At 51.5% G+C, this 114,515-nt stretch carries 107 protein-coding genes, 5 tRNA genes, 1 riboswitch and 1 other annotated feature; of the genes, 18 read left to right on the forward strand and 94 right to left on the reverse strand.

What is annotated here, in order from left to right; genetic code table 11:
- Window positions 1-37 precede the first annotated feature (37 nt).
- Both EV294_RS09620 and EV294_RS09625 read right to left on the reverse strand, forming a co-directional pair.
- Window positions 38-1,540 carry a response regulator gene (locus EV294_RS09620; RefSeq protein ID WP_165930631.1) on the reverse strand — a complete coding sequence of 501 codons (1,503 nt, stop codon included), beginning with the start codon at window positions 1,538-1,540 and terminating at the stop codon, window positions 38-40.
- 16 nt (window positions 1,541-1,556) lie between these two features.
- Window positions 1,557-3,185, reverse strand: a complete 1,629-nt coding sequence (locus EV294_RS09625) for a sensor histidine kinase (RefSeq protein ID WP_347813053.1) — start codon at window positions 3,183-3,185, stop codon at window positions 1,557-1,559.
- A gap of 292 nt (window positions 3,186-3,477) precedes the next feature.
- Between EV294_RS09625 and EV294_RS09630 the strand changes: the two genes are divergently transcribed.
- From EV294_RS09630 to EV294_RS09655, 6 genes are all read left to right on the forward strand, one after another.
- Window positions 3,478-4,800, forward strand: coding sequence for an ABC transporter substrate-binding protein (locus EV294_RS09630; protein WP_132306203.1), 1,323 nt, complete (start codon window positions 3,478-3,480; stop codon window positions 4,798-4,800).
- A 121-nt stretch (window positions 4,801-4,921) separates the two neighbouring features.
- A complete protein-coding gene (locus EV294_RS09635; protein ID WP_481856059.1) occupies window positions 4,922-5,797 on the forward strand; it encodes a carbohydrate ABC transporter permease in 876 nt (291 codons plus the stop codon).
- Window positions 5,797-6,627 carry a carbohydrate ABC transporter permease gene (locus EV294_RS09640; RefSeq protein WP_132306207.1) on the forward strand — a complete coding sequence of 277 codons (831 nt, stop codon included), beginning with the start codon at window positions 5,797-5,799 and terminating at the stop codon, window positions 6,625-6,627. Before EV294_RS09635 ends, EV294_RS09640 begins: the two co-directional genes overlap by 1 nt.
- Window positions 6,628-6,782: 155 nt before the next feature.
- Window positions 6,783-6,944 carry a hypothetical protein gene (locus EV294_RS09645; protein WP_015845409.1) on the forward strand — a complete coding sequence of 54 codons (162 nt, stop codon included), beginning with the start codon at window positions 6,783-6,785 and terminating at the stop codon, window positions 6,942-6,944.
- 181 nt (window positions 6,945-7,125) lie between these two features.
- Entirely contained in the window at window positions 7,126-8,043 is a 918-nt protein-coding gene (locus EV294_RS09650) for a cation diffusion facilitator family transporter (protein ID WP_132306209.1), read from the forward strand.
- Between the two features lie 254 nt (window positions 8,044-8,297).
- A complete protein-coding gene (locus EV294_RS09655) occupies window positions 8,298-9,254 on the forward strand; it encodes an S-layer homology domain-containing protein (protein WP_132306211.1) in 957 nt (318 codons plus the stop codon).
- A gap of 63 nt (window positions 9,255-9,317) precedes the next feature.
- Here EV294_RS09655 and EV294_RS09660 read toward each other — a convergent pair whose 3' ends face one another.
- The 6 genes from EV294_RS09660 to EV294_RS30270 all read right to left on the reverse strand — a co-directional run bounded on the left by EV294_RS09660 (window position 9,318) and on the right by EV294_RS30270 (window position 11,475).
- Entirely contained in the window at window positions 9,318-10,007 is a 690-nt protein-coding gene (locus tag EV294_RS09660; protein WP_132306213.1) for a uracil-DNA glycosylase, read from the reverse strand.
- A 16-nt stretch (window positions 10,008-10,023) separates the two neighbouring features.
- Window positions 10,024-10,698 (reverse strand): ribonuclease H, encoded by a 675-nt coding sequence (gene rnhA, locus EV294_RS09665; RefSeq protein ID WP_132306215.1) that lies wholly within the window; start codon window positions 10,696-10,698, stop codon window positions 10,024-10,026.
- 161 nt (window positions 10,699-10,859) lie between these two features.
- Window positions 10,860-10,948: transfer RNA gene (locus tag EV294_RS09670), tRNA-Leu, on the reverse strand.
- A gap of 20 nt (window positions 10,949-10,968) precedes the next feature.
- A tRNA-Ile gene (locus EV294_RS09675) sits at window positions 10,969-11,045 on the reverse strand.
- Between the two features lie 36 nt (window positions 11,046-11,081).
- A tRNA-Met gene (locus tag EV294_RS09680) sits at window positions 11,082-11,158 on the reverse strand.
- Window positions 11,159-11,310: 152 nt separating this feature from the next.
- Entirely contained in the window at window positions 11,311-11,475 is a 165-nt protein-coding gene (locus EV294_RS30270) for a hypothetical protein (protein WP_015845421.1), read from the reverse strand.
- 183 nt (window positions 11,476-11,658) lie between these two features.
- On the opposite strand from EV294_RS30270, the gene EV294_RS09685 reads away from it, so the two are divergent.
- Window positions 11,659-12,171, forward strand: a complete 513-nt coding sequence (locus EV294_RS09685; RefSeq protein WP_132306217.1) for a 2'-5' RNA ligase family protein — start codon at window positions 11,659-11,661, stop codon at window positions 12,169-12,171.
- A gap of 114 nt (window positions 12,172-12,285) precedes the next feature.
- On the opposite strand, the gene EV294_RS09690 is transcribed toward EV294_RS09685, so the two are convergent.
- From EV294_RS09690 to pyrR, 13 genes are all read right to left on the reverse strand, one after another.
- On the reverse strand, window positions 12,286-13,830 hold the full coding sequence (locus EV294_RS09690; protein ID WP_132306219.1) for an ABC transporter substrate-binding protein: 1,545 nt from the start codon (window positions 13,828-13,830) through the stop codon (window positions 12,286-12,288).
- A gap of 7 nt (window positions 13,831-13,837) precedes the next feature.
- Window positions 13,838-14,722 (reverse strand): ABC transporter ATP-binding protein, encoded by an 885-nt coding sequence (locus EV294_RS09695; RefSeq protein ID WP_132306221.1) that lies wholly within the window; start codon window positions 14,720-14,722, stop codon window positions 13,838-13,840.
- A gap of 5 nt (window positions 14,723-14,727) precedes the next feature.
- A complete protein-coding gene (locus EV294_RS09700; protein WP_132306223.1) occupies window positions 14,728-17,625 on the reverse strand; it encodes an ABC transporter permease in 2,898 nt (965 codons plus the stop codon).
- A gap of 1 nt (window position 17,626) precedes the next feature.
- Window positions 17,627-18,703, reverse strand: a complete 1,077-nt coding sequence (locus EV294_RS09705; RefSeq protein WP_132306225.1) for an efflux RND transporter periplasmic adaptor subunit — start codon at window positions 18,701-18,703, stop codon at window positions 17,627-17,629.
- Entirely contained in the window at window positions 18,669-19,400 is a 732-nt protein-coding gene (locus EV294_RS09710; RefSeq protein ID WP_132306227.1) for an ABC transporter ATP-binding protein, read from the reverse strand. The genes EV294_RS09705 and EV294_RS09710 overlap by 35 nt, the downstream gene beginning before the upstream one ends.
- A 185-nt stretch (window positions 19,401-19,585) precedes the next feature.
- Window positions 19,586-21,313, reverse strand: coding sequence for a methyl-accepting chemotaxis protein (locus tag EV294_RS09715; RefSeq protein ID WP_132306228.1), 1,728 nt, complete (start codon window positions 21,311-21,313; stop codon window positions 19,586-19,588).
- Window positions 21,314-21,497: 184 nt separating this feature from the next.
- Window positions 21,498-22,145 carry an orotate phosphoribosyltransferase gene (pyrE, locus tag EV294_RS09720; RefSeq protein ID WP_132306230.1) on the reverse strand — a complete coding sequence of 216 codons (648 nt, stop codon included), beginning with the start codon at window positions 22,143-22,145 and terminating at the stop codon, window positions 21,498-21,500.
- A 3-nt stretch (window positions 22,146-22,148) separates the two neighbouring features.
- Window positions 22,149-22,874, reverse strand: coding sequence for an orotidine-5'-phosphate decarboxylase (gene pyrF, locus EV294_RS09725; RefSeq protein WP_132306232.1), 726 nt, complete (start codon window positions 22,872-22,874; stop codon window positions 22,149-22,151).
- 130 nt (window positions 22,875-23,004) lie between these two features.
- A complete protein-coding gene (carB, locus tag EV294_RS09730; protein WP_132306234.1) occupies window positions 23,005-26,223 on the reverse strand; it encodes a carbamoyl-phosphate synthase large subunit in 3,219 nt (1,072 codons plus the stop codon).
- Entirely contained in the window at window positions 26,210-27,355 is a 1,146-nt protein-coding gene (locus EV294_RS09735) for a carbamoyl phosphate synthase small subunit (protein WP_132306236.1), read from the reverse strand. The genes carB and EV294_RS09735 overlap by 14 nt, the downstream gene beginning before the upstream one ends.
- A gap of 35 nt (window positions 27,356-27,390) precedes the next feature.
- The gene (locus EV294_RS09740) at window positions 27,391-28,683 is read right to left on the reverse strand and encodes a dihydroorotase (RefSeq protein WP_132306238.1); all 1,293 of its coding nucleotides are present in this window, start codon (window positions 28,681-28,683) and stop codon (window positions 27,391-27,393) included.
- A gap of 31 nt (window positions 28,684-28,714) precedes the next feature.
- Complete coding sequence (locus EV294_RS09745; RefSeq protein WP_132306240.1) at window positions 28,715-29,620, reverse strand: aspartate carbamoyltransferase catalytic subunit; 906 nt, start codon at window positions 29,618-29,620, stop codon at window positions 28,715-28,717.
- A complete protein-coding gene (pyrR, locus tag EV294_RS09750; protein ID WP_208403247.1) occupies window positions 29,617-30,165 on the reverse strand; it encodes a bifunctional pyr operon transcriptional regulator/uracil phosphoribosyltransferase PyrR in 549 nt (182 codons plus the stop codon). Before pyrR ends, EV294_RS09745 begins: the two co-directional genes overlap by 4 nt.
- Before the next feature lie 502 nt (window positions 30,166-30,667).
- Here pyrR and EV294_RS09755 point away from each other — a divergent pair.
- Window positions 30,668-31,822 carry an aminotransferase A gene (locus tag EV294_RS09755; protein ID WP_132306244.1) on the forward strand — a complete coding sequence of 385 codons (1,155 nt, stop codon included), beginning with the start codon at window positions 30,668-30,670 and terminating at the stop codon, window positions 31,820-31,822.
- A 52-nt stretch (window positions 31,823-31,874) separates the two neighbouring features.
- On the opposite strand, the gene EV294_RS09760 is transcribed toward EV294_RS09755, so the two are convergent.
- The 4 genes from EV294_RS09760 to lspA all read right to left on the reverse strand — a co-directional run bounded on the left by EV294_RS09760 (window position 31,875) and on the right by lspA (window position 35,481).
- The gene (locus tag EV294_RS09760; RefSeq protein WP_132306246.1) at window positions 31,875-32,993 is read right to left on the reverse strand and encodes an N-acetyldiaminopimelate deacetylase; all 1,119 of its coding nucleotides are present in this window, start codon (window positions 32,991-32,993) and stop codon (window positions 31,875-31,877) included.
- Window positions 32,994-33,099: 106 nt separating this feature from the next.
- Window positions 33,100-33,810 carry a 2,3,4,5-tetrahydropyridine-2,6-dicarboxylate N-acetyltransferase gene (dapD, locus tag EV294_RS09765; RefSeq protein WP_207918122.1) on the reverse strand — a complete coding sequence of 237 codons (711 nt, stop codon included), beginning with the start codon at window positions 33,808-33,810 and terminating at the stop codon, window positions 33,100-33,102.
- A gap of 221 nt (window positions 33,811-34,031) precedes the next feature.
- Window positions 34,032-34,979 carry an RluA family pseudouridine synthase gene (locus EV294_RS09770; protein ID WP_132306248.1) on the reverse strand — a complete coding sequence of 316 codons (948 nt, stop codon included), beginning with the start codon at window positions 34,977-34,979 and terminating at the stop codon, window positions 34,032-34,034.
- Window positions 34,960-35,481, reverse strand: coding sequence for a signal peptidase II (gene lspA, locus EV294_RS09775; RefSeq protein ID WP_132306250.1), 522 nt, complete (start codon window positions 35,479-35,481; stop codon window positions 34,960-34,962). Before lspA ends, EV294_RS09770 begins: the two co-directional genes overlap by 20 nt.
- A 170-nt stretch (window positions 35,482-35,651) precedes the next feature.
- Between lspA and EV294_RS09780 the strand changes: the two genes are divergently transcribed.
- The gene (locus tag EV294_RS09780; protein WP_132306252.1) at window positions 35,652-36,356 is read left to right on the forward strand and encodes a TraR/DksA C4-type zinc finger protein; all 705 of its coding nucleotides are present in this window, start codon (window positions 35,652-35,654) and stop codon (window positions 36,354-36,356) included.
- A 48-nt stretch (window positions 36,357-36,404) separates the two neighbouring features.
- Here the strand turns inward: EV294_RS09780 and EV294_RS09785 are convergent, their stop codons facing one another.
- The 35 genes from EV294_RS09785 to EV294_RS09955 form a co-directional block, all read right to left on the reverse strand.
- Entirely contained in the window at window positions 36,405-36,773 is a 369-nt protein-coding gene (locus EV294_RS09785; RefSeq protein WP_132306254.1) for a DUF5665 domain-containing protein, read from the reverse strand.
- Window positions 36,774-36,902: 129 nt separating this feature from the next.
- Window positions 36,903-39,992 (reverse strand): isoleucine--tRNA ligase, encoded by a 3,090-nt coding sequence (gene ileS / locus EV294_RS09790; RefSeq protein WP_132306256.1) that lies wholly within the window; start codon window positions 39,990-39,992, stop codon window positions 36,903-36,905.
- Window positions 39,993-40,098: 106 nt separating this feature from the next.
- Window positions 40,099-40,376, reverse strand: a binding site (T-box leader).
- A gap of 66 nt (window positions 40,377-40,442) precedes the next feature.
- Window positions 40,443-41,000, reverse strand: coding sequence for a DivIVA domain-containing protein (locus tag EV294_RS09795; RefSeq protein ID WP_132306258.1), 558 nt, complete (start codon window positions 40,998-41,000; stop codon window positions 40,443-40,445).
- A gap of 100 nt (window positions 41,001-41,100) precedes the next feature.
- The gene (locus EV294_RS09800; protein ID WP_132306260.1) at window positions 41,101-41,874 is read right to left on the reverse strand and encodes a YlmH family RNA-binding protein; all 774 of its coding nucleotides are present in this window, start codon (window positions 41,872-41,874) and stop codon (window positions 41,101-41,103) included.
- A 13-nt stretch (window positions 41,875-41,887) separates the two neighbouring features.
- Window positions 41,888-42,139, reverse strand: a complete 252-nt coding sequence (locus EV294_RS09805; RefSeq protein ID WP_132307156.1) for a YggT family protein — start codon at window positions 42,137-42,139, stop codon at window positions 41,888-41,890.
- 28 nt (window positions 42,140-42,167) lie between these two features.
- On the reverse strand, window positions 42,168-42,635 hold the full coding sequence (locus tag EV294_RS09810; RefSeq protein WP_132306262.1) for a cell division protein SepF: 468 nt from the start codon (window positions 42,633-42,635) through the stop codon (window positions 42,168-42,170).
- A gap of 2 nt (window positions 42,636-42,637) precedes the next feature.
- Window positions 42,638-43,366: a YggS family pyridoxal phosphate-dependent enzyme gene (locus tag EV294_RS09815; RefSeq protein WP_132306264.1), complete on the reverse strand. Its 729-nt coding sequence runs from the start codon at window positions 43,364-43,366 to the stop codon at window positions 42,638-42,640.
- A 4-nt stretch (window positions 43,367-43,370) separates the two neighbouring features.
- On the reverse strand, window positions 43,371-44,225 hold the full coding sequence (gene pgeF / locus EV294_RS09820; RefSeq protein WP_132306266.1) for a peptidoglycan editing factor PgeF: 855 nt from the start codon (window positions 44,223-44,225) through the stop codon (window positions 43,371-43,373).
- 33 nt (window positions 44,226-44,258) lie between these two features.
- On the reverse strand, window positions 44,259-44,537 hold the full coding sequence (locus EV294_RS09825; protein WP_132306268.1) for a YlmC/YmxH family sporulation protein: 279 nt from the start codon (window positions 44,535-44,537) through the stop codon (window positions 44,259-44,261).
- Between the two features lie 185 nt (window positions 44,538-44,722).
- Window positions 44,723-45,505 carry an RNA polymerase sporulation sigma factor SigG gene (sigG, locus tag EV294_RS09830; protein WP_015845451.1) on the reverse strand — a complete coding sequence of 261 codons (783 nt, stop codon included), beginning with the start codon at window positions 45,503-45,505 and terminating at the stop codon, window positions 44,723-44,725.
- A 105-nt stretch (window positions 45,506-45,610) separates the two neighbouring features.
- Window positions 45,611-46,333: an RNA polymerase sporulation sigma factor SigE gene (gene sigE / locus EV294_RS09835; protein ID WP_015845452.1), complete on the reverse strand. Its 723-nt coding sequence runs from the start codon at window positions 46,331-46,333 to the stop codon at window positions 45,611-45,613.
- 50 nt (window positions 46,334-46,383) lie between these two features.
- Window positions 46,384-47,307, reverse strand: coding sequence for a sigma-E processing peptidase SpoIIGA (gene spoIIGA, locus EV294_RS09840; protein ID WP_132306270.1), 924 nt, complete (start codon window positions 47,305-47,307; stop codon window positions 46,384-46,386).
- Window positions 47,308-48,022: 715 nt separating this feature from the next.
- Entirely contained in the window at window positions 48,023-49,153 is a 1,131-nt protein-coding gene (ftsZ, locus tag EV294_RS09845; protein ID WP_132306272.1) for a cell division protein FtsZ, read from the reverse strand.
- Window positions 49,154-49,170: 17 nt separating this feature from the next.
- Window positions 49,171-50,418 carry a cell division protein FtsA gene (gene ftsA, locus EV294_RS09850; RefSeq protein WP_132306274.1) on the reverse strand — a complete coding sequence of 416 codons (1,248 nt, stop codon included), beginning with the start codon at window positions 50,416-50,418 and terminating at the stop codon, window positions 49,171-49,173.
- A gap of 227 nt (window positions 50,419-50,645) precedes the next feature.
- Complete coding sequence (locus EV294_RS09855) at window positions 50,646-51,416, reverse strand: cell division protein FtsQ/DivIB (protein ID WP_132306276.1); 771 nt, start codon at window positions 51,414-51,416, stop codon at window positions 50,646-50,648.
- 90 nt (window positions 51,417-51,506) lie between these two features.
- The gene (murA, locus tag EV294_RS09860; RefSeq protein WP_132306278.1) at window positions 51,507-52,775 is read right to left on the reverse strand and encodes a UDP-N-acetylglucosamine 1-carboxyvinyltransferase; all 1,269 of its coding nucleotides are present in this window, start codon (window positions 52,773-52,775) and stop codon (window positions 51,507-51,509) included.
- Window positions 52,776-52,790: 15 nt separating this feature from the next.
- Window positions 52,791-53,696 carry a UDP-N-acetylmuramate dehydrogenase gene (gene murB / locus EV294_RS09865; RefSeq protein ID WP_132306280.1) on the reverse strand — a complete coding sequence of 302 codons (906 nt, stop codon included), beginning with the start codon at window positions 53,694-53,696 and terminating at the stop codon, window positions 52,791-52,793.
- Window positions 53,697-53,957: 261 nt separating this feature from the next.
- On the reverse strand, window positions 53,958-55,055 hold the full coding sequence (gene spoVE / locus EV294_RS09870; protein ID WP_132306282.1) for a stage V sporulation protein E: 1,098 nt from the start codon (window positions 55,053-55,055) through the stop codon (window positions 53,958-53,960).
- A 47-nt stretch (window positions 55,056-55,102) separates the two neighbouring features.
- A complete protein-coding gene (gene murD / locus EV294_RS09875; RefSeq protein ID WP_132306284.1) occupies window positions 55,103-56,524 on the reverse strand; it encodes a UDP-N-acetylmuramoyl-L-alanine--D-glutamate ligase in 1,422 nt (473 codons plus the stop codon).
- A gap of 127 nt (window positions 56,525-56,651) precedes the next feature.
- Complete coding sequence (mraY, locus tag EV294_RS09880) at window positions 56,652-57,608, reverse strand: phospho-N-acetylmuramoyl-pentapeptide-transferase (protein WP_015845462.1); 957 nt, start codon at window positions 57,606-57,608, stop codon at window positions 56,652-56,654.
- An 8-nt stretch (window positions 57,609-57,616) separates the two neighbouring features.
- On the reverse strand, window positions 57,617-59,029 hold the full coding sequence (locus EV294_RS09885; protein ID WP_165930633.1) for a UDP-N-acetylmuramoyl-tripeptide--D-alanyl-D-alanine ligase: 1,413 nt from the start codon (window positions 59,027-59,029) through the stop codon (window positions 57,617-57,619).
- On the reverse strand, window positions 59,026-60,513 hold the full coding sequence (locus tag EV294_RS09890) for a UDP-N-acetylmuramoyl-L-alanyl-D-glutamate--2,6-diaminopimelate ligase (RefSeq protein ID WP_132306286.1): 1,488 nt from the start codon (window positions 60,511-60,513) through the stop codon (window positions 59,026-59,028). The genes EV294_RS09885 and EV294_RS09890 overlap by 4 nt, the downstream gene beginning before the upstream one ends.
- 86 nt (window positions 60,514-60,599) lie before the next feature.
- On the reverse strand, window positions 60,600-62,537 hold the full coding sequence (locus EV294_RS09895) for a stage V sporulation protein D (RefSeq protein ID WP_132306288.1): 1,938 nt from the start codon (window positions 62,535-62,537) through the stop codon (window positions 60,600-60,602).
- A 100-nt stretch (window positions 62,538-62,637) separates the two neighbouring features.
- Window positions 62,638-64,860, reverse strand: a complete 2,223-nt coding sequence (locus tag EV294_RS09900; RefSeq protein ID WP_132306290.1) for a penicillin-binding transpeptidase domain-containing protein — start codon at window positions 64,858-64,860, stop codon at window positions 62,638-62,640.
- A 9-nt stretch (window positions 64,861-64,869) separates the two neighbouring features.
- Window positions 64,870-65,256 (reverse strand): cell division protein FtsL, encoded by a 387-nt coding sequence (gene ftsL, locus EV294_RS09905; protein WP_132306292.1) that lies wholly within the window; start codon window positions 65,254-65,256, stop codon window positions 64,870-64,872.
- Window positions 65,257-65,275: 19 nt separating this feature from the next.
- Entirely contained in the window at window positions 65,276-66,226 is a 951-nt protein-coding gene (gene rsmH / locus EV294_RS09910; RefSeq protein ID WP_132306294.1) for a 16S rRNA (cytosine(1402)-N(4))-methyltransferase RsmH, read from the reverse strand.
- Between the two features lie 30 nt (window positions 66,227-66,256).
- Window positions 66,257-66,694, reverse strand: coding sequence for a division/cell wall cluster transcriptional repressor MraZ (mraZ, locus tag EV294_RS09915; RefSeq protein WP_132306296.1), 438 nt, complete (start codon window positions 66,692-66,694; stop codon window positions 66,257-66,259).
- 129 nt (window positions 66,695-66,823) lie between these two features.
- On the reverse strand, window positions 66,824-67,861 hold the full coding sequence (locus tag EV294_RS09920) for a DUF4349 domain-containing protein (RefSeq protein WP_132306298.1): 1,038 nt from the start codon (window positions 67,859-67,861) through the stop codon (window positions 66,824-66,826).
- Between the two features lie 78 nt (window positions 67,862-67,939).
- Window positions 67,940-68,833 (reverse strand): arginase, encoded by an 894-nt coding sequence (rocF, locus tag EV294_RS09925; protein ID WP_132306300.1) that lies wholly within the window; start codon window positions 68,831-68,833, stop codon window positions 67,940-67,942.
- Complete coding sequence (locus EV294_RS09930) at window positions 68,830-70,023, reverse strand: ornithine--oxo-acid transaminase (protein ID WP_132306302.1); 1,194 nt, start codon at window positions 70,021-70,023, stop codon at window positions 68,830-68,832. The genes rocF and EV294_RS09930 overlap by 4 nt, the downstream gene beginning before the upstream one ends.
- Before the next feature lie 101 nt (window positions 70,024-70,124).
- Complete coding sequence (locus EV294_RS09935; RefSeq protein ID WP_132306304.1) at window positions 70,125-71,387, reverse strand: adenosylhomocysteinase; 1,263 nt, start codon at window positions 71,385-71,387, stop codon at window positions 70,125-70,127.
- A gap of 148 nt (window positions 71,388-71,535) precedes the next feature.
- Window positions 71,536-73,173: a bacillithiol biosynthesis cysteine-adding enzyme BshC gene (bshC, locus tag EV294_RS09940; protein ID WP_132306306.1), complete on the reverse strand. Its 1,638-nt coding sequence runs from the start codon at window positions 73,171-73,173 to the stop codon at window positions 71,536-71,538.
- Window positions 73,174-73,318: 145 nt separating this feature from the next.
- Complete coding sequence (locus tag EV294_RS09945; RefSeq protein ID WP_132306308.1) at window positions 73,319-73,714, reverse strand: DUF3397 domain-containing protein; 396 nt, start codon at window positions 73,712-73,714, stop codon at window positions 73,319-73,321.
- 25 nt (window positions 73,715-73,739) lie between these two features.
- Window positions 73,740-74,678: a ketopantoate reductase family protein gene (locus EV294_RS09950; protein ID WP_165930634.1), complete on the reverse strand. Its 939-nt coding sequence runs from the start codon at window positions 74,676-74,678 to the stop codon at window positions 73,740-73,742.
- Between the two features lie 116 nt (window positions 74,679-74,794).
- Window positions 74,795-75,445 (reverse strand): RsfA family transcriptional regulator, encoded by a 651-nt coding sequence (locus EV294_RS09955; RefSeq protein WP_132306312.1) that lies wholly within the window; start codon window positions 75,443-75,445, stop codon window positions 74,795-74,797.
- A gap of 266 nt (window positions 75,446-75,711) precedes the next feature.
- Between EV294_RS09955 and EV294_RS09960 the strand changes: the two genes are divergently transcribed.
- Complete coding sequence (locus tag EV294_RS09960; protein WP_132306314.1) at window positions 75,712-75,948, forward strand: DUF2626 domain-containing protein; 237 nt, start codon at window positions 75,712-75,714, stop codon at window positions 75,946-75,948.
- Window positions 75,949-76,000: 52 nt separating this feature from the next.
- On the opposite strand, the gene EV294_RS09965 is transcribed toward EV294_RS09960, so the two are convergent.
- Window positions 76,001-77,158 (reverse strand): class I SAM-dependent methyltransferase, encoded by a 1,158-nt coding sequence (locus EV294_RS09965; protein ID WP_132306316.1) that lies wholly within the window; start codon window positions 77,156-77,158, stop codon window positions 76,001-76,003.
- Window positions 77,159-77,251: 93 nt separating this feature from the next.
- Here EV294_RS09965 and EV294_RS09970 point away from each other — a divergent pair, with 93 nt between their 5' ends.
- Entirely contained in the window at window positions 77,252-78,352 is a 1,101-nt protein-coding gene (locus tag EV294_RS09970) for a coiled-coil domain-containing protein (RefSeq protein ID WP_132306318.1), read from the forward strand.
- Here EV294_RS09970 and EV294_RS09975 read toward each other — a convergent pair.
- The gene (locus EV294_RS09975) at window positions 78,324-79,601 is read right to left on the reverse strand and encodes an extracellular solute-binding protein (RefSeq protein ID WP_132306320.1); all 1,278 of its coding nucleotides are present in this window, start codon (window positions 79,599-79,601) and stop codon (window positions 78,324-78,326) included. The two genes, EV294_RS09970 and EV294_RS09975, sit on opposite strands and share 29 nt — an antisense overlap.
- A gap of 339 nt (window positions 79,602-79,940) precedes the next feature.
- Complete coding sequence (locus EV294_RS09980; protein WP_127498531.1) at window positions 79,941-81,272, reverse strand: PhoH family protein; 1,332 nt, start codon at window positions 81,270-81,272, stop codon at window positions 79,941-79,943.
- 115 nt (window positions 81,273-81,387) lie between these two features.
- Between EV294_RS09980 and EV294_RS09985 the strand changes: the two genes are divergently transcribed.
- Window positions 81,388-81,930 (forward strand): YhcN/YlaJ family sporulation lipoprotein, encoded by a 543-nt coding sequence (locus EV294_RS09985; RefSeq protein WP_132306321.1) that lies wholly within the window; start codon window positions 81,388-81,390, stop codon window positions 81,928-81,930.
- A 307-nt stretch (window positions 81,931-82,237) separates the two neighbouring features.
- On the opposite strand, the gene EV294_RS09990 is transcribed toward EV294_RS09985, so the two are convergent.
- The 6 genes from EV294_RS09990 to EV294_RS10015 form a co-directional block, all read right to left on the reverse strand.
- Window positions 82,238-83,284 carry an LCP family protein gene (locus EV294_RS09990; protein ID WP_132306322.1) on the reverse strand — a complete coding sequence of 349 codons (1,047 nt, stop codon included), beginning with the start codon at window positions 83,282-83,284 and terminating at the stop codon, window positions 82,238-82,240.
- Between the two features lie 18 nt (window positions 83,285-83,302).
- On the reverse strand, window positions 83,303-83,575 hold the full coding sequence (locus EV294_RS09995; RefSeq protein WP_132306323.1) for a hypothetical protein: 273 nt from the start codon (window positions 83,573-83,575) through the stop codon (window positions 83,303-83,305).
- A complete protein-coding gene (locus EV294_RS10000) occupies window positions 83,572-83,886 on the reverse strand; it encodes a YlaH-like family protein (protein ID WP_132306324.1) in 315 nt (104 codons plus the stop codon). The genes EV294_RS09995 and EV294_RS10000 overlap by 4 nt, the downstream gene beginning before the upstream one ends.
- A 29-nt stretch (window positions 83,887-83,915) precedes the next feature.
- On the reverse strand, window positions 83,916-85,757 hold the full coding sequence (typA, locus tag EV294_RS10005; protein ID WP_132306325.1) for a translational GTPase TypA: 1,842 nt from the start codon (window positions 85,755-85,757) through the stop codon (window positions 83,916-83,918).
- Window positions 85,758-85,817: 60 nt separating this feature from the next.
- Window positions 85,818-86,303 carry a hypothetical protein gene (locus EV294_RS10010; RefSeq protein ID WP_132306326.1) on the reverse strand — a complete coding sequence of 162 codons (486 nt, stop codon included), beginning with the start codon at window positions 86,301-86,303 and terminating at the stop codon, window positions 85,818-85,820.
- A 157-nt stretch (window positions 86,304-86,460) separates the two neighbouring features.
- Window positions 86,461-87,126, reverse strand: a complete 666-nt coding sequence (locus EV294_RS10015; RefSeq protein ID WP_132306327.1) for a TerC family protein — start codon at window positions 87,124-87,126, stop codon at window positions 86,461-86,463.
- A gap of 158 nt (window positions 87,127-87,284) precedes the next feature.
- Between EV294_RS10015 and EV294_RS10020 the strand changes: the two genes are divergently transcribed.
- Window positions 87,285-87,986, forward strand: coding sequence for a TerC family protein (locus EV294_RS10020; RefSeq protein ID WP_132306328.1), 702 nt, complete (start codon window positions 87,285-87,287; stop codon window positions 87,984-87,986).
- A 30-nt stretch (window positions 87,987-88,016) separates the two neighbouring features.
- Here EV294_RS10020 and thiI read toward each other — a convergent pair whose 3' ends face one another.
- The 11 genes from thiI to EV294_RS10075 form a co-directional block, all read right to left on the reverse strand.
- Window positions 88,017-89,237 carry a tRNA uracil 4-sulfurtransferase ThiI gene (thiI, locus tag EV294_RS10025; RefSeq protein ID WP_132306329.1) on the reverse strand — a complete coding sequence of 407 codons (1,221 nt, stop codon included), beginning with the start codon at window positions 89,235-89,237 and terminating at the stop codon, window positions 88,017-88,019.
- A gap of 1 nt (window position 89,238) precedes the next feature.
- Complete coding sequence (locus tag EV294_RS10030) at window positions 89,239-90,396, reverse strand: cysteine desulfurase family protein (protein WP_132306331.1); 1,158 nt, start codon at window positions 90,394-90,396, stop codon at window positions 89,239-89,241.
- A 114-nt stretch (window positions 90,397-90,510) separates the two neighbouring features.
- Complete coding sequence (locus EV294_RS10035; protein WP_132306333.1) at window positions 90,511-91,197, reverse strand: lytic transglycosylase domain-containing protein; 687 nt, start codon at window positions 91,195-91,197, stop codon at window positions 90,511-90,513.
- Window positions 91,198-91,341: 144 nt separating this feature from the next.
- Complete coding sequence (locus EV294_RS10040; protein WP_132306335.1) at window positions 91,342-91,959, reverse strand: nitroreductase family protein; 618 nt, start codon at window positions 91,957-91,959, stop codon at window positions 91,342-91,344.
- A gap of 195 nt (window positions 91,960-92,154) precedes the next feature.
- The gene (locus EV294_RS10045; RefSeq protein WP_132306337.1) at window positions 92,155-92,883 is read right to left on the reverse strand and encodes a DUF6081 family protein; all 729 of its coding nucleotides are present in this window, start codon (window positions 92,881-92,883) and stop codon (window positions 92,155-92,157) included.
- A 44-nt stretch (window positions 92,884-92,927) separates the two neighbouring features.
- Window positions 92,928-93,836 (reverse strand): prenyltransferase, encoded by a 909-nt coding sequence (locus EV294_RS10050; RefSeq protein WP_132307158.1) that lies wholly within the window; start codon window positions 93,834-93,836, stop codon window positions 92,928-92,930.
- 179 nt (window positions 93,837-94,015) lie between these two features.
- Window positions 94,016-94,774 carry a hypothetical protein gene (locus EV294_RS10055; RefSeq protein WP_132306339.1) on the reverse strand — a complete coding sequence of 253 codons (759 nt, stop codon included), beginning with the start codon at window positions 94,772-94,774 and terminating at the stop codon, window positions 94,016-94,018.
- Window positions 94,771-95,469, reverse strand: a complete 699-nt coding sequence (locus EV294_RS10060) for an ABC transporter ATP-binding protein (protein ID WP_132306341.1) — start codon at window positions 95,467-95,469, stop codon at window positions 94,771-94,773. Before EV294_RS10060 ends, EV294_RS10055 begins: the two co-directional genes overlap by 4 nt.
- Window positions 95,470-95,474: 5 nt before the next feature.
- Window positions 95,475-95,870 carry a GntR family transcriptional regulator gene (locus EV294_RS10065; RefSeq protein WP_132306343.1) on the reverse strand — a complete coding sequence of 132 codons (396 nt, stop codon included), beginning with the start codon at window positions 95,868-95,870 and terminating at the stop codon, window positions 95,475-95,477.
- A gap of 44 nt (window positions 95,871-95,914) precedes the next feature.
- Complete coding sequence (locus EV294_RS10070; protein ID WP_132306345.1) at window positions 95,915-96,673, reverse strand: ABC transporter permease; 759 nt, start codon at window positions 96,671-96,673, stop codon at window positions 95,915-95,917.
- Complete coding sequence (locus tag EV294_RS10075; protein ID WP_132306347.1) at window positions 96,666-97,619, reverse strand: ABC transporter ATP-binding protein; 954 nt, start codon at window positions 97,617-97,619, stop codon at window positions 96,666-96,668. The genes EV294_RS10070 and EV294_RS10075 overlap by 8 nt, the downstream gene beginning before the upstream one ends.
- A gap of 173 nt (window positions 97,620-97,792) precedes the next feature.
- On the opposite strand from EV294_RS10075, the gene EV294_RS10080 reads away from it, so the two are divergent.
- Window positions 97,793-98,317: a DUF6886 family protein gene (locus EV294_RS10080; RefSeq protein ID WP_132306349.1), complete on the forward strand. Its 525-nt coding sequence runs from the start codon at window positions 97,793-97,795 to the stop codon at window positions 98,315-98,317.
- Between the two features lie 65 nt (window positions 98,318-98,382).
- Here EV294_RS10080 and EV294_RS10085 read toward each other — a convergent pair whose 3' ends face one another.
- Window positions 98,383-100,161, reverse strand: a complete 1,779-nt coding sequence (locus EV294_RS10085; RefSeq protein WP_132306351.1) for a methyl-accepting chemotaxis protein — start codon at window positions 100,159-100,161, stop codon at window positions 98,383-98,385.
- A 92-nt stretch (window positions 100,162-100,253) separates the two neighbouring features.
- Window positions 100,254-100,341, reverse strand: a riboswitch (cyclic di-GMP riboswitch).
- Window positions 100,342-100,515: 174 nt separating this feature from the next.
- Between EV294_RS10085 and EV294_RS10090 the strand changes: the two genes are divergently transcribed.
- The 3 genes from EV294_RS10090 to EV294_RS10100 all read left to right on the forward strand — a co-directional run bounded on the left by EV294_RS10090 (window position 100,516) and on the right by EV294_RS10100 (window position 100,967).
- Window positions 100,516-100,728 carry a YrzA family protein gene (locus EV294_RS10090; RefSeq protein WP_132306353.1) on the forward strand — a complete coding sequence of 71 codons (213 nt, stop codon included), beginning with the start codon at window positions 100,516-100,518 and terminating at the stop codon, window positions 100,726-100,728.
- Between the two features lie 78 nt (window positions 100,729-100,806).
- A tRNA-Thr gene (locus tag EV294_RS10095) sits at window positions 100,807-100,882 on the forward strand.
- A gap of 8 nt (window positions 100,883-100,890) precedes the next feature.
- A tRNA-Pro gene (locus EV294_RS10100) sits at window positions 100,891-100,967 on the forward strand.
- A gap of 53 nt (window positions 100,968-101,020) precedes the next feature.
- Here the strand turns inward: EV294_RS10100 and EV294_RS10105 are convergent.
- The 8 genes from EV294_RS10105 to EV294_RS10140 form a co-directional block, all read right to left on the reverse strand.
- Window positions 101,021-102,373, reverse strand: a complete 1,353-nt coding sequence (locus tag EV294_RS10105; protein WP_132306355.1) for an aspartate aminotransferase family protein — start codon at window positions 102,371-102,373, stop codon at window positions 101,021-101,023.
- Window positions 102,374-102,728: 355 nt separating this feature from the next.
- Window positions 102,729-103,211, reverse strand: a complete 483-nt coding sequence (locus EV294_RS10110) for an NUDIX hydrolase (RefSeq protein ID WP_132306357.1) — start codon at window positions 103,209-103,211, stop codon at window positions 102,729-102,731.
- Window positions 103,212-103,225: 14 nt separating this feature from the next.
- The gene (locus EV294_RS10115; protein WP_132306359.1) at window positions 103,226-103,933 is read right to left on the reverse strand and encodes a class I SAM-dependent methyltransferase; all 708 of its coding nucleotides are present in this window, start codon (window positions 103,931-103,933) and stop codon (window positions 103,226-103,228) included.
- A gap of 186 nt (window positions 103,934-104,119) precedes the next feature.
- Window positions 104,120-105,385: an FAD-binding protein gene (locus EV294_RS10120; RefSeq protein WP_132306361.1), complete on the reverse strand. Its 1,266-nt coding sequence runs from the start codon at window positions 105,383-105,385 to the stop codon at window positions 104,120-104,122.
- A gap of 123 nt (window positions 105,386-105,508) precedes the next feature.
- Window positions 105,509-105,874 carry a hypothetical protein gene (locus EV294_RS10125; protein ID WP_132306363.1) on the reverse strand — a complete coding sequence of 122 codons (366 nt, stop codon included), beginning with the start codon at window positions 105,872-105,874 and terminating at the stop codon, window positions 105,509-105,511.
- Window positions 105,875-105,953: 79 nt separating this feature from the next.
- Complete coding sequence (locus EV294_RS10130) at window positions 105,954-106,862, reverse strand: helix-turn-helix domain-containing protein (RefSeq protein WP_132306365.1); 909 nt, start codon at window positions 106,860-106,862, stop codon at window positions 105,954-105,956.
- Window positions 106,863-106,941: 79 nt separating this feature from the next.
- The gene (locus tag EV294_RS10135; protein ID WP_132306367.1) at window positions 106,942-107,787 is read right to left on the reverse strand and encodes an oxidoreductase; all 846 of its coding nucleotides are present in this window, start codon (window positions 107,785-107,787) and stop codon (window positions 106,942-106,944) included.
- Window positions 107,788-108,081: 294 nt separating this feature from the next.
- Window positions 108,082-108,423 (reverse strand): winged helix-turn-helix transcriptional regulator, encoded by a 342-nt coding sequence (locus tag EV294_RS10140; RefSeq protein ID WP_132306369.1) that lies wholly within the window; start codon window positions 108,421-108,423, stop codon window positions 108,082-108,084.
- Between the two features lie 52 nt (window positions 108,424-108,475).
- On the opposite strand from EV294_RS10140, the gene EV294_RS10145 reads away from it, so the two are divergent.
- Window positions 108,476-109,534 carry an LLM class flavin-dependent oxidoreductase gene (locus tag EV294_RS10145; protein WP_132306371.1) on the forward strand — a complete coding sequence of 353 codons (1,059 nt, stop codon included), beginning with the start codon at window positions 108,476-108,478 and terminating at the stop codon, window positions 109,532-109,534.
- A 27-nt stretch (window positions 109,535-109,561) separates the two neighbouring features.
- Here the strand turns inward: EV294_RS10145 and EV294_RS10150 are convergent, their stop codons facing one another.
- The 5 genes from EV294_RS10150 to EV294_RS10170 form a co-directional block, all read right to left on the reverse strand.
- Window positions 109,562-109,765 (reverse strand): hypothetical protein, encoded by a 204-nt coding sequence (locus EV294_RS10150; RefSeq protein ID WP_132306373.1) that lies wholly within the window; start codon window positions 109,763-109,765, stop codon window positions 109,562-109,564.
- Window positions 109,762-110,853, reverse strand: a complete 1,092-nt coding sequence (locus EV294_RS10155; RefSeq protein ID WP_132306375.1) for a GerAB/ArcD/ProY family transporter — start codon at window positions 110,851-110,853, stop codon at window positions 109,762-109,764. Before EV294_RS10155 ends, EV294_RS10150 begins: the two co-directional genes overlap by 4 nt.
- Before the next feature lie 10 nt (window positions 110,854-110,863).
- A complete protein-coding gene (locus EV294_RS10160) occupies window positions 110,864-111,922 on the reverse strand; it encodes a Ger(x)C family spore germination protein (protein WP_165930635.1) in 1,059 nt (352 codons plus the stop codon).
- Window positions 111,923-111,998: 76 nt separating this feature from the next.
- A complete protein-coding gene (locus EV294_RS10165; RefSeq protein WP_132306379.1) occupies window positions 111,999-113,414 on the reverse strand; it encodes a spore germination protein in 1,416 nt (471 codons plus the stop codon).
- Between the two features lie 151 nt (window positions 113,415-113,565).
- The gene (locus EV294_RS10170) at window positions 113,566-114,405 is read right to left on the reverse strand and encodes a DegV family protein (protein ID WP_132306381.1); all 840 of its coding nucleotides are present in this window, start codon (window positions 114,403-114,405) and stop codon (window positions 113,566-113,568) included.
- Window positions 114,406-114,515: the final 110 nt, after the last annotated feature.

Genomic DNA, 114,515 nt, shown 5'->3' on the forward strand with positions numbered 1-114,515 from the left:
TTAAAAAGCGGTGCATGGACTATCCATGCACCGCTTTTTAATGCCCTGAGCCCACGCGCTGCTCCTTATACTCGCTTGGGCTTAATCCCGTATGATCCTTGAACACGCGGGAGAAATAATGCTGGTCACTGAAGGAAAGAGCATCCGCGAGCTCCTTGATTTTCAAATCCGGCTTAGCCCGCAGCTGCTTGCAGGCTTCCTCGATCTTTAATTCCATGTAATATTGGACAAAGGTTGTGTTCGTATAACGCTTTATGATCCGGCTCACGTAAGACGCGCTGACATGGAATTTGGCAGCCAGGTCATTGATGGAAAGCTGCGAAAATTTATGGAGCTTGACGTAGGCATCCATCTGCTCGAACAGCTCTTCCCCGCTTTTCCTGTTGCGCGATTGCAGCAATTCAAAGCTGTGGACACACCAGTCCAAACATTGCTCACAGAAGCCCTGATAGCTGCCTTGCTCCAGCATTTCCTTGACGGCCGCTGCCGCTGCCAGCCTTTCCTCGGGCCCGCTGCTCGGCAGCGCATGAACAAAAGCATCGCCGATCGCGGATACAAGCCTCTCCAGATCGAGATAACGGGCATGCTCTCTATACGAGATTTGCAGAAACTCGCGGAGCTTTATCAGGAATGGCTGCGATTGGCGCTGTTCGATCATATCGGTAAAGCCTCTGATGATGTCTTCCTTCCCCGTTTGCTCGGGAATGCGATAATCCGTATCAAGCAGCACTCTTTTATCCAGCAGCGTTTCCTCATCGAGCAGATCCTTCAGCCTGTCGTATAAAGGCTGCAGCTGGTTGAAATCAACCGGCTGGAAACGGCCCGCCATAGCGATTTCAATACCAACGCTTAGCAGCAGACGTTCAACGGATTCCATCCAAGCGAGAGTTGTGGCGAAACGCTCCTTCATAGCGGGCTGGACAAAAACAAGGAAACGGTCCGAATCCTTAGCAGGAAACACCCAGCAGCTGCACGGCTGGCAAATAGCCTCAAGCATCGTTTGCAGCGTTTCGGTCTTCCACTTGCCCGAATCCGGAGTAAAAGGCTGCTTGCCAATCAGAAACAGCGAAACCGGCTGTTCATGAAATGGCGGTCCAAGACGCAAACCGGATAGAAAGGCAGGCGGCACAATCGCCTTTAGAGGCTCCAGGCTATACTCCAGCTTTTCCGCGAGCGAATCAACGATCCGCTGCATAACCTCGATCAGCTGGCTCCGCTCGACGGGCTTCAGCAAATAATCAAACACCTGCAAATTAATGGCTTTGCGCGTATATTCGAAATCGCTGTAGCTGCTAATGAGCACAACCTTCAGAGACGAATGCAGCTTCTTAGCCTGCTCGATAAGTTCAAGTCCGCCCAGCTTGGGCATTCGGATATCGGTAATCAGGATGTCGACGGGCTGCTTCTTCAAATAATCCAGTGCCTCTTCCCCATTATAGGCCGTAGCGGCGATCCGGATCGGCAGTTCGGATGATTCGAGAAGCGCCTTGATATTACGCAGTATCGGCTTGCTGTCTTCGGCTATCAAGGCGGTAAACATAGGCTTTCTTCTCCTTCTAGTAAAAGTCTTTCGTGAGAGAGGCGATAATTTGCACGGTGGAACCTTTTTCCTCTCCCGCATTATTATACAGATTGAAAAAAAGCCGGTTCTTATACATCAGCTTAAGCCGATTCACCGTATTCACAATCCCCATATTTCCAAAGCTTGATGGCATATGCAGTTCATGCTCCCTCGCTTCGGAGTTCGAAATATTATTCATGATTTCGTTAATCTTGCCGGCTTCAATCCCCTCGCCGTTATCGCTGATTTCGATGGCCCAAATGCCGTTGTACAGCTTCACCAGAATTTTGATGCGCCAAGGCGGATCGGTATTCGTAAACGCATGCTCGATACAGTTTTCGACGAAAGGCTGGATGACCAGCCGTGGAAGCTGTATCAGATTGGCGGCTGCATCCTCGGCGATAATTTCCCATTCAAGATCGTTTTCGTAGTTTTGCTCGACAAGCGACAAATAGTTTCGGATATGCTCCAGTTCTTCCGCCAGCGAGACATGCTGGTAGGGAGACGTCACGATATAACGCAAGGAATCGGACAGATGCTTGCACATATCGGATACCGCTTTGTTCTTGCCCTCTTGGGCGGCAATGCTAATCAAATATAACACATTGTGAATAAAATGCGGCGCGATTTGCGCTTGAAGAGCCGAGTTTCTCGCCTTCACTTCTTCATGCAGCGCCAGCTTTTCGTTTTCGATCGATTGCTGGAGACGGCCTAACAGCTCCTGAAAGGAATCGCTTAAAGCCATCAGCTCGTTGTTATGGGAACGGTTGTCCACTCTGACATCCAGGTTGCTATAGTTGATGCGCGACATTTGACCCCGCAGCTTCCGAATCGGCAGCAGCAGATTCCGGGTGCTGAAATAAATATACACGAATGAAAACAGCATCAGTATGGAAATAAGCGTAATCGATAAATATTGGACGGAATTGACCGGTCCAAGCACGGCCTGCTTCGGCGTAACGACATAGGTTGTCCAATCGGTGCTGGCCGAACGGTTATAGGCGATATAATTGGAATCGCCGTCCACATACATGCCGCTGCTCTCCGGATCAGCCTCCAAAAGCTCCAGCTTGCCCGGCTCCTCGGCATTCCGCGAGCGGGCAATCAGCTGATGCTCCTGGTCCATGATATAGACGTCGCCAACCGCAACATCCTCCGTGGGAAGCTGCAGCTCGGACTGGTCCAGCTGAATGGATAGATAGCCATAAATCTGGCCATTCTGATTGATAATCGCTCTATCAAACGCCGTTATGCCATTCTTTTGCTGGTATAAAATATAGTCGTTATCATCCATTGCCGTTCTTAGCCCGGCTTCCAGCAGCAACGGATTCGACGAATAACCGATGTAGGATGAAAGCGCCCGTCCTTCAAGATCATAGATGATCATATCCCGAATATCCACGCTGGGACCGATTGCCTCGAACATCATTTGTTTCAATATGCGGCTCTGAGTCAGGCCTTCCGCGGAATCCGCCGAATGGTAACCTCCGGATAATGCCGCCGCAACCTGCTGATTAGACAAGACGCGCTGAGACAGCTGATTCTGGTTTTTAATATACTGGTCCAGCTGTCCGCTGATTTTGGCTGCCGTTAGCTGCTTATCGTTCTCATTGTTTTCCTTCAATGGCCTGATGACCTGCCAGTTCACATAGGCCAAAAAACAGCACAGCACAAACAATAGCAAGATTAGAAACATAAGAACTACCTTCGTTTGCAGGCTGGTGTGTCGTGGAGTAAATTTGATTTTCTTGCTGATGCCTTTCAAGAATGATAGCCTCCGATTCGATATGAGTTCAGAATTTTACACAGAAAAGGTAAAGGTCAAACATGTACCTCCAGGTGAAATAAACCTACAATTGGATTGTAAACGGATTCAGTCGAAGATACAACAAAGCGCAACATGAGGGGAGAAAAACATGAAGTACACAGCACGCAAGTTATCGTTAGGCGCGGTAAGCGCTGTACTAGCTTTATCGCTGGCAGCATGCGGAAGCAATGCTGGCTCGAATTCAGAAAGCGGAAGCAAGGGAAACACAGGAGGCGGCAAAAAAGTAACGATTGAGCTTGCTCTATCCAAAAGCTCGCAGGACTCCGCATTCGTACAGCAGGACCTGCTCGACGAATTCGAGAAAGAAACGAATATCAAAGTCAATTTACAGCTGCTTCCTGCAGAGCAAACGTCGACCGTGCTCCAAACCAAGCTAGCCGTAAATGAAACGCCCGACATTCTGCAATACAATCTGGCAAGCGCGACGACCGACCTTAATCTCGAGCGCAACTTTGAAATATTGGATGACCAGCCTTGGGTGAGCCGTCTTCTGAACAAAGACGTTCTGTCCGCGTACGGCCATGTTTACAGCTTCCACGTAAGCCAAGATACGGGCATGCAAGGGGTTGTCTATAACAAAGATATCTTCAAAGAGCTTGGCCTTGAAATTCCGAAAACCTACGACGAATTCCTTGCGGCATGCGAGAAAATAAAAGCAGCCGGCTACACGCCAATCTTTATGCCATTCAAAGACAACTGGGCGGCAAACGTATTGCCGGGCGCAGCGTTTGGCGAATACGCGGCTAAAAACGAGCCTACTCTCTTTGACGACCTGAACGCTAACAAGAAAAAATGGACGGACATCAAAGCGTTCCAAACGATCCTTGACCAGCAATACGATCTGTATAAAAAAGGCTACACCAATACGGACGTGTTGAGCGACAGCTATGATATGGCCGCGGGTAAATTCCTGAACAAGGAAGTAGCGATGATGTTCATGGGCGACTGGCTGATCGAATCCGTTCAGCAACAGGATGCCAACATGAACCTTGGCCTGTTCGCTTACCCTACGGATAACGGCGGCGACGCTTACCTTGGCGCAAGCCCGCTTGGCGGCCAGCTGTTTATTCCGAAAAAAGCGAAGCATATCGAAGAAGCCAAAAAATTCCTAGACTTCATTGCAACAAAAGAGGTAGCGCAAAAAATCGTGAACAACCAAAGCTACGTGTCCAATCTCAATGACGTGACAACGCCTGAGCTTCCTGCTTACAAGCAAGAAATTTTGGACAACTACATTACGCCTAAGAAGGTTGCCATGACGATGGACGCTTTCATGCTCGTTGACCGCAGCGAACTGTACAGAAGCCTTCAAGACCAGTTCACGGGCAGCAAAACGTCCCAGCAAGTGCTTCAAACCTGGAATGACAAGTTTGCCGAGCTGATGAAAGACAAAGGCGAAGCCGGCTTCTAAGCGACAATTATAAACCTGTTAGACGTACCTGCGGCTGCTGTTCCAAACGGCGGCCGCTCCTTCTAAGGAACAATGCAGCAGAACTAGACTATAAAATCAACAATTTTGGTGGGATGAGAAAATGATGACACGCTCAAAAAGTATGTACGGCTATTATCTCGTATGGCCAGCGCTGCTTATCTATACGGTCTTCTTCGTAATGCCGGCCATTATCGGCCTGTATTACTCCTTTACCGACTGGCGTCTGGATCGTATCGGGATCAAATTTATCGGCTTCGATAATTTCAACAAGATCTTCACGGACGATACCTTGACTCTTGCCTTGAAAAACACGTTTATTTTTGCGCTGGCAACTGTTGTCGGAAAAAATGTGATTGGCCTCGTTCTCGCCATCGCTTTAAATATGCGGCTTAAGTCCCGCAATTTCCTTCGGGCCATATTTTACTCTCCTTCTATTTTAAGCGTACTCGTAATCTCGATCGTCTTCACGCCTATCCTTCGCACGGAAGGCATGGTGAACAAGTTTTTCGACGCCATCGGTCTTCACTTCCTGAGCCAGGCTTGGCTGACCAATCCTCAGCTTGTTATTTGGACGGTTGCTCTCGTTGCCATCTGGCAGCAAGCGGGATTTCAGATGGCTATTTACTTGGCCGGCTTGCAATCCATCTCGAAGGAATACTACGAAGCCGCAACGATTGACGGTGCGGGAGCTTGGAGAAGCTTTACGAACATTACCGTTCCGCTTCTGCTGCCGGCCATCAATATCAACCTGATGCTTACGCTGATTGGCGGGTTGAAGGTTTTCTCCGAGGTATTCGTCTTGACAAGCGGCGGTCCGGGCAATTCCTCGCAGGTGGTGGGCACGATTATTCTCCGGGCGTTTGGCGAAGGCAACTGGGGCCTTGGCACGGCGATCAATACGCTTTTGTTCCTCATCGTCAGCCTGATTGCCATTCCGCTGCTCGTCTTCATGCGCCGTAAGGAGGTTACCGAATAATGAATTTCGCTCGAAAAATATCGCTGCGCAACTACCTGGTAGAAATCTTGCTGTTAATCGCTTGCCTAGGCATTATCATTCCGCTTTTGCTTATGATATTCGGTTCGTTTATGACTAGCGCCGAGGTTTCCAAGTTTCAAATCCGTTTTCCGGACAAATGGATGTTCTCTAATTATGTAACCGTATTTAAGGAAGGCGGTCTTGCCCGCGCGTTTCTGAACGGTATCGTCATTACCGGGGTATCCGCCATATTGAATATTATGACGTCTTCCGCAGCCGCCTTTATACTAGCGCGCCGCGACAGCAAGGTCGCTAGCTACCTGTATCTGTTTTTCTTCATGGGACTGATTGCTCCGATGTCCACGATCACAACGATCCGCGTCGTGCAATGGCTGGGCTTCTACGGCAGCATCACGAGCGTCATTCTGATTTACGCGGCTTTAAATACGGCATTCAGCATCTTTTTGTACAGCGGTTTTATCAAATCGGTGCCCAAGGTTCTCGACGAGGTTGCCTTCCTGGAAGGCGCAAGCCTGATGGGCGTGTTCTTCCGAATCATTACGCCGCTTATCGTACCGGTTAACGCAACGGTTGCGATCATGGTATTCATGTCGGTATGGAACGACATCACGATTCCTCTGTATTTCCTTACGGACAGCTCGACATGGACGATGCCGCTTTCCATCTATAACTTCTACGGCAAATACAGCCGTGACTGGAATCTTATTTTCGCCGACCTCGTCATGACGTCGATTCCTGTCCTCCTTCTTTATTTAGCCGGACAAAAATATATCGTCAGCGGTCTTACGGCCGGCGCGGTAAAAGGTTAAGATTGTTCCTACATGAGAAAGCCTTGAGAGATCAAGGCTTTTTTTGTTTCGATCAGATGCCTGGCATTCAGCGGTTAAGGGCGAACTTCATGCATTTTCTTCCTTAAATCGCGCAAACTATACCGTCTTGCAAAACAATCGAAGGAGTGGATATCATGCGTGAGGGTTTGATTCCTGCTGTTCTCGGAACTGTCGTGTCGGCCTCTGGTGCATCCCTGCTAAGAAAAAGCAAGTATAAGCTTGTAGGTACCGGTGTTCTCGGATTTGGCCTGGCCCATATGGTGCTTGGCGCCATTGACCTGATTGAGCATCGTTAGTTTTGCAGGACAAAGCAGGGAGGGAGCCCTTGGCCCCCTCCCTTTCCGCTTACTTTTAACTGCGCCTAAAAATCTTGACCCGTTGCAACACTGTTTCTCTAGACCCACACGACCTTCATCATATATGATAAGGGTCGTTGTTTTTTTCGCGTGGTTAGGAAATTACTGGAGGTTGTAAAGAGTGAGCGATTCAAACGTATCAGGTTCAAAAGTTTCCTCGAATGTCTTTGCCATCTGGATCAGCTTATTCAGCAATCTGATACTGACGGGCATTAAACTCATTGTTGGCCTTATGTTCAAAAGCCAGGTATTAATCGCGGACGGCGTACATAACGCCGGTGACGTCATTGCGTCGATGGCCGCCTTGGGCGCCGCTAAGGTTGCGCAGAAGCCCGCGGACGAGGACCATCCGTACGGTCATGGCAAAAGCGAGCTGATCGGCTCCGCGCTGGTCGCCATTATCATGGTGGTCGCGGCTTTATTTATCGCTTATCATTCCTTTGAGTCCTTCTTCCACCCTGCCGCCGCTGCAAGCATGGTCGCTTTCGTAGCCGCCGTTGTCTCCCTTTTCTGGAAGCTGTGGCTGTACATTTATTGCATTCGAGTCAGCAAGCAGACGAGCAGTAAAAGCCTGGAGGCTACCGCATTCGACCATCTGGCCGACGTTTATGCGTCGCTTGCCGCCGTGATTGGGATCGGCGCGGCTATCATCGGGGAAAGAAATGACATTTCGTTCTTAAGCTACGGCGATGCCGCTGCGGGGATTGTTGTTGCCTATTTCGTATTAAAGCTTGCTTATCATATGGGAAAAGAAGCTGTGGATGTACTCATGGAGAAGACCGTGTCCCCGGAGAAGCTTCAGGATTACGAGCGCCTTGTCTCCTCGATCCCCGAAGTAAAGCGGATTGATAGAATCCGGGCGAGAGAATTTGGGCAATACGTCATGATTGACGTCCGTGTCGGCATTCCCGGAGAGCTTACCATCCAGGAAGGTCATGATGTCTCCCGAAAAATAAAACAAACGATTCTCGACCGTCACAAGGATGTGGAAGAAGTCCTTATCCACCTGAATCCGTGGTATAAGGAAGACTCGGAGTGACCCTCGCTAAAGACCTGCAAGGGTCTTTTTTTTGATTTCAAAAAAATGGAGTTTAGCAATTAATTCAAATGCAAGGATGGGTTCGAGGCTTTCCGGCCCGGACCCTGCCTCGCTGCCATACAACGGCTTCTGACCGGAAGTTCTGCAAAAAAGCAGCAAATATTTGCATGACACTTCTCTTTTTGGTGCAACAATACCAATAGGGAACTCGTTATTATAGATGCTATAGCAAATTCCAAACAAGAGGAGAGTCGATGATGAAATTAAAAGCCGTTCTGTTGCTGGCCATGTCCATGCTGCTTGTATTTACTCTGGGACAAACCGTATTCGCCTTCAGTGATACAAGCAAAGACCCAAATAAATCAAAGATTGAGTCCCTGCAAAAGCAAGGGGTTGTAAAAGGCGAAAAAGGCGATAAATTCAATTCGAGCGGCAAGCTGACCTATGCTTCCGGCATTTCGATGATCGTCAAAGCTTTTGACCTCAATATCGACAACATTCGTTTTATCAAGAAGCCCGAGGTTTCCGATTATTACCCGAATCTGAAGGATGGCTCCTGGTATGCGGATGCGTTTATCATTGCCCAATACAATGGCCTGGAAGTTCCCAAGAACGTAAAAGCCAACGATGAAATGACGCGCGAGCAGTTCGCCCATCATCTCTTCAAGGCGATCACGAAAAAAGGCGACTTCGCTTTTATCGAACTCTACATGACGATTAACGACGAAAAGGATGTTAACAAGGATTATATGAACAGCATCCAAAAGCTGCTCATTTCCAAAATCGCAACGCTGGATAAGAAAAACAATTTCTATCCAAAACAAAAAATTACGCGCGGCGTGGCTGCAGGCTGGTTGTACGACGGCCTCGAATTCGTAAAGAAAACGCCTACCATTCCGGCAGAGCCGGCCCCGCAGCCGATTCAGGATCTTAAGCTGACCGTAACTTCGGTGAACAAAGACATCAACAAAGTAACCGTGTCCGGTCAAGCGCCTCATCCTGGCTATGGCCTGCGCATTACATCGATCTCCTTCGTTGACGGCCAAGCGGTCATAAAGGTTGAGACGGTTCAACCGGATCCAACCAAAATGTACCCGCAAGTGATCACGGAAGTTAGCGCAACCACTTACGTAGACGCGGCCTACAAGCCGGTATTGGCTTCAACGAAGGCTGATACCTCCGTAAGCAGCAGCGTGGCCTCGGCTAGCTAATTCCGACGAAATGAAAAGCCTCCGGGTCCATCTCAATAGATGGCTCTGGAGGCTTTTTTCGTATTAATGATCCTCGGGCTGCTCTGGCAGGCTCCAATCAATCTCCGTATAGCCAAGGCTCCGCAAATGCTCGTTTACTCTAGAGAACGGACGGCTGCCAAAAAAACCTCTGCGCGCCGCCAGCGGGCTTGGATGCGCCGAGGCGATTACAGGATGCTTGCCGGTATCAATAAAGGCGGCTTTATCCTGGGCATGCTTGCCCCATAAAATAAACACAACCGGTTCTTCCCGTTCATTCAGCTTGCGGATAATCCGGTCGGTAAACCGTTCCCAGCCCAGCTTCTGATGCGAATTGGGCTGCCCCTCTTCGACGGTCAGAACCGTGTTAAGAAGCAATACCCCTTGCTTGGCCCACGTCACAAGCGAGCCATGCTGCGGAATCGGACAACCGATATCCTGCTGCAGCTCTTTATAAATATTTCTCAAAGAAGGCGGGATAACGATCCCCTTTTGTACGGAGAAGCTAAGCCCATGCGCCTGCCCCGGTCCATGATAAGGATCCTGTCCGATGATGACAACCTTCGTTTGTTCGTAAGGCGTATACCGCAGCGCGTTCAAAACATGCTCGGCCTTCGGATACACCGTCTTCGTTGCGTAGAGCTCGCCAAGCTGCTCTTCCATCTGCTTGAAGTAAGGCTCGTCCATCTCGCCGCGCAGCAGCTCGGCCCAGTCATTGTTCAGTTGAAAATCCATCTGTCTGTCTTCTCCCTTATTTCCGTCCGAAATCCGCGCGGATTTCTCCCCATTCTTCCGTATTCCACTTCACGACTTTATTGCTGTACGTATTATTGCGCAGCCAGTCCAGCGCCCAATCGGCCAGCTCCCAAATCTGCTTGGTCGAAGCATTTCTTACGAGACTCGAAGCGATCTTCTTGTTCCTGAGCCAGCTTAATGCCGTCCTTGAATCGCTGTAGATCGTTTTGCTGCTTCCCTGCTTCTTGAGATAATCGAGGGCATGAACAACGGCAATAAACTCGCCAAGATTATTGGTGCCGTTCGGAATAGGACCGACGTAGAACAGGATATCGCCCGTTTGCGTATCGACGCCTTTATATTCAACCGGTCCCGGATTGCCCCGCGTGCCAACGTCAACGGAGATGCTGTCATAATCAATCTCCTGCTCCTCAGCCGCTGCAGCCGATTTGGAGGCGTAATAGCCGGGTTTCTTCTTTGCAGGCGAAGCATCAGGCGCTGCCGCTCCTTTTCCCTGCCCCCAATGGTTCTTCCAGCCTTCCTTATACGCTGCTTCCGCTTTATCCTTGGACTCAAAAGATTTGTATTTCGCTTCCGGATATCCGTTCACCTGCGCTTGGCACTCCGGCCAGCTCTTGTACACGCCTGGCTGCTTGCCGACCCAGACGACATAATGCTTGCTTCCCGCCATCCATGAACCACCTTTGCTTTCAACATTGTCTTCCTATTGTAAAGGATTCGAGGACAATCATCCATACTCAAACCAGATTCAAACGCAAGTAAAAACCCCTTTCGTTGACCGTGGCCAACCGAAAGGGGTTTATCTTATAATTCCTATGTAGTTCTGAAAAATGGTGCCGAGGACGGGAATCGAACCCGTACGGTGGTCACCCACCGCAGGATTTTAAGTCCTGTGCGTCTGCCAGTTCCGCCACCCCGGCATTTGTCTTGATGCTTCAAATGGTGGGCCCTGAGGGACTCGAACCCACGACCAATCGGTTATGAGCCGACCGCTCTAACCAACTGAGCTAAGGGCCCTCGATAAACGTCAGAATCACGTTTCGGTCGAGTGGTTGGTTGCGGGGGCAGGATTTGAACCTGCGGCCTTCGGGTTATGAGCCCGACGAGCTACCGAGCTGCTCCACCCCGCGATATCCATTTGTTAAAGTCATCAAATTGAAATGGCGACATGGATTAATATACTATACTCCTATATGCCGAGTCAAGCATTTATTTCTCATCCAGGAAAAAAAATGAACATTTTTTATTTGAACATATCGTTGTGCCCTCCACAACATATGCTTTAAACAAGAAAGCGCACGCCGTAACGACCTTTTCGCGACCGGAAAACCTCGATCTCCTGCGGGCATTCGTAGCCGTATACCCACCAGTCATTTTCCATTCTTCTTACGAGACAGCCGGCCTGAAATTTGGTTTCGTATAGCCGTACCCAATATATCCATTTCATAACGGATCCCTCCTCGCGATATATAATGCCCAAATTCGGTGAAATCAAGCAAATCGGGTATAATCAAAATATCGATCGAAGAGCCGTCTTCAAGAGGTACCGCATACGTTTCGCAAGTGAAAAATATGCAAAGGATAAAGATAGCTTATACTTTCCGATTTTCGAATAAAGGAGCTGATGAGTATGCTTTACGGTATTGCGGTATTCCCTTCAAAAGCTGTACAGGACTTCGCCGACAGCTGGCGTATTCGACATGATCCGCATTATTCGATCATTCCGCCGCATATGACGGTCCGGGACAAGGAAGAGCTCTCCGATGCGCAATTACCGGCTATTACCGAGCATCTGGAAGCCGTCGCTTCGCAAACCAAACCGCTTCAGGTCCGGTTTAACCGCGTCTCTTCCTTTTATCCCGCAAGTCACGTGCTGTATTTGGCGCTGGAAGATCCAACGCCCATGATCCGGCTCCATGAAGCCGTCTGCGCCGGGCCGCTTCAAGTTCCGGCACCGAACTTCGTCTACACCCCGCATGTGACGATCGGGCAAAATATGCCGCCGGATGAGCTCCATGATCTTTACGGCAATCTCCGGATGTCGGCCGTCGATCTGACCTCGTCGATTGATCAGCTTCATCTTCTTCGCAAGACAGCCAGCGGTGTCTGGCATATCGATAAGAGCTTTGGTCTGCTGGGATAGAATTAGGAGCAGGAGCTGAGCACTCGAATGTTCCTCCGCTCTCTATTGCTTATAAGAGCGAAAAAAGCGGCTGTGCCAGATTTAATCTGCACAGCCGCTTCTTTGTTTTACGAATTAGCCTGCCGGTACGGCTTCTACGGCCGTGTCGTCAAGCGGTTTAACGATTGGACCGCCGCCGCCGACGCCCTCACCGGTGCCGCCATTCGGATTCGTCTTTAATTTCTCAAGGACGGCGTTTCCTTTTGTCTCCCATTCCTGGAGCGCTTCCTTCGCCGATATATCCCCTTTAATGACCTTCTGGAACAATTCGTAACCAGGAGACTGCGCTTCCCAGATGCCCGGTTTCTCGCGCTGCAGCTTCTCCGTATCGGTCGATTGCGGAGGAATCGGCTTCAGCGTCGTAAACGCGTTGATGTTGTAGTTCATTCCGTCTTTCGGTTTCAGGAATTCTTTGCGCGCAACCAGCTCATACGAGCTGCGCGATTTCAGCTCTGCCCAATCCTTGCTGTTCGTAAATTGCACGAAGTCCCAAGCATCGTCTGGGTTTTGCGCTTTCGCGTTGATACCCATCAGCTGGCTGAAGTAGATATTGCCCCCGATGCCAGGTTTGGATGTTTGAGTCGGCATCGTCACGACATCCCAGTCGAAAGGCGTGAAGTTCTTAATCTTCGAAGCATTGTTCATCGCGTTGCTGATCTCATTTACGTAGCCGTATTCCGCGATGGTCATCGCGACTTTTCCGTTCAGGAACATATCGCTGCCAAGCGGATTGTAGGCGCCTGGATTATCGGTGGAAATCTTCGTCTGCCAAGCGTTCATATCCTCCTGGCTAGGAGAAATTTTTTGCTTGTAAAGGTTGGCTACCGCAGTCCAAGCGGATTCCCATTGCTCGTTGTTTACAAGCATTTTCTCGCCTTTGTCATCCCACATCTTCAGCTGCAATGGAGCCGCATAGGTCTGAACATCGCTGAAGCCGTCTCCTGCCCAACGGTTAATGGAGAGGCCAAACTTGCGGTCCGCTCCTTCGCCGGTAGCTACGCGCGAAGCCAGGTTGATGACTTCATCCCACGTCATATTGTCCGTTGGAAGATCGATGCCTTGATCAGCGAACAATTTTTTGTTGTAGTAAAGGGCGGAAGAGCTGAAAGTAGGCGTCAAAGCGTAAATATTGCCGCTGTCGTCCGCCGATTTGATGCCGTCGATAACGGTTGGCACATAATCAGTCAGATCGAATTTGCTTTTCTGAATAAGCGGATCCAGCTGCTGAAGCAGATTGTCTTGGATCAAACGGCGAAGCATGCTGTAATCCAGAATAACCACGTCAACCGGATTGTCGCCTGTCAACATTTCTTTCATTTTCGCGAACGGATCCGGCTGTTTTACGACGCCGTTTGGATCCGGTGTATCATATCGTTGATCGTTGTAATCAATCGCGCTTACGATTTCGAAATCGATGTTCTTGTGCATCATTTCATACGTATCGGTATATTGCTGGCGGACGTACGACTCGTTATCCGCTCCTCCGTACAAGACGCCAAGACGAAGCACATGCTTCTCCGCCGTGCTCTCGGAGCCTTTGTTGCAGGCTGCCAGCAGCGATGTCGACATAATTAGTGATAAGGACAAGAAAGTAACTTTAGACGCCCATTTCCTCTTCATTCGGTTCCTAACCCCCCAGTGATTTCGGCGGTGTAATAATAATCCGCTCGCCGTCAAATTCCATCGATGCCTTGTCTTTAATGTTTAGTGCGCTCAAATATTCTTTCGGTACCTGCAGTCGGCCGACACGATCCACGACAACGTAAGCCTCATGAACGGCTTGAAGTCCCTTCTCCTCCTGCTCTTCCTCACCTCCACCGGGAATCATATTCGGATTGCGTTTCAGAAATTCCGTGCTCGTTAATCCGTCGCGGATGGCAACGACACGGTCCACTTTGCCGGCAAGCGTAAGATCGTGGGTAACGATAACGATCGTTACGCCAAGCTCCCTGTTGAGCTTTCGGAATATCCCCATAATGAGATCCGAAGTTGCCGTATCTACGGAACCGGTTGGTTCGTCGGCAAGCAATAGCTTTGGACGGTTGCACAGCGAAATGGCGATAGCCACGCGCTGCTGTTCACCGCCGGAGAGCTGATGCAGCTTGTTGTGCATCCTTTCCTTGAGACCAACCCATTCCAGCAGCTGCTTGGCATAAGCCCGGTCGACCTTGCCCGAGAGCATCATTGGCATTTCCACGTTTTCCAGAGCCGTCAGATACGGCAGCAGGTTCCGGGCGTTATTTTGCCAGATGAAGCCGACGGTTTCCCGCTTGTATTTCACAAGATCGTCTTCGGAAATTTTGAGCAGGTCCCATGGCCCGACATGGACGGAGCCGGCGGAAGGGCGGTCGAGACCGCCCAATATATTCAGCAGGGTCGATTTACCGCTGCCGCTGTTGCCTATGATAGCCATAAGCTCTCCGTCTTCGACCTTCAGATTCAGGCCTTGCAGGGCGACGACCTCCAGATCGTCGCTTTTGTAAATTTTGACGAGCCCTTCGCATGTAATCATGTTGTTTACCGCTCCTCTCCCATTTTGACCGCCTGATGAACGCGCAGTCTGCGGATATGCAGGAAGAGCAGCACGGCTCCCGTCACCATCATAAATCCAACGACCGCGTAAAGCTGATTCGTGTCCTTTGAGTCGAAGACGACCCGGAAAGGCGGAACCGTATCCGCCACATTCTCCGCGGTCTGCAGGAAGGGCAGGAAGATAAGACTCGTAATCTTGCCGATCAGAATGCCTAATCCGATAGAGAGCCCCGCCGTAAACAGCTGCTCAAGCAGCAGCATGCCGGTCAGCTGTCTTCTGGAAAGACCCATCGCCCGCAATACGCCGAATTGCACGACCCGGCCGGATAGATTAAAGAACCAATACAGCACATAGCCGGTTAAGGTAACGATGACCGATACGAGGAAGCCGAGACTAAGAATCCCGAATACGCCGCCTCTTGTCGGAAGCTTCGATTGGGTAATCAGCTCCGAGCGCACATCCTTGATATTGGCGATATCGATGCCAGCCTTCTGAAGCTCCTCCACGATTGGCGCCACCTTCGCATCCGGCTTCATCTTGAGCCATACCTCGTAAGGCATCATCGGCAGCTGATCGTAGATGTAATCCAGATTCGTGATAACGAACGGCGACTGATCGGGATATTGCGTCGGCCAATACGGAAGAATGCCTACGACAACGAAATCGAGCATGCCCTCCGGGAAGCCTACCGAGATCAGATCCCCGGGCTTAAGCTGGTATTTATCCGCTACATTGGACGGAATAAGCGCCGCTTGCTCATACATGCCTAAATAATTCAGATAGTTGTATGGATGGATCGGGAACAAATCGCTTCGGAACCATGCGACCTTCGCAAAGTCCACGTTATCGATCCCCATGATACTGCCCTGCCCGATTGACCGGCCCGAAACAACCACATTGCCTTTCGTCTGGAGAACGCGGGCAGCAGCCTCAACGCCTTCCAGCTTGCGGAAGATCTCAAACGGCGGTTCGTTATACAAAATGCGGGTTGGTACCGGCTGCTGGCCGCCACCGCCACCGTTACCGCCTCCGCCGCCATTACCGCCGTTTCCACCGCCGTTTCCACCGCCGCTTCCCCCATTGCCGTTGTTCCCGCCGCTAGGCCGAACCACCTCGACCGTACCTTCCCATACCGTCTGGACGGTAACATCCGTACCGTATTTGTACAGCGTGCGTTCGGTGGAGTTAAGATCGATAGTCCGCGCCGCGGAAGCGTTATACACGCCAAGACCAAGCGTCAGAATAAGCAAAATCATAAGCGGGTAGTACCCATTGGATGAACGCGACAGCTGCGTCAGCGTCAAATAAAGCGGTACCGGAAGGAATTTGCGTCCCAGCCAGTTAAACAGCTTCAGCAGCCACGGGAACAACCGCAAGCAGACGAGGCCAAGCGCAAAGATGGATAATGCCGGCACAAAGAACAAGAACGGTTGGACGTTTAACTGGTCGGTTGTCATGCCGGTCTGGAAGGATAACATCTGTCGTTCATTAAACATATACCAGCCGTATCCGGCCACTCCCAGCAATAAAACATCGAGGAACCAACGCTGCCATAACGGACCGCGGTCCGAACGCGCGAGCTCTCTCTTGTAGCTGACAATCGAGGAGCGCGCATAGATAACCGCCGGAATGACGGTAGAAAGCACCGCCAGCAAAACGGCCGCTGCCCCGGCGATAATCGCTTCGGTCGAGAAGCCTACCGGAATCGATTTCCGGTTAACGAAGGACAGGAAGCCGTCCGCGGAGCCTATGCTTTTGGCCATAAACCACCCTATAAACGGTCCCGCCACGATGGCCAGACTTCCAAGCAGCAGACCCTCGAGCAAATAAATCCATATGATCTGCCTGGTTCCCGCTCCCCTGCTTCGCAAAACGGCTATATCGCTTCGCTGCTTATCGAGCGACTGGCGGGCATTCATCGCGATAAAGTAGAACACCATCGCCAGCATCGGGGCTGCAAGCGTGAAGAGAAGCGTCTGGAGCTGCAGGCTTTGCTTCTTGAATTCCGTCAGCGTGGAGGCGAACGAAATTTCGACCTTTGCGCCTTTAAGCTTCTGGTACAAATCGATGTTGAGACGGTCCAGCGTTCTTCCGAGAGGGGACAGTTCGCTCGTCTTGATCTGCGACAGATCAAACGCGTAATACCAGCTTGCGTTGTTAACCGGGATGCCCGCTTTCTGAATCAGCGATCCCATAAACTCGTCCTCGCTGATCTGCAGCGTATTCATCATGCCTTCCAAGCCTTGGTACCAATAAGGATCGGTCTGATTAAGCGGCTTTACGACGCCAACGATTTTGACGCGAAGGGTCATATCCATCCCGCCGTAAACGGGGTACTCTAGAATATCGCCGACATGGAGGTCGTTGCGGTACATCCCTTCCTCCAGCATGACCGCTTCGAGTACGTCGTCTTCGCCTTCCGTATTCTTGAACCAGCGTCCTTGCGTAATTTCGGTTTTCTCCTCGAGGTCCGCCATCGTCATAATCGTCATTTGACGAATGCGGCTTGCATCGACCTTTGTCGGATCCTCCGGTACAACCTCGGCGCCCCGGATCGAATAGCTCGACAGCTTCGTCTGGTACGGAAAGCCGATAAGGCCCGGAACATCGTCTTTAATGAAGCGTTCCATCTCTTTTAAGGCGGCAGGATCCGTCTTCTCGCCTCCGGGCACCTGATAGCGCATCAGCAGCGAGCCTGCGGGAAGGCCGTCGCTTTTCTCCTGCAGCGACTGGGCAACGACGCGCTTTAAAGCGCCGTCCGCGTACATCGGAATGCTCGTTGCGAAAGCAACGGCCATAATAAGACCGGCTAAAGTGCTTAACGTGAGCCAGCGGGTATTCCACATTTTGCGGAACAGAAATCGGAATAATGGAATCCCCATGCTATTTACCTACAACTTTCTGGCCTGGCGTAAGTCCTTTGATAATTTCGATCTGCGTTGCCGTTTGCTGGCCAACCTCGACGTCCACCTCCCGCTTCCCTTCCGCGTCTACAACCTGGACATAGGTTCTGGAACCGATCGTACGGAGGGTGGATGGCGGAATAACGACGACGTTTTCCTTCCTTTTCGTGATTACGTTAATGGATAATGGCGTACCGCGGCTAATCGTTTTGGGCAAATCCTTGACTTGGATAATCATGAAGTCTTCCGGGCGTTCTCTCTCCGGCTGTTGGCCACCGCCGCCTCCGTTGCCGCCGCCGTTGTTCGAATCGGTGGAGGTCACCGGGAGCGCCTTAACGGTACCCTTGAATTGCCCGGCATTGTTGATATCCACGACGACCGGCATGCCTACCGCGATCTTGGCTTGTTCGTCCTTCGTCAGCTTGGCTGCCGGTACTAGCAGGCTTGTATCCGCGATAACGGCTATCGGGTCGTAAGCTTTGATCAGATCGCCCTTCTGTACGTTCAGCGTAACAACCGTCCCGCTAAACGGAGCCGTTAGAACCGAGCGGCTGATCTGCTCCTCCAGGTCCGCGAGCGCTTGCTTCTTCTCCTCGAAAGCAATGGACTTCTCCTCGAATTCGATCGGATCCATTTCGTCCTTGCTCTGAAGCGCTTCTTTCATCGCCGTCTCTTCCCTGCGGAACGCCAGCTTCTGGTTGCGTAGATCCTTCTGCATCAACTCGACGTCCAGCACGCCAATCGTCTGGCCCGCCTTAACCTGATCGCCGGCTTTAATGTTCAGTTCCTTCAGGCGCATACCGTCCAGCGTAAAATAAAGCGTCTCTTCCTGCTGCGAGATCATCTTCCCGATAACCTGCACCTTCGTCTCCAAAGTGGCCGTCGTCACTTCGTATTCCGGCTTCTTGGAGATTTGAGGTGGTGCGATGGACGGCAGCACCTCCTCTTCCGGTTCATCGGGCAGCAAAGAACAGCCGCTCGTCATCAAGACCGAAGCCGCAATCATTACAGCCGCGGAACGCTTATATAAATTTCCCGTCCACCATTTCATAGACATGATCGGCAACCTCCAAAATTGTAGGATCGTGAGTTGTCATGCAAATCGTAACTTGTTCCGTGCGAATAATATTTTGAAAGACCGCCATAATCTGCGCGGACATGTTCGAGTCGAGCTCCGCGGTTGGTTCATCCGCCAATAAGAGAATCGGCTTATGCGCAATAGCCTTCGCGATTGCCACGCGCTGCTGCTCGCCCCCCGACAGCTCGAACGGACGGTGGTGCATCCTTTTCTCAAGGCCTACCAGCTCAAGGCAATAAGCAACCCGCTCCTTCCACTCGGAACGGGGGATTCCGGCCATCCGGAGCGACAGCTCCACGTTCTCCCACGCCGAGAGCAAAGGCATTAACGCAAACGCCTGAAAAATAAAGCCCATTTCCTTGCGCCGGATCAACGTGCGCTCGGTATCGTTCAATTTGTGAAACGGCTTGCCGTTAAACCAGATCTCGCCTTTGCTTGGCGTATCCAGTCCTCCGAGGCAATTCAGCAGCGTTGTTTTCCCGGAGCCCGAACGGCCCCGGAGCATAACAAGCTGGCCCGGCTTCAATTCCATATGAAGTCCCTTCAGAACGCGCAGGGGCGCTCCTCCGGCCTGAAATGTTCTTTCCACGTCTACAACCGACAGCAACCTGCTGTTATGTAATTCGTTGTCCTGCTGCCCTCCATCTAATCGTTCTTCCTTGTCTGTTGCCGCCATGAACGGATGCGATACCTCCCCTATCTCTCTTTCATAATTCTCATCTAAATCGTTAGACGCAGCTCGCTAAGAAAAAGTTCCAAACGGAAGAAATTTATTCTAAAAAATAAAAAGGCATCGTTCATATTGCCGTTAACCCGGACATATGCGCGATACCTTTCGCAGTCTTTTTGCTATTTCGGTTCCTAGTTCACTTTAAAATAATTTACTTCTCTAGTAAGCTCGCGGGCGACGCCATCCAATTGGCTTGCCGCGGAAGCAAGGCTCTCCATGAGAGCCAGCTGCTCTTCCGTTGCCGCCGCAACGCTTTCGGTACGTTCCAGGTTAGCGGCGGCCGAAGAGGCAGCTTGATCCATCGAGGCATTAACCTCTTCGGAGCTGGCCGACATCTGCTCGGTAATGGCCGAATTCTCCTGAAGCTGCCCGGTCATCGTATCGATGGCCGCCACAATAACGGACAACCTGTTCTGCAGCTCCTCTACCCGGCTGTTGCCGCGCTGCACTTCCTCCAGCGTCCGGGCCATATAGCCCGAAGCTCCCGCAATTTCGCCTCTTGTCTCGGCAACCAGCTGATGAATGCTGCCCGCGGACTCCAGGGAGCTTGCCGCCAGCTTGCGAATTTCGCCCGCAACGACGGCGAAGCCGCGTCCTTGCTCGCCTGCCCTCGCCGCTTCAATAGAGGCGTTGAGCGATAAAATATTCGTCTGGTTCGCAAAGGCGGTAATGTTCTCGGCGATGGAGCCAATCTGCTGGGAACGGTTCTCCAGTGTCTCGATCATAACCGCCAGCTGACCGATAACCTCTTTGATTTCGCCCATCTGCTTAATCAGACGTCCAAGCGCTTCCTGTCCCTCGCCTGCTTCAATCGCCGTTGAAGCCGACTGCTCGGCAGAAGCGGATGTGTTCTCCGCAAGACGCTGAATGCCGATAGCCATCTCGTCAATCGCCTTTGCCGTTTCCTCGGCGCTGCGTGCCTGCACTTCCGTCCCGCTTGTTACCTCTTGGATATTCGCGGCCACATGCTGCGAGGCGGTGGAGGATTCCTGAGATACGATATTGAGTTGGGACGTGGAGTCGGCCACATGCTTGGCATTCGTTGAAATGGACGTGATGAGCCGTTTCAGCACGCCAATCATTTCGTCCACGGAGCGCAAGCTGTCCCCAAGCTCATCCTTGCTGTATTTGACGTTTCGTTCCGCGGTCAAATCACCTTCCGCCACCAGCCTTGTTCTTGTCTTCACGGCGGATACCGTCTTCATCACGCTGCGGATCAAGTAGTAGATAAGCGCCGCCAGCAATAAGGTTGCAATCCCCATGCCGATGTAATTGCCGGTTTTCGTTGATGCCAGCTGTTCATTGCTGTCCTCGATTTGCTGCTTGGCATAGCTGTCCAGCAGATTAAAGAGATCATCCAAGCCTGTCCGTGCCTTCTCGTACTTCTCGTGAATTTCCGCATCCTTGGCCGCGGCTTTACCGGATTGAAGCTCGCCGCTTGCAAACGAGGACCATGCTTTGAAATCCGCGTCAAAATCCTGTACAAGCTGTCCAATTGTGGCACTGCCGTCTCCGCTATGATACTCAAGCAGCTTATTGGCCTCGAAGATCGCCTTGGCCTCATTCACGCGGTCTTCCGCTTCCTTCAGATTTTCAGAAAACACATCATTCCAAACCTTCGCGCCCTCTTCGTTTAATTCACCAAAGGCTAAATATTGATAAGCGGAATAGGCTTGATATAAATCACGATCCGCATTCAAAATAAGCGAAGTAGAACGGGCAGACACGCCGTATACTTCATCGGACATCGTCTTGTTCACCTGCACCAGCTCCGTCAGCGAATAGATCCCCGAGAAGACATAGAAAACAAGCGGTAATACCCCGATCAAAGCCATTTTCCACCTTAAGTTAAATCTCATCTGCACGACTCCCCATTTCAGCAATCTTAAATTACTCGACCTACTAAGATATCGGCAAATGAAAGAATGTTCGAAATAACGGGCGCAAACATTTCGCAAAATTTTATGTCGAATCGTGAAAACAAAAAAAGAGCAAATCCCGTTTCGGGATTTGCTCTTCGCTCTTCATTAGAACGGCCGGCTTTTATTTGCCGAAAGCTTCCGGATTTGCGCGCCACGCCTGCAGCGTTGCAATGTCCTCGCTTTGCACTTTGCCGATTTCAACAGCCGCTTCAATAAGCGCTCCGTAGTTGGACAACGTTTCAAGCGGCATATTTTCCGCCGCAAATGCGTTCGCGGCTTTCTCGAACTGGTAGGTGAAAATCGCCAGAACGGACAGTACCTCCGCGCCTGCCTCGCGAACCGCCAGGCCCGCTTTCAGCGAGCTGCCGCCAGTCGAGATGAGGTCCTCGATAACGACAACCTTTTGACCAGGGTTGATGCGGCCTTCGATTTGATTCTGCTTGCCGTGGCCTTTAGCTTTATCGCGGATGTAAGCCATAGGCAGATTGAGTTTTTGAGCTACCCATGCCGCATGCGGGATGCCTGCGGTTGAAGTTCCGGCAATGACTTCGGCATCCGGATAACGTTCGCGGATGACGGCAGCGAAACCTTCCGCGATCATGTCGCGGATTTCAGGGTAAGTCATCGTCAGACGGTTATCGCAGTAGATCGGCGATTTCAGTCCGGAAGTCCAAGTAAACGGATCATTCGGGCGAAGCGCCACGGCTTCAATCTCCAGCAGTTTTGTTGCGATTGCGCGCGGCAATTCCGATAAGGTTACATTCGTCATAGCTTAAATCAGCTCCTCAATGATAGATTCCAATGCTTCACGCGGGCTGGCCGCCGCCGTAATCGGACGACCGATTACCATATAGTCGGTACCTTGCAGCAAGGCTTCGCGAGGCGTCATAATGCGGGACTGGTCGTTGGTTGCCGCCCATGTCGGGCGAATGCCCGGGGTTACCGTCTGGAAATCCGTGCCGCATGCGGCTTTGATCCCTTCTACTTCAAGCGGTGAAGCTACGACGCCGCTTAGTCCAGCGCGTTTCGCCAATTCCGCATAACGGACTACCGCCTGTTCGACCGAGCCAGGAATGCCGATCTCCTCATTTAATACCTTTGCGTTGGTGCTGGTCAGCTGCGTTACCGCAATAATAGCCGGTCTTGCTTGTCCGCTCGAGAGCGCGGCTTCCGCGCCTTCGACAGCTGCTTCCATCATCGCGGCGCCGCCGGCCGCATGCACGTTAAACATGTCCACGCCCAGCTTCGTTACGCTGTTCGAGCCGCCTTTTACCGTATTCGGAATGTCGTGCATCTTCACGTCCAGAAAGACGCGATAGCCGCGTTTCTTCAAGTCTTCCACGAACGACGGACCCGCCGCGTAAAAGAGCTGCATGCCAACCTTCATATAACACGGAATGCCTTCCAGCTCGCCGAGCAAGCGCTCGGCAGAAGCCGCATCCGCATAGTCAAGGGCAACCATAACTTTGCCTGCCGCTTGTTGTCTTGTTAAACTCATCGCAATCAAAGTCTCCTTTCGCTTCCGAGGCCGAAATAAACGGCCATCCGCCGGCTTCGGGGCAGAAGCGATGTTTAAAAGCTTCTGCCGCCGAAAGCAACCGGCGCTGGCCGTGCTTTCATGTATTCAATTACTTCTGCAGCACCGGCATTGGGCGCGAGGAGAAGTTGATCGACTCGAGCATGCGGAGCAATGCGCGAACCGTATCAAGCGATGTCATGCATACGACGCCGTTCTCTACCGCTTCGCGGCGAATACGGAACCCGTCGCGTTCAGGCGTTTTCCCCTTCGTCAAGGTATTAACAACGAATTGCGCTTCGCCCTCGCGAATCAGGTCGAGGATATTTGGAGCGCCTTCGCTCAGCTTGTTCACGCGTCTTACGCGCATGCCCGCAGCTTCAAGCGTATCGGCCGTTCCGCCTGTTGCGATAATTTTATACCCCAAATCGTAGAAGCCGCGGAGCAGCTCAGTCGCTTCTTCTTTATCTTTGTCCGCTACTGTCGCAACGATCGCACCGGACATTGGAATTTTCATTCCTGCGCCAATCAGGCCTTTGTACAAGGCTTTGGCATAATTCTCGTCGCGGCCCATTACTTCGCCCGTCGATTTCATCTCCGGAGTCAGCGTCGGGTCGACGCGGCGCAGCTTCGCGAAGGAGAATACCGGCACTTTAACCGATACGTAGTTGTCTTCGCGCCACAGGCCGTCTACATAACCAAGATCGGCCAGCTTTGTGCCCAGGATTGCTTTTGTTGCCAGGTTCGCCATCGGCAGGTCCGTTACTTTGCTAAGGAACGGCACGGTACGGGACGAACGCGGGTTAACTTCGATGACGTATACTTTTTCGTTATGGATAACGAATTGAATGTTTACAAGTCCAACAACTTTAAGTGCTTTAGCAATTTTAACCGTGATGTCGACGATTTGGTTCTTGATATCGTCCGACAGCGATTGCGGAGGATATACCGCGATCGAGTCGCCGGAGTGAACGCCCGCGCGCTCGATATGCTCCATGATGCCAGGAATCAGAACGGTTTCGCCGTCGCAAATCGCGTCAACCTCTGCTTCTTTGCCCAGCATGTAACGGTCAATCAGTACCGGATGCTCCGGATTGATTTTTACCGCAACTTCCATGTAGCTCAGAAGCTCTTCATCGGAGTATACGATCTCCATCGCGCGGCCGCCAAGTACGTAGGACGGACGAACGAGAACCGGATAACCGAGTTTTTGAGCGGTTTCTACCGCCTGATCAACCGAAGTAACCGTGCTGCCTTCAGGCTGTGCAATGCTCAGGTCGCGGAGCAGCTTCTCGAATTTCTTGCGGTCTTCCGCCGTGTCGATGCTCTCGAGGCTGGAACCGAGAATGCGTACGCCTGCTTTCGAAAGCGGAGCAGCCAGGTTGATTGCCGTTTGTCCGCCGAACTGTACGATTACGCCGATTGGCTTCTCTTGCTCGATCACGTTCATTACGTCCTCGAAGAACAGCGGCTCGAAGTACAGGCGGTCCGAAGTACTGAAGTCCGTCGATACCGTCTCCGGGTTATTGTTGATGATAACCGCTTCGTAGCCGGCTTTTTGAATCGCCCATACCGCGTGTACCGTCGAGTAGTCGAACTCGATGCCCTGACCGATACGGATTGGACCGGAGCCAAGCACGAGTACTTTCTCCTTCGACGATTCCGTTACTTCGTTTTCCGTTTCGTAAGTCGAGTAGTAGTACGGCGTCGAAGCTTCAAACTCGGCCGCGCAGGTATCTACCATTTTGTACACTGGCGTAAAGCCAAGCTCTTTGCGGAACGCGCGGATATCATGCTCGTTCGTATGGCTGCCGTTCGGGAAGCCTTCCTTGCGGATTTCGGCGATGGAACGGTCGGAGAAGCCTTTGCGTTTCGCTTCGTACAGCGTTTCGCGGGACAGTGCCACCTCGCGGCGGATTTGATCCTCGAATTCAACGATGCCTTGGATCTTATCCAGGAACCACCAGTCGATTTTCGTGATGTCCTGCACGTCCTGCAGCTTGTAACCGCGGCGGAATGCTTCCGCTACGAGGAACATGCGCTCGTCGTCCGGCTTAGCCAGGCGAGTCTGCAGTACGGCGTCATCGAGCGTTGCCGCCTCCTTCAGGTGAATGCGGTGCGTGCCGATTTCCAGGGAACGAACCGCTTTATGCATCGATTCCTCGAAAGTACGGCCGATCGCCATAACTTCGCCTGTTGCTTTCATTTGCGTGCCGAGCTTGCGGTTCGCGTTAACGAACTTGTCGAACGGCCAGCGCGGGATTTTCGATACGATATAGTCAAGGGTTGGCTCAAACATAGCGTACGTCTGGCCGGTAACCGGGTTAACGATTTCGTCAAGCGTGTAGCCTACAGCAATCTTCGCTGCCATCTTCGCGATCGGGTAACCCGTTGCTTTCGATGCCAGTGCCGACGAGCGGCTTACGCGCGGGTTAACTTCGATCACATAGTATTGGAAGCTATGCGGATCCAGCGCGAACTGTACGTTACAGCCGCCTTCGATGTTGAGGGCGCGGATGATCTTCAGCGACGCCGAACGGAGCATTTGGTACTCGCGGTCGGACAGCGTTTGGGATGGCGCTACGACGATACTGTCGCCGGTGTGGACGCCAACCGGGTCGAAGTTTTCCATGTTGCAGACGACGATACAGTTATTGTTCGCGTCGCGCATAACCTCGTATTCGACTTCTTTCATGCCGGCGATCGATTTCTCGATCAAGCACTGGCTGATCGGGCTGTAACGGATACCCGATGCAACGGTATCGCGAAGCTCTTCTTCGTTCGCGCAGATACCGCCGCCCGTGCCGCCCAGCGTGTAGGCCGGACGAACGATGATCGGATAACCGATTTCGTTAGCGAAGGTTACCGCATCTTCGACCGTCGTTACGATAACACTCTCAGGTACCGGTTGTTCCAGTTCGCGCATCAGGTCGCGGAACAGGTCGCGGTCTTCCGCTTTCTCGATCGCAGTCAGCTGCGTGCCAAGAAGCTTCACGTTTTCCGCTTCCAGAACGCCTGCGCGTGCAAGTTCTACGGCCATGTTCAGACCCGTCTGTCCGCCAAGCGTCGGTAGAAGTCCGTCCGGACGCTCCTGGCGAATGATTTGGGATACGAATTCAAGCGTAATCGGCTCGATGTAGACTTTATCCGCCATGTTCGTATCCGTCATGATGGTTGCAGGGTTGCTGTTGATCAGAACGACTTCATAGCCTTCTTCCTTCAGCGCTTGGCAGGCTTGCGTGCCGGCGTAGTCGAATTCCGCCGCTTGTCCGATGACAATCGGGCCGGAGCCGATAACGAGAATTTTTTTGAGTTCATTATTTTTGGGCATATTGAAGTTCTCCTTTCAACGTTGCCGCCAGCACAGCTTGACGAGGTTTTTGCGGGTTGTTTTGTTTGTGGTCGCGGATCATGTCCAGGAATTCATCGAACAGATAGCTGGAATCAAACGGGCCAGGCGCAGCTTCCGGATGATATTGCACGGAGAACGCCGGGTATTTGTTATGTTTCAGACCTTCAATGGTCTTGTCATTGTTATTGATGTGCGTAACTGTCAACTCCGTGCTGTTGATCGAATCTTCGAGAACCGTGTAGCCATGGTTCTGGGAAGTGACGTAACAGCGGCCCGTAGCCAGCTCCTTGACAGGATGGTTGCCGCCGCGGTGGCCGAACTTCAGCTTCGTTGTGTCCGCGCCGCAAGCCAGAGCGAACAGCTGGTGGCCAAGGCAGATACCGAAGATCGGGAATTCGCCGAGCAGTTCTTTGATCATTTGCACCGCGTAAGGAACGTCCTTCGGGTCCCCAGGGCCGTTGGAGAGCTGAATGCCGTCCGGAGCCAATTTGCGGATTTCGTCAGCCGTCGTGTTATGCGGAACAACCACGACGTCGCAGCCGCGCTGCGTCAGCTCGCGCAGAATGCCGCTTTTCGCGCCGAAATCGACAAGCACGATGCGAGGGCCAAAGCCCGGGCTGGAGAAGACCGATTTGGTCGAAGTACGGGCCACTTGGTCGGTCATCAGCTGGATGCCGCCAAGACGCTCTTGAAGCTCTTCTACACGTTCGTTGCCTGTAGTAAGAATGCCTTTCATAGTGCCATGCTGGCGGAGAATACGGGTCAGCATGCGCGTGTCGATGCCTGTGATGCCCGGGATGTTATATTCCTTCAGCAGGTCGCCGAGGGAATATTGCGCGCGCCAGTTGCTTGGAACCGGCTCGTAACGGCGTACTACAAACCCGTGAATGCTTGGGCGGATCGACTCGAAGTCGTCGCGGGAAATCCCGTAGTTGCCAATCAGCGGATAAGTCATGGTAACGATTTGTCCACAGTAGGACGGATCGGACAATACTTCCTGGTAACCTGTAATCCCTGTATTAAAAACAACCTCTCCGAACGTTTGCGTCTCCGCGCCGAAAGATTGTCCCGTAAACAACGTTCCGTCTTCCAACAATAATCTTGCTTGCATCCGTATCACTCCTCATCAGGTCTTCGTATGTTCTATTAGTTAGCGGATTCGTTGTACACGATCTTGCCGTCAACGATTGTAGCCACTGGCCAGCCTTGCAGCTTCCATCCGCCAAATGGCGTGTTGTTGCTCTTCGATGCGAACGAAGACGGGTCAACCGCACGCTCGTTTTCCAGATCCACGATAGTAAGATCCGCAGGCGCTCCCGCTTCAAGACGGCCGGTAGGCAAGCCGAACACGCGGGCCGGGTCTGCTGTCATGCGGTCAAGCAGGAAGCCCAGCGTCCATTTGCCTGTTTGCACGAACTTCGTGTAGAGCAGCGGGAAAGCCGTTTCGAAGCCAACGATGCCAAACGGCGCAAGCTGCATGCCGCGCGCTTTCTCTTCCGCGCTATGCGGTGCATGGTCGGTAACGATCATATCGATCGTGCCGTCCTCCAGCGCTTCGATAACCGCTTCTACGTCGCGTGGCGTGCGCAGCGGCGGGTTCATTTTCCAGTTCGCGTCAAAGCCCGGGATATCTTCATCGGACAAAACCAGGTGATGCGGGCAAACCTCGGCCGTTACCCGTACGCCGATCTGCTTCGCGAGACGGATCAGGCGAACCGACTGCTCCGTGCTGACATGGCATACATGGTAGTGCGCGCCCGTTGCTTCGGAGAGCAGAACGTCGCGGCCGACATGGATGGCTTCCGATTCGTTCGGGATGCCTTTCAGCCCATGCTTGCGGGAGAAGGAGCCTTCGCTCACGTACAAGCCTTCAACCAGCGTGTTGTCTTCGCAATGCGCGATGATTGGCATATTCATCGATTGCGCGAGCGCCATGGCATCCTTCATCATTTGCGCGCTTTGCACGCCCACACCGTCATCGGTGAAGCCGATTGCTCCCGCTTCCTTCAAAGCGGCAAAGTCGGTCAGCTCGCGGCCCAGCTGGTTTTTCGTAATCGCTGCGTAAGGAAGAACCTTTACAATGCCTTCCGCCGCATTTTTGTCCAGAATGTATTTCACCGTCTCTGGCGTATCCACCGAAGGGCGGGTATTCGGCATGCAAGCGATTGTCGTGAATCCGCCTTTTGCAGCCGATCTTGTGCCTGTTGCGATGTCTTCTTTATATTCGAAGCCCGGGTCGCGAAGATGGACGTGCATATCGATGAAGCCCGCCGATACGAGCTTGCCTGCCGCGTCGATGACTTCCGCTGAACCTGTGTCCGGCGCGCTAGAGCCGTCAACGATCTCCGCGATTTGCTCCCCTTCGAGGCGGATATGTTTCTTTTGCAAGCTTCCAGAAGCTTTATCCCATACGTTACCGTTAATAATCCATACTGACATTGTTTTGTTCACCTTCCGGAATTTATTCGTGTTAGCTCAGTGCCCGTTCAACAACCGCCATCCGAACCGGCACTCCGTTAGCCATTTGCGGGAAAATGCGGGATTGCGGATGCTCAACCAGCTCGTCGTCAATCTCAACGCCGCGGTTGATTGGAGCCGGATGCATGATGATCGCATGCTCTGCGATCCGGCTTGCGCGTTCAACCGTCAGGCCGAATTGCTCGCGGTAAGCTTCCGCCGAGTTCAGCATGCCGCTCTCATGGCGCTCAAGCTGTACGCGAAGCATCATCACCACGTCGGCTTTCAGGGCTTCATCCATCGATACGTAAGGCGCATCAAGCTCAGGCGCTGTCATATTGCTTGGCGAGCAGAATTGCACCTTCGCGCCAAACTTGCGGAGCGCCCACAGGTTGGAGCGTGCTACCCGGCTGTGAAGAACGTCACCGATGATCGATACGGTCAGACCGTTCAGATTGCCGAAATGCTTGCGCATCGTATATAAGTCGAGCAGTGCCTGCGTCGGATGCTCGTTATTGCCGTCGCCCGCGTTGATAAGCGGCACTTGGATTTTGGTTGCCAGCTCGGCAAGAACGCCGATAGGCTTCAGCCGGATAATTCCGACGTCGATCCCCATCGATTCCAGCGTGCGGACCGTGTCGTAGATCGATTCGCCTTTCTGCACACTCGACACGGCAGCCGAGAAGTTCAGCACCTCCGCTCCGAGGCGTTTCTCCGCGACTTCGAAAGAAAAACGGGTTCTTGTGCTGTTCTCGAAGAACATGTTCGCCGCGAATTTGCCCTGCATCACATTGTGCACCTTGGCCGGGTGTTGTTCCCAGTAGGCCGCGCGATCCAAAATCGATTCAATTTCTTCTTTGCCAAGATCTTTAAGTCCAAGCAAACTGCGTTGTTTAAGCTGTGTCATCGTCGTCATCAGACCTGCCCCCTCTGGTGTATGATCATGACTTGGTCCTTCAGATCGATTTCCGTTAACGAGACGTCAATTTGCTCTTGCTTGGAGGTCGGTACGTTTTTGCCGACGTAATCAGGCCGGATCGGGAGCTCTCTGTGGCCTCTGTCCACCAGAACGGCCAGCTGGATGCTTTCCGGTCTTCCGCAATCCATCAGGGCATCCATGGCTGCACGGATCGTGCGACCGGTGAAGAGGACATCGTCGCACAGGATAACTTTCTTATCATGCGCGGAGAACACTTCGCCATTCAAATCGCCGATTACCGCAGCCAGCTCCACACGGGTATCCACGGATGCGGCTTTGCGGTCATCCCGGTAAGAGGTGATATCGAGCTCTCGCACTTCAACCGGCTTGCCTTCGATATCCTGAATGCGATCCGCGATTCTTCTTGCCAGGTAAATCCCTCTTGTGCGGATGCCAATGAGAACGCAGTTATCAATGCCTTTGTTCTTCTCCACGATCTCGTGGGCAATTCTCGTGAGTGCTCTTCGGATCGCCGTCTCGTCCATTATGACCAGATGCTCTTCTTCCACCGTTACCGCCTCCTTCGCTCTCGGATAATCAATCGCGCCTGTCGGCAAGGAGACGAAAAAAGGCTCCTTGCCAACAACGCAAGGAGCCTGAGACCAGCCACACATAGAGGGTCGACTTAACCGCCGCTATCCCAGCAGGATACGGTTAGGCTAAGGCCCTGTTCCAAGTGTGGCAGATCTGTTATTCACGCTACCTTGCCAGCCTCACGGGGCTGATTTAAAGGTACTGCCATATATCAAAAGAATTGTACCGCGTCGGGCAATGGATGTCAAGGGTTGTGCAGGTAAAAAGCAAACTGCGCAATCGAATGTTTTTATCATCTGCACCGCCGTTAATTTTATTACAGGGACATTTTATGATTAATGAAATAACTTTTTCTGATAGGCAAGCCTCCATCCCCCTCTCGAAGTGCCAAGCCCTTTATGTTAAGATGAATACCATCCATAACGTACATAGACGGGACAGGTGAAAGCAAGCATGGAACATTTAATTAGAGCGGATGTTCGAGGCATCGAAGTTTCCGGCATCCGGAAAATGGCCAACAAGGTTAGTCAATATGAAGGAGTGCTGTCGCTCACAATCGGGCAACCGGATTTTCCTACGCCGCAGCACATCCTCGAAGCAGCCAAGCATGCGATCGACAACGGGGAAACGGTATATACGCCAAACGCAGGAACCCTGCAATTGCGAAAAGCGGCAGCAAGCTTCGTTCAGCATAAATACGGGCTTGTTTATGATCCCTCGGAAGAGGTTATCGTAACGGTCGGCGCGAGCGAAGCGATTGACGTTGCGTTCCGTACGATACTTGAGGAAGGCAGCGAGGTGCTCCTGCCGGGCCCCATTTATCCGGGCTACGAGCCGATTATCCGCATGTGCGGCGCTAAGCCGGTGCACGTCGACACAACGGGCAACGGTTTCAAATTAACGGCCGAGTTGATCAAACAGCATTTGACGGAACGGACGCGCTGCATCGTGCTTGCGTCGCCTTCGAATCCGACAGGCTGCGCGTTAACGCTGAACGAGCTCAAGGAGATTGCCGCTCTGGTGGATGAACGCGAATTATTTATCCTATCCGATGAAATTTACAGCGAGCTTGCATTCGACGGAACGCATTCTTCCATTGCGGCACTGCCCGGCATGCGCGACAAGACAATCGTCATAAACGGATTGTCCAAATCGCATTCCATGACCGGATGGCGCATCGGACTGCTGTTCGCGCCTGCCTATCTGGCGCGGCACATTGTAAAAGTGCATCAATACAACGTAACATGCGCCAGCTCGATTAGCCAAGCGGCGGCGGTAGAAGCATTGACTGCCGGCTTTGACGACGCGCTGCCGATGAGAGACGAATACGCTCGTCGCCGCGACTATGCTTTCGACCGGCTTGTCGCAGCCGGATTCGATGTGGTAAAGCCAAACGGAGCCTTCTACATCTTCCCTTCGATTGAGAAGTTTGGACTCGACTCCACGACTTTCGCGCACCGGCTGCTCGAGGAGAAAAAGGTTGCGGTCGTGCCCGGCGCCGCGTTTGCGCCTTACGGCGACAATTACATCCGCATTTCGTACGCCTGCTCCATGGAAGTGCTGAAAGAAGCCTTGGACCGCATTCATTCCTTTGCAGAAGGACTTTAATCTATCCGCCACACAAAAAAGCTGCTTTGCGACTTGCGCAAAGCAGCTTTCTTTATGATGAACGATGCCGCAAATAATTCGAGACGACCTCGATCGCAACTCCAATCGCGTCCTCCTGCGGCTCCAGCTTGGCATGATGCAGGCCATACGGCGTATCTACGCCAAGCCAGAACATAAGACCCGGGATATCTTGAAGGAAATAGCCGAAGTCTTCTCCGGTCATTGCTTCGGTGCATTCGACGAGCTGCACGCCCTCAAAAGCGCGAACCCAATCCATAAATCGCTGGGCTTCTTGTTCGTTATTATAAACCTGATAATAATTCGAGCCGTAATCAAGCTCGGTCTGACAGCCAAAGCTGACTTTAAGCCCGTCCAGCAGCGACTCGATACGCGCTTTCACATCGCTCATCGACTTTGCGCTCAAGGTTCTGATCGTACCCTCGAGGCGCACCCGCTCCGCGATAATGTTCTGCTTTGTGCCGCCTTCGATCTTGCCTAACGTCACAACTACGGAATCGAGCGGATCGACGTTGCGCGAGACGATCGATTGCAGCTGCATGATGAGGCTTGCCCCCGCAACAATCATATCGTTGGCACGGTGCGGATACGCCGCGTGGCCGCCTTTGCCAATGATATCGATAAACAGCTCCGAGGTGTTGGCGAATAATATGCCCGGACGCGTTGCGATTGTGCCTACCGGATATTCCGGGGCGATATGCAGCGCCATCATAAAATCCGGCTTCCATTCTTTAAACTCTTCGCTTTGAAGCATCGGCAATGCTCCGCCCGGACCCTCTTCGGCCGGTTGAAACACGAACAGAACATCGTCATTGACCGGCTGCTCGACGATTGCCGTCAATACCCCAAGACCAATGGCCATGTGAAGATCATGTCCGCAGGCATGCATATAGCCGGAATGCGTCGAACGAAACTCGTAGCCGGTATCTTCTTCAATGGGCAGCCCGTCCATATCCGCCCGATAACCTAAACAGCGTTCCCCGATTAGGCCTTTCACGCGAACCAAGATGCCGGTACGCCAGGTCCGCACTTCCAGCCTCTCCTGCGGCAGTCCGTTAATATACTCGAGCAGCAAGGCTTGCGTTTTAAACTCTTGAAAGCCCGGCTCGGGAATCTGGTGAAACTTCCGCCTTAACTCCACAAACTTGCTCATTCCATCAACTCCCTCCTGCAACATGCAAGAGGCCAACCACAAGCATTCGTCAGCCCCTCCAAACAAGGAAACACGCGCCACATAGATGGCGCGCGCTGAAAAGCTATTATTTCAAATCGCGAAGACCTTCAACAATGATCGTCTTGGACTTCGTTTTCTCGTCAACCATCTTGATGATGCGGGCAGGGACGCCTGCGACAACCGCGTTTTCAGGGACGTCCTCGATAACAATAGCCCCTGCTGCGATAACAGCGCCTTTGCCAACGCGAACGCCTTCCAGAACTACCGCGTTAGCGCCGATGACAACGTCATCTTCGATAACAACCGGAAGAGCGGATGGCGGCTCGATTACGCCAGCCAGCACGGCGCCTGCGCCAACGTGGCACATTTTGCCGACTTGCACGCGTCCGCCAAGCGTTGCGTTCATATCGATCATCGTACCTTCGCCGATCGAGCAGCCGATGTTAATCGTTGCGCCCATCATGATAACCGCGTTGTTGCCGATTTCGACTTTGTCGCGAATGACCGCGCCCGGCTCGATGCGGGCGTTAATGCCCTTCAGATCGAGCATCGGAATTGCGGAATTGCGGCGGTCGTTCTCCACTTCGTAGTATTCAATGTTTTCTTTCTCGTTCTCGAGCAATGCTTGGACTTCCGCCCAGTCGCCGAACAGCACGCCGCCGTCGCCGAAATCGAATACCCTCACTTCAGCGTTAGCCGATGAGATTTTGCCTTTGAAGTATACCTTCACCGGCGTAACTTTCTTGCCGTTCTTGATGTAATTGATTACTTCCATTGTTTGTTCCATGTTTTGCATCGCTTTTCGTCTCTCCTTCATCACCAGCAACTGTTCATAAGGACAAGCCTTTTTCCCGAACATTGTAGCACATGCCTTTGAACAGAGTCCATGTTTTTGATGGCTATTTAATGTAAAGCATCGTTTTTTAGAATAGCTTACTTTTTGCGTTGAAATAATGAATAATATGCTGAAAAGTTTGCATTTTTCCGCACATGCCTTTGAACGTTCATCTTGGCTAATTAACGAAGACGGAGAGAATTAATCACATGCTCCATGTCGGCTGGAATCGGTGCTTCAAACTCCAGAAACTCTCCGGTCCGCGGATGCTTGAAGCCCAGAACCGCCGCGTGCAGCGCTTGTCCTTTAAGTGCCACCGTTTTGTTGCGGCCGTACATCGGATCTCCCGCAAGCGGATAACCGATATATTTCATGTGAACGCGAATTTGATGCGTACGCCCCGTCTCCAGCTGCAGCTCTACAATCGTGTAGTCGTCCGCAATACGCTCGAGCACTACGAAATGGGTAACGGCATGCTTGCTATTGCGGTCCGTGACCGTAAACAGCTTGCGATCATTCTGGTCGCGGCCGATTGGAGCATCGATTGTGCCTTGATCATGCGGCAGATTGCCGTGGACCAGGGCAATATATTTGCGCGAAACGGAGTGCTCCTTCAGCTGCCCGGCAAGGGAAACGTGCGCAAGATCGTTTTTGGCCGCCATCAAGAGGCCGGATGTGTCTTTATCGATACGGTGCACGATGCCAGGGCGAAGCACGCCGTTAATGCCAGACAGATCCTTGCAATGATGCATCAAGGCATTCACGACCGTTCCGGAGGAATGTCCCGGCGCAGGATGGACAACCATACCCCTCGGTTTGTTGATGACAATCACGTCCGCATCCTCGTACACAATATCAAGGGGAATATCTTCGGCTTCGATTGCCGCATCCTCCGGCTCCGGCACGCGGATGGCTACCAGATCTCCGGAAGACAGCTTGTAGTTCGGTTTTACGGCATTCTGATTGACAAGCACCGCTCCGGATTTGATCCATTCCTGCACTTGCGTGCGGGATATGGAATCCTCGTTCAGGCTGTCCGTCACGAATTTATCGATTCGTTCTCCTGCCTGCTCCGGGGCTGCCTCGAATTCCAACAAATCATCATTTTCATTAAACAGGTTGCTGCTCATGCTCGTTTTGGTCCTTGTCCTCTCTGTTGCCGATTCGTTTCGAATCTTCCTTCGAATTCAGCAAGGTATCGATTAATATGCATGCTACGCCTACGCAAATAGCGGAATCCGCTATGTTGAAGATCGGGAACGTATAGCTGCCGAAATTAAACATCAGAAAATCAACCACTTCCCCGGCGATCGCACGGTCAAGGAAGTTGCCGACCGCCCCGCCAAGCACAAGGCCAAGCCCGGTCAGAAGCCATATCTTTCCTGATTTTCTGGAGGCCTGGATATACCAGATAATTGCACTGACGATAAGAACAGTGATGATAATGAAAAACACCCGCTGTTCCTGCAAAATGCTGAATGCCGCGCCGCGGTTCCGATACGAGGTAATAAGAAAGAAATTGCCGATCACGCTGATTTGCTCACCGATTTCAAGCTGAGCCACAATGATTTTTTTGGTGATCAAGTCCAGCAAAAATGCTGCTGCCGCAATCAAGTAATAATAAAAACGCATCGTATCCCTCCTAGTTTGTACCAAACTACTGTATTGTAGCATAAGGGCCAGCATCTGAGCCAGTAGTCCACCCTTTCCAATGAAGTCCTTTATAAAAAAAGCCGGTTTGCGAAAACTATAGCTAAAGATACGAAACGTCTTACCTATTTCATCTAAGGAAGGTGCAACCGATGCCGAATGCAACCCAGCTTGCACAACTTCGAAGCCGGCTCGAGGCGGAGAAACGGGAGATAGAGGAACGCCAGTCCCATAACGAACATAATGGGCTTGCCTCTTCGCTGCGCGATAATACGGGCGAGTTATCCCCTATAGACAATCATCCGGGGGATCTCGGTACCGAAATGTTCGAGCGCTCCAAGGATCTTGCGCTGCTTGAGAAGGAAGATCTTCATCTGGCTCGCATCTCTGCGGCGCTTGAGGCAATGGATAATGGCACTTACGGCCAATGCCGTACCTGCGGGAAGCCGATTCCCGACGAAAGGCTCGAGGCTCTTCCCGATGCGCTGTACTGCGTCGAGCATGCGCCAAGACAGGAAACTTCTCATGAGCAGCCGGTCGAAGAGGAATTTCTCGCCCCTCCTTTTGGCAGATCCAGCCGGGATGACGATGATTATAACGGCTTCGACGGCGAAGACGCTTGGCAAATTGTCGAGCAATGGGGAACGTCCGAATCTCCCGCATACTCGGAAAATAACAATGTCGACGATTATGATCATATCGGCATCGAAGCGGACGAGAACGACGGCTTCGTTGAATCCTACGAAAGCTTTGTGGCGACGGATATTACCGGCAACCATGTTTCCGTTATCCGCAACCGTCATTACAAGCAGTATATGGATCATGAAGAAGGCGATCATGAGCTTGAGCTGGAATGACGGGAATGAAAAAAAGGCGGAGGGTGCGCTGCACCTCCCGCCTTTTTTCTAATAAATTTTGCCTTCCAGCTGGATTTGTACGACACGTACGATATCCGCTATATAATCGCCGATGATCGGCAGATTCAGCGCACCGATTATCCGCAGCACATACAGAATGGTAGCGGCAAAGAACGTAAATCCAATCGCGATGCCGACGCCTCTCGACAGACCGCCAAGCAAATTGCGCCACATGAGCCGGAGCGGATGATTAAGCAAATCCACGTAATCCGCGATTTGCGTCCGTTCCATATCGGTCGCGATTTTGCTTAACCGCATGTCCAATCTGCTTAATGTACGTTCCATCGTTTCATTGTCAGCCTTATCCTTGTCCTTGAGGTCATTCTCCGGGTCGTTATCCAGTTTTACTCGGACCATGCAGCGTCCCCCTTTGCAAAACGTAATTATCCATCCGCTTCCGGGAAGAAAAAAACGAGACCCTGAAGGCTCTCGTTTTTTAGTGGCCATGCTCCTTATACTATATCCCGATCCCTGGCGTCCGTATGCCTAAACGCGGACAAGAATCCCGATTTCTTTTTCCCCAAGCTGTACGCGTTCCATACCTTCCGCTTTCTCATAAGAAACGCTGTTAAGCAGGACATTCTCATTGAGCACGTTGCTGAATGTCTCCAGTGCGGCTTGCAGCCCGGCGTCTACGTCGAGTACCAGATCAATGCGTTTCTCGATCGGCAGATCCAGCTTTTTGCGAGTATCCTGAACGGCACGGATAACTTCGCGAACCCAGCCTTCCTGCTCCAGCTCCGGCGTAATATCCGTGTTAAGCGCAACGGTAACGCCGTTTGCGGAGGCCGATGCAAAGCCCGATTTCGCCTGCTTCTCTACGAGCAGCTCTTCCGTGGTTACCGTGATCGCTTCGCCTTCCGACGAAGTGAATACCAGGCTTCCGGAAGCGACAGCTTCGCGTGTCGCCTCAGGTGCCAGCCCCTTCAGGTAGCCCTGGATTGGCCCAACATGCTTGCCGTATTTTTTACCCGCAATTTTGAGGTTGAGCTTGAGTGTGAAATCCACAAAACCGCTGTCGCTGTTTTGAACCGCGATAGACTTCACGTTGATCTCGTCCTTGATGATGTCCTCGTATTCCGTTACCGCAAAGTCACGGTCAAGCGATACGATCAGCTCGGACAATGGCTGACGCGTCTTGATGCCGGTCTCGTTGCGCACGTTGCGGGCAAGCTCGACGATTTGCTTCGCGCTGTCCATGTCGCGCTCCAGCGTCTCGTCGATTGCCGATTCGTCCGCAACCGGGTAGTCCGCCAAGTGAACGCTCGACTCGCCGCCCAGATTGCCGTATACATCCTCTGCAAGCAGCGGAGCGTAAGGAGCAATGACGCGGGAGAGCGTCAGCAGGACATGACGCAGCGTTTGGTAAGCCGCTACTTTGTCTTCCGTCAGGCCGCTGCCCCAGAAACGGTCGCGCGAACGGCGGATGTACCAGTTGCTGAGCTCATCGACGAATACTTCGATCGCTTTCGCGGGGTTCAGGAAGTCGTTCACTTCAAGACCCTTCACTACCGTCTTGATCAAGCTGTTCAGGCGGGATACAATCCAGCGGTCAAGCTTGCTTGCCGGCGGGCGTTCTTCGTGCTCAGCCGGATCAAAGCCGTCGATGGAGGCATACAGCGCGTAGAACGCGTGAGTATTTACGATCGTATCGATAACTTTCGACTTCGCTTCGCCTACGATGCCACGCGAGAAACGTTTGCTGTTCCATGGCGCGCTGTCTGCAAGAAGCGCCCAACGGAAGGCATCCGTGCCATACTCGTTGATAATCTCCCAAGGGTCGATAACGTTGCCTTTGGATTTGGACATCTTCTGTCCGTTCTCATCCAGGATATGGCCTGTCGAGATAACAGCCTTGTAAGGCGCTTTGCCGTTATATAGCGTCGATACCGCCAGCAAGCTGAAGAACCAGCCGCGCGTCTGGTCGATGCCTTCGCAGATCATATCCGCCGGATACTGCTCCGCGAACTCTTCCGCATTCTCGAAAGGATGATGCTGCTGCGCGAACGGCATCGAGCCGCTGTCAAACCAAACGTCGATAACTTCCGATGTGCGGGTCATTACAGCCCCTTCCTGGAATGGCGATTTGAGCTTGATTTCATCCACGTAGGGCTTGTGAAGCTCGATATCCTCCGGAACGAAATCTACGGCGCGCTCGCGCAGATCCGCAATACTGCTTGGCGCGTATTCTTTACCGGTTGCTTCGCATACCCAAACGTTAAGCGGCGTTCCCCAGTAGCGGTTACGGCTGATATTCCAGTCCACCAGATCCTCGAGGAACTTGCCGAAGCGGCCTTCGCGGATATGACCAGGATACCAGTCGACCGTGCTATTGTTGGCGATCAACTGATCTTTCACTTTTGTCGTTTCGATGAACCAGCTTTCCGTCGCGTAATACAGGAGCGGCGATTTGCAACGCCAGCAGAACGGATAGCTGTGCTCGTAGCGCTCTTTGGAGAAGAGCAGGCCGCGTTCGCTAAGCATTTTGACAATGTCGACGTCGCAGTCTTTTACGAAACGGCCCGCAAGATCGGTAACTTCGTCCACATAACGGCCAGCGTTATTTACGACGCTCAGCATGCTGATGCCGTTCTGGCGGGAAACTTTATAGTCGTCCTCGCCATGGGCAGGCGCGATATGAACGATACCCGTACCGCTTGTATCGCTGACGAAATCGCCAGGGATGACAACGTGACCATGCTCGATAGGCACATAGCGGAACGGAGGCTCGTAGGAAAGCCCCACAAGCTCGGAGCCCTTCAGCGTCGAAAGCGTCTCGTAGCCTTCTTTCAGCACGCTCTCCGCCAGGTTTTGGGCAACGATGTAGACTTCGCCGTCCTTGGAAGCGCGGACGTAATCCAGCTCCGGATTTACCGCCAAAGCCACGTTAGCCGGCAGCGTCCAAGGCGTTGTCGTCCAAGCGAGAATGGATTCGCCGCTCGCGAGCTTGAATTTAACCGTTGCGGACAGATCCTTCACGTCTTCGTAGCCTTGCGCAACCTCATGCGAGCTTAGCGTAGTCTGGCAGCATGGGCAATACGGGCTTACGCGGTGACCGCGGTAGAGCAGCCCTTTGCTGTGGATCGTCGACAGGATATGCCATACGCTTTCGATATACTCGTTCTTAAGCGTGATATACGGATTATCCAGATCCGTCCAATACGCGATCGCTTCCGTCAGCTCGCGCCATTGCTTCTCGTAAACAAACACGCTGTCTTTGCATTTCTTGATGAATTCTTCAACGCCGTATTTCTCGATCTCTTGCTTGCCGGAGATGCCGAGCTGCTTCTCTACGCCAAGCTCTACCGGGAGACCGTGGGTATCCCAGCCTGCTTTGCGGACGACGCGGTAGCCGGACATCGTTTTGTAACGGCCGATAAAGTCTTTGATGACGCGGCCCAGAACGTGACCGATATGCGGCGCGCCGTTTGCGGTCGGAGGACCTTCGTAAAATACATAGTTAGGCTTGCCGGCGCGGTTCTCGATGGATTGTTTGAACGTATCGTTCTCTGCCCATTGCTTCAGTACTCGCAATTCGCGGGCTCTTGCTTTTTCTTTGACGTCTACACGTTGCATCTTGATTACCTCCTAAAAAGAATTGAACTTTAACCGTTAGATTAAACGGTCGTGAAATTCTTGCATCGTAAGCATGGGCAAAAATAAATAAAAGCCCCGTCCCTATAAAAGGGACGAGGCTGCGCTCGCGTTACCACCCTTGTTCCGCAGACAGCGGCTAAGAAACAACCGGATGCGGCACCTTTGGCGCGAATTGCGTAGATTCGCGGTCCCTGTAACGGGGGACAAGCCGTCAGTCCTTAATAACGGATCCGCCTGGATCTCGTGTTCAGCACTGCTTCTCGGAGATGATTTTCCGAATCGGTTCGAACGCCGTTTCTCAGCAATCAACGGCTCTCTGGTGAACGAACTTGGAATCGTACTCGTTCTCGTCAATGAAGTTCCATTCAACTATCATGCAATTAATTCTATTTATAGCTTATCGCAGAGCGGTTGTCAAATGACAATTGCCTATCCGCGCTGCAATTGCTCCGCCGATAAATGGGTTACGGAAGACGAAGCATGGGAAGAATGCGAAGTACTCGAGGAATGGGATAGCTGCGGAGACGCCGAGTCCAGCGAATCCCAACCGTCTTGGCTAAGCAGCTCGAGCTGCGCTTCAACCAAAGTACGGAAGCGAGCTCGGTAAATCGAGGCCTGCTTCTTAAGCTCTTCCACTTCAAGCGATACTTTGCGGGATTTGGCCAGCGACTCATTAATAATGCGGTCGGCATTCTTTTCCGATTCCTTGATAATAAGCTGGGCTTCCTTCTTCGCGTTGTTTCGCACTTCATCCGCCGCTTCCTGCGCGACGATAATCGTCTTGCTAAGCGTCTCTTCAATGTTCGAGAAATGGTTCAGCCTTTCTTGAAGACCAAGAATCTGATTCTGAAGCTCTTTGTTCTCGCGAATGATGGATTCATAATCTTTGATAACCTGGTCAAGGAATTCGTTGACCTCATCCTCGTCATACCCGCGTAATCTTCGTCCAAATTCCTTGTTATGTATGTCCAATGGCGTCAACGGCATTGGCGCACCTCCTAAAGTGTATTTGCCGCAATCGCGGATGTACTCGGAATAATCGTTGTGAAATTGGATTCGACAGCTGTTTCCAAAATCCTGCAACCGATCAAATAAATTTACCAACCCTGACGCGAATTCTTCCCTTTTTTGTCATGCCATCGATTTCCAAAACCTTGAATCTGCCTAAGCCTTTAAAGGAGACGACATCTCCCATTTTCAGCTGTTCGGACGGATTCTCGGCCGTCTTCCAGTTCACTCTGCATCTGCCTGCACGGATGGGATCAACGATCTTCGTCCGGCTGATTCGGTAAACATCGCTAGCGATTCCGTCAAGCCGCATCGAGGCGACAGTGAAGGACATTTCTTGAAAGGCAGGCACAACGGGCTTAAGCTCAGTGATAGGGATTATTTCCGTTAGTACGCTCGCACGATGCACTTGTCTTAAGTGTACATTTAAGTAATCGGCAATTTCGTCCAAAACAATTATATGCGAATAGTCCTCATGAACATGAATATCTCCGATTCGATCGCGTTTGACGCCGAGCCCGAGCAATGCGCCCAGGTAATCGCCGTGATCGAGCTCGCTTCCTCCGCCGGTGACGGCGAGAACGGACAAGCCTATCGGTTCATCGTCCAGGTATCGGTACTCCGGGCCAATAATCGCTCTGCAGCGTTCAGCCTCTGGATATCCGCCGGCAAGCCTAAGCTGGACGTCCGGATTCCGGTTCGCCAGCATCTGCAGAATCTGAGCCTGCCTCGGATCTAAAAAATCGGTCCGCTTCAGCTCATGCAGCTGCGCGGACCGCTCAACCCACTCCAACGCCCGGTCGACAAAAGGCTTCTCATCCGGATGGAAATGTTCGTATACTGTTGGCTTCATAAGCTGTCCTTCCTTAGAACATGTTCAGAATGAACTCAAGAACGGCAATAACCCCAAAAGCAATAAAGCGCAATGCGAAAATGGCAATAATCGGGGAAATATCGAGCATACCGCCGATCGGTGGAATGAATCTGCGGAAAATTCCGAGATACGGTTCTACCAGCCGGCCCAGGAAAACACCGATAAAGCTTTCACGCGCATTTGGCAGCCAGGACAGCAATACGTAGCCGATAATCATAAAGCTGTAAATGTTCTGGATGTTCATAATCAAAGAATACACACTCAACTCAAGGTCACCTCATCTTATTGTAATCAATATCCTCTGCCAGCATTTCGGTAATGGCGCCTTGAATTTCTACAGAATCCGGTGTGCACAGGAAGATGTTTGGCCCAAGCTTCGAAATGTGGCCGTTAAGCGCATAGACTGTGCCGCTTAAGAAATCAACAATCCGCACAGCCAAATCCGTACGCACACGCTGCAGATTCACGATAACCGCCCGGCGCGAACGCAGATGGTCGGCAATATCCTGCGCTTCATCGTAAGAACGCGGTTCGCTCAGTACGACGCGCACGCTCTTTTGCGTATGAATGCTGACGATATTGTTATTGCCGCCTTTGGAGTTTCTACGTGCTTCGAACGGAGAAGTTTCAACTTCCGGTTCTTCCGTCTGTTGATGTTGCTGCGTTACTCTTTCGCGCTCGATTACCTCTTCTTCTTCCTGAAGACCAAGAAAGTTCATAAATCGGTTCATGACACTCATCGTTATCCCTCTTTTCCTACTAGTATCGTTCCTAAGCGGATCCAGGTTGCGCCTTCCTCTATCGCTACTTCGAAATCTCCTGACATGCCCATAGACAATTCCGTCATCGATTCCGGGAGGATTGCACGTTTGTTCATTTCATCTCTTAGCTTGCGCAAAGAGCGAAATATGGGTCTTGTCTCTTCTGCTTCCGTCTCGTAAGGCGCCATCGTCATAAGGCCGATAATACGCAGGGATGATAATTCCTTAAGCTCTGCAAGAAACGCAGGAAGCTGTTCAGGGTCCAGCCCATGCTTGGATTGTTCGCCCGATACGTTAACCTGAACAAAGCAAGGGACGGTGAGACCAAGCTGGGATGCCCGTTTGTCTATCGCCTGCGCCAAGGACAGACGATCCAAAGAATGAATGTATGTAAATTTGCCTATGACGTCTTTCACTTTGTTCGTCTGCAGCGAACCGATGAAATGCCAGACAGCTTGTCCGTCTTCTTCATCGGCGCCGCTGCCGCTTATGGCTTCCCATTTTTCCTTGGCATCCTGCCAGCGGTTCTCGCCAAGATGCCGGAGACCAAGCTGATGAGCAGCCTGCGCCGTTTCAAGCGATACGTATTTCGTAACCGCAATAATATTTACTTCCTCGCGGCCGCGGCCGCTTCGCTTGCAGGCTGCAGCGACCCGGAGCTCTACTTCTTCCATTCTTTGCTGCAATGCTTCTTTGATTGTAGTCGTCATTCGTTCACCTTTCCCGGATACCGATCCAGCTGGCCATACGGCCCGTTTTGCCGCCTTCCTTCCGGTGGGAGAAAAATTGATCCGTGCCGCATCCCGTGCACCACTCGGATAATTCGATATGAATCGGCAAAATTCCTGCTTCAAGCATAATATGTCGGTTAATTTGTTTTAAGTTTACCATAGCTTTACCGTTTTCCACCAATGTCATCATCCCATCGGGGCTCTGATTCAGTTTATTTGCTAGCCGTTCTACAAGCGGCTGCAGCTTATCGATCACAAAGCCGTCCACTTCGTAGCAGCAGTCGCCGATGGACGGACCAATGGCGCAAAGCAGTTGTTCGGGCTTCGTCCCGTACTGCCGTCCCATGGCTTCGATCGTCTTCGCCGCAATCTGCTGAACGGTCCCTTTCCAGCCTGCATGAGCTAACGCTACCGCCTGATGCTGCTGGTCATAGAAATAAAGCGGCACGCAGTCGGCGTAAAATGACGCGAGCAGCACGCCCGGGACGTCCGTCATTAGTCCGTCCGTATCGGCAATTGCCGACACGCGCGACATTCTTCCCTTCCCCCGATCGCTTTCGGTCACCGGGAAAACTTCGCAGCCATGCACCTGCTCCCCGCAAGTCCATGCTTCAAAAGGCCAGCCAATCGCTTCCGCAATAAGCTGACGGTTACGCACAACGTCATCATCCGAATCTCCAACGTGCAGGCCGACGTTCAGCGATAACCACGGCTGCTCGCTTACGCCGCCGTTCCTGCCGGTAAATCCGGCGGTCAACCGGTCATTTTGCTCCAGCCAAGTTGACAATAAAAAAAGCGAAGGTCCCTTCGCCGTAAGTACAGATTTAAACGATTCCATACGGACACTCACCTCTGTAAGCAGTTTAACCTGTTATGCGCGAGCGTGCAAATCCTCGTCCTCCAGCTTCTTGCTGGAATCATCAAGCCGGACGAGCACGACATCCGCCCCGATCTTCACGATATTGCGCCAAGGGATAACAACCTCTGTCCCCCCGTTGCCGAACATGCCCAGAAATCTTGTGAATTGGGGAATAACAATCGCATCGATACGCCCTTGCCGGAGATCCAGCTCCAGATCGCTGATCTGCCCCAGCTTCTTGCCGTCCACGATATTAATGACATCCTTGGTTTGGAAATCGGATATCTTCATATGCGCATCACCACTTTTCTTAAATATAAGAACGTCGGTGCAGTCATTTACACTTACACTACATTTAGACAGGGATAAACATCCTCACTTAACTATATGTACAAAACGCCCAAAATGTCCTGTTTCCGCAAAAAAACAAGTCAGGCATTCGCGGCACAATAAAAAACGGCGCCAAGCGGCGCCGTTCATGTCTTAACATGCTTTTGCATTTGTTGGATGGCCGATTTCTCGAGCCTGGATACCTGTGCCTGTGAAATGCCGATCTCGTCGGCTACTTCCATTTGCGTCTTTCCTTCAAAGAAACGCATGGATAAAATCATTTTTTCGCGGTCATTCAGCTTATGCATCGCTTCGCGAAGCGCAATTTCCTCGATCCACGACACATCCTTGTTTTTGTCGTCGCTGATCTGATCCATTACGTAGATCGGATCTCCGCCGTCATGATAGATCGGCTCGAAGAGCGAAACGGGATCCTGGATCGCGTCTAGAGCGAAAACGACATCTTCTTTCGGTACGTTAAGCGCTTCGGAAATTTCGAAAATCGTTGGTTCACGCGAATTTTGATTCGTCAGGCTGTCACGAACCTGCAGCGCTTTATAGGCAATATCCCTTAGGCTCCGCGACACGCGGATCGGATTATTGTCACGCAAGTAACGGCGAATTTCACCGATAATCATCGGCACGGCATAGGTGGAAAACTTGACGTTCTGGCTAAGGTCGAAATTATCGATCGCCTTCATAAGTCCGATGCAGCCGACCTGAAATAAGTCGTCCACAAATTCTCCCCTGTTATTAAACCGTTGAATCACACTTAGAACCAGCCTTAAATTGCCGTTAACTAATTTCTCTCTGGCTGCCCATTCGTTCTGGGTTTGTAGTGCGGTAAACAACTCCCGCATTTCGGCATTGGTCAGGACAGGCAGTTTCGCGGTATCCACTCCACAGATCTCGACTTTATTTCGGGTCAACGTGATTACCTCCCAAGGAGAAACATTAATGTACATTATCTCCCTGGACCCCTATTTTATTCTTCCGAAAAAGGGGTATCTGTTGCCCCGAAAATGGGTATAACATTACACCATTTTGTTAAATTCTTTGCGGAGCCGCTTAATAATCCGCTTCTCCAAGCGCGAAATATACGACTGGGAAATGCCTAGAAGGTCCGCTACGTCCTTCTGGGTTTTTTCCTCGCCGTCGGCAAGCCCGAAGCGCAGCTCCATAATAATCCGCTCCCGCTCTGACAGCTTATCAAGCGCTTTATGAAGCAGCTTGCGGTCAACCTGCTCCTCGATATTCCGGTAGATCGTATCGTTTTCCGTGCCAAGAACGTCGGACAGCAGCAGCTCGTTGCCATCCCAGTCGATATTAAGCGGCTCGTCGAAAGATACCTCTGTCCGCGTCTTGCTGTTGCGGCGCAGATACATCAGAATCTCATTCTCGATACAACGGGACGCGTAGGTAGCGAGCTTGATTTTTTTCTCCGGATCAAACGTATTTACCGCCTTGATAAGACCGATTGCTCCTATGGAAACCAGGTCTTCGATATGAATGCCGGTATTTTCGAACTTGCGCGCAATGTATACAACAAGACGCAGATTGCGCTCAATCAGCATCGCGCGGATCGCCGTATCGCCGGATGGGAGCTTGTCGAGCAAATATTCCTCTTCTTCACGGGTCAAGGGCGGAGGTAGCGCTTCGCTGCCGCCGATATAATAGATTTCTTCGCTTTTTAATCCGAATAAAAACAAAACACGATAATAATATAACTGCAGGACTAATTTCCATTTGACGAGCATCCGGCCCATCCCTCCCCAAAATGATGTAAACGTTCGTCTTCTTAATCCAATCATTGGCTGTTCTGAACGAGTGACGGATGGATAATCGCTTGGTAAGCGCTGTCTGCCGAAAGCTTGCCGCCGTCAATGCCGACAAGAACCTTCCGGGAGACGAACACTTGCCCTTCCCGCTCAATCTGAACAAAGTCCGGTTTTAGCGCCAGCATAAATTGCGATCCACGGTTGATTCCTCTGTAAGGTACGAGTCGCAGCCGGTCCTGCCAAGCAAAAGCTTCGTCTCCGAGGCCGGCAACAAGCCGATCCACCTGCGATTCGCGAATGCTTTTGAGCCACGATTCCGGCAGGTCATCTTGCCATACGTTTGCTTCCACGACCATAACCGGCGTCCGCGTCAACGGGTCGTACAGCTGGTTGCCCGTGTCGATCAATCCGGTGCAGGTATGCTCCCGGTCGCCGATTTGAATCTTCACTTCGGCCAAATGGGTCCTCACCAGCTCCCTCTCGCGCCGTTGAACATAAACCGAGCGGTATATGTAAATGCCGATACTAAACGCAGCGAGCACGTAAATAAATCCCATCTTGAGCTCGACCTGCATACCGCCATTTATAAAGGTGATCGTACGCCATACTTCGCCTGAACCCTGCATCAGCAAGTAGTGAATACCGATTATCGCGCCGGCCGCAACAAAATTCACGGTGTAGAAGGCTGCGATATTCCTGAAGAAGTTCTGGATGGAGAAGAATCCAAACGCAACCCATAACATCAGGAGAGAAATCAGTATTTTTACCGCTAACGTAAAAAGAATCGATAAGGGCGGAAACAACATAAGAACAACGTAACAAGCACCCATGCTGGCTGCCGTCAGCACCCGCCAAGGACGCGCCCGGATATGACGCACCCAAGCAGTCGTAAGCAGTATGCTGCCGTCAACGAGCAGCTCCCGCACAAACATGACATCGACATAAACAGTCACAGCTTCACCTTCCAGCGGGTTCGAACGACAGAACGTTTGCCCTCCCCTCTGGAGAGAACGATTGAACCTAGTATATAAAAATCTTATTTCAAAGTCTGTCTAAACATGACGGCATGACATAGCTTTTTTTGTCGAGGGTATGTGCGAGTTTATAGGGCTAACGGGTTGTTGCCTTACCGGGAATATGGTAATCTTTATCCATATAATTCCTCTGGCAGTGAAGCACACGCCGCGTCTTCAGGATCGATTTTACTCCTGATACGCGGCTTTCTTATTTTCTATTTGACGGGGAGCGTAACCGGATTTGTCGTATGAAGAGATATTTAATAGTTGGTATGAAGATCATCTTAAGAGACGCGGCGGCGAAAATAAAAGAAGACTGATGGAGGGGTTGGATCATGAGTGCAAGCCGTTTCTTCGCTTTGGTGGCCTGCCTTTTCCCGATTCGACGATCTTCATCCGGAGTACGGGCTGTCCGATTTCCGAGATGGGAAACGGTGTCTGTTAGGCGGATAGATGTTCGTGGCTATTTTGAAAATAGGGAAGGATCGAGCCAATGCGCTAATTCCTCGATGGGTTGCCTCAAACAAACTAATAAGGCATAGTCACGGGTGCTGAAAGGCGGGTTTCAGCCTCTCAGAGCCAATTACTGAGTTCCACCAAACAACCATAAAACAAAAACGCCTGACCGGTTCACCGGTCAGGCGTTAAAGGATTAGCGGTCGTTGCGGCGGTTGCGCAGGAACGCAGGGATTTCGAGCTGGTCGCTCGAAGTCGATGCGCCAAATGGCTTCACCGGGGCAGCTTGCTGCTGCGGAGACGCGGATTGCGCCGCCTGGCGGGCTTCCGGCTCGGCTTGCGGCTGCGCCATGCGGCGCAATGCCGCGGACGGTTTGCTTTCGAAGCCTGTCGCGATAACCGTAACCTTGATTTCGTCTTTCAATTCTTCGTCGATGATCGCACCAAAGATCATGTTTACTTCCGGATCGGAAGCGGAAATAACGATCTCTGCCGCTTCATTGACTTCATACAGGGACAGGTTGCTGCCGCCCGTGATGTTCATGATAACGCCGCGAGCGCCATCGATGGACGTCTCAAGCAGCGGGCTCATGATCGCTTTTTTCGCCGCTTCCGCAGCACGGTTCTCGCCTGTTGCGATACCGATACCCATCAGCGCCGAACCGCGTTCTGTCATAATCGTCTTTACGTCCGCAAAGTCGAGGTTGATCAGACCAGGTACCTGGATCAAGTCGGAGATACCTTGCACTGCTTGACGAAGCACGTTGTCCGCCTCGCGGAACGCTTCCAGCATCGGAGTCTTCTTGTCCACAATCTCAAGCAAACGGTCATTCGGGATAACAATCAGCGTATCTACTTTTTCCTTCAACGCTTCGATGCCAAGCTCCGCTTGAGCGGCACGTTTACGGCCTTCGAAGGTGAACGGTCGTGTTACTACGCCAACTGTCAGCGCGCCGCATTCGCGGGCAATCTCGGCGATAACCGGAGCTGCCCCCGTACCCGTGCCGCCGCCCATGCCAGCCGTAACGAACACCATGTCCGAGCCTTTCAATTGCTGCATGACAAGCTCTCTCGACTCTTCAGCCGCTTTCTTGCCTACTTCCGGATTTGCGCCGGCGCCAAGACCGCGGGTCAGCTTATCGCCGATTTGCAGCTTATGCTCGGACTTTGCCAGATGCAAGGCTTGCGCATCCGTGTTAACTGTTATGAAATCGACGCCTTTAACGCCGTTCTCGATCATCCGATTAACCGCGTTGCTGCCGCCGCCTCCAACACCAATTACCTTTATTTGAGCGAGTTGCTCCAGATCCAAATCGAATTCCAACATCTTTCATTTTCCCCCGATCAAATAAATTCGCTAAACATATTTTTCAACCGTTCGAACATACCGGGTTTGGATGAAGCGGTGGTACCCGACTTGCGGCTTGCCGTTTTCTTCCCTGTACTTGCTGCTGCTCCTCGTACTCCCATATATTTCGACACGTATTGGATCATTCCTACCCCGCTGCTGTAAGCAGGGTCGCGCACACCGATATAATCCGGCGATGCGATACGAACAGATGACTCCAGCTCCGCTTGCGCAAGTGCCAGTGTACCCGGCATCGTAACAGAACCTCCAGTCAGTACGTATCCGTTCACTTTGTCCCCATAACCAAGCTTGCGCACCTCTTGACGGACAAGATGGAAGATCTCCTGCATGCGCGGCTCGATGATGCTGGCCAGATCAACTTGGGAAAACTCTTTTTCTACATTGCTCCCCATGCGAGTCACTTTAAACTTTACATCGTCAGCTGCATCGCTGACAAAAGCGCAGCCGTACTTGAGCTTGATCTTATCCGCTTGGTCCGACTGCGTACGCAGTCCGTAAGCAATATCGTTCGTTACGTACTCGCCGCCGATCGGCAATGTCGAGATCGCAACAAGACTGCCCTGCTCATAGATCGTAATCGTAGTAGAACCCGCGCCGATATCCGTCAGCACGGTTCCGATTGTTTTCTCGTCTTTCGTAAGCGACATGACGCCGGAAGCAAGCGACATCAGGATTACACCAGAAATCCGTAGTCCGGCCTTCTCTACGCAGCGCATCAAATTATGTATAGCCGTTTTCGCACCTGTTACAATAGTCGCCTCAACTTCAAGCCGTACGCCGATCATTCCGCGAGGATCGGATATTCCTTCCAAGCCGTCAACCAAAAATTGCTTTGGTACAAGATTAATGATTTCTCTTTCGGGAGGAAGCGCGACCACCTTGGCCGCTTGAACCACGCGCTCGATATCTTCCTCTCCTATTTCACGGTCCTCATTGGATACTGCAACAACGCCACGATTCGTCTGAAGTGCTATGTGATTCCCCTGAATCCCAACATAGACGTCTGATATTTGAATGCCAACCATTCTTTCCGCATGCTCGATGGCGCTGCGAATCGACTGCACGGTTTGGTCAATATCTACAATAGCTCCCTTGCGAATACCCTCCGAGTCGGCAGATCCAACTCCAATAATATTAATGGTTCCGTTGTTCACTTCACCAATAATAGCACGAACTTTGGATGTACCGATGTCCAAACTGACGATGATGTCGTTACTGCTCAACCCGCGGCACCTCCCGTTTCAACTGATAAAATACACACAAGATAGGGTTATAAACATTCGTCCTTCTACATATTCAACGCCTTTGATATATTCCCTCTTTTTTCAACAAAATTTTCATTTCCCTAATGTTGCGGCTGTGAGCTCTTATGTTATGAATCCTTATGAATGCTTGATAGTCCTATGAAAATACAATAAATCCGTGAATAAAATTCTACCATTGTTTCTACCTATTGAGTAGTCTCTTTTTGATCAGATTCCATATTTTCTGAAGCATTACTATTAAACGGAACATAAGTGTCCGCGAGCAGCATCGTAATCTTTCCCGGCTCCTGCGTTTCGATAACCGCATTTAGCGCTTCGATTTTTTCCGGCAGCAAGGATACCGCCGTCACGACCTCAAACTTGGTTCTGGTGTAGATCTTAATCCGATCCGGATAAGCCTTCGATGGATCCGGAATAATCTCCGACAAGTCTGACAGCTGCTTTTCCGAGATTTTGCCCAGCTGCTTGGTCAATTCCGTCCGGTTCGGGTCATTCGGCTTCCAGCCGGATAGAACGGGCTTGTCCATCAGAAATTCGTCGCTTAATGCCGAAACGTTGGTCCCGTTCGACATAATGGCGGTCATTTCGCCGCTTGCCGACAATTCAAACGCCACAACGGGAAATTCTTTTACCGTAATTTTGACATTACCGGGGAAGGACTTGGAGACGCTCGCCTCTTCTATAGGCTTTAACGCTTTGACGATATGCTTCTCCGACTTGGATTCCGATACGCCGAAATAAGCGTCCCCTGCCGTAATGCCGGCTGCTGCTTGAATATCGCTTTTGGAAGTATATTGCGCGCCTTCTATTGTTATCGTCGTAATCTTGCTGATTGATGAGTTGAAAAATAATACAGATAAGAGAATAACAAACAATAAAAAAAGAACGGCCAGCAGTTTGCGGCTGCCCTTTCTCTTTCGCTCCGGCTCTTTTAATACAGGCACTAGCTCGCTCATAACTTGTCCCTTCCTTCTAAAAAAACATCCGGTCCTCCTTGTTGGCAGGGCCGGTCGTTTCTATCCAGCTGCGATTCGAGTCATCCCCGGTCAATTCTTCGGCACAGGAGAGAAACGCGAAATGCGCGCGCCGAGTCTGCTTAACATCGTTTCAATGCATTCATAACCGCGGTCAATATGATGGATTTGCTCGACAATCGTCTTGCCTTGCGCGGCCAGGCCGGCAATGACAAGCGCTGCGCCCGCCCTCAGGTCGGTAGCTTCCACCGTTGCACCGTACAGACGCGGTACGCCCCGAATGAACGCCGAGTTCAGATCCACGCGGATATCGGCGCCCATGCGGGATAATTCATCCACATGCTTGAGACGTCCCTCGAAGATCGTTTCCTTCAAAATGCTGACTCCGTCGGCAAGCGCAAGCAGCACCATCACCTGCGACTGCAAATCGGTTGGAAAGGCAGGATACGGAGCCGTTACGACTCTTTCGACTGCTCTTGGGCGCCCTGGACAGCCCACCTTGATTATATCACCGTCAACCAAGATTTGAATACCTGCCCGTCGAAGCACATGGATAAGCGAGGATAAATGCGCCGGATTCGTATTTAATAAGGTGACCTGCCCTCGGGTTGCGGCTGCGGCTACCATAATGGTGCCGGCAACAATGCGGTCCGGAATGACTGTATACGTGCAAGGCGTTAGCGACTGTACCCCTTCGATCGTAATCGTGTCCGTTCCGGCACCCATGATTTTCGCGCCCATCGCGTTCAGAAACTTCTGCAAATCCTGAATCTCCGGCTCGCGCGCTGCGTTGCTGATCGTTGTCCGACCCTCGGCTAGCACGGCTGCCATCATAATGTTCTCCGTCGCCCCTACGCTTGGGAAGGCCAGATGGATATCCGCCCCGTGCAGCTTATCCGCACGGCAGATGATCCGGTTGCCAATCTCCTCGATTTCCGCGCCAAGAGCTTGAAGTCCTTCCAAATGTAGATCGATCTTTCTCTCGCCGATTGCGCAGCCGCCAGGCTGATACACCTGCGTTTCACCAAATCTAGCTAATAACGGCCCCATCAAAAAGATAGACGAGCGCATCTGTCCCATTAACGATTCCGGCACATGCGAGGTGTGTGCAGTTTCTGTATCCAGAACAACTGTATCTCCCACATGCTCAGCGCGGCATCCTAGTTCGCGCAAAATGTTAAGCATTACGTCGATATCAAGCAGCCTAGGCACGTGTTCAATGGTTGATGTGCCTTCCGCAAGCATACAGGCTGCCAATATTGGCAAAGCGGCATTTTTCGCTCCTTGGATAACAATGGATCCTGAGAGAGGTTTCCCGCCTTCAATCACCAATTTGTCCAATGTATCACCTCCGAATTACCGCTCACCCACCACCAATACTTCCGGTACCAGCCGAACGCCGTAGCGGTCCGCAATCGTACCTTGAATGTGAGTCATGAGGGTGAGAACATCTTCAGCTGTCGCTTGCCCTCTGTTTACTATGAAATTGGCGTGAAGCTCCGAAACTTCCGCTCCCCCGAATCGAACGCCCTTTAAGCCCGCCTCTTGAATAAGTCTAGCGGCAAAATCATTGGGTGGATTGCGGAACACGCTGCCTGCGCATGCGAGCTGCAGCGGCTGCGTGCGTAACCGCCGTTCCTGATATGCGGCGAGTGTTGCCGAAATTTCATTGCGGTCTCCTTCTGCAAGCTCGAACGTAGCTTCCACAACAACGCCCTTCAATTCATGAAGGATAGAGTGGCGGTAAGAGAATTGCATCGCCTCTCGGTCGAATCGTACCAATTCACCTGTCTCCAGCACAATCTCAGCTGATCTAAAAATACGTGACACATCGGAACCATGTGCGCCTGCGTTCATATAGACAGCTCCGCCAACCGTACCCGGAATTCCCCCCGCGAATTCCAGCCCGGTCAGGCCTTCCCTGCCTGACATTCTTGATAATTTCACGAACGAAAACGACGCGCCCGCATGCACGAGCGTTCCTTCAAAGCGCACATAATCCAGCCCGTCGCGCGTTTTGATCACCACGCCGCGAATTCCTTTGTCGCTCACCAGCATATTGGAACCGCGTCCCAGATTCGTCCACGGTACGCCATGCTTATGAAGCAGGCGGATGGCCGACACGAGCTGATCTTTGCCGTGTGGGATAAACAGAACGTCAGCGGGTCCGCCGATTTTCCAGGTCGTATGTTTCGCAAGCGGCTCATTGTACAGGATTTGACCGAGACCCGCTTGTTCCAATTCCGTAATATAGTTTTCCATGTTGTCGAACCTCCTTATAGCTTCTAGTTGAGAGAATCAGGCTCCGCTTGCGGCTGCCGGCAACTGGTGCTGCCCGCCGCAGCGTTTGTGACAAACGGCCCGAGCAGGGCGACGGTCACGATTTATAGAGTATCTTATGCCCTCTCCATCTCGAGTGTGACAATCGCCCATGCTGACCCGTAAACACAAAAATGGACGTCAGGAGGCCGCCTTAAGAAGGCGGCGCCATGCCGGCCATTTACGCCAATATGTTTTCCTTCGTTATCTTGAATAACGGGATATATTGAGCAAAATGCCAAGAGCGGTAAGCAGCAGCGTCAAGGAAGATCCGCCGTAGCTGATCAGCGGCAGCGTAATCCCGGTCACCGGCATAGCGCCGATAACGACACCGATATTGATTAACACCTGGACGCCTATGATCCCCGTAATCCCTACCGCAAGCAGACTTCCGAACGTGTCGGGTGCCGATATCGCAGTCCGGACTCCCCTCCATACCAGGACCATAAACAAAATTATAAGTGCGGATCCGCCTATAAAGCCAAGTTCCTCGGATATGATGGAAAAGATAAAATCCGTCTGCGGCTCCGGCAAGTAGCTGAATTTCTGACGGCTCATGCCAAGCCCAAGCCCTACCAGACCGCCAGGCCCTATGGCATAGAGCGATTGAATGATTTGATAGCCTGTACCCAGCGGGTCGGCCCAAGGATCAAGGAAGCCGGTAATCCTCTTCATCCTATATGGTTCGGCAATTACCAGCGCTATTAGACCAAGCAGCCCGCTTGATCCAAGCAAGGCGAGATGGCTGATTCTTGCGCCGGCCGCGAAAATAAGGATCAAAGCGGCTCCTACCATAACCGCGCCGGACCCCAGATCCGGCTGCAGCATGATCAAGCCGAAGGCTAGTCCAACCAGACCAAGAGGCGGCAGCAAGCCTTTCGTAAAATGGGTAATGGTCTGCTGCTTGTCTGACAGCCATTTGGCCAGGAACAGAATCATCGCAAGCTTCATGAATTCGGAAGGCTGTATGCCGAAGGAACTGATGCCAAGCCAGCTTCGGGCGCCGCCGCGGACTACGCCGATACCGGGGATAAGCACGATAATAAGCAGGACGAAGCAAATCAGCAAAGCCGCCTTCGCCCAGTTTTTCCATATAAGATAATTCGCGTTCATCGTAAATAGTAACGCACCGACGCCAAGCACGGCAAATATAAGTTGGCGCTTCACGTAATAGAATTTATCGCCGAATTCATGGAAAGCGAGCACCGCGCTCGCGCTGTATACCATTACTAATCCAATCGTAAGGATAAGCGCAATCGATGCGATCATCCAAACGTCCGGGGCGGACCTGGCTTTGGCCATAGCAAACACACCTCTTGTTTAGCGTAAAGTAGGGACAAGCCCCCTACTTACAAGGTATGCGCCGATTCTTTAAAAATGCGTCCTCGGTCCTCAAAGGATGTAAACATATCCCAACTTGCGCAAGCCGGCGACAATAAAACGATATCTCCAGGCTCCGCAAGTCCGGCAGCCTCCCGGACGGCCCTCCGCAAAGTAGACTCGGCGTCCTCCTCAGGTTCGACCAATCGCACATTCGTTAAACCTGCAAGCTCGGCTACCTTCGCCAGCTTGCTTCTTGTTTCGCCAAGCGTTACCAGCCCTTTCAACCGGTCTCGGAATACCGGAAGAAGCTCCATATAATCGGAGCCGCGGTCCAGCCCGCCGGCGATAAGGATAATAGGCGCGCTTAAGGATCCGACCGACATGGTGGTAGCCGTTGGATTTGTCGCCTTGGAATCATTATAATAATTGACGCCGTTGAATTCGCCTGCATACTCAAGCCTGTGCTCTACGCCTCTAAAGCCTTGCAAGACCGGCAGCATCGCTTCGGGAGCAACTCCCGCAGCCAAGCAAGCAGCAATCGCCGCAAGCGCGTTTCCGGCGTTATGGCGGCCCGGAAGCCCAAGCGCCGATACCGGCAGAATCGCCTGCTCCGTTCCGTCTTCTTTGCGCCATACGATCATATGCTCTTGATCCGAATCTTTCCCGCGCTCAAACGGCGGTTCAATGCAGATCCCTTTGTCGAGCCGCACGTAAAGCGAGAACGGCAGCAGCTTTGCGGTCAGATGGTCTGCAATCGCTCTGCAGGTTGCATCGTCCCAGTTCAGAACGGCAACATCGTCCGCTGTCTGATTGTCGAACAGCTTCGCCTTCGACGCGACGTAATCCTCCATCCCGCCGTGATAGTCCAGATGCGTCTCGACAACGTTAAGCAGCAGGGCAATGCGAGGACGGAACGCGGAGGTCCCTTTCAGCTGGAAGCTGCTGAGCTCGGCGACGATCCAGTCATCCTTCGTCGCTTCGGCCGCCGCTTCGCAGAGCGGTATGCCGATATTGCCCGCCACGATTGGATTTCGGCCCGCACCGGCAAGCAGCTCGCCGATCCAGGTCGTTGTTGTTGTTTTACCGTTCGAACCGGTAATGCCGATGATCGGAGCCGCCGACAGCCAATAAGCGACCTCGACCTCCGTTACAATCTCCACGCCATGAGCCTCGGCTTGCCGAACGGGACTTGCCGAGTACGGGATTCCCGGATTTTTCACCAGCAATGCGGTTTCGTTTGTGACGAGATCGTCCGGATGATAACCGCATAGCACAGAAATGCCCAAAGCAGTTAATTCATCCGCTTCGGGGCATAGTTCGCGTTCTTTTTTATCGTTGACTATTACTTCCGCTCCAAGAGCATGGAATACCTTTGCTACGCTCACGCCGCTTCTTGCAAGCCCTAATACAACGACGCGGCGATCCCGATAAGTCGCCGGATGGTTCATAAGTACAACTCCTTTGTATAAGAAGCGGAGCTAACCGCTTAATAGTCTTCGTTATGTATAGTCCGTCCCTCTCGCCCGGCTCCCATGGAAGCCGGCAAGAGTTCCGTCCAACTATTATCATTATACCTTATAGCGCAAGAAGAAGTCCGATAACGGCCAGCAGCAAGCCGACCGACCAGAAGGTCGTAACGACGCGCCATTCGGACCACCCGCTTAATTCGAAGTGATGGTGAATCGGGCTCATCTTGAAAATCCGCTTGCCGCGGAGCTTAAACGATCCAACCTGCAGGATGACCGATAGCATTTCCAGTACGAATACGCCGCCTACGATAACAAGCATAAGCTCCATCTTGGTCAGAATCGCGACGGCCGCGATGCCGCCCCCGATGCCAAGCGAGCCGGTGTCTCCCATGAATACTTTCGCCGGATGGGCGTTAAAGATCAGGAACCCAAGCACCGCCCCAACCATTGCCGCGGAGAAAATAGCCGATTCATGCTCGGATACTTGCAGCGCGAGAATGGTAAACGCGCCGAAGGCTATTGCGCTGGTCCCCGACAAAAGGCCGTCCAGACCGTCCGTAAAGTTGACCGCGTTGCTCGATCCGAACAGGATAATGACGACGAACGGATAATAGAACCAGCCGAGATCAAAGCCCCAGGAAGTGCCCGGCACCGTGATCATGGTGCTGTGATTCATATTGTACAGCTCCGCGCATACGATGATGGAGAACAACAGCTGGCCGAACAGCTTCTGGCGCGCCGTCAGACCAAGCGAACGCTTAAATACGATTTTGATATAATCGTCAAGAAATCCAACAAGTCCAAAACCTAGCGAAGCCGTAAACAGCACCCAGAAATCCGGGGTTTTATCCGAAAATTTCAAAAAGGCGATAAGCAGCGCCAGCATAATGATAATGCCGCCCATTGTCGGGGTGCCGCTCTTCTTCAAGTGGCTTTGCGGACCGTCGGTCCGGATTTGCTGTCCAAACTTCATGCGCCGGAGAAGCGGAATGAACAATGGTCCAAGCAGAACCGCTATTAAGAATGATGCACCTAATGAAAATAAGATGACCATCGTGTCCATTATCTATCTCACCTCGCTTCCAAAGTTTGGACAATCTGTTCCATGCGCACGCCGCGCGAGCCTTTGACCAGGACGAGATCCTGAGGCTCTACTTGCTCTCTCAACCATTCTCCAAGCTTCCCTTTATCTTCGAAATGTACGATTGCCGTTCCCTTTGCTTCCGCCGGGAATTGCGACAAAGCCCCCGCCGACGTATGCTCCGACAACGGTCCAAACGTAATGACGGCATCCGCCTTGTCCGGCGTGATATAGGCTCCCGTCTCGAAATGGAGCGATTCTTCCTCCGGACCAAGCTCCCGCATATCGCCAAGAACAATCCATTTGCGGCGGAATCCGGTCAATTGACCGACCAGATCAATCGCCGCTCGTACGGCGGTCGGGTTGGCGTTATACGCGTCGTTAAGTATCATGGCGCCGTTATGGGCCTTCACCGGCTGAATTCTCATGCCCGTCAGCTCAAGGCCAATCAGGCCACTGCGGATATTGTCCTCCGAAATGCCGAACCGGCGTCCAATCGCGATAGCCGCAAGCGCGTTGCTGACGTTATGCTGGCCGGGAACCGGGATGGTGTACGGGGAGGATGCCGCATCCTGCCCCTTGCGCTTAACCGCAAAAGTCGAGGATACGGCCCCTACCTCAATATTGGCCGCCGACCAATCGTTCGATTCTCCAAGGCCGAAGGTTTGAAGCTGCGTGCCTTCCGGCAAGCTCATTCTGGCCAGCTCTGCCTCCAGAAGCGGCTCATCGCCGTTATAGAGAAGAATTCCTCCCGAATGAAGCCCTTGCGCAATCTCCAGCTTTGCCTTGGCGATCCCTTCGCGGGAGCCGAGTTGAAGCAGGTGGGCATCGCCGATATTCGTAATTACCGCAACGTCGGGACGGGCAATATTCGTAAGCAGCTCAATCTCTCCAAAGCCGCTCATGCCCATCTCAAGGACTGCCGCATCCGTTTCCTCGTCTAGCTGGAGAACGGTTAGGGGCAGGCCGATATGATTATTCAGATTGCCTGCCGTCTTGTGAACCTTATAAGCTGTTCCAAGCACGGCGGCAACCATATCTTTGGTTGTTGTTTTGCCGTTGCTGCCCGTAATGCCGATAACGCGCACGTACAGTTCTTCCCTGTAGGAGGTAGCCAGCTGCTGCAGTGCCTTCAGCGTATCCCTTACAAACAGCAGAGGCGCGTCCGTCAGCTCCTGCGGCACTTCCCGCTTCGTCTCCCACAACGCGGCTGCCGCTCCCTGCTGAAGCGCCTGAGCCACGTAGTTGTGACCGTCAAAGTTCTCTCCGACAAGCGGAACGAACAGCTGACCCGGCTGAATGCTGCGCGTGTCCGTGCTGACGCCGGCAATCCGGACGGGTTCACCTTTATAGGCTCTTGCGCCGCACATGTCGGCGACTTGCTCCAATGTACGATTGATCAATGTAATAATCCCCTTATCGCTTCTTTTGCCACCAAACGGTCGTCAAAAGGATGCGTGACGCTTCCTATAATCTGATACGTTTCATGGCCTTTCCCCGCAATCAATACTACATCCCCCGGGCTTGCCATTTCAACCGCTTTTTCAATCGCGGCGCGGCGGTCAACCTCGAGCTCGTAACGGTCGGACGTGATTCCGTCCTTCAGGAGACCGGCTTCAATATCCTTCAGAATAAGGCCGGGCTCTTCCGTTCTCGGGTTGTCGGAGGTGACAAGCACGTAATCCGCGTACCGGGCGGCTATCGAGCCCATTATCGGACGTTTCGTCCGGTCGCGGTCGCCGCCGCAGCCAAATACGCAAATGATCCGGGGCGGGGCCAGCTCCTTCACCGCGCGAAGCACATTTTCCAGACCGTCAGGCGTGTGCGCGTAGTCCACGACAACGGCGAACTCCTGGCCCGCCTGCACGGATTCCACACGGCCCGGCACGCCGGGAACCGCTTCGAGACTCGCTTTAATCCGGTCAAGGGCAACGCCTTCAATGAGGGCAGCCGAAATAGCTGCAAGCGCATTATAGACGTTAAACTTGCCGACCATCTGCAGCGCTATATCCGTATCGCCGCGGAATGTGCTTACCCGGAACGTAGTGCCCTGCGCGGAAATCCGGATATTCGAAGCCCGGACGTCAGCCGGGTTGTCGATGCCGTAAGTAATTACCTCGGCTGCCGTCAGCTTGGCGAACTGCTCGGATACGGGATCATCCGCATTTAGAACCGCGTAAGACCGGTCTTCGGGGTTTGCCGCGTATTCATTGCCAAGGCGGGAGAAAAACAGCCCTTTTGCCGCCGCATACTTCTCCATGGTTCCGTGGTAATCCAGATGATCCTGGGTCAGGTTCGTAAAGACCGCCGTACGGAACCGGCAGCCCTTCACGCGTCCCTGCTCCAGAGCATGCGAGGAAACTTCAATCGCGCAATACGCCGTCCCCTCCTTGCTCATGTCGGACAAATATCGCTGCAGCTGAAGCGCTTCGGGCGTAGTGCCCGACATCGGATACGATTTTCCCGCATACCGCATCTCCACGGTGCCGATTACGCCGGATTTTCTGTCATTATCATTTAAAATCTGCTCGATCAAATAGGTTGTAGTCGTCTTGCCATTCGTCCCCGTTACCCCGATCAGTTGAAGGGTCCTGCTTGGATGACCGTAGAAATGATCCGCCAATACGGCCATTGCCAGCCGGCTGTCCTTCACGATCAGTTGAGGAGCATCCAGCTCCAGCTCACGTTCGACGACGAATGCGACTGCGCCTTTGGCTGCCGCTTGAGACGCGTAAGCATGACCGTCAACCGTATGACCGGGCAGACAGATGAATAGCTGTCCCGGCTCTACTGTGCGCGAATCCGTCTCGATCCCCGCTATCTCCGTATCGCCTGCTCCAGTTAATCTCGCCGTAATAAGCAGTTCTGCCAATTCGCTTAATCGCATGTTGTTTTTCCTCCCGTATGCTGGTCGTTATCTCTCATTATAGTCAAGGAGAACGCGTTATATCATCCTCCTTGATTAGCGGCAAGTCAATGGGAATCCGATATATCGTCCTCATCGCCCAAATAAATGCGTATCGTAGAGCCTTTCTCTACCCGCGCGCCAACCGCCGGAGCCTGGCGGATAACCGTATTGCCCGAACCGGCCGAGGACAAATTGAAGTTCATGTTCATATCCTCGTATAGATCCGATACCGATTTCCCTACCAGATTAGGAACCGTAACGATCGGCGTCTCCCCAAGCTTGTATTTCTTGTCGATCTGCTTGTCGCGCGGAGGCACCTGCATGATCGTAAGTGCATCCTCCATAATATTACGCACGATAGGGGCAGCCACGACACCGCCGAATTGAATGCCTTGCGGATTGTCTACGGCCACATAGATGACGATCTCCGGTTTGTCCGCGGGAGCAAAGCCAACAAAGGATACGATATGTTCATTCGGAGAATAACGTCCGTTGATTACTTTTTGCGCCGTACCTGTTTTGCCCCCTACCCTGTAGCCGTCGATAAACGCATTGCCGCCTGTTCCGAGGGCAACGACGCTTTCAAGCGCTTCGCGCACCTGCTTCGAGGTATCCTCCGAAATAACCTTGCGGACAGCCTCGGGTTCAATCTGCTGCACCGTCTCGCCGGTTTGCGGATTAATCCATGCCTTGGTCACATGGGGTTTGTACAAGGTACCGCCGTTAATTGCAGCCGAAACGGCAGCAATCTGTTGGATTGGCGTTACCGACACGCCTTGACCGAATGCGGTCGTGGCAAGCTCGACAGGACCAACCTTATCCAGCTTGAACAAGATACCGTTTGCTTCGCCAGGAATATCAATGCCGGTTTTCGAACCGAATCCGAAGTTTTTAATATAATCGAAAAGCTTCTCTTTGCCAAGCCGATTACCAAGGTTTACAAATCCCGGGTTGCAGGAATTTTGCACAACCTCGAGGAAGGTCTGGCTGCCATGGCCGCCCTTCTTCCAGCAGCGCAGCCTAGCTCCGCCGATCTCGACGGCGCCGGGGTCAAAGAAGGTTTCGTTCTTCAGGTTTACCTTCTTCTCTTCGATCGCTGCCGCAAGCGTTATGATTTTAAATGTCGAACCTGGCTCGTAAGTCATCCAGATCGGAAGATTGCGGTTATAGGTTTCGCTAGGATATTCCCGGTAATTAGCAGGTTCATAGGTTGGCCGGCTCGCCATGCCGAGAATTTCCCCCGTATTCGGGTTCATTGCAATCGCAATGATATCGTCCGGCTGCAGGGCCGTCATCGCCTGATCGAGCTCCCGCTCCATGACCGCCTGAATCTGCTTGTCTATCGTCAATTCCAGCGACAAGCCTTGCTGCGGCGCTTGATACGTATCCGAGGAATTCGGCATGGATTTGCCCGACGCGGTAGACAAGTAAGAGACATTGCCGTCTATCCCTTTAAGCATGTCGTTATATTTCGCTTCCACGCCGGTAAGCCCTTTATCCACTCCCGTAAAGCCCAGCAAATGCGCGGCGAGGCTTCCGTACGGGTAATAGCGGTTATTGTCCTCCGCAACCACGATTCCGTTAAGATGCAAGTTTCTTACCTGCTGCGCCTTGTCGGTCGTCATTCGTTTCCCGCCCGGCTTCAGCTCGACAATGCTTGTTTTCTTGGAGAGGAGCTTAACCAATGCTTCTTCGGTCATATCCAAATAAGGCGCAAGTTTGGCCGCCGTTGCCTGTTTGTCCGGAATTTGCACGGGGATAGCCAGTACGGTTGGCGTGCTTACGTCAAAAGCCAGCTTGGTCCCGTTGCGATCCAGAATATCGCCACGCTTCGCCTTATAAGGAATTTCGCGCCGCCAGTTGTCTTCCGCTTGGGCGGACAGCTTCTCTCCCTGCCACAACTGAACGTAAGAAAGCCGGAAAATCAATCCGGCAAAAGCTGCCACGCTGATTAAAAGTACGATAAACAGCCGGCGACGCAACGTTACATTTGATACCTTCATCCTTGTTCCCCCTTACGCCTCATCCTTCGGCTGAGCGTACGCTGACGCTCATTCCCAACCTATGAGGGACAAGTGGGGGATAGAACAAGCTATTGATTAATTATTGCGTATTGGCCGTCTCGACTTTCTGATCGTCTGCCTTATCCGTCGCGCCCTCCGAATCGGAAGACGCGGTCCCGTCGTTCACCGCGTCCGTCTGCGGCGATAGCGTGAGTTCAACGAGACGCTCCCCGTTTTTCGTAACCTGTTTCTGGGAGACGACATACCCTTCGCCTTTGACCGTTACGCGGATGTCCAGCACGGAAGCAATTTCGAGCGCGTCACGCAACGAAATACCCGTCATATCCGGAATTTTCAGCTTATCGCGCTGCTCCGTTATCAAGTATACCTTCTGGGCCGGATGAACGGAGGCACCCGATGCAGGCACCTGCTGGATGACCTTTGTTCCGCCGCCGACTACCTCAACGTTCAAGCCGCGCGACTTCAGTTGCGTTTTTGCTTGAGATACGGTTAGGCTTGCGAGCTTCGGCACGGATACCGTTACTTCCTTCTTCCCGTTCTCGGTAACATTAATATCCGGCGCAACGCCCAGATGCTTTAAGCTCTTGTATACAATATCCTTGAAGGCGGGTGCCGCAACGGCGCCGCCGCCGGCTTTCGGATCGTTAGGCTCGTCTACGACGATATAAAGGACAATCTTCGGCTTCTCAACGGGCGCGTAACCGATAAAAGATACGACGAACTTGTCTTGCGAATATTTTCCGTTGATAACCTTCTGTGCCGTACCCGTCTTGCCCGCTACCCGGTAGCCTTCGATGTAAGCATTGCGCCCGGTACCGATCTCTTGGTCCGATACGACCTGTTCCAGATATTCGCCCACCTTCTTGGAGGCTTCCTGCGAAATAACCTGTCTTACAACCTTAGGCTGCGTCTTCACGGTTGTCTTCGTGTTGGGATCGTAAATCTGTTTCACGATATGCGGTTCCATCAGCTTGCCGCCGTTCGCAACCGCCGCAACCGCCGCAACCTGCTGCATCGCGGTAACCTGTACCTTGCCTTGACCAAACGAAGCGCGGGCGATATCGGAAGGAATGGATAAGTTCACATTAATGGCGCCCGCCGCTTCGCCGCCAAGCTCGATGCCCGTTTTTTGGCCGAAACCGAACCGGTTGATATAATCCATGAGCTTTACGCCGCCAAGCTGCTCCCAGCCCAGCTTAACGAACGCAACGTTACTGGAGCGCTTTAAACCTTCCAGATAAGTTATCGTCCCCCAGCCGACTTTGTTAATGTCTTTTACCGGGGCGCCCGGTACCGAAATAGCACCGGACTTATACGTCGCGTTCGGATTGAAAATCCCTTCCTGCACGGCTGCAGCCAGCGTTACGATCTTGAACGTGGAACCCGGCTCGTACAAGGACTTGATCGAATGGTTATACGCATTCTCATAGCTCATGTCCCAATAGGTATTCGGATCAAACGTCGGATAATTGGCCATTGCCAGAATATCCATCGTATTCGGATCCGCCGCGATGGCCGTAATGCTCTTCGGATGATATTTATCATTGATGTCTTCGAGCGCTTTTTCCACGTAATTCTGAATATCCATGTCGATCGTAAGAGCGATATCCTGGCCATCCTTCGCCGGCTTGTATTCGACCTGGCCTTCCGCGAGCTGCACGCGTTTGCCATCCTTTTCGTATTTGAGCTCCCCGTCTTCGCCTTTCAATTTATCGTTATAAAACGACTCGATCCCCGAAGCGGCCTGCCCTTCCTTCGTCACGTAGCCCAGCAGCTGCGATGCCATGGAATGTCGCGGATAATACCGCTTCTGATCTTCGAACAGATAAATGCCGACGTCTTTCGTCTTGTATTTGTCGTAAAGCTCCTGCCGGAACTTTACAACCTTGTCGGCAAGCTCCTTGTCGATCCTCCAGCCTTCCTCGTGAATCTCTCGCTGCTGATAGTATTTGCCGTCCTTTTGCGCCGTAACGATCTTGAGCAGATCGGCTTCCGGCTTGCCCAGCAATGTATGTAATCCGGCCGCTACCTCGTCGGCAATATTAAGCTTATGAATCATATCGGGGTTTACCGCGATATCGTAAGCAACGGAATCCATGGCGAGCATGTTGCCATCCCTGTCCGTTATCGTCCCCCTCTTCGCCACGAGCTTCTCTTCGGCCGCCCATCTAGTCTTGGCCTTGTCATACCAAAAGTCTCCTTTGACCACCTGCACCCAATAGATTCTACCGATTAGAACAACAAAAAGGAGGGTCATTATCCCTCCAAACAACAACGTGCGAAGTTTAATTCGTTTCACCATATGCGTCACCTATTCCGTCTTGGCGGATTGAGTATTAACCATGATGTCCGGCTGTTCAGTGCTTGCCATGCCTTGCGTTTCTGCCATTTTGCGGATCCTCTCCGGATCGTTTAGCATTTCTACTTGCTTCTGCAACTCTTTCATATCAATGTTCATCGTCGCGTATTGCGTTTTCATCTGCTTGATTTGGACGCGCATATCATAGTTTTTCGCGTATTGATTCACGATGACTCCAAGCACGATTACGCAAAAAACGACCGTAAACATGTACAGCAGCTTCTCCTGAACCGGAATCGACTTGCGCTTCACAACAATCCGTTTCGTCTCGCGGACAACCGTCTTCTGATCCGGCTTGCGCTTTGGCTGCATCGCCAAATTGCCGTTGATATAAGCCAATGAAAGAACCCCCTCTAACCTACAATTTTTCTGCGACACGCAGCTTGGCCGAGCGAGAGCGAGGATTAACTTCAAGCTCCTGCTCTGTCGGAACAATCGGCTTGCGGTTCACTAACCGAAGCTTTCCTGTGCCGCCGCATACACATTTGGGAAAATCCGGCGGACAAGTGCATTTTTCAACATAACTCGCGAATAATTGCTTGCAGATGCGATCCTCTAACGAATGGAAAGTAATAACGGATATTCTGCCGCCTTGGCCAACGCATTTCACTGCTTGTTCCAATGCGTCCTCCTCGGCGCCGAGCTCGTCATTTACGGCAATCCGGAGAGCTTGGAAGGAACGCTTGGCAGGATGACCGCCAGTTCGTCTTGCAGCTGCCGGAATTCCGGCTTTGACCAGTTCTGCCAGCTCGCCTGTTGTTTCAATCGGCGCATTCTCGCGGGCCTGGACGATTTTACGTGCGATCGATCTGGCGAATTTCTCTTCGCCGTACACATGCAGAATGCGGGAAATCTCCCGCTCTTCCCAGCTGTTTACGATATCGTAGGCCGTTAAGGCTCCTCCCTGATCCATCCTCATATCGAGAGGAGCATCATGGTTATAGCTGAAGCCGCGCTCCGCCTCATCCAGTTGGGGACTGGAAACGCCAAGATCGAACAATATACCGTCGACCTGAGGGACACCGTCTATCGTTGGAACATCACACGTGAGAAGCATTTCTTCCAAATAACGAAAATTGCTCTTGACTAGCGTTACTCTATCCATATAGGGAGCAAGCCTTACGCGTGCGTTCTCCAGCGCAGCATCATCCTGGTCAAATGCGATCAAACGCCCTCCACCGCTCAGCCGGGACACAATTCTTTCACTATGGCCTGCGCCGCCAAGCGTACAGTCGACGTATATGCCGTCCGGCTTAATCGCCAGTCCGTCAACCGCCTCTTCCAATAGCACTGTAATATGCTGAAACACGCTAACATCCTCCCATTCTTGTTGTTTACTCTAGAAGTTGAAGTCGAAATCGACCAATTTCTCCGCGATTTCGTTGAACGCCTGCTCGGATTGCTCATAATAGCCTTCCCACGTCGATTTGCTCCAGATCTCGACGCGACTTGATACGCCAAGCACCATGCAATCCTTATCCAGCTTCGCGTATTCGCGAAGGTGGGCTGGTATGTTTACCCTTCCCTGTTTGTCGAGCTCGCATTCCGTTGCCCCGGAAAAGAAAAACCGGGTAAAAGCGCGGGCATCCGACTTCATGAGAGGCAATGACTTCAGCTTCTGCTCCAGCACGCTCCACTCGCTCATAGGGTAAACAAACAAGCAGTTATCCAAACCGCGGGTTGCGATAAAGCTGGTGCCAAGCGATTCCCGGAACTTTGAAGGAATAATAATGCGGCCCTTCTCATCAATGGTATGTTGATATTCACCCATAAACATGAGATACGCCCACCCCTTCCCCCATATCCTCCACTTCGCACCACATTTCCCCACTAAGATAGACTAGTTCGCCACCTAAAATAAAAATCCTGCTCCATGAGCAGGATTTTTGAAAAATAATTCATATGATTAACCGTTAAGCTGATTCGGATCCTCTTCCTTAGCCTCCTCTTTGACAGGAGGGGCAACAGGGTGACTTGGCGGAGCCTGATCTTTCGGCCTGGAGCGGAATTTGCCTCTCAGCCAGTACAACGGCAGCCCGATAATAACGATCAGCAGCAAAATCGGCAGAGCTCCTGCGACAAAGACCAGCAATCCCTGCAAGACGGTGATCATGGCGTTTACGCTGTCTTGCAAGGCTTTTGACATTTTATCGCCAAGACCGTCTTCCACCGACAGCGTATCCTCCTTCGCGTTTGACTGATACAGCCTGAGCTCGACCGTAGAATAAGATACGTTGTTATCCAGGTAGCGAATCCGTCCCTTTAATCGCTCGATATTTTCCTGAACCGTCGCAAGCTGCTCCGAGAACTTCACCAGATCGTCCGCTTTTGTCGCTTTATCCATAAAAGCAAGCAGCCTCTCTTCTACTACCTGCTGCGCTGTCAGACGCGACTGCAGATCCACATACTCCTCCGTCACGTCCGTTCCGCTTATCTGCCGCTCGAATTTCTTATGTTCGATTCCGTTGAGGCGGTCAATGAAATCCATAAACGATGCCGCAGGCACTTTGATGGTATAGGTGGAGCTCATCTCGCCGCTGTATTGACCGTCCTGGAACTGCAAAATATAACCGCCTGCCTGGTGGATCGTGTTGCGGAGCGCCGTCGCCGCCTTATCGTAATCAATGGCTTCTATCGTTAAATTCGCTTTGTAGATCAGTTTTTGATTCAAGCCCGCTCCCGTGCCGTCAGCGGCAATCTCTCCGATAGATCCGCCGCCAGCCTCGCCGCCTACGGCTGCGACAGGCGCTTCGGCGGAGCTTGCCGCGCTCTCCGAATTGACATCCGCTTTGGCATCCGAGGACTGTTCAGTGACGGCAGCCCCTCCGTTTGCCGTTGACGCAGCCGAGTTCATGTTACTGCTGCCCGACGAGCAGCCTCCGAGAAACAGTGCAATCGCCATAATCATGAGCAAGAACGTGTACCCGTATTTTTTTATACCCATCTTTACTCCCCCTTTTCTATGGATCACCGTCCTAGACGCACAAGATTTGGAAAGGTTGCGCGAGGGAGGAAATACGCCCTAACTTTTCATGCTGCTTAGTAAAAGTACGATTAGCTCCATTGCAAGCATAGAGGTTTGATCCATGCGGTCAAGCAGCGGATTCACCTCTACGAATTCGGCGGAGGTCAGTCGTTTGGATAAGCCTAGCAGACGGATAGCCTCCCGCGCTTCGTCCGCAGTCAAGCCGTGCCGTACCGGCGTTCCCGTCCCCGGCGCTTCCGAAGGATCAATGCTGTCGATATCAAAGCTCAGATGGATACCGTCCGCCGCATCTCCCGCGATACGGAGCGCTTCGGCGATTACCGCATGAATGCCAAGCCGTCTGATGTCGGCCATTCGGAAACAAGCAATTCCTTCTGCCTGGATAAGCGCTTCTTCTGCCGGATCCAGATCGCGGGCTCCGATAAGGACAACATTGCCGGGCGCGATTGTACCCGCTCCCGGCAATAAGTGCGATAAAGACAGCTGGGCCCTTCCTTGGGCGACGGCTAGCGGGATACCGTGCATATTGCCGGAAGGGCTGGTTAATTCCGTGTTCATATCGGCATGCGCGTCAATCCATATGACGCCAAGCTTCTTATAATGCGAGGTCAATCCTGCCAACGCTCCCATTGCCAGACTATGATCCCCGCCAAGAACGAAAGGAAACTGTCCGGAAGATACAACGGCTTTTACTGCACGGGCCAATGCGATTCCCGTCTTGATAACTTCCTCGGAATGGTTCATCGGGACCTGAATAACGGGAGCAGGTATACCTGCGTTTACGATTTCCTTCAGCTTATTAATCGTGCAGCCTTGCTGCTGCAGCATTTGAAAAAGGCCCAGCTGATAGATATGGTGGGGAGCTTGCTCGCTGCCGGGGGTTCCGGCGCCAAGACCAAAGGGAACGGATAACAATGTTAGCTTATTCATATTTGAAACACTTCCTTGATCCGCTCCAGCGCCCAGTCCAGCTCATCCTTCGTTATAACGAGCGGCGGAGCGAAGCGGATTGCCGTCTCGTGGGTTTCCTTGCATAGCAGCCCAATCTGGAACAAAGCTTCGCAGTAGGCCCTCGCTTGGACGGATAACTGCATCCCGATAAACAATCCTCTTCCCCTAACCTCGATAATATCCTCGTGGCGTATCGATTCCAGGGATTGCTTGAAATATTGGCCAAGCTGTTCCGACCGTTCAGCCAGCTTTTCGTCCTCCATCACCGCAAGCGCGGCTAACGCTACCGCACATGCCAGCGGATTGCCGCCAAAGGTTGAGCCATGCGAGCCCGGTTCGAACAACCCCAGCACGTCATCTCCGGCCGCAACGGCCGAAATCGGCAGAACACCTCCGCCAAGCGCCTTGCCCAATATATACACATCCGGAACAACGCCTTCCCAGTCGCAGGCAAACCGCTTGCCCGTCCGCCCAAAGCCCGTCTGTATCTCATCGGCCATAAACAATACATTGCGCTGTCTGCATAATTCAAAAGCCTGCTTCAAATAACCGTCCGGCGGCACTACAACGCCGGCTTCGCCTTGAATCGGTTCTACGAGAAAAGCTGCCGTATTGGGCGTTATCGCAGCGGCCAGCGCTTCGGCGTCACCATAGGGGATAATTTTGAATCCCGGCGTAAAAGGACCAAAGCCGGCGCGATACTGCGCATCGGAGGAAAATGAAGTAATCGTAATGGTCCGGCCATGGAAATTCCCTTCGCAGACGATAATTTCGGCTTTGCCGGAAGGAATCCCCTTCACCCGGTAAGCCCAGCGGCGCGCTGCCTTCAGCGCCGTTTCCACCGCTTCGGCCCCCGTATTCATCGCAAGGATTTTGGACTTGCCCGTATATTCCGCAAGCTTCTTGGATAGCGGGCCAAGCTGTTCGTTATGGAAGGCCCTTGAAGTCAACGTTACCTTATCCGCCTGCTCCTTAAGCGCGCGAATGATTGCGGGATGCCGGTGACCATGGTTCAGCGCTGAATACGCGCTGAGCATATCCATATAGCGGCGGCCTTCCGGATCCTCCACCCATACTCCTTCTGCCCTCTCGATTACAACAGGAAGCGGACTATAGTTGCGTGCACCGAAACGATCCATGAGACGTATCGTGTCAACGGAGCTTTTCATTGCGCAATCCCCCCTTGTTTCATTGTACGGTGATTGCCGCAAGTCCCATGACCTCAAAAAAAGAACGCACCGTATTACGGCGCGTCCTTTTTGCATTTAATCTATTCTTCTTTCCAGCTGTCGAGATAAGCAACCTGCTCCTGCGTAAGCTTATCGATGCTGATGTTCAACGAATCCAGCTTGAAGCGTGCGACCTGTTCGTCAAGCTCGTAAGGCACGTTGACGACCTTTTGGCCGATATTCGCATATTGCTCGTTGACGTAGCGAAGACCAAGCGCCTGCAGGGCAAACGTGGTATCCATAATCTCTGCCGGATGACCGTCGCCTGCAGCCAGATTGACGAGACGTCCTTCAGCCAGCACGTAAATGCTGCGGCCGTCCTTCAGCTTATATTCTTCGATATTGCGGCGAACGGTACGAATGTCCGTCGACATAGCCGCAAGCTCCGGCTTGTTGAACTCGACGTCGAAGTGGCCGGCGTTCGAGAGAATCGCGCCATTTTTCATGACTTCGTAATGCTCGGCACGGATGCAGTCTTTATTGCCCGTTACCGTGATAAACAATTCGCCTGCTTTTGCCGCTTCCGACATCGGAAGAACGGTAAAGCCGTCCATGTAAGCCTCAACCGCTTTAATGGCATCAACCTCGGTTACGACCACGTTTGCTCCAAGGCCTTTGGCGCGCATGGCAACGCCTTTGCCGCACCAGCCATAACCAACCACTACTACCGTTTTGCCTGCCACGACAAGGTTGGTTGTCCGGTTAATGCCGTCAAACACGGACTGGCCGGTACCATAGCGGTTGTCGAACAAATATTTGCAATATGCGTCGTTTACTGCAACCATCGGGAAGCTCAAGGTGCCTTCCTTCTCCATCGCCTTCAGACGGATAATTCCCGTTGTTGTTTCCTCCGCGCCGCCGCGAAGATTCTCGCGGAGATCCGTTCGCTCGGTATGCAGAATCGTAACCAGGTCGCCGCCGTCATCGATAATCAAATCGGGCTTGGATTCAAGCGATTTGATAAGCAGCTCCTTGTACTCTTCCGGCTCCGGATTGTATTTGGCGAATACCGTAATGCCGTCTTCCACAAGAGCCGCGCAAATATCGTCTTGCGTGGACAGCGGGTTGCTGCCCGTAATGGTTACGTCCGCTCCGCCAGCTTTAACGACCTTCGCGAGATAAGCCGTTTTTGCTTCCAAATGGAGGGAAATGGTCACCTTCAGGCCTTTAAAAGGCAGATCCCGCTCGAATTGCTCGCGGATCCGGTTTAAGACCGGCATATGCGCGCTTGCCCAGTCGATTTTCAAATGCCCCTCCGGTGCGAGGGCGATATCGCGGATAATGCTTTTTTCCAATGTACTCATGCCTTTAAATAGCCTCCTACAACATTCTTACCACAATAGAACGTACAAGTTTCACGACAATCGAAAACTGAAGTGCTATTTGGCGATTAAACCTACCTCTAAACGCGGTCGCCCATCTTCGAATTGCCTCGAGAAAGGTTTGCTCACGTCACAAATAGACGAGCTGATGTCCGCCCGTTGGACTGAAAGGAAGCTCGAGCAGCTTCTCCAGCCACGCGGAGCCGTAACGGTTCCAGTAGCCGGACATGTTGATGACTCTCTCCTGCGGTTTGCCGCTCGGCCAGAGCGAAAGCGCAATGCGGTCTAGCTGACGTATCGATGCGTCGTACTGCTTATTAAACGCGTCCTTTGTTTTGGCTTCCAAATACTCGATCTGCTCGACTATCTTCTGACGGTTCGTCTCTCCCAGCTTCAGAAGACCCGGCTGAATGGAACCGGCAAGCTCAAGAAGCGGACCGTACATCGCAACAAACGACTGCTTCGCGTCTTCGAAACGCTCTTCGATGGAAAGCTGGTCCTGCTCCGACAACCACGCCTGCTTGCGGGCCTCGAAACGCTTCGCCACATCCTCGAAAGACAGCTCATATTTCATCATATGCTTCGCAATCGTACCTTCTACCAGGGTAAAGGACATCCGCGGCACAATAATCGGCATTTCCATCCCTAGCTTGCGGAAAGCTTCGCCGGTTAATGCCCAGTACGCGATTTCGCCCGGACCCAAAACGGTCCCAAGCACCGGGAACAAATAATCCTGCATAATCGGCCTCGTAAGCACGTTATTGCTAAGCTGGGATGGGTGCTCCTCCGCCAGCTGGAGCAATTGCTCCTTCGTCCAGAAAGCCGTCGCCTTCCGGTCCTGGAACTGCCCGTCACGCTTGTGCAGCAACGTCCGCTCTTCCCCGTTCGCAGGGTTAAATACAAACAGATTCGCGCTGCCCTCTACGACATCCGCCTGCAGCTGATATCCAAGCGATTTCACTTTCTCCGCCGCGGATTTATAGGCTGATTCCAGCTCATCGTTCTCCTCGATCATGCGGCGGAACATCGGCGCTTCGATTTTGCGAAGCTTTGGATCATCCGCATCCAGTAGAACAAGGCCTTCCTTGCCGAACAAAAAGGCCAGAATTCCGGCAAACATGTCCGACAACGACCGGGATTGACCCGTAATTTGCCGGAGCTGCTCAAGCAGTCCAGGCTTAAAGTCGGAATGCGGAAGCGTCTGCTCGAGCTCCTCCAGCATCGCGTTCCAGCTGTCCGCATCCACAGCCGTACGGCTTACGGATGTTCTTGGACCTTCCGGACGCTGAACGATCAGCTTGCGAAGCTCCTGCTCCGCATTCAGCACGTAAGTGTGATTCGCTTCATCCCAATCGTGATCCTCGCCCGCAATCCAGAAGACCGGCACAACCGTGCGGCCCAGCTTCTCGGAAGCCCATTTCGCCCCGCTGACGATGGAGACCGCCTTATGTATCACAAGCAGCGATCCCGACCACAAGCCGGCTTGCTGTCCGCCAATAATAACCGGCGCTCCTTCCGCAATGGCCCGAATTGAAGCATCCACCTCCGGCGTTGTATACGGGCTGTTGTATTGGCGCAGCACCTCCGCTAATTCCGCCGAATTCGCCCGGCTGCCCGAAAGCCCCTCCAGCTTCTCCAGGCGCTCTGCCCAATCCTGCTCGCGTCCGGCATGATAGCCGTACAGCGAATCGATATTTGCGTCCGTCCGATGTATATAAGCCTCTGTTAAAGGCTGGGCGCTTGGCAAGTCATAATGTTCCGTATTCATAGCGCTGCCAGTTCCTCCCAAATCGATCATATAGTTTTTGCAAAACTGTAACCATTCAAGCAACAATTTGATTGTACACAAAGGATAAGCCGCACGTCAAAAGAAAAAAAGACCCGCAACCTCTTGGTTACAGGCCCTAAAGTGCTTACGCGGTAAAGATTTTCTGTCCGATCGCGATAAACATCAGCAGCAGATACGCCATGCTCATCGTAAAAAAACCCAGCCGCCACACGGCGCGAAACACCCGCTTCACGTTTACGTTCCCTCGTTTGCGGAACTGCATATTGCCCAGCAAGCCGCCGCCAAGCAGCATAAAAAGAATTATAGCATACAGGCCGAATGAGCTGTTAAAGATGGAATCGAACAATACGGCCACGCATCCGATCAGAAGCGCTGTTGTAACATCCATCGCCAGCTGGAACGCTTTTTTTCTGTCGTCCGAAAACATGCCATACCCGAAATAAACCAGAAGAAAAGGAATGACAGGTATTACCGCCAAATAGGCGTAGACATATTTTATGCTGTCCCATAAAAAGCCCATGTCATCCGCACCTTTCCTCGTTTTGTTAATGGAGCTGCTTCACGAGTGCTGTTACAGCATCGTTTAACGGAGAGGCTATGCCTAGACGTCCGGCCAGTCCGGCAACACCGCCGTTAATCCAGTCGATTTCCGTCTGGCGCCCTGCCCTGACGTCGCTTAGCATGGAAGAGACGTTTGCCGCCGTTGCCGCGCATACCTGCATCACAAGCTGCCATCCGTCGCCTCCCGGCTTCATTCCGTCGGCCGAAAGAATCGCCGATGTTTCTTCGTACAAGGACCTCATCAGCCTCAGCCTTGTCGGATGCTGCGGCAGCTCTCCGTTTGTCGTATCGTAAATCGCCGTAAGCGGATTAATTACCGCGTTAATAAGCAGCTTTTGGTAAATCATGTCCTTCATCTCATTCGACAATCCCGCACGGAATCCTGCCGTTTTCAGTATTTTTAACAACAAATTTTGGAGATAATCGTCCTTTTTGTCCTCCGAATACGCCCCAAACCACAATCGTCCATCCCCCGTGTGCCGCACATGGCGGGCATCATCCAGCCGTCTGGCTCCAACAGACGTGACGCCCGCATACAGGAGCGCGTCCGGAAGAGCGGCCGCCAGCTTCTCCATATGACCGATTCCGTTCTGAAGGCATAAAATCGCCGCTGTCCCGCTGCTTAACCTCCGCAGCCGATGCAGCAGGCTTTCATCGATATGGCTTTGCTTCACCGTCAGTATGATCCATGCCGCGGAATGCTCCTTTCCGATTGGACCGGCCTGTAGGCTTGAAAGGGAATGGCTGTCCACTGCGATATCCCGTACAACTCCATCCAGCGTCTCCAGCCTGACGCCTTCCGCTTGGAGCCGCTCCGCCTGCTTGTCCGTTCGCGTCCACACCGTCACCTCCTGCCCCGCCCGAGCCAGCAGCCCGGCGTGCAGGAGACCAATCGCTCCGCCTCCAACTATATGTATCTTCAAACTCGGGATCACCACTTCGCAAGTATTGGGCACAAAAAAAGTATGCTCGTATATAGCATACTTGTTTCCGGATAAAAAGCGAACACCCCGCCGTACATCGCCGGCGGGGCTATCACCTATTCAATTCGTTCCAAATTTCCGTTTGCATCCATTTTAAAACGAGGCTTTGCTTCCTCTTCATGCGTCAACACCGCCAGTCGGCGTGCCCGGTCCATAATTTGAATCAATGTTTTATAATCGTCATTGACGGCCCGGTAATCGGTTTGAACATTATTTACTTCTCTAGACAATCTCTCATTCTCTTCGCGTAAACGTTCGATTTCATCCTCTTTTTCCTTCAGTTCTTTCTCGAAGGATTTCATTTGACGGCTTACGTCCTGATAAGTGGTCTTGAACTGTCTAAGAAAACGAATAATGGAATCAACGGATAAACCTTCCTCCGTCGTTACCGCATTAGCGCTAAATGCTCTTTCTTCTGCATCGTAAACGGCAATAGAAGAGACATGAGGGGTTGCGACAATCGCCTGTTTTTTCAAATAATTGCGCTTCTGGCGCTGCTGCTTGGCGATTTGAATCGCTTCTTCATAACGTTTGCGGACACAGCTGTTCCAGCGGAATCCGCAAGCCGCCGAAGTCCGTCCTATACGTTCCCCTACCTCTTCAAAAGCCGCTAGCTGGGTACTACCTTCGCGAATATGGCGTAGTGTAACTTCGGCGAGTATGAGATCGTCGTCGGGACTCCACGCATCTTGTCTGACTGCTGTCATGCGACCAAAACCTCCTTACGTAAAGGCGCTTACTTTATCTCTATGCCCTTGGTAGAGTTCATAGAATCTATCGGATACTAATTTGTATAACCAAATTTCAAAAAGCTCATACATAATTCTGCCGATTAACGAGCAAACTGATATCATAACGCTTTCAATTTACACAAAATAGTTGATTTTGTTCGTACTTGCTTGTTTACACTGCCAAATTCAACCGTTATAATGTACAATAGAAATTCGGGTCAGAGCGAAGGGGGGATGGTTTCATGGCACGCATGTATCGGGTACTCGGTTTTTGGACTCTTGTGATCGGCTTGATGGCCTTCGCAGGCCACATGACTGAATTCGCGCTTCTGTTTTTTGCACAAGCGGTGGCTTTCGTTTTCCTGGGTTATCTCAAATTTAGCGAACGAACATACATACTCATGTTCTGGGGATATATGGTTATTTCGTTTGTAGGCTTTACTTACTGGACCGTATTCAAAATGGGCAACCCATTCTAAAGTTTGCGAACGGCAAAAAAAGGTGCAGCTCCTCGCGGAGCCGCACCTTTTTTCATTTATCCAGCACAAGCACTTTAAACGTCTCGCTCATTCCGTCGCTCAGCAGCAGTTGACGAACCGCCCGGTTCCTTCTGGCCGCCTGGCCGAAAGGGTCGGTTTCCGCGTGATTCCGCAGCAGCTCAAACGCCCCGTGATCCATCAGAAACTGCTTCTGGGTGCCGTAGTAAGCAACCTGCCACCCTCCGGCTTCCGCGGCATGACGGAGGGACGTAAACGAAACATGCGCCGTTATATCCTGCTCGCCAATCCGAAGGTAAGGCTCGTCGGAGGCGACATGATCCGAATAGCACAACAAAGTCCCCTTCATCCGGTGTTCCGCCGCGTACTCCTCCGCCTCATGACCGTAATCAATGATAATAACCCGTCCTTCCCCCAGCACTCCGGCAAGGCTTGCAAGCCATTGCTCCGCATCGAGATTCACTTCCGTCTGCTGGCCTTCCGCCAGGCGAATTCCATCTCTATGCAACGCGGCAGCAATCCTTTCGTCCGAAAGCGGCATATGCACCTCGTAAAAGCCATCCTCCGCATTCCCCGCTACGCCCAGTTCGACAAGCTTCCCTTTTTCCACCGTCACCCGATTTACCGGAAACGCATCCAGCAGCTCATTGGCGAGCACAACCGAAGGCCGATCCCGCCAATGACCTCCGCTCCGCATGGCTTCGTCGGATGACAGGAATAACGCCGTACGGCCTGTTTTCGAGTCCAAAGTCCGCTTGGCTTCTTCCAAGTGACCCGGGTGATCGTCAATCAGAACAAACCGGCATTGAAGAGCGGAAGGCTGTTCTGCCCTTGCTTGCCAGGCCTCCTGTATTTGCATCGCAAGCCGCCCCGTTCCCGCCCCCCATTCCACAAGCTGAATCTGGCTCACGGCAGCACGCGCAGCGTATTCATGCACATGATTCGTCAAGCAATGCGCCATCACGGCCCCTACGGCGGAGCTGGTGTAAAAGTCGCCTTCCCGCCCTACTCGCACGGGTCCCGAGCGGTAATATCCGTATTGCCCGTCATATAAACATAAACTCATGTATTGTTTGAAGGTCATGCAGCGGAGCTTATCCGAGCCGTTGCTGCCTGCCCGCCAGCCGACCGCAGGCATCCGCGCTATTCGCTCCGAAATCCGGCTGATTAACGATATTTTGCCTAATTTCACCTGCTCAACTCCCGCTTATCAGATATAATAAATGGAACCGTCGCATACAATGTTAGCTGTACAGGCCTTGCAACGTGAGAAAGGAGGCGGCTGGTGGCATTCCATCGCATTTATGTTCGCGGCAGATGGCTCTTTATCCTTCTTGTCGTTCTTATGCTTGCCATTTGCAAGCTTCCCGTCATGGCCGAGCCTCAGTTAACGGAGGACGAGCAGGTCAATCAGATTTTGGAGAATAGCTTGTCTATCGTGGAGATTGACAAAGAAATCGCACGCATCCAAGCAGAAAAAGAAAAGGTTGCAGGCGACATGTCGATTACGGATAAACGGATTGCGCAGCGCGAGCAGGAAATAAAGGAGAAACGTGAAGAGGCCGGTAAAGTGCTGCGCGCTTATTATATGGGGGAACGCGAGATTTTGCTGCGCGCGATACTTTCCTTCGATTCGATTCACGATTTATTCGCTATGCTGGACTACGTAGACATTATTTTCTCGCGGGACCGCAATACGCTTGATTCCTACACAAAGGAATATAAGAGCTTGAAAGAGGAATACGCCAAATTGGACGGAAGAAAAACGGAGCTTGAAGAGATTGAAAGCCGGCTTCAAACCCAGCGCAGCCGGGTTGCGCAGCTCGAGCAGCAGATTGACGGCCAGCTCGCCGGACGCTCCGATGCGGATCGGCTTCGCCTGCTGATGCAGGAGCTGACGAATTATTGGGAATCCGCCGGACTTGAAGAAGTGGAGCAATATTTCGGCGCTTTGTCCAAAGCGATGAACAAGCTGCCTAGCTGGATTGAAAACAATAAGCAATACCTGGAAATAAACGGGTTTAATTATACGATTCTTATTCCGGAGGATGCCTTGAATACATTCCTTAGGGAGCAGGATAAACGGTTTAACGATTTCTCCTTCCGGTTCGAAGACGGCAAAGTTACCGCATCCGGCAAGCACGATAACATGGAAATTGCCGTCACCGGTCATTACACCGTGGAAGAAAAGCCGAAGAACGGCATCGTATTCCATGTCGATGAGCTGTTGTTTAACGGTTTTGCGCTGCCGGACACGACACGAAAAGCGCTTGAAGACAAATTTGATCTCGGCTTTTATCCTGGTGACATCCTTACATTCATACAAGCTAAATCGGTTGAAATGAAAGACAAGGAGCTTATTGTTTACTTGAAGATGAAGCTGTAACCGATTGGATAAAACCGGCAATGTCCGCTGCCCCGCTCGTATACAGCTGCCATGAAGCTTCCCACCGCCTCCATTCCTTATGCCAGTTCGGAGCAGGCGGTTCGCCGACCGGCTCTTCGTTTAGCAAAGGCAACCACCATGTAGGCGGATATTGGGCCGTTGAGCCCGAATATCCGCCTATTTCGTATATGGAATTTTTCGCGGGCAGTTTGCCAAGGCGTTCATAATTGCGTTCCTGTTCAGTCACGCTCGTCATTTCTTTAATCCAGCTGAACGCTGCCTCTGCCCGATCCGTATTTGCCGAGACAACAAAGCTGCGGCTCCCCAGCCATAAGTTGCGGAGCTTAAGCTTGTCGATTAGCAGCTTATCCTGCTCCGATTGGGAAAGCCCTTTATACTCCGACCAGGAAACGACCGACGCAAGCAAGCGCTGATTGTCCATCTCGGTTCCAAGCAAGCGTTTATTGACGGCCATTGAAGGAATCGTCAAAGAAGCCGTCTTTTCCAGGCGGTTAGCCGACTCTTCATTCAGGATTAAGGCAGCCGCCCCGCGTTGGTCACCGCTGCTCCAGGCATCCAGCCAGGCTGCCGTTCCGCTGAAATCACCGGGCAAATATAGCAAAGACCCCTCGTTCCCGGAAGCCGACAGACGGTCAGCGAGCTGCAGGAAGCTTGTCCAATCCTTAGGAGGATCGCTTAGGTTCTGTTCGGCCAGCATAGCCTTATTCCATACGAGAATGGAAGGATCGGCATCAAAAGGGATTCCCCACAGATAACTGTTCCACCTGAGCGGAGCCAGCAGCTTGGCCGGCTGGTCGGATAAAGTGTTTGCCGCGTTGACGCTATCAACGGGCTCAAGCAGGCCCATGACGGCAAATTCCCTGACCCAGCCGCTGTCCATCAGCATAATATCGGAGGAAGCGCCCAGCATAAGATCCTGCTTCCAGGCAGCGTAGGCTTCTTCCTTCGACTCGATATTCAGCAGCTCCACCTCGATGTTGGGGTATTTGAATCTGAAACGTTCATTCGCCTCTTCTAAAAACGCAAATTGATCGGGTGACATGGAAACGGTTACAACAATGGATTCCGTCGGCTCTTCATCCAGCTCGTTAGCGACAGGTCCGGTATTTGCATCATGGGAGCTGCCGCCGGAGGAAGCCGGCTTGCGCGGGTCCATGTTGGGAATAAGCAAAATAACGGACAACAGCACTGCTCCTGCAAGGATCATCACAAATCTCCTTGTAGCCACACACTTCTCCCTTTCCGAAATAACTTAAGCCCCCGCAGTCTAGTCTATTAAAACTATCATAGCAATAAAACGCAGAGTTGTCCAAACAAGTCTAGGACTTTATCCCCCCCGCCCTGTAGGTTAATGGGGCAAACTGCGTATTTGAATGTTCTTCCGATCGCCATTGCTCGTGGATTCCATCGATTTAAGTGTAAGCAGTGTAGGAATCCACTCACAAAAGCGAACGTTACACTTCTCCAGAATCATTTGATTACTCCGTTCGCCCTATTAACCTTCTGCCTTTAACAGCAAAATAGCGGTGCTGGGATTCCCCGGCACCGCTGCGCTTTTAGGCTAAAATTATAGAAGATCCGCTGCGAGCTGAGCGAGCTTGGAGCGCTCGCCTTTTTCGAGGGTAATGTGGCCGCTTATCCCTTCGCTCTTGAAATGCTCGACGATGTGCGTGAGCCCGTTGCTTACGGCGTCGAGATAAGGATGGTCGATCTGCTCCGGATCGCCCATCAGTACGATTTTACTGCCCTCTCCCACACGGGAGACAATGGTCTTTACTTCATGCTTCGTTAAGTTCTGAGCTTCATCGATAATAATGAATTGCCCCGGTATCGAGCGGCCGCGAATATAAGTCAGCGCTTCGACCTGAATGCTTCCGAGACCCATCAATATTTTATCGATGTCGCCGGACTTCTTGGTGTCAAACAGGTACTCCAGATTGTCGTAGATCGGCTGCATCCATGGGCGCAGCTTCTCTTCCTTCTCGCCCGGCAGGTAACCGATATCCTTGCCCATCGGTACGACGGGGCGGGCAATCAGCAGTTTTTTGTATTTATGCTCATCCTCCACCTTCAAGAGGCCGGCGGCAAGCGCAAGCAGCGTCTTGCCCGTTCCGGCTTTGCCGGTCAAAGTGACAAGCGGGATTTCATCGTTGAGCAGCAACTCAAGAGCCATGCGCTGCTGCGCGTTACGCGCCGTAATTCCCCAAATCGGGTCATTGCTTAAGAACAACGGCTCTAGGCGTACGCCATCCTGGCTGACCTTCAGCAGGGCGGATTTGGAGGTGCCCATCTCATCCCGCAGGATTACGAATTCGTTTGGCTTCAGCCTCGCGATATTCTGCATGCTTTTGACCGTCAGGAACCGGTACGTGTAAAATTCGTCGATAACAGACGGATGGACGAACAAGGTCTCATAGCCGGCATAAAAATCAGTCGTGGACACGGTCCGGTCGGACAAATAATCCTGGGCTTTGAGGCCCAGCACATCCGCTTTGATCCGGACTAGCACATCTTTGCTTACAAGAACGACAGTGCTGGATTGTTCGTTCTCCAGCTGTTCCAAGTGATAGTTGAGCGCGACCGCAAGAATTCGGTTATCGTTGGTCATTTCTCCAAACATCTCTTGAACGCGCATGAAACTCCGATGATTAAGCTCCACCTTTAACAATCCGCCGTTAGGAAGCGTTATGCCCTCGTGTAGATGCCCTTCCACCCGCATACCATCGAGCAACCGGGATATGGAACGCGCATTGCGCCCTAGTTCGTCTGCCAGCCTCTTCTTGGAGTCGATTTCCTCGAGCACCACCGCGGGAATGATGACTTCGTTATCCTCGAAGGCAAAGAGCGATTGCGGATCATGAAGCAGCACATTAGTGTCGAGCACGAATATTTTTTTCATGAGAACCCTCCCGGCGTCGGTCATTCAATAGATAGACATACATAGCCATACTTGGCTGCGGGTACACTACATTCTGATTAGACGATGTGCAACAAGAAAAAGAGGTGGAACCAACATGTACCTAAAACTGATAGCGGCAATCGCTATTGCGGCAATTACGGCTGGATGCGGCACCGTCGCTCGAAACGAAACATCACCCTCTCCTCAAAATAATGGCTCTGTTCGCGCACAGCAGACAAGTCCTCAGAAGAAAGAAATTGCGAATCCTGAGCAAGTCTCCAGGCATTTGGAACAGCTGGCCATGGGCATCAAAGGTGTCACGAATGCGCACTGCGTGGTGCTCGGAAACACCGCCGTTGTCGGGATTGATGTCGACAGCAAGCTTGATCGCTCCAGAGTCGGCACAATCAAATATTCCGTCGCCGAAGCTTTCCATAAAGATCCCTACGGCATTGATGCTATCGTAACAGCCGATATGGATTTGTCACAGCGGCTGAACGAAATCGGTGCGGATATCCGGCGCGGCAGACCGATCAGCGGCTTTGCGGAAGAGATGGCCGACATTATCGGCCGCATCGTACCTCAGATCCCTCGAGAGGTTATGCCGCAGGATCCGGAAGTACAACAGCGGGCCAACAATTTACACAATCTTCATTAGCTTGTATACCGCGTCATAAGACACAAAAAGCCTAGTGATCAGATCACTAGGCTTTCCTTATGACAGTGTGCCCCTTTGGACAAGCCTGTCATCAGTTTATTCGTTTCCATCCGGATACATGCCGAGATCGGCACACAGATGCAGTCGTCAACCGCTGGGCTCAAGAATTTTCCCGAGCACTCATCACCGCTTCTTCTTTTAAGTGTGAATGTCGCGGTCACGGCTTTGGGCATCCGCATGACCTCCTCTTGGAAGGATTTCATATCCGTACAACTATTATAGCGTTTAAAGCACCGCCAGTCTATGGTTATTCAGCCATTTTCGCTTGCAAAGCCGCACGAGCTTCGCTCAGCTTGGCCTCATCCAGATAAACGTACGGGCTCTTCCATACGCCTTCTAACGGAATGAACTGAACATCCGAGCTGCTTATGCCGAAGTACGTCTTCATCAGGTTCTGAATTTCCTTCGGCGGCATGTCGATTTCCATGTTGTCCCCAACAGCGTCGATAACCTCGCCCATCTTCGTAATTCCGTTCAGCGATTTCATCTTGTCGACGATCTTCGCTACAACCTCGCTCTCGCGCTTGTTGCGGTCGAAATCGCTGGACATGTTTTTGCCGTCGTTCGATTTCCGGTAACGGACAAAATCAAGCGCCTGGTCTCCGTTAAGCTTCTGGAAACCCTTCTTCAGATTGATGTTGGTGCCGTCGTAATTATCGACGTATTTCATATCCATATCGACGTCCACTTCAATGCCGCCAAGCGCGTCTACAACGTCCTCGAAGCCCTTGAAGTTAACAACCGCCGTATATTTCAGATCCACGCCGAAATATTTGCCCAGCATATCCCGAATCGCGCGCTTTGCATCCTCTTCCGCCGCTTCCTTGTCCATGCCTTTATCGGAACGGGCTTGGCTAAAGAACGTTGCGTAGTTGGCATTCGCCTTGCGCTCGCCATAACCGTCCAGCTCGAGCAAGGAATCGCGAGGAATCGAAATAACAGTGGCCGATTTGGTATTCGGGTTAAAGACGGCAACCATCATGACGTCGGTGTTCATGCCGCCGCCCTTGGCCCTTGTATCAAGACCCAGCAGCACCATCCCAACCGCTTTCTTCTTAACCGATTCCGCGGTCGGAATCTTTACGTCATCGTTTGAAACTGTACCAATTTGCTGGATTGCATTGTTCGCCTTGTTAGCCAAAAATCCGAAGTATGCCACGATTATCAAAATAACAGCTAATAATAGCAGTAAAACGACTTTCCACACGCGTCTTTTCTTCGGTTGCTTAGGCGATCTAGGAGCGGTCTTGGCATTTGCTCTCCGGGAAGGCAGTTCTGCCGAGCCTTGCGTCATAGGATCATCACCTTTATGTCAGTTATATTTCGGATTGGACCGGATATCAACGAGAAGCTGCTCGGCAGCCTCTCGCGGATACATTTGCAGCTTTGTGCGTCCGTTGCGCTCATATTTGACATGAACCATCGTTGCATCCGTTGCCGAAATATGCGGATTGGCAACTCCGTGATCTTCCGACAATATTTGCGCGAAAAAGTCGCGGGTATCCAATGCCGCCCGATCATCCGGCCGGTCTTCGGCCACGATATGAATCTGCAGCCAGTTGAACAAGGCATCATCAAACGTCATTTGCCTGAATCAGCTTCCTTTACGGCGCCGCCGCCGGCCCGGTTATTTTTCCATTTGTCGTAGATTTGCCGGCCGCGAAGCATAAGCATCATCAGCACGGCGATACCCATACATTGAATAATAGGAAGCTTGTCGACCTGAAGGACCATCAGCACGAGCGAGCCGATGGCCATCAGGACGTAGACAAGCACTTCTTTCAGAATCGGAAGCTTCTGATTGTTAGCCCTGAACACTTTGTTGAAGATATAAATCGTAAATCCAAGAATAAGCAAATACGATACGGCGTGATGGTCGCTCAACCATTGCTGCATGCCGTGACCCCCTTATGCCTGCCAGGTGATTATGCGTTTGCTTGCGCCATTTTGCGGTGCTTCTCCGCCCGCTCGCGCTCGCTCTTATTCAAGATTTTTTTACGCAGACGAATCGACTTCGGCGTAATTTCGCAATACTCGTCGTCGTTCAGATACTCGAGCGCTTGCTCAAGAGAGAACAGACGAGGCGTTTTCAGCTTCACCGTATCATCTTTGCCAGAGGAACGCACGTTAGTCAGTGCTTTCTCTTTGCAAATATTAACGATGATGTCGTTATCGCGGGTATGCTCGCCCACGATCATGCCTTCGTAAATTTCCGTGCCCGGAACCACGAATTGAATACCGCGGTCCTCAACACCCAGCATGCCGTAGAAGGTCGAAGTGCCAGTCTCGCTCGACACGAGCACGCCTTGGTGACGCCCGCCCACGTCTGAGCCTGCAAGAGGCCCATAGCTGTCGAACGCATGGTTCATGATGCCGTAACCGCGGGTAAGGGTCAGGAACGAAGTACGGTAGCCGATCAAACCGCGTGCAGGAATAATGAACTCCAGACGAACCTGGCCGTTGCCGTTGTTGATCATGTTCACCATTTCGGCTTTGCGTGTTCCGAGGCTCTCCATAACGGCGCCCATGCTGTCTTCCGGCACGTCGATCAGAAGGCGTTCGTACGGCTCGCATTTCACGCCGTCGATTTCTTTTATGATAACTTCAGGCTTCGATACTTGAAGCTCGTAGCCTTCGCGGCGCATATTCTCGATCAGGATGCCAAGATGCAGCTCGCCGCGGCCGGATACGATAAAGGCATCCGGGCTTTCCGTTTCTTCCACGCGCAGCGCTACGTCCGTTTCAAGCTCCTTGTACAGACGCTCGCGCAGCTTGCGGGACGTTACCCATTTGCCTTCGCGGCCGGCAAACGGAGAATTGTTGACCAAGAACGTCATTTGCAGCGTAGGCTCGTCGATCTTCAGGACCGGCAGAGCTTCCGGCTTAGCCGGATCGGCAATGGTCTCGCCGATATTGATGTCTTTAATGCCCGCAATCGCAACAATATCGCCTGCGCCCGCTTCTTCAATCTCGATGCGCTTCAGACCCTGGAAGCCGAACAGCTTCTCGATACGCGCCTGTTTCACGGCACCATCGCGGTTGATAACCGCAACGGCTTGGCCTTGACGAACAATACCGCGGTTCACGCGGCCAACGGCGATACGGCCCAGATATTCATTGTAATCAAGCAAGGTTACAAGATATTGAAGCGGCTCATCGACCGTTTCTGTCGGATGCGGGATGTGGCTAACGATCGTTTCGTACATAGCCTGCATGTTGTCATCCTGTTTTTCGGGATCAAGGCTTGAAGTACCCATCAGCGCGGATGCGTAAACAACCGGGAATTCCAGCTGGTCGTCATTCGCGCCAAGCTCGATGAACAGGTCAAGCACTTCGTCAATAACTTCGGTAGGACGGGCATTCGGACGGTCAATCTTATTAACGACGACAATTGGCGTAAGGTTGCTCTCAAGCGCTTTGCGGAGTACGAATTTCGTTTGCGGCATGCAGCCTTCAAACGCGTCAACGACCAGCAATACGCCGTCAACCATCTTCATAATCCGTTCTACTTCACCGCCAAAGTCCGCGTGTCCAGGTGTGTCGACGATATTAATGAGGTAGTCTTTATAAGTAATCGCCGTATTTTTCGCCAGGATGGTAATACCGCGTTCGCGTTCCAGATCGTTGGAATCCATTGCGCGCTCCTGTACAGCTTCATGCTCTCTGAATGTACCTGATTGCTGCAGCAGCTTATCGACCAAAGTTGTTTTGCCGTGGTCTACGTGGGCGATAATCGCAATATTCCGGATGTTTTCTCTTGCTTGCATAACTAATAATCCACTCCATTTTGTCTAATTTTCTTTCCTTGCACAACATTCGCCGAACATTTACCAGCGGCGCGAGCGGTTCGTGATTACCATCCAGCCGCCGGCAACCATCAGGACCAGCGCAACAAGGTAAATTCCCCAGCTCCATAACAAGACGAGCAACAGAAATACAGCTGAAGCAACGGCAAGCGCTATAGACGCCGTAAGCGCAAATCGCGGACGGGACGAGCCAAATAAATAATATTCGTAAAGACCGACGGCTGCGCCAAGCAGGAACAGCGGCCACAAATATTTCAGTGCATCCCATCCAAAAATGTTACAAACCATAAACAGCAGCGCAGACACGGTTAGTATTCCACCCGGTACGAGCACTGCCGCGGGAAGCAGCCTGCCGAAATAAAACACATGCAGCAAAATTCCCGGAATGAGGACGAGCAGCGGCCAGAAGATAGCCCCCAAAAAGCTGAATACACCAAGTTTGCCCAGTAAAATAACGACCCCGGCTAGTAACACAATAATTCCAGCGGAATATTTGTTATTAGGCATTTGCGTTCCGCTCCTTACAACGTCTACCCCCATACAGACGTACGACGCCAGTTTTTATCTATCATAGTTTAAAGGAACTGCGATGAAAATACCAGCGGGAACAGAAGGAACATTGCAAAAAAATACCGTTCACCTGTGAACGGTTTGTGAAAATGGTTTAAGTTTTCCGCTTCAATAAACCGATAATGACGACAAACGGGATGCAGAGCAGCGGTATAGCTTCGGCAGCCGTTCGTGAACCGTTAAACAAAAGAGCGTCCATACCGGGATCGTGGACAAGCATTCCTCCTGCGGCATAACCAAGCAGCCCGGCGCCGATATACACAAGCGGGGGAAATTTATGCAATAGCGTGCCCAATAACTGGCTCCCCCAAATGATCATCGGAATGCTAAGCGCGATCCCAAGCAGAATAAGCACCGTATCCCCGTCCGCGACCGCCGCGATCGCCAGGACATTGTCGAGGCTCATAATAAAATCCGCAGCGACGATCGTGCGCACGGCCTGGGACAGCGATGTGGATTTTTTGCGGGGCATGTCCAGGTCGCCTTCGCCTTCCTGTCCGGCATCCGCCAGAAGCTTTGCCGCAATATACAGCAATAATAAGGAACCAATAGCCTGCAGATAAGGAATCTGGAGCAGGGAGATTGCGGCCAGCGTAAGCAGGCATCGCAGCCCGACGGCCGCCAGCGCTCCCCACCATACGGCTCTCTTCCGCTCCTTCGGAGGAAGCTGTTGGCTGGCCATCGCGATAACAACGGCATTATCTCCGCTTAATAACAGGTTAATCAGGACAATTTGAAGAAAAGTCAGCACACTATCCATTTTTGCGTTCGCCCCCTCTCTTACCACCTGTATGAGCAGCGGACAAGTTTTATGAAGGATGTCCACAAAAATTTTTGAACCCTATCCCGTCCTTCATCCGTAGTAAAGGAAGTCTTTCGCGGCTACTGGACATTCGACGGAAGGGAGGGTCACGAATAATGGATGTATTTACAGTAGATTTTTGGCTGGCACTGCTCAATATTGTCTTTATCGATCTCATCCTGGCAGGCGACAACGCCATTGTTATCGGTATGGCCGCCCGCAATTTGCCGCAGCACCAGCAGAAGAAAGCCGTCCTGTGGGGTACGGTTGGCGCAATCGGCATCCGGATCATCGCCACTATCGTTGTAGTACGGCTGCTCGATTTGCCTTGGCTCCATTTGGCTGGCGGTATCCTGCTTCTATGGATTGCATATAAGCTGCTTGTTCAGGAAGATGATCAGCATGGCGACATTAAAGCCGGCAATACGCTTTGGCAGTCGATTCAGACCATTATAATCGCCGATGCGGCCATGGGGATCGATAACGTCATCGCGGTTGCGGGCGCTTCGCACGGCAGCATGCTGCTCGTTACATTAGGCCTGCTGATCAGCGTGCCGGTTATCGTATGGGGCTCCACGCTCTTCATCAAGCTGATCAACAAATTTACTTGGATCATTTATCTGGGCTCCGGCGTACTCGGTTATACGGCGGCCAAGATGATCACCCACGAAAAAGCGTTCGAGGAGTTTTTCAAGGAAAACCCGGTTATCTATTGGGCGTTCATCATCCTCATTATCGCACTGATTGTAGCTGCGGGCTTGTTTACGAACAACCGCAGAAAACAGGCTGTGCAAGAAAAAAGCAGAGAAACCGTTTAACGGGATCTCTGCTTTTTTTATTTATTTAGATTAGAACCAGCGGTCTTCCTCTGCTTCCTTCTCCTCGGGCTGCGCTTCCGGCGTCAGCTCCATAATCTCCGTGCGCTCCACGGCCTCGCGCAGCATCTGCTCCAGCTCCGGAATATAGGATTCCGCCCGCTCCACAACATTCAGGTTCGGATTCGTGCTTGGCGATTTCGGCAGGAACAACGTACAGCAGTCTTCGTAGGGAAGGATGGAGGTTTCGAAGGTTCCGATCCGCACCGCTTCGTTAATGATTTCCTGCTTATCCATCATGATAAGAGGCTTCAATAACGGCAGTACCGTCGCCCGACCGATTACGTTCATGCTGGACAGCGTCTGGCTGGCCACTTGACCAAGGCTCTCCCCCGTTACGATGCCGCCGGCACCGTTTCGGACAGCCAGCTGCTCGGTAATGCGGAGCATGGCGCGGCGCATCAGCGTAATCATCATGCTGTCCTGCTTAGCCTGCACCAGCCTTGTCTGAATATCGGTAAAAGGCACCAGGTGAAGCTTCAGCGGCGCTCCGGCATAGTAGGACAGTCTTCTGGCGAGATCAATAACCTTCTCCTTCGCCTTGTCGCTGGTGAACGGATAGCTGTGGAAATGCACCGCCTCCAGCTCCAGGCCCTTGCGCATGGCCATCCAGCCCGCTACCGGGCTGTCTATGCCGCCCGACAGCAATAGCATCGCTTTACCGTTCGAGCCAAACGGGAAACCGCCTGCTCCCGGAATAACCGTGTTGTAGACGAAGGTGCCTTCCTCGTAAATATCGACGCGCAGCTCCACTTCCGGCTTCCGCACGTCTACTTTCAGCTCGGAAAACGCGCGCAGCACATGGGAACCAACCAGATGGTTCATCTCCTGCGAAGGATGCGCGAATGGCTTCCAGACGCGCTTCGCGCTAACCTTGAAGGTCGCCGGTTCTTTCTCAAGCCCTTTCATCAACTGCAGCGCCGCAGCTTGAATGCTCTCCAGCTCGTTCTCCACCTGAATAACCGGGCTGAACGAGATAATGCCGAATACATCCTTCAGCCGCTCCGCTATAGGCTCAAACGACTCACCGTTTAAGGAAATCGTCATCCTGCCGAAGGACTTGGCGTAATTCAATGCGGCAAAGCTCTTCAGAGCCAGCTTGATCTGCTGCTGCATCCGCTTCTCGAATTGATTGCGGTTGCGTCCCTTCATGACAAGATCGCCATAACGGACAATGACTTTATCGTAAATCACGTTAAGATTTGCTCCTTTCAAGCGGCTTCAGCTGCATAACCGTCTTGCTCAGCATATCCACCAGCTTGTCGATGTCCTGCTCCGTATGCTCGTCGCCAAAGCTGATGCGGATCCCTCCCGCTGCGCGCTCGGAAGAAGCTCCCATAGCCAGCAGCACCTTGCTTGGCTTATTATCCTTCGACGAGCAGGCCGATTTCGTCGAGATGATGGCGCCCTGCTCCTCCATCATATGAACGATCACTTCCGGCTTCATGCCCGGATAGGAAAAATGCACGATATGCGGCGCCATAACTGCCGCGTCCTCGCTGCCGTTCAGCATCAGCTGCGGAATGTCCGCAACCCGCCGGATCAGCCGCTCCCGCAGCGCGTACATCCGGCTGCGGTTCTTCTCTTCGGCCTGCATGCTCATCCGCAGCGCTTTGGCGGAAGCAACGATGCCCGGTACATTTTGCGTGCCCGCCCGCATGCCGCGTTCCTGCGAACCGCCGGATTGCAGCGGCTGCAATTGCAAGCCCTCCCGTACATACAGATAGCCGACGCCTTTAGGCCCGCGAAGCTTATGGGCTGATCCGCTCAGCAAATCGATTCTCCACTCCTTCAGCTTAACCGGGAGCTTGCCGATGCTTTGCACCGCGTCCACATGGAACAAGATTCGCGGGTACTCCGACAAAAGCCGTCCGATCTGCTCGATCGGCTGTATGGATCCCACTTCGTTATTCACATGCATAATGCTGACCAGTATCGTCTCATCCGTTATAGCCGCCTGTAATTGCTTGAGTTCCACATGCCCCGTCTTGCTAACAGGCAAATAGGTGACCCGGAAGCCTTCTTGTTCAAGCTGACGGAAGGCATCATTGACGGAGGAATGCTCAATCTGGGTTGTAATCAGATGATTTCCCCGGCTGCGGAATTGTCTGACCGCTCCTTTTACGGCGAGGTTATTGCTTTCCGTTCCGCCCGACGTGAACAGCCATTCCTCCGGCTTTACGCCGAACTGCTCCGCTAGCACGGAACGAGAACGGGCTATCAGCTTGTCGGCTTCAACTCCCGCGCGATGAATGGAGGAAGGATTGGCGTAATGGGCTTTCATAACCTCCGCGAACGTATCCACGACCTCCGCGTAAGGCGGGGTGGATGCGCAATGATCGAAATACAGCATATATTCAACACCTTTCCTATAAAAGAGAAAACCTCTATCGGGACCGTTCAAAAGAAGCGGCCGCGTTTAGAGGCAAGTTGTATCTCCAAACCAAATACCCGATAATGAAGCGGACTAGTAGCGGGCTCCGAGCACCTTGCCAATGTACCGCTGCGTTTCCTCGGGAAGCTTGTCCAGGTTAGCCAGCAGTTCGCTATCCGTTGAAATGCCAAGCCGGTCGATTCGCCCGGGCCCCGCATTGTAGGCGGCTAGCGCTACTTGTTCATTACCGTTGTATTTGCCAAGCAGATAGGATAAATATTTCGAACCGCCATCGATGTTCTGCCGCGGATCGAGGGAATCGGTTACTCCAAGACCGCGGGCAGTCGAATCCATGAGCTGCATAAGTCCTTTTGCCCCTGCGGAGGAAACCGCGTCGGAATGAAATCCGGACTCCGTACGAATAACTCCTCTAATCAGTTCGGGATCAATGCCGTATTTGGCCGCCGCCTCCGTAATCATAGCGTCATAATCGGATGCTGCGGAGCTGCCTGCCTGGTCCGTTCCGCCGCTTAATACGGCACTGTACAAGCTAGGCACGCTCGCAAGCTTGGCAAGCGAATCGGTAGTAAGCGTGCTTGGCTCGAACCTATCCATTTCGGAAAAATCGCCGTTCATATATTGAGACAGCAAAAAGTCAAACATGGATGTGCTGCCGTCGCCGCTATTCGCCTCAAGCGGATTAGCCGCCGTTTGAAAGTCCAGAGTTGGTGAAAGCTGCAGCTGGAGCAGCTGCTTCAACGTACGCGGGTCGATACTCATAGGGTCCTCCAGTCGAGTAATAAAGGGTATAAATGATGTATCGGTTTTTATTGTACATGTTTTTACTTATAACGGCTAGTAGCGCGGCTTCCTTGCATGCAAAAAGCAGCCCCAACGCATGGAGCTGCTTTACTTGTAGCGATCTTATTTGAAGATTTTCACGCGCTCGTCAATCGGCTGGAATTGCTTCTCGCCCGGCTCGGCAGTCGGAGTACCAAACGGCATTTGAGCAATCAGCTGCCAGCTGGCCGGAATGTTCCAAGTCTGCTTCACTTCTTCGTCAATCAGCGGGTTGTAGTGCTGGAGGGAAGCGCCCAGGCCTTCTTCTTCCAGCAAAGTCCATACCACGTATTGAAGGATACCCGAGGATTGATTCGACCATTTCGGGAAGTTGTCGGCATAGCTTGGGAACTGATTCTGAAGTCCTTCGATTACGGCAGTATCCTCGAAGAACAGCACCGAACCGTAACCGGCTTTAAAGCTGTCAACGCGTTGTTCCGTCGATGCGAATTGATCGGCAGGTACGATTTTGCGGAGCGTTTCTTTTACGATATTCCAAAGCTTATCGTGATTTTCGCCAAGCAGTACCACTGCGCGAGCGCTTTGGGAGTTGAAGGACGATGGGGAATATTTTACTGCTTCCTGAACCAAGCTTACGATTTGGTCATCCGAGATCGTGGATTGTTTGCTGATTCCATAATAAGTACGTCTAGCTTTTACGGCCTCAAGAAACGTTTTTGCTGTAGTAGAAGTATTTGACATTTTTGTCTGCCTCCTAGGAATTTTATAAGTAACTTTCTTTATGTTAGTAACAATACAATACTCCGAATTTCATGTCAAGCACTTCGCCATTTATTTTGTTTAATCTGCACCCTATTACAATTGTCAATAATTGCCTTGAACCTAGGCACATCGCAAAAAAAGCCGCTCCCTCAGGAACGGCCTCGTCTTCGTGCGTTATTCGGTTACCGTAATCGTAATTGGCGAGTACTCTCCTATTACCGTCTGGCCATGAACGGATACGCTGCCTTCCGGGGTCAGATCCTTCTCGGTCATAATGCCAAGCGCTACCGTAAACTGATTGAATTTCACCGGTACGTTACGCTCCCTGCGTACTTCCGTACCGTTTACGCAGAAGACAATCTCGTCATTATCGCGGTTGTACGTAATTTTGTACGTATTAAACTCGCGAGCCTGGAAATCGGTCGATTCCTTGAACACGCAGAAATATCTTGTCTTGTCCGTCTCCGGCACCGAAACGCCAGGGAACGGCAAAACCGCATAAACGCTTGCGTATTTGTCATTGCCTGCAAAGAAGTCCAGCGCGCCTCCTGTCGTGAAATCCAGCAGATTAAGCGATGCATAACCGTCGTACAAGTCGCCGGGCGCCGTATTCTGCGTACGAGCACGGATCTGGAGCTCGAAGCTGATCTCGCCACTTTCCGGCACTTCCACCGGCTTTGCCGAATAGTACATATGCTTTGCATTGTCGAGAATTTGAATCTTGTCATGCTTGCGGCTAAGCGGAGCTCGCACGTACAGGATACCGTTGCGTACGATAACTACCGCATCCGGCTCGCGGTATTGCCAGAATGTTCCGTCCGGCAGCGGGAAGCCGCCAATCGTCCATACTTTACCTTCGTCAAGAATCGTATCGAAATCCCCAAGCACCCATTGTTTGCCCATCTTCTGTCCCCTCAGCTTTCGTGATGAAATTCCGACCCCTTATCTTATAAGAGGCCTTGAATGATTAATGCGGCAATCAGGATAGAGCCGCAGCGGTTCGTCGCCTTAACCGAATTGCCCATCAGCGGCAAATAGGCATGGGAAGGATTATGCTCCTTCAGCCTGCCGTATACGGCATACAGAGGAACGCCCGTCGCAAGTCCAAGCAGCGCATACCAAGGCAGCGCGTCCGCAAGCACGCAAATAACCAGTGAGACGTAAGCTAAAGCCAGCAGCCATCTGGAGAAGACTAGCGCTCTTTGTTCTCCCCATACGACAACCAGCGTTTTTTTGCCGGCCTGCTTGTCCGCCTGCCAGTGCAGGAAATGATGATTGAATAAAATAAGAGTGGTAAGCAGTCCGATCGGAAGCGAAAGCAGCAAAGCCCGGTAGTCGAGCTGCGAGGACTGCACATAGTAAGCGCCGGCAACGGGCAAAATACCAAACGACAGCAGGATTGCAACTTCGCTGTAGCCTTTGCCGCGGTAGCCAAAACGTATGGGCGGCGCAACATAGAAATAAGCGATCAATCCGCCAAGTCCTCCAAACACGATAACCGGCCATCCGCTGATCGCCGACAAAACAAGGCCGCATAGCGCGGCAAGCCCGAATAGCGACCAGGTCACGGCTGCGAATGCGCGGAGCGTCCACGTACCGTTTGTGAGATAGCCGGAATTGGTCGATATAACCCCTTCTGCTGCTTTGGCTGCTTCATCCGTTCCGTTGTAGTAGTCCCACAAATCATTGATCATATTCGAGAACAAATGCGCTGCGCCCGAGCCAACAAGCGTAAGCAGGAGCAGCCAAACATTAAAGCGGCCATCCCACACGAAAGCGCCCAATGCGCCAAGCGCAACGGGAATAAGCATAACAGGAAGCACGCGTATCCGCGATGCCTTCATAAACTGCTTCATGATGTTATTCAAAGCTGCATGTCTCTCCCTTCTTCTTCATCCGTCCAGCCTCATCAAATTTAATTGAAACACTTTGGGCAACGGACCGTCAACTGAAAGAATAGGGCGAAAGCATCAATATCTGACAAAAAAAGAGCTTCCCTGGGTGCTAAGCACCTCAGAAAGCTCTATCGCAACTCCTAGCCCCTAACCTGAATTTTCCGGTTAATCAGATAGGTCATCATATAAACCAGCAGGACGATGATAACAGCTTCATAAAGCAGCGGTCCCCAAAAATTCGGAACGCTGGCCTGCACATGAACGACCTGATCGGCGGAATCCGTAATCTTTACGTTAACGGATTTGAAAAACTGATCCGTAGACACGTTCATGTTTGGGAACAGCTTCGTTTCCACCCATTGAACGGCGAGCTGCAGCCCGATAAAGAGAGCCGCGCCTATCCAGGAGCCCTTTTTCCCTCTAAATACTTTCGCCACCGTAATGCTTGAGAAAATGATCGTTACAAATAAAATACTGGAGATCAGCATCGCCCAGAAGCCTCTGTCCGCCAGAATATCGAAGACACGCAAGTGTATCGTATCCACAACGCCGCCAAGCACAAGCAGATGGATTACGCCTGCAACGCCAATGACAATCAGCCCCGCGATTCCGAGCAATAGCGGAGATAATACCGTATATAAGGCTGGCAGCGGAAGAAGCCGGCGGTTAAAATACCTGAGATTGCGTTCGAACGTCCTGCAGACCGTTACGCAGAGCGAAATCGTTACGGCCAAATAAAGCAGAAAGGTCAGCACGTAAATCAGATCCGACTCCAGGTTCTTAACCTCGCCGTACACCGTAAGCGCACCTCCGGTTATGACGAACAAGGCTCCGACGATCAGCAAAAAGCCAGCGTTCCGTTTCCAATCGTATTTGACCAGCTTAAGCAAATTCATCATTCCGCGAACACCTCTTTAAACAGCTCATCCACGCTTTTGCCTTGCGAGAACCGGATCGTCTCCACTTCCTCGTGAAGGACAATGCTTCCGTTCTTGATCAGAATAACCTCGTCGAAAATCCGTTCGATATCCCGTACCAGGTGCGTGGATATCATCAAGCAGCTGTCTTCGTTATAATATTTAACGATCGCATCCAATATCTTCTCGCGGGCGACCGGATCCACGCCGCCAATCGGTTCGTCGAGCAAATACAGCTTGGCGTTGCGGGACAAAGCCAAGGTCAGCTGCAGCCGCTCGTTCATCCCTTTGGACAACGTGCTGATCCTGTCCGCGGGCTGCAATTTCATGAATTGCAGCATTTCATCGGCTTTTGCTGGGTCAAAGTCCGGGTAGAAATCCCGATAAAAGCCAAGCGCGTCCTTCACCCGCATCCAGGATTCCGTCAGCGGCTTATCCGGCATAAAAGAAGTCAAAGCTTTGGTCCGCTGACCGCTTGTTTCCCCGCATACGAGCAATTGGCCCGAGGATGGCGGCATAAGGCCGGCGGCGATTTTCATCAACGTGCTTTTGCCGCTTCCGTTGCTGCCAAGCAAGCCAATGATCCTGCCGGGCTGGATTTTGAAAGAAACATTGTCCAGCGCACGCTTGGCTCCATACGTTTTCGTTACTCCCGATAGCTCCAAGATCGATTCCACGTCTCTTATTCACTCCTGTCCGTACGGCTTTCCGCTTTGCCGTCTTTTACGGCATCCTTTACGATGGCCACAATATCGTCCTTCTCGAAGCCAAGCTCCTTCATTCCTTGCACAAACCGTTCGAGCAGCTCGCCCGCCATTTCTTTCTTGATTTGCATAATCGTCGACTCCCTACTCGTCACAAATCGGCCAAGTCCTCGTCTTGTCTCTACAATGCCTTCCCGCTCCAGCTCCTGGAACGTACGTTGAATCGTATTCGGGTTGATCTGCAGCTCAAGGGCCATGTCCCGTACCGATTCGATTTTGTCACCGGGATTTAATCTGCCGGTAATAATCTGCTTCTTCACATAGTTCATAATCTGAATATAAATCGGCATATTGTTGTCAAATACAATTGTCACGGGTCAAGATTCTCCTTTCCATCTGTCGGCCCCAAACGCCTCGCTTAAGCGATGTCGCGCTTCTTGAAAACGGCGAAGCTGACGGATAGGAACAGCGCCAAATATACAAGCAGTATAACAATGGAAAAGGCGAGCGTCATCCCCTCAACCGGCACTGCGTCGCTGCGGTAGACCGACAGGTCCGTATTGGCGAACAGCAAATACTTCGTAATCGTGTAACGGGACAGCAGCATAACCAGAAGACTGCCGACCATCATGGAGAAAATGCCGATGCCGATTGCCGCACCGTTTGATTTCGTCAGGATTCCAATCATAAAGGTCAGCGTTACGAACACAATGGAGTAAACGGCCAGACTTGCTGCATTGCTAAGAAAATCCGTCCAAGTCGATTCCCCTGCCCCGCCGCCGTAAACGATATAACCGGCAACGACGGCAAACACGGCCGCGGTTACGACTAACGTTAACGCGTAAAGCACGGAGATGATATACTTGGAGGCCAAAATCTTGTGACGGCTTTGCGCCCGGATCAGGAGAAACTTAATGGTGCCGTAACGGTATTCCTGCGTCACGCTGCCTGCCGCCGCGAGAACGGCAAGAACCGGAACCAGCTGCCCTGCGGCTTGAAGCATAATCGTGCCCGTTGCGAAATCAACCGTTGAGTTCAGGCCGTCCGGCGACAATTTGTAGAAAGCAAAGGCTAAAATCGCAAAAACAACGGCAAGAATGGCATAGGCGACGAAAAACGACTTCTTCTTGCTGAGCTTCAGCCATTCGTTTATTAATAATCCCGTAAAGTTACGCAATGCGGTTACCTCCCGTCAGCTTCATAAACTCTTCTTCCAAGGTTGCCCGTACTTCCTCAATCCGGTAGATTGCAACGCCTTCCGCCGCAAGCTTCGCGACAAGACCGGGAATCTGATCATGCAGCAGCTTGACGGTAATCCGGTTCGTGAAGGAATCCGTTTGCGTCACCTCAACCCCGTCGACGTGGCTGATCGCTTCCTGCGCCTGCCCGGCATTTCCGACCTGCATGGAAATGGTGAGCACCTTCTGCTTCGGCGATTCCGTCTCTCCGATGGAGCGGGCGGTAACAAACTTGCCTTCCTGAATTACGATAACCCGGCTGCACATCAGCTCGATCTCGCTGAGCAAATGGCTGGAGACCAGAATCGCGATGCCTTCGGATTCCGCTATCCGCTTCAAATATTCGCGCATCTCCTTGATACCCGCCGGATCCAGGCCGTTAGTCGGCTCATCCAGAATAAGCAGCTTTGGCTCATGGAGCAGCGCTTGCGCGATACCGAGACGCTGGCGCATGCCAAGCGAATAGGCCTTTACTTTTTTGCCGAGCGCTTCCTGCATGCCAACCAGCTTCGTAACCTCCTCAATCCGCGCGTCGGTTACGCCCTCCGTCATCCGCTGGTATTGCTTCAAATTATCGTAGCCCGTCATGTACGGGTAGAACTCGGGGTTCTCGATAATTCCTCCGACATGCCTGATGGCCTTCTCGAAGTTCGTCCGTACGCTTTGCCCGCAAATCCGGACGTCCCCTTCCGACATTCCGATTAAACCAACAATCATCCGCATCGTGGTTGTTTTGCCTGCGCCGTTTGGACCCAGCAGTCCAACAACCTCTCCCTGCGCGATATCAAAGGATAATCCGTTCACAATCGCTTTGCTGCCGATCTTCTTCGTCAAACCGTCCAATTGAAGCACGATCGACGGATTCGTTATTTTTGCCGTTGTCATAGCGCCTCTCCCTTTTGTATTAGTGTTATAGTTGAATGGTACACTAGATCATTAGAGATGTAAAGAGGCTGAATCAAAAATATCCATTTTTTTACGAAAAATAGTTGTTTGCCCGGAAGGACTGCCCTAGAATAGATAAGCACTGACGACCGCTTCGATAGGAGGCTATGAGGATGAGGCTGTTTCATTTCAGCGAGGAAAGGGCTATTGACGTCTTTGTTCCGAGGGTAAAAGCCAACCGGACCGATATGCCGCCCGTTGTCTGGGCGATTGACGAGGAGCATCAGTTCACCTTTTTCTTCCCGAGGGATTGCCCTCGAATCGTCTATACGAGATCGGCAGGATTAACTTCAGAGGATGAATGGAGGTTTTTCGGCACTACGGCTGCCAACATTGTGATTACCGTGGAGACCGGCTGGCACGAACGGATCAAGCAGACAACCTTGTACCGGTACGAGCTGCCACCCGAGTCCTTCGAGCTGTTCGACGAATACGCCGGATACCACGTATCCAAGGAAACCTTGGTTCCCCTTGCCGTGGAACCGCTTTCCGATCTTATTGAGCGGTTAGCGGGGCTTGGCATCGAGATCCGCTTCACTCCAAATCTTCATCCGCTTAAAGAAGCGATTCTGCAATCCTCCCTCCGTGACTTCGGAATTCACCGGTTCCGGAACGCGCAAGCTGATACTAGACCGTAAAACGACGCAAAGGCTGTCCTCCCCGCAAGGAGAACAGCCTTTGTCTTGTACCTGCAAGATTGGCATTAAACTTTAAAAATTGCCGCTTTTTCTTTCAGCTCATACGAGGATTGCTGCAGATTTTGCGCCATCCCTTGCAAATCATCCGAAATATTGTTCTGCTCAACGGACAGATGACCCATCTGTTCCATTTTGCCATTCACCTCGGAGGAGGTGAGCAGGAGCTTGTCCACGGCGGTCACGATATGCGTGATGCCGGTTGTAATTTCATTGATGGCCGTCGAGATCTCGCTGACTTGCTCGGACAACGTATGGCTCTGCTTTTCCAGTCCTTTGAACATGTCGCTCGCGGCGGTCGAGGCTTGCTTGGTGGAGAAGATTACTTCGGCGAAAGCACCCATGCTCTTGCTGCTTGCCGCCACATCCTCTTGAATCAGGTGCATTTCCTTCGAAATATTTTTCGAAATCTGGTCGGTCTGACCCGACAGCTTGCGGATCTCCTCGGCTACAACCGCGAAGCCCCGTCCATGCTCGCCGGCCCGGGCGGATTCGATCGATGCATTAAGAGACAGCAGGTTCGTCTGCGTATTGACATCCTGGATGCTCTCCAGAAACTTCGATACATTGCTGTAGCGTTCGGTAATGCGGTTAAAAGCTTCCGTCACCTGGTTGAATTGCTCAACCGTCTGGTTCACCATTTGGACAACGCCTTCCATGTCTACCGAGCCGGTATGGGAATCGTCTCTCATTTGCTGCATGTCTTTATTGATATAATCGCTCGACGCCGCAATTTGCTGCGAGCTTGCCGAGATCTGCTCCGTTACGGCCGAGATCGAAGTCGCATCGTCGTATTGGGAGAGCAGGACGGTTGTTCCCAGATCGATCTGCCCTTTCACCTGCTCGGATGCCGTACGGTTGCGGGAGATCATATCGCCCATCTGGTTCGACATCCGGAGAACGGTCTGGCTTACGCTTAGCGTCGCTTTGATGGTTGCTTTCAAATTATCGCCCATTGCCGCAAGCGAGCGGTCGATATCGCCGAATTCGTCCTTGCGTTCGAACGCCTGGTTATAAGTAAAGTCATTATGCCGATAGGCTTGAATGCGTCCCATAATCCCTTGAAGACCGGATCGGATGCTTCGGATGAGCCCAACCGTGAACAGAAACGGAATCACCGCCAGGATCAGTACGTTAATCAGGATGATTATATTCGCCGTATCCACGCTATCGGACAGAACCTTATCCGTATGCGCAGCGTCAACGGTAATCCGGGCGTTGACGTTCTGGTTGGCGAACTCCAGCTCGTTCAAGTAAATATTAACGAGCCTAAGCACAAGCGCCGATTTCATTTCGGCTGTCACATTTTCGAACTGGGTGACATTCGAGCTCTTCAAGTCATTGTAGGCAATCTCGTAGATGTTCGCCTGGCCAATGTACGTTTGCTGCTCCTCCGCGGCCGGGAACATCTTGTCCAGCTTCTCGAAGGTCTTCTTCAAATGCTCGATCTGACCCGGCATATCGGCCAAACGTTCTTTCGGATCGACTACTTCCGCATTCTGGCTGTCATTGTTGTTTTCGATCGAATTGATCATCATCAGAAGCGTTTGCAGCAGCGAATTAGAGATCCCTTCGTATTCGCGCTGCGCGCTCGTAAGCGTATTCGCATTCTTGACGGCATGGGATACCGACAGATTTTGCGTATAGATGAACGCGCCTGCCCCTACGTTAAATAAAGTGATGATGCTGGTCAGCATAAGCAGCCGCACACCGATTTTTCTTCTTCCCTCCACAAGCTGCTTTCTTGCGCCTAGCCATTGCAATGCCTTTTTAAACCATTCCTTCATTCTTCTCGTCTCTCCTCGCTGTCACTGAAAAAAGAAAATAAGCTATCCGGCCTAGGACAGGCGGATAGCTGTTTAAGGCACTATGTCCTGCGTCCGGCGGTCTGGCAGCCATCGCTTCTATGCAGCATTAGGCCCATAACTTTGCGTCCTTGCCTTTCGGCAAGTTTGCCTTTTTCAGTTGAATTACGCTATTTTCGACACACAAGGACTAGTTTAGGATATATATACCTATTTGTAAACAAAAATTGGGTCAATTCCCAACACTCCGACTTTAGTCTCATCCGTCTTTGATTCGCTGCCCAAAAACGCTATAATAGATTCAAATAATAAAAATAGAGACAGGAGGAGTCGACGATGGAATTCCGGTTGGATTTGATTGACGATAAAGTAGAGTTCTTTGAGGCTAGCGATCTGCGCACGCTGGAGCTAAAGATCGAGCGGCAAATCGAGAACAATAAAGCGCTTCTGCTGCAGGTTCACCAGGTTCAGCATCAAGCTGCCTTTAATGCCCTTACAGGTAAAATGCTGTACAGCGCCGTTGTTCATTTCAAGGCCAAAAAGCTCTAGAAAACTTTCTCGAAAAAAGTCTTGCATAATTCGCACGGGCTGTGGCATAATACGTTTTGTGCCCGACACAAACCATATGCCGGTGTAGCTCAGTTGGTAGAGCAACTGACTTGTAATCAGTAGGTCGTGGGTTCGACTCCTATCGCCGGCACCATTCTTTTCCGGGACGTAGCTCAGCTTGGTAGAGCACCTGGTTTGGGACCAGGGGGTCGCATGTTCAAATCGTGTCGTCCCGACCATAGAGCAAACGCGTAAGCTTGATAGAGATCAGGCTTTTTTTGTTTTTCTTCTATTATATACATTCGAATACATCCTTTAGCGTTTGAACGAGAAAAGCAATATCCTCATCCGTGGATGACAACGGCGGACTGATCGTTAGCACATTATTGTAGCCTGCGACGGTATCGCCATTTTTGCCTATTAGGAGACCTTTCGCCTTGCACTCCGCCATGATCCGTACAATGCCCGACAGCGGATAAGGCTCCTTCGTTTGTTTATCGCTAACCAGCTCGATGCCCATTAGAAAGCCAAAGCTCCGGATGTCTCCGACTATCGGATGCTCTTTCAAGCCGGTTAATCCCTCGATAAGCCGTTCGCCAAGCGCGGCCGACCGTTCCACCAGCTGTTCCCGCTCCAATATCCCGAGATTCGCCAGCGCAAGGGCACAAGCTGCCGGCGCGCCGCCAAACGTATTCAGATGACGGAAATGGCTGTACATGTCCTTGCCCTTGAAGGCGTCGTAAATATCTTTGCGAACCGCCGTTGCCGACAAAGGCAGATAACCGCTGGTCAGTCCTTTCGCCATCGTAACGATGTCCGGCTTAATGCCGTAATTCATATGCCCGAATTTACGGCCCGAACGGCCAAAGCCGCAAATCACTTCGTCGATAATGAGCAGTACGCCGTACCTCGTGCAGATATCCCTGACCTTCTCGAGATAAATGGGCTCGGGCACAAGGACTCCTCCGCCTGTGATCGCGGGTTCCATAATAACTGCCGCTATCGTCTCCTGCCCTTCCCATACGATCGTCTCTTCGATCGCTTGCGCGCATTGCAGATTAAACTGCTCGACCGACATGCTATCCGGACGCCGGTAGCTGTCCGGCGGGCGGACATGAAGGAAGCCTCCCGCAAGCGGCTCATACAAGTATTTGCGCTGAGCTTGCCCGGTTGCCGCTAATGCGCCCATCGAATTGCCATGGTACGCCCGGTAACGGGAAATAAACTTGTAGCGGCCAGGGGCTCCGGATTGCTCATGATATTGCCTTGCCATCTTAAACGCGACTTCGTTCGCGTCGGACCCGCTGTTGGAATAGAAGATGACATAGTCATCCTCCAGCCATTCATTCAGCTTTTCGGCCAGGCGGATCGCCGGCTCGTGGCTTTGCGTTAACGGATAGTAGGACAAGGTTTTGAGCTGTTCATAAGCCGCACGCGCCAGTTCCTCCCGCCCGTACCCCACATTCACGCACCAGAGACCGGACATCCCGTCCAAATACCGGTTGCCCCGGCTATCCGTTATCCACGAGCCTTGTCCTTCCTTAACGACCATCGGAGGTGCCTGCTCATTATAAGGCGCCATGGCATGCCACACATATTGACGGTCCTTTGCAATCAGATCCGCTTCATCCCGGTTGATGGACATCGCTTGCGCACTCCTCTCCCTTTACCTAACCGTACCATGCCGTAAACATAATCTTTTGCGCAGTCCTTCTCTTACATCTATGTCTAGTATAGAGGCGAATATTACCGTTTACATTAGACAGAATGTCACGAAGTACGGGGCTTTTTTCAATCTGAACGTCACAAACAACCGGAGCGGACTCTAGCTGCTCCGGTTGTTTGTTCCTCCGTCCGATTCTCTCAGGACTTTCGCGGCGCTTAACGATGCGGCACATCCTTAAGCACCGAAACCATACGAGCGCGCAGCCGCATTTCCGCCCCATGAGGAGTTTGCCGTCGCTCCATGCGAAGCCGTCTCCTTTGCATCTTGTTACAGCCTAGATTTTCCTTTCCAGTTTGATATTGAAGTCCGGCTTTGTAACGTAATCCATATAATTGACCGTACCGTCAAAATCCAAGTAAGCTTGATACCTCGTCCGTATCGCCGGGGACTGGATCAGGTCGAGCGCCTTCTCCTTCCGAACCCAGCATACCTCCGAGGTTTCTTCGGAAGTTCGCAAGGAACCGCCTGCTTGGCGGCATGCAAAATCCAGCATCAGCTTGGTAGGCACATCCGTTACCCCGTCATGCCATTTATACGTGCAAGTATTGGAGTATACGCCGATCAATTGCGAGACAACGCATGTGATCCCGCTCTCTTCCTGAATTTCGCGCATAAGCGCATCGGTCAAATTCTCCCCGACCTCCACCTGCCCGCCGGGAAATACCCATCCGTCATGCTGTGTTTTCACGAGCAGGATATCGCCTTGATCGTTCTCCACCATTCCTCCGACGGCCACAATATGAGTAGGCATCGCCATATTCTTTCCCTCCCTCAGCTTGTACGGCGAACGATAAATGTCAGCCAATTTCCCCGGTATTCGATAGACTTCCCGTATTTCACTTCTTGAACGGCCTGGGGGATCACTCGCTCCAGCACAATCTCCCAGCCGTTATAACATTCTCTCAAGAGAAAAAAAGCATCGTCTGTCGACAGGTTTAATTCTATTAATCCTTCCGACACTACGCCGGTATTATAATCCAGCTCTTCCGTCTGCGTACTCATTAAGATGGCATGAATGCCGCGGGGCCTTGTCCCTTCTATCATCCGGCCAATGACGGTTCGGAATGCGTCTACGGAGGATACATGCTCTAGGGAAGAGCATGCAATGATATAGTCATAAAATTGCGATGGGATCTGGAAATACTCGATATCCGCGGCAATCGCCTCCAGGTTATCTTTTACTTCGTATTTTTCCGCGTTATCCTGCAATATCGCGACTGCGGAAGGAAGGAGATCTACGGCCGTCACCTTTCCGCTATAGGCTTTGATTGCTTGCGCAATCGGAATGGCATTTCGCCCAACACCGCAGCCAAGATCCAATACGCGCATCCCATGAGGCTCCAGCAAAACGTAAGTATCCATAATGGCTTGCACCGGCTTAGCGATCCAGGTTCCGGGGGCGAACAACTCATGTTCGGCATAAAACTTCTCGTGGTACTTTATTTCTTCCGTTCTTGCCTGGAGAAATCTCGAATCCAATTCGACCTCGCCTCCTCTATCTGCCAACCTCTCCATTCTCCTTATATTTTCCATCAAAAGCAACTCATTTCTCACTTACGCTTCGCTCATTTGAACGCTGTTAGTCGTGCGGGTAATAACCCATTTCCAGTTAAATAAAAAACCGAGCTCCCTATTAGGAACCCGGCTTATATAAATAAGAATCGATTACTTCGTCATGACATACTCATTCACAAAATCGTTCCGGAACTTCCCGTCCGGGTCGCACTCCAGCATCAGCTGGCGGAATTCCGGGAGCTTCCCGAACAGGGCTTGGACTCGCTCCGCCGGCATTGTAAACACTTTGCCCCAATGCGGCTGCGCGTTAAACTTTTCCAGCTTGGCTTCGATGAGCGGCAGCACCTGCTTGACGGCTTCCCAATTCGGTTTCCAGGTAAAGTGGAAGCCAACGGAATCCTTCCGATAGCTTGGACTTAACCACAGCTGATCGGCAGCAATGGTGCGAATTTCGGAAATAAACAACAGCGGGGCGATCTGCTCGCCAAGCTCGCGAATTGCGCAAATGGCTTCATAGGCATGCTCACGGGCCACAAAATATTCCGTTTGCAGCTCTTCGCCGGCACTTGGCGTGAAATCCATGCGGAAATGCGGCAGACGTTCATGCCATGGGCCCGGCACGCCGAATTGCTCGCTGCAATTTTCGGCGGTTTGGTCCGGTACGGGATGGCGTTTGGCTTCCGCGAGGCTGGCCCCGTAGAATTCCGCTTGCGCCTCCCCAGCCGAACCCTCTTGAACCAATTTTTTTTGCCAAACCTGATTAATAGATGAGCCCTTCCAGTCCGTAAACAGGCTGACGCTATAAGCGCTGGAGTAAATGGCGTCAAAATTATTCTCGAGCTGTGCCAGCGGGAGAAGATCATAAATGTATTGACTAATCTCAAAGGAAGGCTGAATGTCCAGCGTAATGGCGGTTACGACGCCTAAAGCTCCTAAACCAACAACGGCTCCATTAAACTTTCCGTCCTCGTCATCCCGGGTAAACACGGCGATTGTTCCGTCGGCTTTTACGATTTCGAGGGCATAAACAGCCGTTGCCAGATTGCCGTTCCGGTCTCCGGAGCCATGGGTTGCCGTTGCAATAGCGCCCGCTATCGTAATATGCGGCAGCGACGCCAGGTTATGAAGCGCGTAACCTTCCCGATGCAAATATTCGCCCAGATCCCCGTAACGTATTCCGCCTTCTACCTTTACGCGGTTATTTGCCATATCCAACTCAAGTACACGATTCATCTTCTGAAGCGACAACAGGCTTGCGTGCGAATCCGCGATCCCGTTAAAGGAATGTCTCGAGCCCAGTACTCTCAGCTTGCTGCTTCTCACAACCATCTCCCGCACTTGTTCCACATTCTCCGGGTAGAGATATTCCAAGGCATTATACGTGTAATTGCCTGCCCAATTCTTCTCTTTTGACACTACCTGCACTCTCCAGTCATTCAAGATGATAAAGCCTACCTTATAGTCATTAACCGCCCGATCTTCTTTTCCTGCCCCGATAAAAAATAAAATAACCGGCCTTGGCAAAGGCCGGTTATAGCTTTAAAGCATGAACTCTTTCAATTCGCCGCGCTCGTACACCGCCTCGAATTCGTCATCGTCCATCTTATTTATTTCGTCGATACGCGCAATTAACAGCCTTCCCGCTTCAAGGAGTTCGGGCCGATAGTCGAAAATCCGCTCTATCTCTTCGGTTAGCCTTGCCGCTGTCCATTCCGTCGATGGTTCCGTCCCTGTTACCTGATCAATTATCCATTCACGGCTCTGAAAGCTGAAGCTAAGCCTTGCGCTAATACTGTCCTCCAACCCTTCAAGCTGCAAAACCAGCGTATTGTCCAGCATCTGCAAGCCTTGAGGCAATGCATGATACTCAAAGCCCTTCTCTATTAACGAAGAAATACGGATCAATCCAATCGACTCCCCCCATAAAACTCGTCAATATAATACCAAATATTCGCGAAAAATCAACAAAATTCGCCAAAATCGATTAAGAAGTTGTCTCGCCTTCCGAGTTAAGCACTGCTTGTCTATACGAGGAAGGCGCTACGCCAAATCTCTCTTTAAATACCTTTGAAAAATGGGCAACATTCTCAAAGCCGGTTGAGAAACAGACATCCGTAACCAAGGCTGACGTGTGAAGCAGCATGTCCCTTGCAATATCCAACCTCCGGTTACGTATCCAGCGCACGGGGGAAGTATTGTAGATCGCTTGAAAATCACGCTTGAACGTCGACAAACTTCGACCCGACAAGTATGCTAGATCCTGAAGCGAGACCGGATTAGTAATATTCTGCTCCACGATTTCAGTAATCCCTTTTTTGTCCGTTCGTCTTAATTGCAAAAACTGATATAGAAACTGTTCGTCCGCATCCGCGACATCAAACAATAACTCCAGCAGTTTAACCCTAATCAACCCTTCTTTTAAAGCTTCCCTTTCTTTAAAATACGGTTTCAATGAATGAATATAGCTCATTAGCCGCTCATTGATCGCTTTCACAGATACCGGTACCAAAACAGCCGGATGGTTATATTGGAGATCCGCCATATTAATAAATTCTGTCAGCAGTTCTTCTTTCAGAAAAAACATGATATAGTCCAGACGATAGTCGGAATCCTCTTCTCCCGACTTCTCGTAATTCACTAAAATCGACTTCTGCAGCAGAACCATTTCATTCTTATTTACGGTAAACTCCTCATCGCCGAACGTTACTTTATACATGCCCTCAAGCACAAACAAAAGAAGATGATCCTCCAGGAACATACTTCCTTTAAGTCCTTCCGTAAACGTACAAGATTCAATAACCGTTAACCCTTTCATTTTCAATAACCGTTGTTCGCTGGAATCGTTGGCCAGATCTCGAGGAGCCTTAAGCACTTTTTCTGCCCGTACAGACATTAGCTCTTCCTCCTAATGAGCTCATAATGGGAAAAACCGGGTGCGGAAGCCCCGGTTTCATCTTAATGTGAATGATCATTTAAACATCATCATGGTCAGTACCGGTGATGACATCATGCCAATTCGCGATATCTCGTTCAAAATCGGCTGTTTTTTCTCTGTACCGCTGCAGAGAATCTTTCCCTAACGGCAAATGGACAGGCGGATTTTCCGCGTTCGCAATTCGTACAATGGCTTTTGCCAGCTTTACGGGATCTCCCGGCTGTTTGCGGTTAGCCGCCGCAGCGAAATCCCTCATCTTTCCGACCGTTTCCGCGTAATCGGGAATGACTTTTCCGGAGCTGCTAAGGGAAGAAGCATCCAGGAAGTCGGTACGGAAGAAGCCCGGTGCAACTACGGTAGCATGTATGCCGAGCGGGGCCAACTCCAAGGCGAGGGACTCTGTAATCCCTTCAACGGCGAATTTAGTTGAACCGTATACTCCCCATCCGATATATCCGCTTAATCCTCCGACAGACGAAATATTAATAATATGTCCCGAACGTTCTTTTCGCATATGAGGGAGTACGGCACGGGTTACATTCAACAAACCGAATACGTTGGTTTCGAAGTTCCTTCTCACCTCTTCGGCGGAAGCCTCTTCTACGGCGCTAAGAAGGCCAAAACCTGCGTTATTGACCAAAACATCAATTTTCCCGAACTTCCGTGCGATCTGGTCTGCCGCTTCTTTAGCCTGTTCTTCATTTGTAATGTCCAGTATCCCAACGCTAAGATTAGCGGGATTCCCAAGTTGATCCAATAAAGCCTCCGGCGAACGCCGAACCGTTGCGATGACTTGATCTCCGGTTGCAAGCACTGCCTTTACAATCTCCAAACCAATTCCTCTGGATGCTCCCGTGATTAACCATACTTTTTGCTCTGCCATTATATTCTCCCACCTGTTCTTTGTTTTATTTATCTCAAGAAGAAGTAATGCTGTCCTGCATGTGTTCACTATACTGCTTTTTCGACGTTCGCACTTTTCTCTAAAGCCCGTTTTATTTGTCTATTTCGTTCAATACAAACCTTCAGGGCATGGTTACGAAAAAGTGACCCGGACAGTAAAAAGTAACTACTTCTCAAACAAGCGCTCCGACAGCATAATGGCATTGCAAACACTCAACTCTCACAACGAATTGACCAAATGCAAAAAATTGACCTTTCCGGAAGGCTCGGGCATCTATCGTTGATGTTTGCTTCTGTTTCGCATGAAATCCACATGAGCGCTGCCCCATTGATGCATAAATGTTAGCAGCGGCTCTAATGTATGGCCGTAATCCGTTAATGAATATTCCACTTTAGGCGGGACAACCGGGTAAACCTCCCGTTGAATAATGTGGTGCTCTTCAAGCTCACGCAATTGCGTAGTCAGCATTTTTTTCGTGATATTCGGTATGCCCTTCTGAAGCTCGCTGAACCGTTTCGTGCCCTGGAAAAGCATGTATAAAATCGGTATTTTCCATCTGCCCGTTATGACTTCGAGTGCTGGCTCTACCTTGCAATAACTCAATTCGTGTTCCATTTGTATACGCTCCGATAATTTAATGAAAAATAGTTGAAAGCAGGTGTTCCAGATGAGTAATGGATCTGTAACGAATACATTCAAACGCTTTGAAATCGGTCTTTATACCTTTGGCGATTTAATTCCTGACCCGGCTAGCGGCACAACCATAAGCGCTCAGCGGCGGATGAAAGAAATAATCGATGCAGCCAAGCTGGCTGACGAAGCCGGTTTAGATATCTTTGGAGTAGGAGAGCATCACAGACTGGATTTCGCCGTATCCTCTCCCCCCGTTATTCTGGCCGCAATCGCGCAAGCTACTAAACAGATCAAGTTGACCAGCGCAACTACCGTCCTAAGCACGGTTGATCCCGTCCGCTTATTCGAAGATTTCGCCACTCTCGATTTGCTGTCTGGAGGGCGAGCAGAAATCATCGCTGGGCGCGGAGCCTTTGTGGATTCCTTCCCTTTATTTGGCTACAAGCTAGAAGATTATCACGCTTTATTCGCCGAGAATATCGAGCTTCTATTAGAACTCGGTAAACAGGAGACAATCACGTGGAACGGACAATTCCGCAGTTCGTTGAGTGATCTCGAAATTGCTCCAAGACCTAAACAGCCTGAATTGCCTGTTTGGATTGGCGTAGGCGGAACGCCTCAGAGCGCCCATAATGCAGGCCGGCTTGGTCTAGGCATGAACCTGGCTCTTCTTGGCGGGACACCGGAACGAGCAAAGCCTCTTGCGGACATATATCGCCAGGCTGGGCAGCAAGCCGGACATGAACCTTCCAAGCTGAGGGTAGCCGTCTCCAGTCACGGTTATATCAGCGATACCTCCCAGCAGGCGCTGCATGAATTTTATCCATACTATAGCAGTTACCTCGGACAATTTGCGGGCAGAAAAATGTCCCAAGCCGAGTTCGGTCGTATCGCCTCACCTGAAACGGCATTTGCTGTAGGCAGCCCGGAGCAAGTCATTGAGAAAATTTTGCATCAGCATGAGCTGTTTAAGCACGACCGATTCATGCTTCAAATGGATGTTGGCGGTATGCCTTTCGGCAAGGTAGCAACCGCAATCGAATTGCTGGCAGCCAAAGTTGCCCCTGTCGTACGGCGGGAGCTTACCCGTTAATTTCCACCTGTCGTGGCGATCGCTGGATTATCCGGCTATACTGTCGATCATCCAGCCGATCGCCTTATTCAGATCAAGCGGCTTATAAAGAATAATACTGCTCCATATGATAATGCCGATGCAGGAAATGACGATGAACACCCACATTTCATTTCGAGACGAATGTAAGCGTCGGACGATAATCGTTCCTCCTGTCAAAAACAGTAAAGCGATCAGCATTAGGCTAATCATGCAGATTTCGCAACCTTTCCAGCATTTTTTAACCAATGGACCACAAGAAGCAGAACCGGGAAGCCCACACCAAACGGCAAATAATAGGCAAACAAATAGTCGCGAATCCACTTCATATACTCTCCGATATTCGCAAACAGAAGGGAATAAGCCGATATGACCCAAATCAAAGGAATCGTTATTGCCGCACGGCTGCGGATGGCAAACAGCTGCGCGATTGCGGTTACCGTACAATAAAGGATGACGCTTACCTTCACAAAAACGATTAACAGCACATTAACGGACAAGATCGATTCAAAGTGCTCCATAAAGTTGGAAAAAACCATTTCTCGGAAGATCGTATACTCCGGATACAGAAGATGAGAAGCCCTGTGCACGCCTAGAATTCCAATTACGAAAAATACCGAAAGCGCAACTTGCATGCCCGCTGACGCCGTCCCGCCTAATAAAGCCGTCTTAAGCTTGCCTTGTACCAAAGGAAATATCATCATAAAGGCTATAGATTCCATAAAGGGCAGTCCCAGCGCGTATTTCGTTTCCACTATTGTTGGCCAGAGATGAAATTCGCTCGGAATACGGAAATTGCGCCATTGCCACTCGGTTAACATAACGGTAAATGGGACCCAGAACGCAACAAATACATACGGCACAATAAACACGCTGACTAACGAAATGACTCGAATGCCTTTAATCACGGCGTAAGCGCAGACAACAAGACAAGAAAGATGAATGACCGTCGAAGGCGTTCTTGGCATCATAGCCACATGCACGTAATCACTTACATTCCTTGTTACCCAAGCCGTAATTTGAATGAAAAAGAGGATATAACAGAAGGAAACTATTCCTCCGCCGTACCTACCCAATACTTTATTGCATATTTGGACCAGCGACAGCCCTGGATGCTGATCAAAAATGTACACCCATAGCGATGCTATCCCTAATCCGAAGACGAGACTCCAAAGATGCACCAGCCAGCCAAACTGTTGAGCATCCATAACCGTGGCGCTTGGAAGCACAAGAAAGGTTGTTCCTTTTACAAAGCAAGTTACAATGCAAAACATTTGAAGCGTATTTAATTTTTTCTCCAATTCATATCCCCTACTCGTATGGCGTGATCGTATTCCCTAGTGAGGTTACTTTGGAATGGGTATCAAATTGAACCTTGATCTCCTTCCAGTTTTTTCGGCCTTGCCTGGTATCGCCGATTCCGAGCAAATCCCAATTCTGTTTAAGGGCGAAACGGAAAAAATCCTCGCCTTTCTCGTTAAAAAAAGAATTAATCGCCTGCTCCAGTTCCTTGATATTGCTTGCATTCAATCTCTGGTTCTGCTCGTTGTTTATGATGCCCGCCTTTGCGTTCAGTCGCAATATCAGCTGTTTTTCCGTTTTCCAGATCCGCTTGATCTTTATATCCCTCACTTCTATATCAACACGTTTATTTCTGACCTCGACCGTTTCATCGATTCGCTTGGCATATCCGTTAAAAACATAATACAGGTTCTTTATCTCGGTATTGATTTTCCCGACCATCTTCGCTCGGATAAACACGGCTCCCGATACTAGCCTCAGATTTTCCTTGGTCGCGTTAATATCGTCTAGCCGGTCCGCTTTTGATGCAGCACGCTCCCCCGTATATTGAATAATGGGAATAATAGTCGGCCTGCTGAAAGGAATGCCTGCAACGATATCTTTCATTCGTATTGGCAGTTTGTTGATTCCAAAATTTTTCGCATGCCAATCCAATAGGAGCCGAATATTTCTTCCCGGCACCCGGTCCAATACGGTAAAGGAATTCATTACGGTAGATACAGGCTCTTCCGTCACGATAGTATAAACATTGGTTCGGCGCTCGGGATCATTTTCTAACAAATTCACAAAGCTCAGCACTCCGTTTCTAGCGCTGCGCTCCGATAGAACATAAACCTGCATATGCGAGGTATACAGCTTTCTGGACATCACGGCCTCTGTTTTTTTCGTAATTAGGCCAATGGCAGGCGCAGAAACTTCATAAGTGTATACAGCCGCTCTCGACGGTCCGGATCCCCGGGCTTCAATGCTGGGAGGATTCAATACTTGAAAGTAAAAATGGAAGTTGCGGTTATCGTCCTGGTCCATCGCAATCGTATCCACTAGAGCTAACTGATTGATTTCTTTCATATCCCAGCATCCTGGACAGATCCCTAACATACATAGAGCTAATATCAACTTCCGCATGATGGCTACCCTCTGCTATCTATTCTTTTTGCCGCCGTTGTTTCATCATTGGTCTAGGAAGACGGAGAATGGAATCCCTCCACTCCTTTAGCTTTAACGGCGCAACAGGCGAGAAGTAAGGCGTACCGAAAGGCTCTAAAGACATCAAATGCACAAGGAGAAAGAAAACGCCGCACATAATTCCAAAGAAGCCCAAAGCGCCGGCCAACCCCATAAAGGCAAACTGGATAATTCGTTGGGCGATTCCAAATCCGTAGGTTGGAGCAACAAAATTTGCAATTGCCGTCAAGGAGACTACGATTACCATCGCTGCCGATACAAGCCCTGCTTCCACCGCGGCTTGTCCAAGCACAAGCGCCCCAACGATCGAAATCGCTTGCCCCGCTATCCGCGGCATGCGAAGTCCCGCTTCACGAATGATCTCGAATACGATGAGCATGGCGAATGCTTCAATAACGCCCGGAAACGGCACGCCTTCCCGTTGCGACGCAAGATTTGCCAGCATGGATGACGGAAGCAATTCCTGATGGTAGCTGGCTACAGAAATATACAAGGCAGGAGTAAAAATTGAAATTAGAAATGCAAGCATGCGAAGCCACCGCAGCAACGTGGCAATATCAGCTCGCTGGTAATAGTCCTCCGTTGCTGAAAACATCTGAAAAAAATGAATTGGACCTGCCAATAAAACAGGTGTGCCATCCGTTAATACAACCGCCTGCCCCTCTAGCAGCTTTGCTACAATGGCATCAGGCCTTTCGGATGCAAGAAATTGCGGAAACGGGGTTAACGTTTTTTCCTGAATGTATTCTTCTATGAAAGCACTCTCGAGAATGCTGTCTGTATGAATCGCTTTTAATCTGGTTCGGAATTGATCGATGATTTGAGGCTCTGCCTTGCCCCGCATATATAATAAACAAACCGTTGTTTGCGTTTCTGTACCGATTGTCATTTTCTCGATAACGAGATCTGTACTCTTTAAACGTTTGCGAATAAGGGAAAGATTTCTCGAGTAATCCTCAACGAAGCCTTCGCGCGGGCCTCTCACGACGGATTCCGTATCAGGCTCCGCAACAGCGCGCTGCTCAAGGCTGCGCACGTCAATAGACACGGCTTCCGTTCCAACCGGAATGACTAGACATTGGCCATCCAATATCTCCTTTAAACAGGACTCAACACCGCTTACTTTCTTCAGTTCAGCTTGTTTAAATAACGATAAGAGCCATTGAACCGGTGTATGATCCCTGAGAGGCTGGCAAGGTGTTATCATTCCCGAGATAACCAGCTCATCTATAAGCTTCTTATCCGCAAGTGTAGACAGATACATACAGGTTAATTCGAGCTTTTCCTGCACGAAATAAGTCTTTACGATAAGATCAGGCGAACCGCTAAGAGCCTTCTGAATCTTTTCCGGCAAACCGACTTCAAGCTGGTTCATTTTGGAAGCCTCCTTTTTGACTGAGTATTCCCTTGACCTTTAGAAATATTCTAAGGCGATTCGAAAACAAAAAAGACCCGAAAAACAGACACTTAAAAAGAAGTGCCTATCTTCGGGTCACCGCTCTAATCCATTGGAGACAGCCTCTAGTTTACTCCGCGCAATACATAAAACCTATAGCACCGGGGCCGGTATGCGTCGTAATAACCGGAGTGGCCGGGCGGATACGGACTGGCGTTGCCGTGATCCGGCTGATCTCTTCCCGAAGCCGCTCGGCTAAGGAAAGATTATCGGCATGCGAGATTCCGATCTCGGTTATCTCCTTGCCTTCGGTATCGCTCTTGAACCGTTCCATCAAGCTCTTAATAATCTGGGATGAAGTCCGGACCTTGGCAATCGGCGTATATACGCCTTCCTGCAGCATCGCGATCGGTTTGATGCTAAGCACCGAGCTGATCCAGCCCTTTGCTTTGCCGATGCGTCCGCCCTTTACGAGATTTTCCAACGTATCCACGACAACTAACAATGAGGTGTTTTCAAGTATGCTTTTTAATCTCGCCTTGATTTGCTGGGCCGTGTGTCCTTCCTTGGCGAGCTTAGCGGCTTCAATCACTTGAAATCCAAGCGCTTGGGAGATCATCTGAGAGTCGATAACGACAACATTGCTGGCGGACATCTCCGCTGCGGCGCTCGCCGAGGCAAAGGTACCGCTTAAGCCGCTTGTCATATGAATGGAAATAATGGTGTCGCCATTCTTGCCAAGCCTGTCGTACGTGTCGAGAAATACGCCAACGGCAGGCTGCGAGGTTTTCGGGAGCTCTGAGGCCATTTTCATTTTTTGAATAAAATCAAGCGGAAAAATCGTTACGTTATCTTCGTACGTCTCCCCGTCAACATACACCGACAGAGGAATGACCTCCACTTCATGCTGGTCGAGCAGTTCCTTCGGCAAATCCGTTGTGGAATCGGTAACAATCCTGATGCCGGGCATAAATAGCCTCCTTAAATGAATAATCACCAGAATGACCGTTGTTCGGTCATCGTGATGATTCATGCTTCGTAAGCATTAGCTTAATGAATAATCACCAGAATGACCGTTGT

The sequence above is a fragment of the Paenibacillus sp. BK033 genome (assembly GCF_004345425.1).
Lineage (GTDB): Bacteria > Bacillota > Bacilli > Paenibacillales > Paenibacillaceae > Pristimantibacillus.

Coding starts and splice junctions, on each gene's coding strand:
- lspA (WP_132306250.1), bottom strand. CDS start 35,481: ATGCGTTTTTATTATTACTTGATTGCGGCAGCAGCATTTTTGCTGGAC.
- EV294_RS09780 (WP_132306252.1), top strand. CDS start 35,652: ATGCCGAATGCAACCCAGCTTGCACAACTTCGAAGCCGGCTCGAGGCG.
- EV294_RS09770 (WP_132306248.1), bottom strand. CDS start 34,979: ATGAGCAGCAACCTGTTTAATGAAAATGATGATTTGTTGGAATTCGAG.
- EV294_RS10165 (WP_132306379.1), bottom strand. CDS start 113,414: ATGAACCAGCTTGAAGTCGGTTTGCCGGAAAAGATTCAGAAGGCTCTT.
- mraZ (WP_132306296.1), bottom strand. CDS start 66,694: ATGTTTATGGGTGAATATCAACATACCATTGATGAGAAGGGCCGCATT.
- EV294_RS10130 (WP_132306365.1), bottom strand. CDS start 106,862: ATGTCTGTACGGGCAGAAAAAGTGCTTAAGGCTCCTCGAGATCTGGCC.
- EV294_RS09855 (WP_132306276.1), bottom strand. CDS start 51,416: ATGAGCGAGCTAGTGCCTGTATTAAAAGAGCCGGAGCGAAAGAGAAAG.
- EV294_RS10085 (WP_132306351.1), bottom strand. CDS start 100,161: ATGAAGGAATGGTTTAAAAAGGCATTGCAATGGCTAGGCGCAAGAAAG.
- EV294_RS10160 (WP_165930635.1), bottom strand. CDS start 111,922: ATGAAAGAAATCAATCAGTTAGCTCTAGTGGATACGATTGCGATGGAC.
- typA (WP_132306325.1), bottom strand. CDS start 85,757: ATGCAAGCAAGAGAAAACATCCGGAATATTGCGATTATCGCCCACGTA.
- EV294_RS10040 (WP_132306335.1), bottom strand. CDS start 91,959: ATGTCAAATACTTCTACTACAGCAAAAACGTTTCTTGAGGCCGTAAAA.
- pyrR (WP_208403247.1), bottom strand. CDS start 30,165: ATGGACGAGACGGCGATCCGAAGAGCACTCACGAGAATTGCCCACGAG.
- EV294_RS09740 (WP_132306238.1), bottom strand. CDS start 28,683: ATGTCAGTATGGATTATTAACGGTAACGTATGGGATAAAGCTTCTGGA.
- EV294_RS09700 (WP_132306223.1), bottom strand. CDS start 17,625: ATGGGGATTCCATTATTCCGATTTCTGTTCCGCAAAATGTGGAATACC.
- EV294_RS09900 (WP_132306290.1), bottom strand. CDS start 64,860: ATGGTGAAACGAATTAAACTTCGCACGTTGTTGTTTGGAGGGATAATG.
- murB (WP_132306280.1), bottom strand. CDS start 53,696: ATGGAAAACTATATTACGGAATTGGAACAAGCGGGTCTCGGTCAAATC.
- EV294_RS09810 (WP_132306262.1), bottom strand. CDS start 42,635: ATGAGTGTCATGAACCGATTTATGAACTTTCTTGGTCTTCAGGAAGAA.
- EV294_RS10135 (WP_132306367.1), bottom strand. CDS start 107,787: ATGGCAGAGCAAAAAGTATGGTTAATCACGGGAGCATCCAGAGGAATT.
- EV294_RS10110 (WP_132306357.1), bottom strand. CDS start 103,211: ATGGCGATGCCTACTCATATTGTGGCCGTCGGAGGAATGGTGGAGAAC.
- carB (WP_132306234.1), bottom strand. CDS start 26,223: ATGCCCAAAAATAATGAACTCAAAAAAATTCTCGTTATCGGCTCCGGC.
- EV294_RS09715 (WP_132306228.1), bottom strand. CDS start 21,313: ATGAGATTTAACTTAAGGTGGAAAATGGCTTTGATCGGGGTATTACCG.
- EV294_RS10080 (WP_132306349.1), top strand. CDS start 97,793: ATGAGGCTGTTTCATTTCAGCGAGGAAAGGGCTATTGACGTCTTTGTT.
- rnhA (WP_132306215.1), bottom strand. CDS start 10,698: ATGGCGGGAAGCAAGCATTATGTCGTCTGGGTCGGCAAGCAGCCAGGC.
- pgeF (WP_132306266.1), bottom strand. CDS start 44,225: ATGGAATCGTTTAAATCTGTACTTACGGCGAAGGGACCTTCGCTTTTT.
- EV294_RS09660 (WP_132306213.1), bottom strand. CDS start 10,007: ATGGATTTTCAACTGAACAATGACTGGGCCGAGCTGCTGCGCGGCGAG.
- EV294_RS09920 (WP_132306298.1), bottom strand. CDS start 67,861: ATGGGTATAAAAAAATACGGGTACACGTTCTTGCTCATGATTATGGCG.
- EV294_RS09630 (WP_132306203.1), top strand. CDS start 3,478: ATGAAGTACACAGCACGCAAGTTATCGTTAGGCGCGGTAAGCGCTGTA.
- EV294_RS10150 (WP_132306373.1), bottom strand. CDS start 109,765: ATGATTAGCCTAATGCTGATCGCTTTACTGTTTTTGACAGGAGGAACG.
- EV294_RS09705 (WP_132306225.1), bottom strand. CDS start 18,703: ATGTCTATGAAATGGTGGACGGGAAATTTATATAAGCGTTCCGCGGCT.
- EV294_RS09760 (WP_132306246.1), bottom strand. CDS start 32,993: ATGAGCAAGTTTGTGGAGTTAAGGCGGAAGTTTCACCAGATTCCCGAG.
- EV294_RS09895 (WP_132306288.1), bottom strand. CDS start 62,537: ATGAAGGTATCAAATGTAACGTTGCGTCGCCGGCTGTTTATCGTACTT.
- EV294_RS10170 (WP_132306381.1), bottom strand. CDS start 114,405: ATGCCCGGCATCAGGATTGTTACCGATTCCACAACGGATTTGCCGAAG.
- EV294_RS10030 (WP_132306331.1), bottom strand. CDS start 90,396: ATGCTGTATTTCGATCATTGCGCATCCACCCCGCCTTACGCGGAGGTC.
- EV294_RS10035 (WP_132306333.1), bottom strand. CDS start 91,197: ATGAGTATCGACCCGCGTACGTTGAAGCAGCTGCTCCAGCTGCAGCTT.
- EV294_RS09960 (WP_132306314.1), top strand. CDS start 75,712: ATGGCACGCATGTATCGGGTACTCGGTTTTTGGACTCTTGTGATCGGC.
- murD (WP_132306284.1), bottom strand. CDS start 56,524: ATGAACCATCCGGCGACTTATCGGGATCGCCGCGTCGTTGTATTAGGG.
- EV294_RS09640 (WP_132306207.1), top strand. CDS start 5,797: ATGAATTTCGCTCGAAAAATATCGCTGCGCAACTACCTGGTAGAAATC.
- EV294_RS09890 (WP_132306286.1), bottom strand. CDS start 60,513: ATGCGATTAAGCGAATTGGCAGAACTGCTTATTACGGCGAGATTAACT.
- EV294_RS09645 (WP_015845409.1), top strand. CDS start 6,783: ATGCGTGAGGGTTTGATTCCTGCTGTTCTCGGAACTGTCGTGTCGGCC.
- EV294_RS09995 (WP_132306323.1), bottom strand. CDS start 83,575: ATGACGTTTGATGATGCCTTGTTCAACTGGCTGCAGATTCATATCGTG.
- dapD (WP_207918122.1), bottom strand. CDS start 33,810: ATGCAAAACATGGAACAAACAATGGAAGTAATCAATTACATCAAGAAC.
- rocF (WP_132306300.1), bottom strand. CDS start 68,833: ATGAATAAGCTAACATTGTTATCCGTTCCCTTTGGTCTTGGCGCCGGA.
- EV294_RS10015 (WP_132306327.1), bottom strand. CDS start 87,126: ATGGATAGTGTGCTGACTTTTCTTCAAATTGTCCTGATTAACCTGTTA.
- EV294_RS10020 (WP_132306328.1), top strand. CDS start 87,285: ATGGATGTATTTACAGTAGATTTTTGGCTGGCACTGCTCAATATTGTC.
- EV294_RS09655 (WP_132306211.1), top strand. CDS start 8,298: ATGATGAAATTAAAAGCCGTTCTGTTGCTGGCCATGTCCATGCTGCTT.
- EV294_RS09795 (WP_132306258.1), bottom strand. CDS start 41,000: ATGCCGTTGACGCCATTGGACATACATAACAAGGAATTTGGACGAAGA.
- EV294_RS09635 (WP_481856059.1), top strand. CDS start 4,922: ATGATGACACGCTCAAAAAGTATGTACGGCTATTATCTCGTATGGCCA.
- EV294_RS10050 (WP_132307158.1), bottom strand. CDS start 93,836: ATGAAGCAGTTTATGAAGGCATCGCGGATACGCGTGCTTCCTGTTATG.
- EV294_RS09735 (WP_132306236.1), bottom strand. CDS start 27,355: ATGCAAGCAAGATTATTGTTGGAAGACGGAACGTTGTTTACGGGACAA.
- EV294_RS30270 (WP_015845421.1), bottom strand. CDS start 11,475: ATGAAATGGATATATTGGGTACGGCTATACGAAACCAAATTTCAGGCC.
- EV294_RS10090 (WP_132306353.1), top strand. CDS start 100,516: ATGGAATTCCGGTTGGATTTGATTGACGATAAAGTAGAGTTCTTTGAG.
- pyrE (WP_132306230.1), bottom strand. CDS start 22,145: ATGACGAATGTAACCTTATCGGAATTGCCGCGCGCAATCGCAACAAAA.
- EV294_RS09985 (WP_132306321.1), top strand. CDS start 81,388: ATGTACCTAAAACTGATAGCGGCAATCGCTATTGCGGCAATTACGGCT.
- EV294_RS10045 (WP_132306337.1), bottom strand. CDS start 92,883: ATGGGCAAACAATGGGTGCTTGGGGATTTCGATACGATTCTTGACGAA.
- ileS (WP_132306256.1), bottom strand. CDS start 39,992: ATGCAACGTGTAGACGTCAAAGAAAAAGCAAGAGCCCGCGAATTGCGA.
- ftsZ (WP_132306272.1), bottom strand. CDS start 49,153: ATGTTGGAATTCGATTTGGATCTGGAGCAACTCGCTCAAATAAAGGTA.
- EV294_RS10010 (WP_132306326.1), bottom strand. CDS start 86,303: ATGCCTAATAACAAATATTCCGCTGGAATTATTGTGTTACTAGCCGGG.
- EV294_RS09620 (WP_165930631.1), bottom strand. CDS start 1,540: ATGTTTACCGCCTTGATAGCCGAAGACAGCAAGCCGATACTGCGTAAT.
- pyrF (WP_132306232.1), bottom strand. CDS start 22,874: ATGAGTTTAACAAGACAACAAGCGGCAGGCAAAGTTATGGTTGCCCTT.
- EV294_RS09695 (WP_132306221.1), bottom strand. CDS start 14,722: ATGATTACATGCGAAGGGCTCGTCAAAATTTACAAAAGCGACGATCTG.
- EV294_RS10055 (WP_132306339.1), bottom strand. CDS start 94,774: ATGATGAATTTGCTTAAGCTGGTCAAATACGATTGGAAACGGAACGCT.
- sigE (WP_015845452.1), bottom strand. CDS start 46,333: ATGCTCGTCAAATGGAAATTAGTCCTGCAGTTATATTATTATCGTGTT.
- EV294_RS09945 (WP_132306308.1), bottom strand. CDS start 73,714: ATGGGCTTTTTATGGGACAGCATAAAATATGTCTACGCCTATTTGGCG.
- EV294_RS09935 (WP_132306304.1), bottom strand. CDS start 71,387: ATGAGTACATTGGAAAAAAGCATTATCCGCGATATCGCCCTCGCACCG.
- EV294_RS09710 (WP_132306227.1), bottom strand. CDS start 19,400: ATGGCGGCAACAGACAAGGAAGAACGATTAGATGGAGGGCAGCAGGAC.
- EV294_RS10075 (WP_132306347.1), bottom strand. CDS start 97,619: ATGACAACGGCAAAAATAACGAATCCGTCGATCGTGCTTCAATTGGAC.
- EV294_RS09815 (WP_132306264.1), bottom strand. CDS start 43,366: ATGACGACTACAATCAAAGAAGCATTGCAGCAAAGAATGGAAGAAGTA.
- EV294_RS09805 (WP_132307156.1), bottom strand. CDS start 42,139: ATGAACATCCAGAACATTTACAGCTTTATGATTATCGGCTACGTATTG.
- EV294_RS09785 (WP_132306254.1), bottom strand. CDS start 36,773: ATGGTCCGAGTAAAACTGGATAACGACCCGGAGAATGACCTCAAGGAC.
- EV294_RS09800 (WP_132306260.1), bottom strand. CDS start 41,874: ATGAAGCCAACAGTATACGAACATTTCCATCCGGATGAGAAGCCTTTT.
- EV294_RS09755 (WP_132306244.1), top strand. CDS start 30,668: ATGGAACATTTAATTAGAGCGGATGTTCGAGGCATCGAAGTTTCCGGC.
- EV294_RS10140 (WP_132306369.1), bottom strand. CDS start 108,423: ATGGAACACGAATTGAGTTATTGCAAGGTAGAGCCAGCACTCGAAGTC.
- EV294_RS09930 (WP_132306302.1), bottom strand. CDS start 70,023: ATGAAAAGCTCCGTTGACACGATACGTCTCATGGATCGTTTCGGTGCA.
- EV294_RS09825 (WP_132306268.1), bottom strand. CDS start 44,537: ATGAAGATATCCGATTTCCAAACCAAGGATGTCATTAATATCGTGGAC.
- EV294_RS09980 (WP_127498531.1), bottom strand. CDS start 81,272: ATGAAAAAAATATTCGTGCTCGACACTAATGTGCTGCTTCATGATCCG.
- EV294_RS09685 (WP_132306217.1), top strand. CDS start 11,659: ATGCTTTACGGTATTGCGGTATTCCCTTCAAAAGCTGTACAGGACTTC.
- spoVE (WP_132306282.1), bottom strand. CDS start 55,055: ATGGCCAAAGCCAGGTCCGCCCCGGACGTTTGGATGATCGCATCGATT.
- EV294_RS09990 (WP_132306322.1), bottom strand. CDS start 83,284: ATGACGCAAGGCTCGGCAGAACTGCCTTCCCGGAGAGCAAATGCCAAG.
- EV294_RS10000 (WP_132306324.1), bottom strand. CDS start 83,886: ATGCAGCAATGGTTGAGCGACCATCACGCCGTATCGTATTTGCTTATT.
- EV294_RS10105 (WP_132306355.1), bottom strand. CDS start 102,373: ATGTCCATCAACCGGGATGAAGCGGATCTGATTGCAAAGGACCGTCAA.
- EV294_RS09690 (WP_132306219.1), bottom strand. CDS start 13,830: ATGAAGAGGAAATGGGCGTCTAAAGTTACTTTCTTGTCCTTATCACTA.
- EV294_RS10145 (WP_132306371.1), top strand. CDS start 108,476: ATGAGTAATGGATCTGTAACGAATACATTCAAACGCTTTGAAATCGGT.
- mraY (WP_015845462.1), bottom strand. CDS start 57,608: ATGGACACGATGGTCATCTTATTTTCATTAGGTGCATCATTCTTAATA.
- bshC (WP_132306306.1), bottom strand. CDS start 73,173: ATGAATACGGAACATTATGACTTGCCAAGCGCCCAGCCTTTAACAGAG.
- EV294_RS09955 (WP_132306312.1), bottom strand. CDS start 75,445: ATGACAGCAGTCAGACAAGATGCGTGGAGTCCCGACGACGATCTCATA.